We start from the raw sequence: 114768 nt of genomic DNA on the forward strand, positions 1-114768 counted from the left end.
GCTCGTCGGGCTCATAACCCGAAGGTCACAGGTTCAAATCCTGTCCCCGCAACCAATACCGGAAAGCCGCTGATTCTTGCAAAAGATCAGCGGCTTTTTCCATTGCTGGTCACGGACACGCTCCGGTGGACGGGGCAGGCATGACATTGTCAATTCACGCCTTTACGCCGCGCAACAATCTGGTATATAATTCGAGTGCGGGGTGGAGCAGTCTGGCAGCTCGTCGGGCTCATAACCCGAAGGTCACAGGTTCAAATCCTGTCCCCGCAACCAATTCGAAGCCGCTGGTTCCTCGCAAGAGGGCCAGCGGTTTTTTCGTTTACGGCGCGAGGTCTTCTGCCAGCTGGCGCGCATACACGATCAGCCGCAAGTGGCGGTCCGCATCGATGGTCAGCGAAGTGTGCTCGTAGGCGACCTGCTCGCCGCCGACGTCCAGCTGGCGCACGCCGGCGCACGGCGCATGCACGTCATGGCGGCGCCACCATAGCTTGAATTCCGGCGAAACTTTTTCCAATTCCTGCACCAGCGCGTGGATATCCGCTTCCTGCGTGGCGCGCGCATAGTCGCGGCGAAAGCTCGACAGCATCAGCGGCGCCTGCTCTTCCCAGCCGGCGAAGCGCGAGCGCAGCAGCGGGTCGGTAAACAACAGCCACAGCAGATTGCGGCGCGCCGGCACATGCGCGCCGAAGCCGAACAGGGCGTCCGCGTCCGCATTGAACGCCAGCACGTCCCAGCGCAGGTTGAGCACATAGGCCGGATGCGCCAGTTCGTGCATCAGGCGGCGCACGGGCGGCGGCACCACGCAAAACGTCTTGCCCTCTTCGGCGGGCGGACGCGCATGCGCCAGCAGGAACAGGTGGCGCCGTTCGCCGCCGTCCAGTTTCAGCACTTCGGCCAGCTTGTCGAGAAAGGCGCTCGAGACGCCGATGTCGCGCCCCTGTTCCAGCCAGGTGTACCAGGTCAGCCCCACGCCGGCCAGCGCCGCCACTTCTTCGCGGCGCAAGCCCGGCGTCCTGCGCCGCCCGCCGCCGGGCAAACCCACGTCCTCGGGCGACAGCCGCGCGCGGCGCGCCTGCAGGTAGGCGGCCAGTTCGTGGCGGGTGCGGGCCAAAGTGCGCATGGTGGGGCTTTTCCGGTGAGCCTGTTGCTGCCAGTAATAGCATAAACAGTTAAATTGTAATTGTTTATATTGTATTTCAAAATGCCTGCTTTCTTCCCGAAAGCGTGCCCATGTCTGACTATTCTTCCTCCCGTGCCGCAGCGCCTGCCGACTCCGCGCTGCCTGTCACCGTCTACCTGATCGCCGTGGGCGCGTTCGCGCTGGGCATGGCGTCGTATGTGACGGCAGGCCTGATGCCGATGATCGCCGGCGCCTTTTCCGTGTCCCTGGCGATGGCCGCGCAGCTGGTGACGGCGTTTACGCTGGCCTATGGCCTCGGTTCGCCCCTGGCCGTGGCCTTGCTGCCGGCGCGCGCGCAACGCTCCGGCCTGTTACTCGCCTTGGGCGTGTTCGTGCTGGCGAACGGGGCCAGCGCGCTGGCAGCAGGATTTTCCAGTCTGCTGGCCTGGCGGGCCATGGCCGGCATCGGCGCCGGCGTCTACCTGGCGCTGGGCATCGCGGCGGCGGCGGGCGTGTCGGCGCCGCGGCAGCGTGGCAAGGCCATCGGCGCGATCATGGGCGGCATGGCGGGCGGCACGGTGCTGGGCGTGCCATTGAGCTTGCTGTTGGCGCAGCAGCTGGGCTGGACGGCGGCCCTGTGGCTGGTTGCCATGCTCGGTGCGCTGGCGCTGGCGGGCTTGCTGTGGAAACTGCCCGCGCTGCCGGAAGTACCGGCGACCTCGCTGCGCCGCAAGCTGGCCTTGCTGGCCGATGGGCAGGTGCTGGCCATCCTGCTCGTGTCGCTGCTGGCGGCCATCGCCAGCCTGGGCATGTACACGTTTATCGCGCCGCTGCTGGCGTGGTCCGCGCACGGCGCGGAAATTTCCCCCACGCCCTTCCTGTGGGCGTGGGGTGCGGGGGGAATCGCGGGCAGCGTGCTGGTCGGGCGATGGGCGGACAAGGTGGCTGCACCGAGACTGACTAGGCTCATCTTGCTGCTGCTGGCGCTGGCCTTGTGCGCGCTGCCGCTGGCGGCCGGCTGGTCGGCCTGGCTGATGCTGGCGCCTATCGTGCTGTGGGGCGCGGCTGGCTGGGCTCTGCAAGTGCCGCAGAACCAGCAGTTGCTGGCCGTGCGCGCGCGGCAGGGCGACGGCAACCTGGCCATCGCCCTCAACGAATCGGCGCTGTACCTGGGCAGCGCCATCGGCGCCGCCGCAGGCGGGGTACTGCTCCTGCTGGACTGGCCCGTGTGGCTGCTGGCGGCCTGCGCCGCCCTGGTCGCCACCGCAGCGTTGCTGCTGCAATGGTGCGGCGTGAAATGGATTGCAGAATTCCGGAAAATGGAAGAGTCTGTTTAGTGACTTTCCAGCTGCGCGTACACGGCGTCGGCGATCTTGCCCAGCTCCTGTTTGGGCAGGCTCGCCGAGAGGGCATAGCCGAGCTGGCCGTCGATCCAGTAAAACACGCTCAAGTCCTTTTCCTGCGTGTAGCGGAAGGCCGTTTCCTGCTTGCCGGCCCGTTCTTTTGCCACGTACAGGGTCAGGCGCTGGCCTTTGCCATCTTCATACATGAATTGTGCCACGGGGCCGTCGCCATCGCCGGGCAGCAAACGCCCGCCGATCAGGTGGTAGCCGAGCGGCGACAGCGCAGGCGGCTGCAATTTGCTGCCCAGGCGTTTCGACAGCCATTGCACCAGGTGGGCCTCCTGTTCCGCCCCCACCTCGACGGGGTGGCGCACTTCCGGCGTGTAGACGGCATGGGCGATGGCGGCGCTGCGCGCCAGGGAGATGGGGCTGGCGCTGGCGCTGGCGCTCCGCATGTCACCGCCATCGCCGCGCAGCAGCCAGCCGCCCGCGCCGCCAGCGAGCACCAGCACGACGGCAGCTGCCGCCTGCATGGCGGGGCGGCGCCAGGCGCCGTTCGCCGCCGGCGGGGCCGCCGCCTGCAGCAGGGCAGGCGGCACAGCGTCGTCCAGCACGGGATCGAACAGGGCGCGCAATTGCCGGTTCTGCGCGCGCCACGCATCGACCCTGGCGGCGTCCCCGGGATGCGCGCGCAGGTGGGCGTCGACGGCCGCGCGCTGGTCTTCAGGCAGGACGCCGTCGGCCAGGGCGTGCAATTGCGCTTCGCTGATGGCTTGCGTTGTCATTTCACGACTTTCAGGGTGGGTGGGCCGCTGCCCTGGCTGCCGGCAGGGCGGCCGTCGAGCAGGGTGCGCAGCTTGTCGCGCCCGCGCGACAAACGCGACATCACGGTGCCGACAGGAATGTCGAGGGTGGCCGCCACCTGCTCGTACGGCATCTGTTCGAGCGCGACGAGCAGGATGACTTCGCGCTGCCCCAGCGGCAAACGGGCCAGCGCCGCATCCATCTCGCCGATGGCGATGGCTTGCCCGGGCGCGCGCTCCGGCGCGGGCAGCACGCTGTCGTCGTCGAGCTCCTGCAGCGCCAGGCCGGGGCGGCGCAGCTGGTCCACGTGCAGGTTATGCATGATGGAGAACAGCCAGGGCCGCATCTCGCCGACGCGCTGGTCCAGCTTGCGCCAGGCCCGCTCGACGGTGTCCTGCACCAGGTCGTCCGCGTGCAGGGCGCCCGCCAGCGCGCGCGCATAGCGGCGCAGGCCGGGCAGGCACGCTTGCAGCTGACGGCTATCCTCTTGCGTGGTCATCGTGGCGGCGGGCAGGGCTGCTTAGGGCTTGACGACGTGCCACACGTTCTTGAAATTGTCGCCGGCCACGTCGCCCGGCTTCTTGTCTTCCTTGTACAGGTACAGAGGCTTGCCCTTGTAGGTCAGCTGCATGGCGCCGTTGTCTTCGCGCTTGATGCTGCCATACGGGGCGGCGGGCGCCGCGTCGGTGGCGATGACGGCGGGCCAGGCCACCAGGCAGCCGCCGCTGCAGGCGCTCTTGCCGCTGTCGGCGACATCCTTGTCGAACACATACACGGTCATGCCGCTGGCATTGACCAGCATGCCGTTGGCGGGCATGACGTCGGCGGCAAAGGCCAGCGGGGCGGACAAGGCGGTGAAAAGGGCAGTGGCGGCGAAAGTGGTAAAGCGCATGATGATCTCCTTGATGTTTGGTGGGCTTGCAAGGGATAGACGCGCGGCGCGGCCCGTTTATTCCACCGCTGACGGATTATTTTTCGCGTGCAGGCTGGCCCACAGGTGGGCGGCCGCCATGGTGCGGTGCGGCGCGTACTGGCGCAGCCACTTTTCCGTGCGCGCCATGTCCGGTTTCGTTTCTTCGCCGAGCAGCTTTTGCAGGGCGGCGCGGATCGCCACGTCGCCATGCAGCGAACAGTCAGCATAGCCATAGCCGCGCAGCAGCGCGTAATTGACGGTCCACGGGCCGATGCCTTTCACGGCCAGCAGCGCCTGCGAAATGGCCGCCACGTCGCCGGAGGGCGGCAGCTCCAGCGACAGTTCCCCGTCATCGACGAGATGCGCCAGGCGCAGCACGGTTTCCGCCTTGGCGCGCGAGAATTTGCGGCTGGTCAAATCCTCGATGTCCAGCCGCGCCACGTCGCGCGCCTCCGGGTAGCACCACAAGCCGCTGCCATGCCGGCGCCCCGCCTGCAGAATAAACGTGCGGCGCAGGGAAATGGCGAACGGCAGATTGATCTGCTGGCCGATGATGGCCCAGGTCAGCGCCTCGAACGGGCTGGCCGATTGCACGATGCGCAAGCCCGGGTTAAGCCGGATCAAAGGCGCCAGCAGCGGATCGGCGGCGGCCAGCTGCGCGAACGGCTGCGGGTCGATGCGCAGGCCGAGGATGTTGAGCAGGGCGCCATGCAGCGCCGTGTGCAGAGCGTCACTGGCGCTGCCGTCGATCTCGGCGCGGCAGACGGCCGCGGCGTCCGCGAAGGCCACGTCCAGCACCACGGGCACGCCGGCAAGCAGGATGCCCTTGCGCAGGCCCGTCGCGGTGACCTGTTCGGCCACGCCTTCCGTATCGCGGCTGTGGAAGGCGATGACGTCGTCGCGGCGGTAGCCGGCGGGCAGGGGGAGGGTCCAGTGCAGCAGGGTCATGGTGGCCAAAATCAGTGAAGGTAGCAGGGGCGCGCCGCCGGCGCACCGCGTTTCTTGCTGCGGTCCTTAGCGGGCGCAGATGTCGGTGGTGGGCGGGCTCAGGGCCGCCGCGTGCTGGATCTGCAGCGCGTCGGGCACGCCATTTTTCACGGCCGTCAGTTCGGCCAGGATGGAAATGGCGATTTCGGCCGGCGTCTTGCTGCCGATGTACAGGCCGATGGGGCCATGCAGGCGCGCCAGCTGCTCGGCGCTGACGTCGAACTGCAGCAGCCGTTCGCGGCGCTTGGCATTGTTGGCGCGCGAGCCGATGGCGCCCACGTAAAACGCAGGAGATTTCAATGCTTCCATCAGGGCCAGGTCGTCGAGCTTGGGGTCGTGCGTGAGGGCGACGACGGCGCTGCGGCTGTCGAGTTTTAATTCCAGCACCAGGTCGTCCGGCATGGCGTGCAGCAGGGGCACGCCCGGTACGTTCCAGCCGCCCCGGTATTCCTCGCGCGGGTCGCAGACGATGACGTGGTAATCCATGGCCGTGGCGATCTGCGCCACGAAGCGCGACAGCTGGCTGGCGCCGATGATCAGCAATCGCCAGCGCGGGCCGTGCTGCGTGGTGAGCACCGCGCCTTCCAGGGCCAGCACGGCGCCCGGCGTGGCGCGCTGCAGGGTGACGGCGCCGCTGTGCAGGTCGAGGCGGCGCTCGACGAGTTCATGCGCTTCCAGGCGTGCCAGCAGTTCGGCCACCTTGCTGTCCGCGTGCAGCGGCTCGATGGCCAGTTCGATGGTGCCGCCGCAGGGCAGGCCGAAGCGGTGCGCCTCGTCGGCGCTGATGCCGTAGCTGACGATTTCCGGCAAGGTGCGCACGATGCCGTGCACGCGCACGGTGTCGATCAAGTCATCCTCGATGCAGCCGCCGGAGACGGAGCCGACCACCGTGCCGTCGTCGCAGATGGCCAGGGTGGCGCCCACGGGACGGGGGCTGGAGCCCCAGGTCTTGATGACGGTGACGAGTTCGCAGCGGTGCCCGGCGGCGAGCCAGGCGGCGCTGGTTTTCAGAACTTCAAGGTCGATGCTGTCCATGAGGCGCGGAAGGAAAGCCGCAGGCAGGCGGCAAAGTATGGAATATTCTTCAATATTGTGGCTATACTACGCTCTCCAACAGCCTGCGGAGAGTTTTCATGTCGAACGACCAAAAGACGCAAGATGACGGCATCCCCAAGTTTGGCAAACTGCTCATCGCCCTGTTCCTGGCGGTGGTATTTTGCGGCGCTCTGACCTGGGTCATGGGCACCTACTTCCCGAACTTCCCCGGCGCCTGACCAAACCTGCTGCATCAGGCGCCTTTGGCGTTTAAGGCTTGAGCGGTTTCTTCGCCGCCTGCTTGGCGCGCACGTCAGTGACGGCGCGGTTGATCGCCGCCATGCGCGAGTTGGTGCCCGGGTGCAGGGCCGTGTAGCCGTTGGCGACCGTGGCCGGCACTTGCGTGGCCAGGCGCTGCCAGAAGCGGGCCGCGTTGTCGACATTGTAGCCGGCGCGCGCCAGCAGATAGATGGCCAGGGTGTCGGCTTGCACGTCGAGTTCCTGCGGCATGGCCTTGATGCCGGCGGCGCCCGTCAGCATCGATACGTCGGGCTGCACGGCCCCCAGGCTGTCGATGATGCTGCCGGCCGTGCCTGCCGTGCGCTGGCTGCGCGCGTGGTCGAGGATGTTGTGCGCCATTTCGCGGGCGATGACGAAGGCGATGCCTTCATCGTTTTGCGCCGCATTGACCATGCCGCGCGTGAGCATGATGCGCGAACCGTCCGAATACGCGTTGATATTGTCCGCATTGCCCAGGGCGACGCGGAAGGCGCAGGCGCGCGTGACGGGAATTTTGAGGTCTTGCTGCTGGCCGTCGCGGGCGATGGTCATGTTCAGGCTCGCGCTTTTCGAGGCCAGCGGGCCGACGATGGCGCCGAACGGGCCTTCCGCTTTCGGGCCGGCCGGCAGCGGCTTGCCTTCGGCGGCCAGCAAGCCGTCGCCCTTGCGCAAGCCGGCGCGCGCGGCGCCACTGCCCGGCAAGACGCTGGACACCTGCATCTGCTCGCCGTAGCCGAGTGCCGCCTGCGCCGCGTCGGCATAGATGCCGGGGTAGGAATACTTGTTCTGCGCCGTGAAGCCCAGCAGGTTGCGCGCATACGTCTTGCACAGGTCCGCATTATTGATCAGCAGGGGCGCCGACACTTTCGACAGACGGTCCTGCAGCGCCACCATCTTCACCAGTTCTTCCTGCGCCGCCCGTTGCTGCGCCGTCGGCGCGGACGCATCGGGCGCCGGCACGACGTTGAACGGGCCGCTGACATTCGTCGCCGGCGTGGTGCAGCCGGCCAGAATGGCCGCGCCGGCCAACAGGAGGGGAGTGGCCAATCGGCGCAGCGAGGTTGGGGCTGGGGTCAGATGGCGGAAACCTGGCATAAGTGTCAATCCTTAATGTTTGCCGGTGCTGCCAAAGCCGCCAACACCGCGTTCGCTGTCGCCGAATTCCTCGACGACGTTAAAGCCCACTTGCAGCACCGGCACGATAATCAGTTGCGCCAGGCGTTCCATGGGATTGAGCGTGAAAGCGCTCTGGCCCCGGTTCCAGGTCGATACCATCAGCTGGCCCTGGTAATCGGAGTCGATCAAGCCTACCAGATTCCCCAATACGATGCCGTTTTTGTGGCCCATGCCGCTGCGTGGCAAAATCATGGCCGCATACGACGGGTCGCCGATGTGGATGGCCAGGCCGGTCGGAATGAGCACCGTCTGACCCGCTTCGATGGTGATGGATTCGGCTATGCAGGCGCGCAGGTCGAGTCCCGCGCTGCCCGGGGTGGCGTAGGCCGGCAGCAGTTCTTGCATGCGGGCGTCGAGGATCTTGATGTCGATATTTTTCATGAATCTAAATGAGCTAAAGCGTATAAAAAAGATTATTTGAGCAGCGAATTCCTGGCGATCCGCTTCGAGATTTCCGAAATCAGCTGGCGCGCCAGGTTCAGTTTCGGGGCGCGCGGCAGCACGGTATGGCCTTCCTCGTCGAACAGGATGATGGTGTTGTCGTCCTGGCCAAACGTGTTCTGGCCGATATTGCCGACCAGCAGGGGAATGCCTTTTTTCTCGCGCTTGACCGAGCCGAATTCCACGAGGTTTTCCGATTCGGCGGCAAAGCCCACGCAGTACGGATAGCCGGCCAGGTTGGTGCGCGCCGCCACGGTGGCGAGGATGTCGGGATTTTGCACGAACTGCAGTTCGGGCACGGAGCCGTCGGCCTGCTTTTTCATCTTCTGGTCGCTGGCGTTGGCCACGCGCCAGTCTGCCACGGCGGCCACGGCGACGAAGACATGCTGGCCGTCGACGTGGGCCAGTACCGCATCATGCATCTGCTGCGCGCTTTGCACGTCGATGCGGCGCACGCCGAACGGCGCGTCCAGGGCCGTCGGGCCGGAAATGAGCAGCACCTCGGCGCCCGCTTCGCGCGCCGCGCGCGCCACCGCATAGCCCATCTTGCCCGAGGACAGATTGGTGATGCCGCGCACGGGGTCGATGGCCTCGAAAGTGGGGCCGGCCGTGACCAGCACGCGTTTGCCCGCCAGGACTTTCGGCTGGAAGGCGGCGATCAGCTCCGTCAAGAGCTGTTCCGGCTCCAGCATGCGGCCCAGGCCAGTTTCGCCGCAGGCCTGTTCGCCGGCGGCCGGGCCGAACAGGGTGATGCCGTCGTCGCGCAGCTGCTGCACATTGCGCTGCGTGGCGGGGTTCTGCCACATTTCCACGTTCATGGCCGGCGCCACGAGCAAGGGCAGGTGGGAGGGACGGGCCAGGCACAGGGTCGACAGCAGGTCGTCGCACACGCCATGGGCGAGTTTACGCAGAAAATCGGCCGAGCACGGCGCGATCAGGATGGCGTCCGCGTGGCGCGTCAAATCGATATGCGCCATGTTGTTGTCTATGCGCGCATCCCACTGGCTCGTGTGCACGGGGTGGCCGGACAGCGCCTGCATGGTCACGGCCGTGATGAAGTGGCTGGCGGCATCCGTCATGACCACCTGCACCGAGGCGCCGGCCTTCGTCAGCGCGCGGCACAGTTCCGCCGCCTTGTAGCAGGCGACGCCGCCCGAAAGTCCCAGGACGATTTTTTTGCCGGACAATTCCATGCCGTTCTCCCGCGTGTTTATTTGTTTACCCGGCGCAGTTCATCGATGATGAACAGGGCCGCGCCGATGCAGATGGCGCTGTCGGCGATATTGAAAGCGGGGAAATGGCCCCAGCTTTTCCAGTGGAAGTCGAGGAAATCGACCACGTGACCGTACACCAGGCGGTCGATGGCGTTGCCCAGCGCGCCGCCGAGGATCAGCGCCAGGGCCCAGCAGAACATGCGCTGGCCGGCGTGCTTTTTCAGCAGATAGATGATGTAGATGGCGGCCGCCAGGGCGATGCCGGTGAAGAAATAGCGCTGCCAGCCGCCCTGGTCGGACAGGAAGCTGAACGCGGCGCCCTTGTTATACGCGAGCACCAGGTTGAAATACGAGGTGATGACCATCTCTTGCGCGTAGCGGAAGGTCTTCAGGATCGTGATCTTGGTGATCTGGTCGAACAGGATGACGATGGCGGCGATGCCCAGCCAGGGCACGAGCGACGCCGAGGAGGACGATTTCGATGAAAAACGGTTTTTAGTGGCCATATTTTTCCAGGGAAGATAAAGCCGCCGCCTGGCAGCAGGCGGCGGTTGGAAGTGGGACGCAGGCAGCGCCCCGGGATGACAGTCTATGCGAAACGGCGCGATTCGCCTTTTCCAAACAGGTTGCTGACGCAGCGGCCGCACAGGGTAGCATGCGCGGCGTCCGTGCCCACGTCCGCGCGGTAGTGCCAGCAGCGCTCGCACTTCGGCGCCGTCGACGCGGCCACGACCACTTCCTCGGCCGCTTCGTCTGCCACTTCGGCCACGGTTGCCTGCGAGGTGATGAAGACGAATTTCAAGTCGTCGCCCAGGGTGGTCAACAGCTTGTACTTCATCGGCGCGGCCTTGATCGTCAGTTCCGCCTGCAGCGAGGAACCGATGGCGCCCGAGGTGCGCAAGTCTTCCAGCTGTTTGGTGACGTCCGTGCGCACGGCGCGCAGGGCCGTGTATTTCTCCAGCAGGGCGGCCGCGTCCGACACTTCCGGCAGCTGCCACCAGGTTTGCGTGAAGATGGTTTCATCGCTGGCGGCATAAGCATCCGCGCCGGCGAAGACTGCCCATGCTTCTTCGGCCGTGAACGACAGGGCCGGGGCCATCAGGCGCAGCAGGCTTTGCGTGATGTGCCACAGGGCCGTCTGCGCCGAACGGCGCGCGTGCGACGTCAGGCCCGAGGTGTACAGACGGTCCTTCAGGATGTCCAGGTAGAAGCCGCCCAGGTCTTCCGAGCAGTACGTCTGCAGTTTCGACACGACGGGGTGGAACTCGTAGCGCGCGTAGTTGTTCTCGATCTGCTGCTGCAGCGATGCCATGTTGGCCAGCGCATAGCGGTCGATTTCGAACATCTCCGCCACCGGCACGGCGTCCGTGGCCGGATTGAAGTCCGAGGTGTTCGCCAGCAGGAAGCGCAGGGTGTTGCGGATGCGGCGGTACGATTCCGTCACGCGCTTGAGGATTTCATCGGAGATCGACAGCTCGCCCGTGTAGTCGGTCGAAGCGATCCACAGGCGCAGGATGTCCGCGCCCAGGGTGTCCGAAATCTTTTGCGGCGCCAGCGTGTTGCCCAGCGACTTGGACATCTTCTTGCCTTCGCCGTCGACCGTGAAGCCGTGCGTCAGCAGCGCCTTGTACGGCGGGCGGCCATTGAGCATCGACGACACGAGCAGCGACGAGTGGAACCAGCCGCGATGCTGGTCCGAGCCTTCCAGGTACAGGTCTGCCGGGAATTGCAGCTGCGTCGAGTGCGAACCGTGGCCTTGCGGGCCGCCCAGCACCGTCTGGTGCGTGGCGCCGGAATCGAACCATACGTCCAGGGTATCCTTGTTCTTGGCGTAGATGGCCGCTTCGTCGCCGATCAGGTCTTTCAGGTCCAGCGCCTGCCATGCCTCGATGCCGTCTTTTTCGATCAGCTTGGCCACTTGCTCCAGCAGTTCCGGCGTGCGCGGATGCAGGTCGCCCGTTTCCTTGTGCACGATGAAGGCCATCGGCACGCCCCACTGGCGCTGGCGCGACAGGGTCCAGTCGGGACGGTTGGCGATCATGCCGTGCAGGCGCGCCTGGCCCCAGTCCGGGAAGAACTCGGTGTCGGCGATGCCTTTCAAGGCCGTTTCGCGCAGGGTCGCGCCGCCGTCTTTCGGCGTCACGTCCATGCCGGCGAACCACTGCGAGGTGGCGCGGTAGATCACAGGCTTTTTGTGACGCCAGCAATGCATGTAGCTGTGGTCGAACATCTTGACTTCGAACAGGGCGCCCGCTTCTTTCAGGGCGGCGCAGATCGGCTTGGAAGCGTCCCAGATGCTCATGCCGCCGAACAGGGGCAGCGTCGAAACGTAATTGCCGTCGCCCATGACGGGCTTGATGATGTCGTCGTCCTTCATGCCGTGCGCCTTGCACGAGATAAAGTCGTCCACGCCATACGCGGGCGCCGAGTGCACCACGCCCGTGCCGCTTTCGGCGGTCACGTAATCGGCCAGGTACATCGGCGACAGGCGGTCGTAGAAAGCGTGCGACGCGTGCAGCGGATGGCGGAAGCTGATGCCTTCCAGCGCGGCGCCGTCGCAGGTGGCGATCGTCGTGCCTTCGAGCTTGAAGCGCGCCAGGCTCGATTCGACCAGGTCTTGCGCCAGGATCAGCAGCAAGGGCTTGCCGTCGCGCGAGGTTTCGACCAGTGCGTATGTCAATTCAGGATGGACGTTCAGTGCCTGGTTCGACGGGATGGTCCACGGGGTCGTCGTCCAGATGACGACGAAGCCGTTTTCGGTCGGCAGTGTCGGCAGATTGAAAGCCTTGGCCAGCTTGTCGAATTGGGCGAACTTGAAGCCGACATCGATGGCCGGGTCGCGTTTGTTTTCGTATTCGATTTCAGCTTCCGCCAGCGCCGACTGGCAGTCAAAACACCAGTTGACCGGTTTCAGGCCGCGGTAGACATAGCCTTTTTCCAGCAGCTTGCCCAGCGCGCGCAATTCGTCGGCTTCATTGCCGTGCGCCATGGTCAGGTAGGGGTTGTCCCACTCGCCCAGCACGCCCAGGCGAATAAAATCCTTCTTCTGGCGCTCGACCTGCACGTTGGCGTAGGCGCGTGCCTTTTCCAGCACTTCAGCCGTCGGCAGGTTCTTGCCGTGCAATTTTTCGATCTGGATCTCGATCGGCATGCCGTGGCAATCCCAGCCCGGTACGTATGGCGCGTCGAAGCCGGCCAGCGAGCGCGATTTGACGACCATGTCTTTCAGGATCTTGTTGACGGCGTGGCCCAGGTGGATGTCGCCATTCGCGTACGGCGGGCCGTCATGCAGGATGAATTTCGGACGGCCGGCGGCAGCCTTGCGCACGCGCTCATAAATTTTCTTGTCTTGCCATTGCTGCACCCATTGCGGCTCGCGCTTGGCCATGTCGCCGCGCATCGGGAATGGGGTTTCCGTCATGTTGACCGGGTATTTGCTTTCAGGCTTCTTGTTCTGCTTGGGCGTGGCTGGCTTGTTTTGATCGGACATAATCTTCTTTAATGATATTGAATGGTTTGCGGCGGCAGGTGCCGCCAGGCGGCGGAGTTGGCCGGCGTCAAATTCGGTCGGTGGCGGTAATGGCGCCGCTGCGCTGTTCAAAATAGGCGCGCGCCTGGTTCGAGTCGCGCTCAATGGCGGCCGTCAGGGTGGGCAAGTCGTCATACTTTTCTTCGTCGCGCAGCTTTTCCAGGAATTCCACGCGGACCAGCTTGCCGTAGCAGGACTGGGCGAAATCGAACAGATGCACTTCCAGCAAGACGCGGCCGCTGTCGTCGACGGTGGGACGCACGCCCAGGCTGGCCACGGCCGGCAGCGGTACTGGTCCCAGGCCGTGCACCTGCACGATGAAGATGCCGGACAGGGCGGGGCGGTGCGCCACGCGCAGGTTCAGGGTGGGGAAACCGAGTGTGCGGCCCAGCTTCTGGCCGTGGATCACGTGGCCGGATATGGCGTACGGATGGCCCAGCAGCTGCGTGGCCAGCGGGAAATCGCCGGCGGCCAGGGCCAGGCGCACGGCCGACGAGGAGATGCGCGTGCTGCCGTTCATCACCGTCGGCAAAGTTTCTACGTGGAAACCGTATTCGCGGCCCGCTTCCTGCAGCATGGCGACGTCGCCGGCGCGCCGGGCGCCATAGCAGAAGTCGTCGCCGACCATCAGCCATTTCACGTGCAAGCCGTCAACGAGGACTTTTTCCGTGAATTCCTGCGGCGTCAAGGCGGCGAACTGGGCGCTGAAGTGCTCGACGACCACGCGGTCGATGCCGGCGTCATCCAGCGACTGCAGCTTGTCGCGCAGGTTGGCGATGCGCTGCGGCGCCTTCGACAGGTCGCCCGCGCGCTGCGCGAAGAATTCGCGCGGGTGCGGTTCGAACGTCATCACGGCCGCTTCGATGCCGAGTTCAGTGGCAGCTTCGCGCACGCGCGCCAGCAAGGCCTGATGGCCGATGTGGACACCGTCAAAATTGCCGATGGTCAGAGCGCAAGGCGCTCGTGCCTGGGCATTGGGAAGTCCGCGGAATACCTTCATAGGAATCTGATGAAAAACTGTGCCAAAAGGGGGATTATACGGACTGTTTCAGGGATGCACACCCGGCAGGGCAGCCGCAGGGGTAATTTCCCTGCTGAAATGATAAAAAGCGTTGCCGGCAAGGGTGCCGGCAACGCTTTTGGTGGAGGGCACTCGACTAGCTGCCCGACAATATCCTGGGGATATTATCTTATTTATTCATCAATGCCCAGTAGCGGGCCAGGTCAGCCGCGCCATCCGTGCCCTTGACGGCTTTGAGTGCCGTCGATGCGTTGGCTTTCTTGCCGGCGTGGATGTAGGCGATGCCCAGGTGCAGCTTGGCTTCTTCCGGATACTTGGCGGTGCCCAGTTTCACGGCGTCATTCATCAAGCCCAGGCCTTTTTCTGCCTGGCCATCGTAGACCAGGGCGAAGCCCAGCTTGCTCAAGCTGTCGGCGTCCTTGTTCTTGACGTATTCCGCTTCCGACTTGGCTGCGTTGGCCTTCAGGTCAGCCTGGGTCTTCAGGGCCAGGTCTTTCAGGCGCTGGTGACGGGCGGCATCGGCGCCGGTGCCCAGCACGCCTTTTTTGTAGCCCTGTTCGATGATGCTCAGCGCTTCGCCAGGATTGCCTGCTTGCAAGGCCAACTGGCTGATTTCCATGTATTCGGACGGCTTGGTGAACAGGCCGTTGGCCAGGCGCAGACGCTGGACGTCCAGGCCCAGGCGTTGCGAGAAGCCAGGCTTGCCGGAAACGCGGTTCAGCAGGTCGGCCCAGTAGCTGGTCTTCGGATAGCTGCCGGCCAGTTTTTCCAGGGTGGCCACGTAGCCGGCCTTGTCGTTCTGCTTCAACTGGATGTTGGCCAGCATTTGCAGGCTCGATTCCGAGTTGCCGCCGCGCGCTTGCAGCTCTTTCGCCGCTTCGGCGTAGTTGCCGCTGACGTAGTAGGTCTGGATCAGCAGTTCGCGCATCTGTGGATCTTCGCGGTCTTTCAGCGAACGTTTGATCCAGGTGATGGTGTTCGGCCAGTCCTTGGCGCGGTAGTACATGCCTGCCAGCGCTTGCGTGAATTTGGGGGCTTCGGCGGCGCTCAGGCGGCCGGAATTGATGACGGCTTCGAAAGCCTTGATGGCGGTGCCGTTGTCGCCGGCGGCGGCAGCGGCCGAGGCGCGCACGCGCTCGATCTGGTAGCTTTCAAAGGCGGTCTTGCCGCCGACGCTGTCAGCTTCGCGCAGCTTGGCCAGCGCTTCCTTGTTTTTGCCGCTGCTAGCGAGTTTTTGCGCTTCTTGCAGTGGCTTGCCCACTTCGGCACGCACGGTGTCCGCGGCGTATGCCAGCGAGCCCAGGCCGATTACGGGAGTTGCTGCGGTAAAACCGATAGCGGCCATGACGAGGCCGAGATGAGCGAGACGAAACTTGGACATAAGAAAGTCTTTCAGTAAAAAGCGAATAGGCAGGAAGTCCTGCCTATTCGGATGTAAAGAGAACCTGATTGCTGCAGCTTACTGGAATTGCTCGTTGCCGACCAGACCGATTTTGGTCACGCCCAGACGCTGCGCCGACGCCATCACACCGGCGACGACTTTGTATTCCACCAGCTTGTTCGGACGCAGATGCACTTCCGGCTGGTCTGCTTGCGCAGCAACGTTGCTCAGCTTGGCTTCCAGCGAAGCGCGGTCAGGAACGACCTGATTGTCCCACAAGATCGTACCGTCAAAATCGACATCGATCGTGACGACCACTGGTTCGGTTGTCGGTGGCGGCGGGGTGCCGACCGGCATGTTCAAGTTCACCGAGTGGTTTTGCTTAGGAATCGTGATGATCAACATGATAATCAGCACCAGCATCACGTCGATGAGGGGCGTCATGTTCAGTTCCATCATTGGTTCCGGATCCGCGCCTGGAGCGCTTCCCGAACCGACATTCATACTCATAGTGTTTCCTTTAAGAAGTCCAACGAAGCACCGGGCGAAACTGCCGCCCGGTCAGCTTCCGGCAGTGGCGTCCCCGTGTTGCCGGGACGCCGCTGCCAGTCGCTATCAGCCCTTGTCAGGTGGTTCGGTGATGAAGCCGACCTTCTGGATCCCGGCACGTTGGGTCGTGTAAATAACCCGGCCGATCGATTCGTAGCGTGTTTCTTGGTCGCCACGAACGTGTACTTCCGGCTGCGGTACTTTCACTGCTTCAACTTTCAGATAATCGAACAGTTCGCTCGTATCTTTCAGTTTCTTCTGGCCCAGATAAATCTCGCCATCCTTGTTGACAACGATGTTGACGTTTTCTGGCTTGCTTTGAAGGGCTTGGTTGGCCTCGATCGGCAGATCGATTTTCTGCAATTTGAGGACAACCGGACTGGTGATCAAGAAAATGATCAGCAAAACCAACATGATGTCGACGAGCGGCGTCGTGTTGATTTCTGACATTACTTGATCTTCATCTCCGCTGTCGGAGCCGACGGACATCGACATGATTCTTATCCGATCTTTTTAGCGCCGGCAGCACGGCCAGCTTCGCTGGTCGACATTGCGCCGGAGATCAGTACCGAGTGAACGTCGGCGCTGAACGAGCGTACGTCTTCCATTGCGGTTTTGTTACGACGCACCAGCCAGTTGTAACCCAGAACGGCAGGAACGGCGACCAGCAGACCGAAAGCGGTCATGATCAGTGCTTCACCAACTGGACCTGCAACTTTATCGATCGACGCGTTACCGGTCATGCCGATGTTGGTCAGCGCGCCATAAATACCCCAAACGGTACCGAACAGACCGATAAACGGTGCGGTCGAACCAACGGTTGCCAGGAACGACAGGCCATCTTGCAGACGCGACTGGACTTTGTCCGAAGCGCGCTGGATCGACATCGTCACCCAGGTCGACAGGTCGATTTGTTCCAGCAGGGCGCCGTCATGGTGAGCCGTTGCCTTGGTGCCCGATTCAGCGATGAAGCGGAATGGCGAGCCTTCGGTCAGGGTTGCCGAACCAGCAGCGATCGAAGGGGCTTTCCAGAATTTGGCAGCGGTTTCTTTCGCTTGCTTGAAGATCTTCATTTGATCCATCAGCTTGGTGATGATGATGTACCAGCTGCCGATCGACATGATGGCCAGGATGATCAGGGTGGCGCGTGGCACGAAGCCGCCGTCCCACACTGCTTGCAGGCCGAACGGGTTGTGGACTTCTTCGGTTTTGGCTGGAGCTGCTGCGTCAGCGGCTGGAGCTGCTGCGTCTGCTGCTGGAGCGGCTGCGTCAGCAGCTGGTGCTGGTGCTGCTGCAGCGTCTGCCGCTGGAGCCGAAGCGGCAGCCGATGCTGGCGCGTCAGCGAATGCCGGAGCTGCTACCAGAGCGGTAGTAGCGGTAACGGACAACAGAACCGCGGCAAAAAATGCGGACAAACGGGTATTCTTAAACATGCTTCCTCCAAAATTAAAAATAACAGATCGCTGAACGTAATGACAACGAAATCATAGTGTGAGACAGGGGATAACTGCCTCGGGTTTTAATCCAGCGACCAAACGTATTGCATTTGCTGCCAGCCTTGTTCCGGCTTGCCGTCAACTGTTGCCGGCTTAAATGTACAGCGGCTAATACCTTGCACTGCGGCTTTGTCCAGGTCTCTGAAGCCGCTGGACTTCACGATCTTCGAATCAGCGACCTTGCCGTCTACACCGATCAGGAACGACAGTGTCACCACACCGGTTTCCTCATTGCGCTGCGACGACTTTGGATAAGCCGGCTTTTCGCAGACACTGAAGTCAACCACGGCCGGCGTACGCACCGATTTGGCTGGTCCAGGAGTTGGCGCAGGCTGTGCAGGCGGTGCTGGCGGTGCCAATACATTCGTGGCTGGCTTCACGGCAGTCGTATTTGCAATCACGTTCTGCTGTGGTGGCGGCTGCTGCACGTTCACCTCGACTGGCGGAATGAATGGCGGCGGTGGCGCTTTCATTTCTGGCGGCGGTGGTGGCGGTGGAAGATCCTTCGGTGGAGGCGGTTTGACTTCCTCGATAATCTTGGTTTCAACCGGTTCCATCATTTTGGTGACCAACCGCTTGCCCAAGCCCGTCACGATCCCGTAAGCCGCGAGAACGTGCAGCAGGACAACGATAGTGATGCCTGTGTAGTTCTTGGGACTTTTCTCGTTCGAAAAATTCATGCCTGCTTTCTCCAAATACCATCTCTTGTCTTGCAACTGAACCCCAAAATGACGACACAAAGCTCCAGCCGTATCCGGGACGTCGCCGAATTATACATACGAATTCTTTATTTTACACAGATTTTTAACGCCTAAAACCGGTTAAATTTTTGGCGCTTTTGCGCCCTGAAAACGTACTTGCTTATGTCATCTTTGCACGCTTTCGGACATAAAAAAAGGCGGTCTTATCGGTTTTTTACAGCCGTTTTGGGCTACCACTGCTAAGTTCTCCGATGTGCCCATCTGGCGGAATTATATTTCGTGATATTCAATATGGAAACCGCTAAATTTGGAGGAAAATCTTTCCTTTTGGAAATGTTTTAGCTCGGAACCAGACCACTTAGCGGCACGCGCGCACCAAACGGGTGCGGAAGGGACTTTATCCAGGTCAAAAAAGGCGGTCCCGGCAGCCCTTTTGACGCCGCCAGGCCATACGGAATTCCTATGTAGGCATAGGAAACGCTTATATTCTTGCCATTGATTATTATCAATAAATCATTTCATGGCCGGACGACAGGGTCGTCGCGCCGGTTGCGTTTTTCCCGCCGGCAATTCAAGGTGCCCAGGACGACGCCCTGCGGGTCGACCGTATCGAGGTGGACATCGAAGCCCCACAGCCGCGCCACGTGCTTGAGCACCTCGGCCGCCTGCTGGTTCAGCGGGCGGCGCTGGAACTGCGTGTGGCGCAAGGTCAATGCGCGGTCGTCGCGCGTATTGACGGACCAGACCTGGATGTTCGGCTCGCGGTTGCCCAGGTTGTACTGTTCGGCCAGCTGCTGGCGCACGTAGCGGTAGCCGGCATCGTCGTGGATGGCGGAAATGGCCAGCTTTTCATTCTTGTCGTCGTCGAGGACGGCAAAGAAATGGAATTCGCGGATCAGCCGCGGCGACAAATACTGGGCGATGAAGCTTTCATCCTTGAAATTGCGCATGGCAAAGTCCAGGCTCTTGCGCCAGTCGCTGCCGGCCATGTCGGGGAACCAGGCGCGGTCTTCGTCCGTCGGGTGCTCGCAGATGCGGCGGATGTCGCTCATCATGGCAAAACCCAGCGCATACGGGTTGATGCCGCTGTAGTACGGGCTGTCGATGGGCGGCTGGTAGACCACGTTGGTATGGCTTTTCAAAAATTCCATCATGAAGCCGTCGCCCACCACGCCTTCGTCGTAGAGCTGGTTCAATATCGTGTAATGCCAGAAGGTGGCCCAGCCTTCGTTCATGACCTGGGTTTGCCGCTGCGGATAGAAATACTGGGAAATCTTGCGCACGATGCGCACCATCTCGCGCTGCCACGGTTCCAGCAGCGGCGCGTACTTCTCGATAAAGTACAGCAGGTTTTCCTCGGGTTCGGGCGGAAAGCGGGGAGCGGCCTTGCGCTGGTCGTCCTCGTCGTCGTCCTCGTCGCGCCGGGGCAGGGTGCGCCACAGCTGGTTGATCTGCGACTGCACATAGGCTTCGCGCTCTTTCTGGCGCGCATATTCCTTCGCCATCGACAGTTTCGCCGGGCGCTTGTAGCGGTCCACGCCATAGTTCTGGATGGCGTGGCACGAGTCGAGCAGCAATTCCACGGCATCGACGCCATGGCGCTGCTCGCACTCGGCGATGTAATTCTTGGCAAACACCATATAGTCGATGATGGCATCCGCATCCGTCCATGCGCGGAACAGGTAATTGCCCTTGAAGAAGGAGTTATGGCCGTAGGCCGCATGCGCGATCACCAGCGACTGCATGGTCAGGCTGTTTTCCTCCATTAAATAGGCGATGCACGGGTTCGAGTTGATGACGATCTCGTAGGCCAGGCCCATCTGGCCCCGCTTGTAGCTTTTCTCGGTGGAAAGAAAATGCTTGCCGAACGACCAATGGTTGTAGGAGACGGGCATGCCGACCGAGGTGTAGGCATCCATCATCTGTTCGGCCGTAATGATTTCCAGCTGGTTCGGATAGGTGTCGAGGCCAAACTGTTTCGCCACGCGGCGGATTTCCTCGTGGATTTGCTCGATCAGCTCGAACGTCCATTCCGACTGCTCGGGCAGGGCGTTCGGGTGGCGCAGGCGCACGAACGGTTCGCCCGGAGTATTGCTGGCGCGGTCAAAGGCTGCACTCATCATTTCACCTGTTTCTTGAACAGTTCGCGGAAGACCGGGTAGATATCGGCCGGCGTGACGATCTTTTGCATGGCGAAATGGGCGTGATGGTCGAGCACGCCCGCATACTGCTCCCACAGGTTTTGCTGCGGGCCGTCGGTGATCTCGACATAGGTGTAGTACTGCACTTTGGGCATGATGGTATTGATCAGCAACTGGCGGCACAGCATGGAATCGTTGTCCCAATTGTCGCCATCGGACGCCTGCGCGACATAGCTGTTCCATTGCCCGGCGCCATAGCGTTCGTCGATGATGGTGTTGAGCAAGTGCAGCGCGGACGACACGACGGTGCCGCCGGACTCGCGCGAATTGAAGAATTCATGCTCGTCGACCTCCGCCGCCGCCGTATGGTGGCGGATGAAGACCACCTCGATCTTGTCGTAGACGCGCTTGAGGAACAGATATAACAGGATGAAGAAGCGCTTGGCCGTGTCCTTGCGCGATTCGTCCATGGAGCCGGAGACGTCCATGATGCAGAACATGACGGCTTGCGTCATCGGCTTGGGCACCTTGATGCGGTTGCTGTAGCGCAGGTCGAACGGGTCGATGAAGGGAATCGCCAGCAGGCGCGTGTGCAGGTGGTGGATCAGGCGGCGCAGTTCCGTGACGAGCGGGTCGCTGTCGGGCGCGCCTTCGTGCAGCAGGGCCGCCAGGTCTTCCTCGGCCTGCGCCAGCTGCTTGCGGGCGCCGCCGCCGACGGCGATGCGCCGGCCCAGCGCGCCGCGCAGCGAGCGCAGCACGTGGATGTTCGATGGCGTGCCCGACATATTGTAGCCGGCGCGCTGGTTCTTGAATTCCGTGGTGGCCGTCAGCTGGGTTTTCACCATGTGCGGCAATTCCAGGTCTTCGAAGAAATAATTCATGAATTCTTCGCGCGACAATTCGAAGATGAAATCGTCTTCCGTCGTCTCGTCGCTATTGCCCGCCTTGCCCCGCCCGCCGCCACCGCCGCCTTTCGGCCGGGCGATCTGGTCGCCTTTCAGGTATTCCTTGTTGCCGGGATTGACCACTTCCCATACGCCGCCATGCGCGTGGCCAAACGACGGTTCGCCCACGTCCTTGACGGGGATGCTGACCTTCTCGCCATTCTCGACGTCCGTGATCGAGCGCCCCTTGATGGCGCGCCCCACGGCATCCTTGATCTGGCCCTTGTAACGCCGCAGGAAACGCTCGCGGTTGACGGCGGATTTATTCTTGCTTTGCAAGCGCCTGTCGATAAGGTATGTCAAAGGGTGCCTCCTTGCCTCTCGTCTTGCGCGCCCCGCCGGTCGTCAGGCCGGAGCGCGCCTCCGCTGTCCGCGCTAGGATGACTTGCGTACTCGCAAGTACCATTCGCATAACAGGCGTACCTGCTTGGCCGTATAGCCTTTTTCCACCATGCGGGCCACGAAGTCGGCGTGCTTGTTGGCATCGTCGGCGCTGGCCTTGGCATTGAAGGAAATCACGGGCAGCAATTCCTCCGTATTCGAAAACATTTTCTTTTCGATCACCGTGCGGAACTTTTCATAACTGGTCCAGGCGGGATTCTTGCCGCCGTTCGAGGCCCGCGCACGCAGCCCGAAGTTGACGATTTCGTTGCGGAAATCCTTCGGATTGGAAATGCCCGCCGGCTTCTCGATCTTTTCCAGCTCATTGTTCAGCGATTCGCGATCAAAACTTTCGCCCGTGTCCGGATCGCGGTATTCCTGATCCTGTATCCAGAAATCGGCGAACGTCACGTAGCGGTCGAAAATATTCTGCCCGTATTCCGAATAGCTTTCCAGGTAAGCCGTCTGGATCTCCTTGCCGATGAATTCCACGTAGCGCTGCGCCAGGTGCTCTTTAATATAGGAGAAGTAGCGCTGCTCGAGTTCCGGCGCGAACTGCTCGCGCTCTACCTGCTGTTCCAGTACATATAATAAGTGCACGGGATTGGCGGCCACTTCGGAATTGTCAAAGTTGAACACTTTCGACAGGATCTTGAAGGCAAAGCGCGTCGACAGCCCGTTCATGCCCTCGTCCACGCCCGCGTAATCGACATATTCGTGCATGGACTTGGCTTTCGGGTCCGTATCCTTGAGGTTTTCGCCATCGTAGACGAGCATCTTCGAGAAAATGCTCGAGTTTTCCGGGTCTTTCAGGCGCGACAGGATGGCGAACTGCGCCATCATGCGCAGGGTGCCGGGCGCGCACGGGGCTTTCACCAGCGAGGAATTGGCCACCAGCTTGTCATAGATCTTGATTTCGTCGGACACGCGCAGGCAGTACGGCACCTTGACGATATAGATACGGTCAAGAAATGCCTCGTTGTTGCGGTTGTTCTTGAACGTCTTCCATTCCGACTCGTTCGAGTGCGCGAGGATGATGCCGTCGAACGGTATCGCGCCGAAGCCTTCCGTGCCCTTGTAGTTGCCTTCCTGCGTGGCCGTCAGCAGCGGATGCAGCACCTTGATCGGCGCCTTGAACATTTCCACGAATTCCATCAAGCCTTGGTTGGCCAGGCACAGGCCGCCCGAATAGCTGTAGGCGTCGGGGTCGTCCTGCGCATAGTCTTCCAGCTTGCGGATGTCGACCTTGCCCACCAGCGAGGAAATATCCTGGTTGTTTTCGTCGCCCGGCTCCGTTTTCGAGATGGCAATTTGCTTGAGCACGGACGGATAGCGCTTGACGACGCGGAACTGGTTGATATCGCCATTGTATTCATGCAGGCGTTTCACGGCCCACGGGCTGGGGATGTTGCGCAGGTAGCGGCGCGGGATGCCGTAATCCTCTTCGAGGATGGTGCCGTCCTCTTCCTCGTTGAACAGGCCCAGCGGCGATTCGTTGACGGGCGAGCCTTTCAGGCAATAGAAGGGCACGTGTTCCATCAGCGACTTGAGTTTTTCCGCGATCGACGACTTGCCGCCGCCGACGGGCCCCAGCAAGTACAGGATCTGCTTGCGTTCTTCCAGGCCTTGCGCCGCGTGGCGGAAATACGAGACGACTTGTTCGATGACTTCCTCGGTGCCGTAGAACTCGCGGAAGGCGGGGTAGATCTTGATCACCTTGTTGGCGAAGATGCGCGACAGGCGCGTGTCGTTGCGCGTGTCGACCAGCTGCGGCTCGCCGATGGCGGCCAGCATGCGTTCGGGCGCGCTGGCATACGTCAGCTTGTCCTTCTTGCACAGGGCCAGGTACTCGGTGAGCGACATTTCCTCTTCGCGGGTGCGCTCGTAGCGTGCTGCATAGTTATCAAAAATGGTCATGTCAATGTCCTTTAATGTAAACCTGAACTGCCAGTCACCATGGCCGCCCGCCTGGCACTCGCCTGGGCTTGCCGTCTGAACTTTTCCTGTACCTCGTACCGATTTTTATTGTTGTTTCAAGCCCGGCTGTCTTTGCGAGTCCGGATTGCCCGGACCAAAAAACTGGCGCTTGATGCCGTGCGCTGACGTGGCCAGCCGGCTTTTTTTCACTGTTGATAGCGCTTGTTGCACCTACCATTACCCCATGAAATTTATTATTGCTCTAAAGGATCAGGAAGTCAAAAGATATGTCAGCATATCCTTAATACTTGTTTGTAAATTGTTGATTTAATTGGATAAATCATCAAATTTTCCATCGATTTCAATGAACCTTTTTGTCCCTTTTAAATCATCATACGACAATTCGCCAGCGCGTGCCGGTGCATGCCGTGGCGCTGCCGTTGCCGGCGCCACGGCGGCCGGGCGCCGGTGAGGCCGGCCATCTTGCGCTAAGATGCCTGCATGTCTGATGGCCCTGCGCGCCGCGCGCGCGTGCCAGCATTTTTATCGTCACCCTATAAGGAACACCCATGATGAACCCCCAATTGCGCGCGATCATCCGCGGCATGCCGAAAGCCGAATTGCATATCCATATCGAAGGCTCGCTGGAGCCAGAACTGATTTTCGCACTGGCCGAGCGCAATGGCGTGCCGCTGGGCTATGAATCTGTGGAACACTTGCGCAGCGCCTATGCTTTTACGGATTTACAGTCTTTTCTCGACATTTATTACGCTGGCGCAAGCGTGCTCTTGAAAGAGCAGGATTTCTATGATATGACGCAAGCCTACCTGCGCCGCGCCGAAGCCGATAACGTCTTGCACACGGAAATCTTCTTCGACCCGCAGACGCACACGGCGCGCGGCGTGCCGATGGCCGACGTGATCAACGGCATCCACCGCGCCTGCCAGGATAGCCCCGTCAGCGCGGCCCTGATCCTGTGCTTCCTGCGCCACCTGAGCGAGGCAGAGGCGTTCGAGACCCTGGAAGACGCGCTGCCGCACCGCGACAAGTTCATCGGCATCGGCCTCGACTCGTCGGAAGTGGGCAATCCGCCCGAGAAATTCTCGCGCGTGTTTGCCCGTTGCCGCGAGCTGGGCCTGCACCTGGTGGCCCACGCGGGCGAAGAAGGCCCGCCGGCCTATATCCGCACCGCGCTTGACGACTTGAAAGTCGAACGCATCGACCATGGCGTGCGCTGCCTGGAAGACGCGGAACTGACGGCCCGCCTGGCGCGCGAACAGATCGCGCTCACCGTCTGCCCCCTGTCGAACACCAAGCTGCGCGTGTTCGACCAGATGCATGACCATAACCTGGTGCAACTGCTCGACGCCGGTCTGCTGGTGACGGTGAACTCGGACGATCCCGCGTATTTCGGCGGCTACATGAATGACAATTTCGACGCCATCTTCGATGCCTTGCCGCTGGGCCTGTCCCACGCGCAACGCTTGGCGCGCAACGGTTTCATCGCCGCCTTCCTGCCGCAGGCGCAAAAAGACGCGTTTCTTGCCACCGTCGATGCGTATTTCGCGCAGCACGCGGCCGCTCACGGCATCGCGCAATAACGCATCACAACCAACTCGCATAAAGACCCGCCGCCCATGTTCCGCCTCTCCCTGAAAATGACCGGCCGCGACTGGCGCGCCGGGCAACTGCGTTTCCTGCTCGTCGCGCTGATCGTCGCCGTGGCGGCCTTGTCGGCCGTCGGCTTCTTCGTCGACCGCCTGCGCGCGGGCCTGAACCGCGACGCGCACCAGCTGCTGGGGGCCGACCTCGTCATCAGCGCCGACCAGCCCGTCAATGCGGCCTGGCGCGCCGAAGCGCAGAAGCGCGGTTTTATCCTGGCCGACACGGTGACGTTTCCCAGCATGGCGCAGGCGGGCGAGGGCGAGCGATCGCTGTCGCAACTGGCGTCCATCAAGGCCGTCTCGCCCGGCTACCCGCAGCGGGGCAAGCTGAAAATCACGACCAAACCGAGCGAAGCACAGGATGCCGTCGGGCGGCCCACGGATCAGGTGCCTGCGCCCGGCACCGTGTGGGTCGATGCGGCTATCCTGTCCAGTCTGAACGCGAAGCTGGGCGACACCCTGACCCTGGGCGACAAGGCCTTTACCGTCACGCAATTGATCGCCAGCGAACCGGACCGCGGCGCATCGTTCCTCAACTTCGCTCCCCGCGTGATGCTGCCCTTGAGCGACCTGGCCGCCACGGCGCTGGTGCAGAACGGCTCGCGCGTGTCGTACAGGCTGCTGCTGTCGGCGCCGCCCGCCAAGGCGGCCGAGCTTGCGCAATATCAAACCTCGCTGGAAAGCCAGATCAAGGCGCAGTCCATCAAAGGCGTGCGCATCGAATCGCTGGAATCGGGCAGCCCGCAGATGCAATCGACCCTGGACCGCGCCGACCGTTTTCTGTCGCTCGTCGGCCTGCTGTCGGCCATGCTGGCGGCCGTCGCCGTGGCCATGGCGGCGCGCCGCTTCATGCTGCGGCACCTCGACGCCTGCGCCATGCTGCGCTGCCTGGGCTTGACGCAAAACCAGGTCACGGCCATGTACGTGATCGAATTTTTATTGGTGGGCCTGGTGGGCAGCGTGATCGGCGTGCTGGTGGGCTTCGGCGGCCACCTGGTGCTGCTGGAGTTGCTGGGCAAGCTCGTGCAGAGCGACTTGCCGCCCGTCTCCCTGCTGCCCGCGCTGCAGGGCGTGGCCACCGGCATGCTGCTGTTGCTGGGCTTTGCCCTGCCGCCGATTTTGCAGTTGCGCAATGTCCCGCACAACCGCGTGATCCGCCGCGAGCAGGAGCCGCCGCAGGCGCTGGCCCTGGCCACCTACGGCCTCGGCATCGCCGCCTTCGTCGTGCTGCTGTTGTGGCAGGCGGGCGACGTGAAACTGGCCTTGCTGACGGCGGCCGGCTTCCTCGGCGGCTTCGCGCTGTTCGGCCTGGCCGGCTGGCTGGGCATCAAGTCGCTGAAAAGCCTGCGCGGCGCCTTCAGGCATCAGGGCTGGCGCTTTGCCGTCACGTCATTGCAGCGCCGCCCGGGCGCCACCGTCATTCAGGTGGTGTCGCTGGCCCTGGGCCTGATGGCCTTGCTGCTGCTGACCGTGGTGCGCGGCGACTTGATGGTGGCCTGGCGCAACGCCACGCCGCCCGATGCGCCGAACCGCTTCATGATCAATATCCTGCCCGAGCAGAAAGACCCGATCGCCGCGCGCCTGGCGCAGGCGGGCGTGGCTAATGCGCCTTTGTATCCGATGATACGCGGGCGCCTGGTGGCCGTGAACGGCAACGCCATCACGGAAAGCACGTACGAGGATGACCGCGCCAAGGGCCTGGCCGACCGCGAATTCAATCTGTCGACGATGGCCACGATGCAGGAAGAAAACAAGCTCGTGGCCGGCAAGTGGTTCAGCGACAAGCCCGGCGCGCCGGCGGAGGCGTCGGTGGAAGAGGGCATCGCCAAGACATTGAAGCTGAAGCTGGGCGACAAGTTGCGCTTCGACATTGCCGGTCAGAGCGTCGAAGCGGCCATTACCAGCTTGCGCAAGCTGGAATGGGGCTCGATGCGCGTCAATTTCTTTGTCATCATCAATCCGGCCGCCATGGCGGACACGCCGCAGACGTGGATCACGGCCTTCCACCTGCCGCCGGCGCAGGCGGACCTGGGCAACGCCCTGCTGCGCGACTATCCGAATTTGACGGTGGTCGACGTGGGCGGCGTGCTGAAACAAATCCAGGGCGTGCTGGACCAGGTGGTGACGGCCGTCGAATTCCTGTTTGCCTTCACTTTGTCCTCGGGCTTGCTGGTGCTGTATGCGGCCCTGATGGGCTCGCAGGACGAGCGCACGCGCGAAGCGGGCCTGCTGCGCGCCCTGGGCGCCACGCGGCGCCAGCTGGCGCAGGCGCAGCTGATCGAGTTTTCCCTCGTCGGCGCGCTGGCCGGCCTGCTGGCCGCATCGGGCGCGGCGGCCATGGGCTGGGCGCTGGCGACGTACCAGTTCAAGTTCGCCTGGAGCTTCGCGCCGGGCGTGTGGGCCTTTGGCCTGCTGGCCGGCGCCCTGTGCGCGATCGCCGGCGGCTGGCTGGGTTTGCGCAATGTCTTGAAACATCCGCCGCTGCAGACCTTAAGGGAAGGCTAAACAATGACGCCGTCGCCCGCGCCTGCGCGCAGAAATTGCGCGTAGGACATCACCGGCTGCCCCAGCTGGTGCGCCGGCACGTCGAACAGGGCCCAGAAATACGTCACGCCGCCCAGGCAGATGGTGGGCGCGGCGCAGTAGCGAAACCAGTTCTCGCCTATCTGCGCCGCGTACATGCCGTCGCTGTTGGCGTCGGAAAAGTAGGGAATCACGCGCATTTCCAGCAGGGCCTGCAGCAATGAATCGGGCGCGTCGCTGTCGCGCGCCATTTCATACTGCGTGTGCAGGCTGCGTTCCGTCTCGATGATCATCAGCTTGGCGTGGCCGTCGCGCGTGAAGAACAGGATGCCGCTGGGATTGGGGAAAATATAAAACTCGACGAAGCCGTGGCGCTGGCACAGCTCGTGCACGACGGCGGCCAGCGCCTCATCTTGCAGGAAACTGTAGTCGTGCAGCATCAGCAGATCGCGCACGGTTTCCGATTGCTGCAGGAAGAATTCGCGCTGCAGGGCAACGATTTCCTGTTCCAGAATGTCGAGCGCATCGTCGTCGCTCTTCTTGATGTAGCGGTCGATCAAGCCCCGGTTGAAGGCCGTCACGGCCACCTTTTCATCGGCCGCGCCCGTAAATAGAATCTTCTTGCACGGCAAGTCGCGCACGGCCTGGCAGAATTCCAGGCCATTCATCTGCGGCATCGAATAATCGACCACCAGCACGGACGGCACGGCAAAGCGCTGCGCCTGGCCGCTGATGCGCCAGATGCGTTCGATGTCGAGCGCCACGTTGCACTGGTCGGGCGGCAGGTTTTGCGTGTCGAAATTGACGTGCAGCGGCGTCTCGCCCGGCTGCGTACTCTGGCGCAGCCAGTGCAGCGCGCTGCTCGTGTCGTGGAAAGTCTTGCGCGCCAGGCTGGGATCGAGCTGGAACGCCAGGCTTTTCAGGAAGGAATCGCTGTCGTCGATCAATACGGTCAGGGTTGGATGGGTGTAGACGGGCAGTTGCATGCGTCACCTCGCGCGGTGGATGGATGGAAAACGGTTGTGCGTGGGCACGGGCAGGGGCTGGGGAAATTCCAGCACGAAGATGGCGTAGGCACCTTCGCGCGCGACGCAGCGAATGCGCGCCTGCCAGGCTTGCATGATTTGCCGGCACAGGGCCAGGCCGATGCCGCTGCCGTTATGCGAGGGATAAGAATAGAAGCGGTCGAAGATCAGCGGCAAGCGGCTGGCCGCGATGCCGCAGCCCGTATCGATGAACAGCAGGCGCGGCACGGGATGGGCGCCATCGATGATGATGCGTACTCTTCCCTTGCCTGCGCGGTGGATGCTTTTCAAGGCATTGCGCAGCAGATTCAGCAGGATCACCACGCACAGCTCGGACTGGCCGGGAAACGTGAAATCGGCGCGCACGTCGACCTTGACGATGTCGCGCTGGGCCGTGCTGGTAAATGGGTAGCGGCGCAGCACGGCCGTCACGCTGTCCTGCATGGCCACCGCCTCGTTCGCTTCGAGCTTGCGGTTGACGGCGCTGGCGCTGAGCAGGAACAGATCGATCATGTGGTGCATATGGCGCACTTCGAACTGGATGCGCGCCAGCGCTTCCCGGCTGGCCTCGTCCGGCGGCTGCCCTTGCAGGTTTTGCCGCAGCCCGCGCTGCAGCCCGCGCACGTTTGCCTCGACGCTGACGAGAGGCGTGCGCAATTCGTGCGCCACGCTGCCCAGGCCGGCCGCCAGCCCGGCCAGTTTCTCCTGCGCGCCCACGTTGCGGCCCACCTTGACGACGGACAGCACGGCAATCGTGAACCAGTGCACGGGCAATTGCTGCAAGACGTCGCGGCTGAGCAGGAAGGCGGGATCGCCGGCCACGGCAAACGCCAGGCAAGCCAGCAGGGTGCCGCTCAGGTAGGCCAGCACGGCGATGCGCGTATCGAAGTGAAACAGCACGACCAGCGCCACCAGCAGCGAATGCGCCCACATGCTCGAGGCGTGGTTCATCAGGAACATATATGTAAAGAAAAACGGCAGTTCGAAGGTCAGCCCCAGGAACAGGTAGACGCTGAACCAGGTATTGCTGAAGCGGCCGGGCCACAGCGCGGGCAGGAACAGCAGGGCGGAGATGGTGCGCAGCAGCGGCGATTCGTATTCTTGCGGAAAGAAATAATGCCACAGCGCGTAGTACATGGGCATGCCCAGCGCACCGATGAGCGCCAGGGTGCGCACCTGAGCGCGCCGCACCGGCGTGTGTTCGATGGCGTCGTGGAAATGCAGGAAAGGCTGGAGCAGCTTGCCTTGCCACCGTTTTCCGGAAGGGGACTGCGCATGCATCATGATCAGAGGGGCGTGTTCGTTGAGGCGTGTCAATGCAACATGATCGGCGGGTTCCCTCTGTATCAGCACAATATCGGCACAACTGTTGAGCTGTATCAAACGCTTGCCGGATGACTCGCGCATGTTGGATGCGGTAGTTCCCACCGCAACCAATCAGGAGTTCCTATGATAAACGCTATTTCCCCTCTGCCGTCCCGCGCCATCCATGCCGAGCAAAGGATGCCCGCCTTCGTGCGCGCGCGCATGGATGAGCACTATGTCGAGCGCATCGAGAAGCTGCTCGGCGGCGAGCACTTGCATGAATGGCAAGCCGTGCCGGCCAGTGCAATCATGCTGGCAGGCAATGATTACCTGAACATCGCCGGCGAGGCGGCGCTGCTGGCGGCCCAGGCGCGCGTCTTGCAGGGCGGCGGCGCCATGCTGATGTCGTCCGTGTTCCTGCAGGAAGGCAGCCGCCAGCACCGGCTGGAACACAAGCTGGCGGATTTTCTCGGCAGCGAGGCGTGCGTGCTGGCGCAGTCGGGCTGGGCCGCCAACGTGGGCTTGCTGCAAAGCCTGGCCGGACCCGGCATCCCCGTGTACCTGGACATGCAGGCGCATGCGTCGTTGTGGGAAGGCGTGCAATCGGCGCAAGCCGTGCCCGTCGCCTTCCTGCACAACGATGGCGCCCACCTGCAGCGCCAGCTCGACAAGCATGGCCCCGGCATCATCATCGTCGATGCTCTGTACAGCACCAACGGCAGCGTGGCGCCGCTGCTGGACATGGTGGAAATTGCCGAACGCAGCGGCAGCATGCTGATCGTCGACGAGTCGCACTCGCTGGGCACGCACGGCCCGCAGGGCGCGGGGCTGGTGGCGGAGCTGGGCCTGGCCGAGCGCGTGCATTTCCGCACGGCGTCGCTGGCCAAGGCGTTCGCGGGCCGGGCGGGGCTGATTACCTGTTCGGCCCGTTTCAAGGGCTATTTTTTGTCCGCCTCGCGGCCCGCCATCTTCAGTTCCTGCCTGCTCGAACACGAGCTGGCGTGGTTCGATGCGGCGCTCGACTTCATCCGCGCCGCCGATGGCCGCCGCGCCGCGCTGCACCGCCACAGCGTGCAGCTGCGCCAGGGGTTGACGGATCTCGGCTACAACGTCAGCGACGGCACCGAGCAGATCATCGCGCTGGAAGCGGGCAGCGAACCCGATACCTTGATCCTGCGCAAGGCGCTGGAACGGCACGGCATCTACGGCGCCGTCTTTTGCGCGCCGGCCACGCCGAAGAACCGTTCGCTGGTGCGCCTGACCCTGAATGCGGGCTTGCGCGAGGACGAGTGCGCAAGAGTGCTGGCCGCCTGCGCCGCCATCCGCGACGAGACGGGCATGGCGCGCTGGCCCTCGACGCGGCGCCTGCGCAAGCTGGCGCTAGTGTAGCGCGCGTCAGCCGTTGGCGGGCTGGTTGCCGGCGATCGTGCCCAGCAGCATGGACAGGGGCGCCAGCTGGTCCGCGCTGGCATTGCCCAGCAATTCCTGTCCCAGCGCCTGCGCCGTCGTATTCGCGTGCGCCAGCAATGCCAGTCCCGCCTCGGTAATGGCGGCGTAGCCGACGCGCGCATCGCGTGCATCGGCCTGGCGCGCCACCAAGCCGATTTTTTCCAGCGGCATCAGCGAGCGCGTGATGCCGGATGCCGTCAGCGCCAGGCGCTCGGCCAGGTCGATGCGGCGCAGGCGTCCGCCGGGCGCCCGCTGCAAGTGGTACAGCAATTGGTAATCGCTGAAGCTCAGGCCGTGCAGATTGCCCAGGATGCTGTCGAAGCGGCGCACGATGAGCGCCTGGGCGCGCGCCAGGCGCAGGCAAAAGTCCAGCGCGCCGCCGCCGTCCGGCATCGGGAGAGTGTGTTCGGTCATGACATCCTTTTCATTTGCTGCGCAGTGCGTGAGTGCGCAAGTGTAAAGCATGGCCGCTCAATAGCGTGCCTGTCCCTGTTCCAGCAGCTGCGCCTGGTGCAGCGCCAGCAGGGCGTCCAGTTCGGCATCCGCATCGAAGGCGGGATCGGCGGATTGATCGACGGTGTCGATGATGTCGAAGCGGAAAGCCGCCGCACCGTCGCGCCGCCAGTCCGCCTGCAGGCGGGCGTTGCGGTGCTTGCCCAGGTTCAGTTCGAAGCGGTGGCGGTTCAGCGCGCCGGGCGCGTTGCGGCTGCGTTCGAGCAGGGTGCATCCGCTGGGCAGGTGGCGCAGCGCGATGATGCCCAGCGCGGGCGCTTGTTGCCGGTAAGCTGCTTTCAAGGCTGCTTGCTGTGTTTTATCCATGTTGTGATTTCCTTAAGCTTGGGTGACGTAATCGGTGCTTGCGATGTGGGCAATATCCGTGAACAGGGCGGCGGCGATGGCGGCGGCCAGCAGCAGAGCGCCGCCGGCGCAGAACAGCTCGCCCACGCTCACGTGGCGCAGCAGCGCACCCGTGGCCGCCGCCGACAGGGGCGCCAGTCCCAGGAAGATGCCCATGAACACAGCCATCGCCCGGCCCAGCATGGCGGGCGCCACGCGCCGCTGTATCCACGTAAAGATGGCCACCTGCACATAGCCGCCCAGCACTCCCGTGACGGCCAGCAGGGCCGCGCCGTGCCAGGCCGCGCCGATTTGTCCCAGCGCCATCAACAGGCAAGCCACGACGGCGTCGGCGGCCAGCAGGGTGGCGCCGAAATGGCGGCGCAGCCAGGCGCCGCCCAGGCTGGACGCCAGCATGCCGGCCAGGGTGCCGGCGCCGTGCGCGCCCATCAGCATGCCCAGCGCCGCGGCGCCGTGCAGGCGCTCGTTGGCCAGCACGGGCAAGGCGACTTGCAGCGGACCCATGACGAAGAATGCCACCACGGCCCAGTAGGCATAACAGCTGCGCAGGGGCAAGTCGCGCCACACCATGGCCAGGCCCGCCGCCATGTCGCGCCACATGCCTTGCGGCGCCGCAGCCGCAGCCAGGGGCCGCAGCTTGACTTGGCGCAAGGTCCACGCGGAAAACACAAACGTCAGCGCATCGATGGCAAAGGCGGCGGCCAGCGCCGCCATGGAGGTGTGCTGCCCGTTACCGTGGGCACCCAGCACGAGCGCCGCCAGTAACGGACCGGCCAGCAAGGACAACTGGCGCACACCCATCTGCAAGCCATTGGCTTTCTGCAACGTAGGTGCAGGCACGGCTTGCGGCAGGATGGCCGTGCCGGCCGGAATGCCGAAGGCGGACGCGACGCCGAGCGCCAGCGCGGCCGCATACGCGAGCGCCAGGCTGGCCAGGTCCAGCACCAGCAGTCCCGCCAGTGCCAGCAGGATGGCGGCGTTCGCATATTTGCTCAGCAGCAGCACGCGCCGGGGCGAATAACGGTCGGCGATGGTGCCGCCCAGCAAGATGAGCACGGCGCGCGGCGCGCCCATCAGGGCCACGGCGATGCCGAGGCTGAGGCTATCGCCCGTCAGGCTCAGCACCAGCCAGGGCAGGGCCAGCATGCTGAACTGGTCGCCCAGCATGGAGATGAGTCCGCCGCCCAGCAGCCAGCGGAAGTTGGTATTGCGCAGCAAATCAGTGTCGGTGGCGGTTGGCATATTCGTCTTGTCCCTGTTTTAAAATTGCATAGTAGTTGATAAAAGCTTGAGTAGTCAAGCATATTGCCATTTATTGTGGCAGGGAGCGCTGGCGCTGCATGGAGCGCCGATGCTTGCGCTATCATGGCGGCCATGACTGATACCACTGCCCCCACCCTGTACGAGACCATCGGCGGCGCCCCCGTGCTGCGTGAAATGGTCGACCGTTTTTATGACTTGATGGAACTCGAACCCGAGTTCGCCGGCATCCGCGTCATGCATCCGCCCTCGACGGACGGCTCGCGCGACAAGCTGTATTTCTTCCTCACGGGCTGGATGGGCGGACCGGATTTGTATATCGAGAAATTCGGCCACCCGCGCCTGCGCGCCCGTCACTTGCCGTATGCCATCGGCACCAGTGAGCGCGACCAGTGGCTGCGCGCCATGGCCTGGGCCATGGAAGACACGGGCATCGAAGAATCCTTGCGCGTGCGCCTGATGGAATCGTTCTATCAGACGGCCGACTGGATGCGCAACAAAGCTGACTGATCCCATGAGCCCAATCGAGTTCTACAGCCTGCTGGGCGCCGCCATCGCCGCCATCGTCCTGTTGCTCTTGTTGCTGCTGCGCCCCCGTGGCGCGGCCGGCGATGGCGCCACCACCCTGGCGCTGGTGCAGCAGCACCAGCAGCAAAGCCTGGAACGCATCGACCGGGTCGAGCGCGAAGTGCGGCTGCAGCTGCAGGCATCGGCGCAAGCCACGCGGCAAGACCTGGCCGCCGGCCTGGCGCAATTCCAGGCGGCGACCCTGCAGCAGCTCGACAGCTTGCGCACTCAGATGCAGGCGCAGGGGAAAGTCGGGCGCGAAGAGCAGGCGCAAAGCCTGGCGCGCTTCGCCGAGAGCACCAATCAGACCCTGGCCCAGCTGACGGAATCGAATGCGCAGCGCATGCTGGAAGTGCGCGCCACCCTGGAGAACAAGATCCGCGACTTGCAGGCCGACAATGGCGCGCGGCTGGAAGAGATGCGCAAGACGGTCGACGAGAAACTGCACGCCACGCTGGAAACGCGCCTTTCCGCCTCGTTCCAGCAAGTGTCGGAGCGGCTGGAAAAAGTCCACCAGGGGCTCGGCGAGATGCAGCAGCTGGCGCTGGGCGTGGGCGATTTGAAGCGGGTGCTCACCAACGTCAAGACGCGCGGCACCTGGGGCGAAGTGCAGCTGGAAATGCTGCTGGAGCAGGTACTCACTGTCGACCAGTACGCGAAGAACGTGGAAACGTTGCCGGGCAGCGGCGCGCGCGTGGAATTCGCCCTGAAGTTGCCGGGCATGGTCGACGGCGGGCCGCCCGTGTGGATGCCCATCGACGCGAAATTTCCCAAGGAACAGTATGAGCGCCTGGTCGAGGCGGCCGAGCGGGCCGATGCGGACGCCGTGGTCCTGGCCGGCCGCGAACTGGAGCGGGCCGTGCGGGGCGAAGCGAAAACCATCGCCGAGAAATACCTGGCGCCGCCGCTGACGACGGATTTCGCCATCCTCTTCCTGCCTACCGAGGGACTGTATGCGGAAGTGCTGCGCCGCCCGGGCCTGGCCGACGAATTGCAGCGCGTGCACCGGGTCAGCATTGCCGGGCCATCGACCCTGACGGCTTTGCTCAACAGTCTGCAGATGGGTTTCCGCACCCTGGCGCTGGAAAAGCGCTCGTCCGAAGTGTGGCAAGTGCTGGGCGCCGTGAAGACGGAATTCGGCAAGTTCGGCGACGTGCTGTCGCAAACCCGGCTGACCCTGGAAAAGGCGGCGAAGAATATCGAAAGCGCGGAAGTGCGCAGCCGCCAGATGGCGCGCAAATTGAAATCCGTGGAAGCCTTGCCGGGCGAGGCGGCTGCCTTGCTGCTGGGTAAGGCGGACGGCGAATAGCGCCGCCCTGTTCGCCGCGGCGGCCGGCTAGGCCTGTTGTTCCTCATCCATCTGGCGCTTGACGATGGCAGCGGTGATGCTGCCGGGCGCATCGAGCTCGCGCTGCGCCAGCGTGCGCATGGCGTCATTCGCCAGGCCGGCCAGCAAGGCGGCGCACAGCGCGTCGGCCTCGGCGGCCTGTCCCTGGCCGCGCAGTACGGCAGTGGCGATCCGCACGTCTTTCACCAGATTCATTAACTCCGCCGCCAGGCGCGGTGCCGTGCCCGGCGCAGGAAGCAGGGGCTGGCTGGCGGCCAGAGTATTGACAGTCTCGAGGTGTGCCAGCGGTGCGGGGCAGCGGTAGCGCTCCGCCAGCGCAAAATTGCCCACTTCGACGACGGCCGGCAGCGCTTGCCAGGCGTGCCGGCGCGCCAGTTCCGGGGCGCTGACGTCCAGCCGGGCGAACAGGTCGGCGGTGGAGCGGACATCGCCCAGCGTCTCGTTCATTTCGACGATAAGAGAAAAACGCGATGCGCGCCCGAACGCGTTGCTTGCCGGCGGCACGCTACTGTCGTGGCGTCCGAAAACGTGCTCGCCTGACAGCAGCAGCCGTATTTGCGCGTCACGCTCCACCTGCAGCGCGGTGTACGCCGGCGCGTAGGCCTCGGCCAAAAACTTCCACTCCCGCATGGGGATGAAATAGCTCGACCTTGCCGGATTCACGACTCGTCCGGCGTCGGCGAACAGCAGTTGCAGCAGCGGCAGCGCTTGCGCATGCCGGCCTTCCGCGCGCAGCGCAATGAGACGTGTTAAGCGGCTATCGATATCGGGCATGGCGGTCCTTGTCTGGAATGCATCATAGTAACAAGTCCGCACCCGGCTGGCTACGCATCAGGCGGCATGCTTGCCGGCCCGGCGTTTTCTGGCGGCGAAGGCCGTCAGCGCCAGTCCCGCCAGCAGCATGCCCCAGGTTTGCGGTTCCGGCACGGCCGGCAAGACGGTCGGCACCGTCGGTGGCAAGCTAGGGATGATCACGGTGGGCGGCACGATGATGCTGCTGCCCCGGTCCGGCGGTACGCTTCCGCCACCACCACCACCGCCGCCGCCCATGCCGGCAGGCGGCGTGATGCCGCCGGCGGTACGCACGTAATCGAAGGGCAGGAAAGGAATGCTGGCCACCTCGGGCGGCATGGCGCCGCCCGTGAACGAGCCGCCGCGCAAGGCGTCGGGATTGTCGATCAGGGGCACGCCTGCCGTTTCCGGGGCGGCGGGCGCGGCGGCAACGGGTGCTGCACCGCCGGGAGCGGCACCACCGGGAGCTGCGCCGGCGGCTGGCGGCGCCGACGCGGGCGCCTGCGTGATGCGGCTGACGTTGCGGCAAATCGTCGGCACCAGGATGCACTGGCCCTGCACGCAATACACGAGTCCCCGTTCCTGCATCTGCTCGTTCCAGCCCGCACGCGTGACGTTGCGGCAGACGCGGCCGGGGCCGAAATGCATGTCGCTGATGCGCGCGTTGTAATTGCCCTTGCCGCGGATGGCGTCGCGGCTGATCACCACGATCTCATCGTACTGGCGCGCGCGCATGCGCGCCTTCAATTGTTCGCGCACTGGCGGCGCGATATCCGTATAGCGGTCCACGGCCGCCACCACGTCACCCATGAACGGGTCGACGCCGGGACGGTTCCAGTTGCAGTTGTCCAGTACGTCGGCGCGGGCCACGCCTTTCGCATACGCGGGCAGGGGAGCCAGAGACAACATGCCGAATAGGACTGCCGCACCCAGCATGCAGGTACTCGCCAACCATGGGCCGTGTTTCATTGTTAGTTTCCTCGTGAAAACAATATCAAAATTGAACTTTTGCGTGAGTTCGAATGTTATCACCGAAGAAACTTAAATATCAACTAATAAATAAAATTATTACAATTAGTGTTGTGTTTATTGATTTATTTTAACGAGAAATGATTAATATTTTTATCTCGGCAGGCGCAGGTGTGCCGCGCAGGAGGAAATTGATTGCGAAGGGGAAATGCAAACGGCCCGCGCAGGGCGGGCCGTCAAGGAGAGGGGGAGGGGCAGTTGCTTACATCAGGCCATGGAACAGCACAATATCGACGAGGTCGCCGGCCGCCACGTGGCCTTGCGCCTCATGCAGCACGATCATGCAATTGGCTTGCGTCATCGAGCGCAGGATGCCCGAGCCTTGCGCGCCCGTCACGCGCACGTGCTGGCGCCCGTCCGCACCGCGCTCGACGATGCCGCGCTGGTATTCCGTGCGGCCCCGTTTCTTGCGGATCGGTGCCTGCGCCGCCACCTGCAGCAGGGGCAGGCTGGCCGTGTCCGCGTCGGCGCCCATCAGGCGCAGCAGGGTGGGGCGGGCGAGGAAATAAAACGCCGCCATCACGGCCACAGGGTTGCCGGGCAGGCCCAGCAGCAAGGCCGTGTCGCCCTCGCTGGCAATCCGGCCAAAGGCCATGGGGCGGCCCGGGCGCATGTTGATCTGCCAGAAGGCCACGTCGCCGAGGCGGGCCAGGATGTCGCGCGTAAAATCGGCCGCGCCGCTGGAGACGCCGCCCGAGGTGATGATGACGTCGGCCTTGGCGCAGGCGCCGCGCAGGGCCGCTTCCAGCGCCTGCGGATTGTCCTTGACGATGCCCATGTCGAGCACCTCGCAGCCGAGGCGGGTCAGCATGCCCAGCAGGGTGTAGCGGTTGCTGTCGTAGATGCAGCCCGCGGCCAGCGGCTCGCCGATCGAGCGCAATTCGTCGCCCGTGGAAAAGAAGGCCACGCGCAGGCGGCGGCGCACGGGGACGGTGGCGATGCCCAGCGAGGCCAGCAAGCCCAGTTCGGCCGGCCCGAGTATCTTGCCTTGCAGCAAGGCCGGCTGGCCCTGCATCAAGTCCTCGCCCTTGAAACGGCGGTTGTCGCCGGGGCGGATGCAGTCCGGCGCCAGCGTGATGCTGGTTTCATTGACTTGCAGCACCAGTTCCTGCGGCACCACGCTGTCGCAGCCGTCGGGCATGACGGCGCCCGTCATGATGCGCGCGCATTGGCCGCGCCCCACTTTGACCGTGCCGGGACGGCCCGCCAGGATGGTGTCGACCACGGCCAAAGTTACTGGCGTGTCGCCGCCCAGGTCGGCACCGTGCAGCGCATAGCCATCCATGGCGGAATTGTCGTGCGCGGGCACGCTGATGGGCGAGATGATGTCGGCCGCCAGCATGCGCTCGAACGCCTGCGGCAGCGGCAATTCCTCGATCCCGGCCACGGGCGCGACGGTGTCGGCCAGGATGGCTTGCGCCATCGGCACGCTCAAGCCCCGCGCCTGCAAGGCGGCCAGCTGGTCCGGCGTATTGATGTTGCCAAACGCGGCGCCATCCTCGAACAGCACTTCGGCCAGCTTCAAGGGGCCGTGCCAGGTGCGCATGCGGCGTTCGCCGCCGCGCAGGTAGGCATCGAGCTGGGGCAGGGCGGCAGTCTTGACGAGACAGAAGACGGGGTGCGGCCGGCGCACGGCCGATCCCGTCGCCGGATCGGTTTCCTCGGTGACGGCGATGGCCAGGTCGGCATCGTTCTCGACCAGGCCGGCGGCCAGGCGCGCGGCCAGGCCGGGCGGCAGCAGGGGCGAATCGCACGGCACGGTGAGCAGGTAGGGCGTGCCGGCGTGCCGCATGCCGCTGTGTAAACCTGCCAGCGGACCCAGCTGGCCCGGCAGCGCGTCCGGCCACACGGGCACGCCGAAGCGCGCGTAATCGCCGGCATCGGCGTGGACGCTGACGGCCAGCTGGCCCACTTGCGGCGCCAGGCGCTGCAGCACGTGGCGCGCCAGGGGCTGGCCATGCAGGTGCAGCATGCCCTTGTCGCGCTGGCCCATGCGCGTGCCCAGGCCGCCGGCCAGGATCAGGCCGGTAATGTCGTGTTTGTTGATCATGTCAGGTAGGAAAATGGGTGCATGTGCCATGGTAGCAGCGGCGGGCGTGCGCCGAGCCCGATTCAGCCGCCGATGTACGACATTTCCACTTTCTTTTTACCGTGCTCAAGCGCGCCGCCCGTCAAATCCGTCTGGCTGGTGCGCAATTGCGAATAGCGGTCGGCGCGGCCGCGCCACAGCTGCGCCACGGCCGAGGAAATTTCCGCGTCACTGTGGCCGCCGCGCAGCAGGCTGCGCAAGTCGTGGCCGCTGCTGGCGAACAGACACGTGTACAGCTTGCCTTCGGTCGAGAGGCGGGCGCGGCTGCAGTCGGCGCAGAACGCTTGCGTGACGCTGGAAATGAGGCCGATTTCGCCGCCGCCATCGGCGTAGCGCCAGCGCGCCGCCGTCTCGCCCGTGTAGTTCGGGTCGATGGGCAGCAAGGGCATGTGTTCGCCGATACGGCGCACCACCTCGGCCGACGGGATGACTTCCTGCAAGTTCCAGCCGTTCGAGGCGCCCACGTCCATGTATTCGATGAAGCGCAAGATGTAGGGCGTGCCCTTGAAGTGGCGCGCCATGGGCACGATTTCCTGCTCGTTCATGCCGGCCTTGACGACCATGTTGATCTTGATCGGTCCCAGGCCCGCCGCATGCGCGGCAGCTATGCCTTGCAGCACGTCGGCCACGGCGAAATCGACGTCGTTCATGCGCTTGAAGGTGGCGTCGTCGAGCGAATCGAGCGACACGGTGACGCGGTTCAGGCCCGCATCCTTCAAGGCTTGCGCCTTTCTGGCCAGCAAGGAACCGTTGGTCGTCAAGGTCAGGTCCAGCGGCTGGCCCGACGGCGTGCGCAGTGCGGCCAGCATGGCGATGAGCTTTTCGATATTCTTGCGCAGCAGCGGCTCGCCGCCCGTCAGGCGGATCTTTTCCACGCCGTGCGCGACGAACAGGCGCGCGATGCGCGTGATTTCCTCGAACGACAGCAAATCCGTGTGCGGCAGATACACGTGGTTCTTGTCGAACACGTCCTTGGGCATGCAGTACACGCAACGGAAATTGCAGCGGTCGGTGATCGAGATGCGCAAGTCGTGCAGGGGCCGGCCCAGTTGATCGTTCAGCAGGCCTGTTGGCGCTTCCAGGGCGGCCGGGATGGCCGGAGCGGCCCGTCGCCGCTCCGTCATCATGATGATTTTTTCTGACATGAGCCTAATAATCTTGCTGTTTTTCTAATTCCGGCGCCGCATAAGGGCCGCCGGATTCGCTAACCATACCACGATCGGGGCGCGGTCGTCGGCGGCCGGCTAGAAACCCGCTTCGCGGCGCGCCACGCCCGCGGCCGCGCGCAGGAAACGCCATGCCGGCGCTTCCCATTCCCCGGCGATGGCGACCCTGCCGCGCCACGCAGGGCTGCTGGCCGGCAGTTCGGCGTCCGCATCGAGCAGCACCCGGTATACGGCCTGTTCGGGATACAGCACGCCGTTCTTTTCGCGCACCAGCACGTCGCCGCCGAACAGCGCCGCCAGTTCCGGCTCGTTCAGGGTGCGGCTGGCATCGCGGTCGATGCTGGCCACGGTCAGGCGCAGGGCGGGGCCGGCCAGGCCGTCGGCGAGGAACAGGGCACGGTCGCCGCGCGCGATGCGCCGCACGGCATCCTGGTCGACGTAGGCCACCACCTGCCAGCGCCCGGCGCCCACCAGCGAACCCAGATATTCCTGCCCTTTGAGCCATTCGCCGGGCCGCAGGTCGGGATCGACGTCGACCAGCACGCCCGCGAACGGCGCCAGCGGCCGGTAGCGCTGCAAGTCCGCGCCCACCGTCGCATGCTCGGCGCTGGCGTAGGCCAGCTGGTCGTTCAGCACTTGCCAGTCCTTGCGGCTGGCGGCGTCCAGGCCCGCCGCCGCCGATTGCCATGCCAGCAAGTCCTGGCGCGCGCCCGTCTCGCCTTCGCGCAGCGCCAGCTCGGGCGATGACAGGCGCAGCAGGGGCTGGCCGGCGGCGACGCGCTGGCCATTGGCCACCGGCAGCGCTTCAAGCGCCGCGTGCGCGGGCGCATACAGCGCCAGGCGCGCCTGCGGCTGCAGCACGCCGGAGGTCAGCACCCGGTCCGGCCATGGCAGCATCAGCAGCAGCGCAAGCAGCGCGGCCAGGCCGGCGCTGCGCCAGGCGCGGCGGCTGTGCCGCAGGGCGTCGCGACGCGAGCGCCACACCTGCAGTTCGCGCCACAGCGGCAGCGCGACAAACCAGCAGATCTCGACGAGGAACAGCAGGATGCCGACGGCCTTGATGAAGAAGTGGTACACGAGTGCGGCGATGCCCAGAAACAGCACCAGCCGGTAGATCCATACGGTCCAGGCGAACAGGATCAGGCCGGCGCGCCGGCGCGGCGGAAACGATTCCGGCGCCGGCTCGTTCAGCGCGAACAGGCGTTCGCGCAAGTCCCAGCGGGCCAGCGCGAATGCGCGGCTGTGCAGGTTGGGCAGGCCCAGGTAATCGGACAGCAGGAAGTAGCCGTCAAAGCGCATGAAGGGACTGGCATTGATGGCCACGGTGGTGATCCAGGTGGTGGTCGAAAGCAGGAAGGCGACCTGCTTGGGGCCGCCATCGGGCAGCCAGGTCCAGGCCAGCGTGGCCCAGGCGGCGATCATCAGTTCCGTCATGATGCCGGCGCCCGCCACGGCCAGGCGCTGCTCGCGGCGCGCCAGCTTCCACACTTCGTTGGTGTCCGTGTACGCCACGGGCCACATCACCAGGAAGGCCAGGCCCATGGTCGGCACGCGGCAGCCGTAGCGCTTGGCCGTCAGCGCGTGGCCCATCTCATGGCAGACTTTGGCGAAGGTGATGGCGGCGCCGTACAGCAGGGCACCATGCCAGCTCAGCGTGTCGAGCAGGGTGGCGGAAAAGCGTTCCCAGTCGCGGTAGGCGCCGGCCACTCCCAGCAGGCCGGCGGCCAGCGTCAGCCAGCGGAAGGCGGGCGAAAACAGCCACCCGAGGCGCGGCGCGAGCCAGTCCAGCCAGCGGTCCGGACGCACCAGCGGGATGCGGAAAAACAGGTAGTTATGCAGCAGCCATTGCTGCCAGCTGCCGCGCTGGCGCTGGCGCGTGGCCGCCATCGCCGCCGCGGTGCCCTGGCGCGGCTGCAGCAGCTGCTGCTCGCGCAGGAAGTCGAGCAGGCGCTCGATGGCGCCGCCATCGAGTTGCAGGGTGGTGCTTTGGTTGATGTCGTCGATGAGGGCCTGGGCGTCGTTGTTCTCCCAGCGGCGCAGCATCTCGAAGCTGGGCCAGTCGAGCTGGAAGAACAGGTTGCGCACGGGGTCGTGCAAGGTCCAGCTGGGCTGGCCGTCGGGCAGGCGTGGGCCGGCATGGATGGACAGCTCCTGGCGCAGCAAGGGTAAGGCGTGCATGCGGTTCCGTTCTACAGGGCGATGAACTGGCGGATGCTGGCCAGCGGCCGTCGCAGTATCCAGTAGAGCAGCGGCACCCGTTCGCCGCCCAGCTTGGCCGTGCCCTTCAGGCCGATGCGCTGGCCGGTGGCGCCGTCCAGCCTGGCGCGCACGCGGTAGGCATAGCTGCCGTCGGGGCGCGCGGTGGCGCGGTGGCTCATGTAGCGCACATATGCTTCGAGCGGCGTCAGCGGCGCGGCGGCCAGGTACAGCTTGAGCGGGGCCCGCTCGGCCAGCGGAATGGCGTCGCCGATCGGCACCCACGCTTCGATCTCCACGTCGTCGGCGGCCGCCACCTGCATGATGCGTTCGCCCGTCTGCACGGGCCGGCCTATCCATTCCGACGGGTCGTCGAACAGGGCGATGCCGGCATGCGGCGCCAGCACGCGCGAGCGCTGCGCCTGGCCCTCCAGGAACGCTGCCTGCGCCTGCTTCTCGGCGATCTTGCCCAGCAGCGCGGCCAGCTGCGTCTTGGCGCGCGGGTCGTTGAGTATCATCTGCGCCGTCTGCCGGTACTCGGCCTGCGCCGTGGCCAGCCCTTCGCGCGCGACGTCGAGGCGGCTGCCGATGGGCGCCTGGTCGAACGAGAACAGGGGCTGGCCGGCGCGCACGACCTGATTCGGGCGCACGGAAAATTCGGCGATCACGCCATCGAGGGGCGCGCGGATGGTGGCCGGATTGGCCGCCACCAGCTCGCCCGGCGCCAGTACCGTCAGGCGCACGGGAAACAGCAGCACCGCCAGCACTGCCAGCGCGGCGCCCAGCCGGCGGCGCCAGCGCTGGCCTTGTCCATCGCCCTGCCACCACAGGCGCAGCCGCGCCGGCAGCGCCGCCGGCGACCAGCGCGCGGGACCTTGCCTGGCGCGCCACGCATGCTGCCAGATATCGGCCCATTCGGTGAGCAGGGCCAGCTGCCCGGGCTGCAGCGGCGCGTCGCCGGCCAGCAGCAGGCCCGCCTGCCCGCCGGCGCGGCCCGTGGCGCGCAGCGGCACCCAGGTGACGGCCACGGGCAGCCATTCGTCCCAGGCGGCGGCGATGGCGGGCGGCAGTTGCGCCGCCTCGACGGCCAGCGGCGCGGCGTCCGCATGGCGCTCTGCCAGCGCCCGGCACAGCTGCCCGAGCCACTGGGCATACGGGGCGTTGGCTTCCACTTCCACCACGCCGGACAGGGTGTGCACGCCGCCGGCGTCGAACCACAGCGCCGCCTGGCGGTACGGCGCCAGCGCGCGGCTGTCGTTCACCAGCAGGAAGGCCAGTTCATTGGCGCTGGCCGCGGCGCGTGCGCGCTGGGCCAGTTCGAGCAAGGTCAGCAGGGGATCAAATGCCACCGCGTCGTTCATGCATGCGCTTTCGCCGCCGCCGCGCTACGCGACAACGCCGCCAGGCGCTCGGCGCCCGCGCCGCGCACGGCGCCCAGTTGCGCACTCAGGCCGGGACGTCCCACGGGGTCGGCCGGGCCGGCGTCGCGCGCCGAGGTCTTGATGACCTGGCCATCCCTGGTGATGACGATCTTGAAGGTCTGCACGGCGACGCGTCCCTGGGCGTCGCGCGCCGTGACCGTGAAGTGCAGCGTGCCTTCGAAGCCCGGCGGCGCCGTTCCCTCGAAGCGCGCCGCGCGGCTGTCGAACCTGAGCCAGGCAGGCAGGGGCCTGCCGTCGGTCTGCTGCGCGCTGAGCTGGAACGGCGTGCCGCCGCCGGACTGCACGAAGGTGTCGGGCGCCAGTTGCACCGCGATGCGTTCGCCGCTGTTGAACGCCTTGTCACCGATCGGCACCTGCGAGAGCAGCGCATCGCTGCGCGACGGCAGTTCCGGCAAGCCGGTCGGCGTGAAGGCCGTCAGCAGCATGGCGGGGTTGGTCAGGGCGGCGATGCTGACGGGGGCCAGCGGGTTCCTGGCAACGTCGGCCGCTCGGCCGCCGTTGGCGCCGCTGCTCGGGCTGAACAGCGCCAGCGTGTCCGGCGCCAGCACGCCGGGAAGGGCTCCGGCGGCAGCGCTGGCGGGGGCCTTTTCGGCAACCTTGTCCGCCGGCGCGGGGGCTTCCGGCAGCACGCGCACGGGCGGCGCCACCACGGGAGGCACCACGGGCGGCACCACCACCACGGGCGGCTTCACAGGTATGCTCACTTGCGCCGCCAGGATGGCGCCGTTGTTGCCGGCCGTATCGCGCACCACCACTTGCACCTGGCCGGCGGCGACGCCGGCCAGCGACCAGCTGTTGCCGGCCACGCCAGCCACCTGCCAGCTGGCGCCGCCATCGCGCGAGACGAGTACCGATTCGCCCGCCGCCAGCGGCGCCGAGAGGTTGCCGCCAAGCACATTCTCGCCCGATAGCGTGGCCGAGGTGGCCGTGGCGACGGGGGCGACGGTGTCGAGCACATACGCTTGCGCGAAGGCGGGACCGTTGCCGGCGTCGTTGCTGACGCGCGCCATGAGGGTGCCGCTGCCGCCCAGCGTGACATTGATCGACCACGCCGTCGCGCCGCCGGTAGCCGCCGCGCTGCGCCAGCTGGCGCCGCCGTCGAGCGAGACTTCGACGCGCTGGCCGGCGGCCAGCGGCGCGGACAGCGTGCCGCTGATCGTTTGCGCGGCCACGTTGGTGATGAAGTCGCTGTCGCTGGCGCCCGTGTCGGCCGACAGCGTGGTGCCGGTGATGCCGGTCGTGGGCGGGGTCAGGAGCGTGCCGATGGTGAGTTCGCCATTGCTGCTGTCGCTGGCGACGTTGCCGGCCAGGTCGGTGACGCTCGCCACCACCTCGTAGCGCTGGTTCAGGGCCAGCGTCAGCGTGCCGCTGAGCGGTACGGCGGTGGCCAGGTCCAGGCTCCAGGCGCCCGCCGCGGGAACGACGGCATAGGTGGCGCCGCCGACGGAGACGGTCATGGTTTCGCCCGCCGACAGCGTCGCCGAGCCGCTCAGCACGGGCGTGGTGCTCATCGTCGCCAAGGTGGCCACGGTGGGCACGCCGGCTGCCGTGTCATAGATATACGCCTGGCTCGCCACGACGCCGTCGTTACCGGCCGTATCGGCCACCTTGACCAGCAGGGTGTTGCTGGAGGTCAGGGTCTGGCCGGCCAGCGACCAGGTGTTCTGGCCGACGGTGGCGGCGGCGGTGGCCCAGGTGGCGCCGTTGTCGAGCGAGACGAGCACGCGCTCGCCGCTGGCCAGGTTGGCCGACAGGGTGCCGCTGACGGTTTGCGCCGCCACGTTGGTGATGAAATCGGTGGGCGAGGCGCCGCTGTCGGCGGACAAGGCGATGCCAGCCACGCTGGTAGCGGGGGCGCTCGTGTCGAGCACGTAGGCCGTGCCGGTGGCGGCGCCATTGTTGCCGGCCGCGTCGGTGACGCGCAGCTTCAAGGTGTCGCTGGCGGCCAGGGTGACGCCGGTCCAGGTCAGCGTGGTGCCGGACACCTTGCTGGTGATGTCGGTCCAGGTGGCGCCGTTGTCGAGCGAGCCGTAGACGATGTCGCCGGCGGCCGGCGCGCCGCTGAGGGTGGCGCTGATGGTCTGCGCCGCGGTGTTGGTGATCAGGTCGGTGCTGCTGGCGCCGGTGTCGGCCGACAGCGCGATGCCGCTGAAGCTGGTGGTCGGCGCCGTGGTGTCGAGCACATAGGCTTGCGCGTAGGCGGTGCCGTTGTTGCCGGCGGCGTCGGTGACGCGCACCTTCAGGGTACCGCTGCCCGACAGCGTCTGGCCGGCCAGCGACCAGGTGTTGGCGCCGGTGCTGGCCGTGGCCAGGTTCCAGCTGCCGCCGTTGTCGAGCGAGACGTAGACGTACTCGCCGGCCGCCAGGTTGGCCGCCAGCGTGCCGCTGATGGTCTGGGCCGCGGTCCTGGTGATGAAGTCGGTGCCGGAAGTGCCGGTGTCGGCCGAGAAGGTGGCGTTGGCCACGGTGTTGGTCGGCGCGGCGGAGTCGATGACGAGGTCCTTGTTGGCGCCCAGCGAGCCGGCCGTGCCCGGCGTGGCCAGCGTGACGTCGGCCGGCTGGTTGGCGCCGCCGGCATCGACGATGGTGGCGCCGTTGAGCACCAGCGCGGCGCTCGAGCTGTAGTCGAGATCGGCGCTGTTCTGGCCGGCGCCGACCGTGTAGCTGAACGTCAGCGTGCTGGTGCCCGAGCCGCCGGCATAGGTGGCCTGGCCGCCGCCGTCGAGCGCCAGGGTCGGCGTGCCGCCCGTGGTATCGACGTTGACCGCGGTGGAGAAATCGACCGTGATGGTGATGGTCTGGCCGGCGCCGTAGGCGCCGTCGGCGGTGCTGGCGCCGACGCCGGTGACGCTGGGGTTGCTGCCGTCGACATTGACGCCGGCCGTGCTGCCGACGCTGTTGAGCGTGACCACGGCGTCGTTGCCGGCCGTATCGCGCAGCGTGCCGCCGTGGGTCGACAGTGCGCCGACCGTGATGCCGTTGGCGTCAATGTCGCCGCTGGGCACGGTGTAGCGGAACAGCAGCGCGCTGGTGCCGGAGCCGGACACGTAGTCGGCGTAGCGGGTAGTGGCGCCGACCACGAGGGCGATGCGCGGCGTGCCGCCGGTGGTGTCGACAAGGACGGCCTCGTCGAAGTTGACCGTGAAGTCCAGCGCGCCGCCGCTGTAGTAGGTGCCGTTGGCCGGCACCGCCACCGTGGCGACGGCCGGGGCGGTGGTGTCGACCTCGATCGTCAGCGCGGCCGAGGCGGCCGAGGCGTTGCCGGCGGTGTCGGTGGACACGACCGTGATGGTGTGGGAGCCTTCGGCCAGCGCGCCGGTGGTCAGCGTCCAGCCGCCGGCGCCGGCGGTGACGGTGCCCAGCAGCGTGGCGCCGTCGAACACGGTGACGGTGCTGCCGTTCTCGGCCGTGCCGCTCAGCGTCGGCGTGGTGTCGCTGGTGATGCTGTCGTTGTTCTGCACGCCGGTGTCGCTGGCCGTGGCCAGCACCGGTGTGCCGGGCGTGGCCGGCGTGCTGGTATCGAACATGTAGGCCTGGGTCTTGACGCTGCCGGTGTTGCCGGCGGCGTCGACGACCTTCAGCTGCAGCGTGTCGCTGCCGGCCAAGGTGACGCCGTTCCAGCTCAGGCTCGTGCCGCTGACCTTGCTGGTGATGTCGGTCCAGCTGCCGCCGTTGTCCAGCGAGCCGTAGACGATGTCGCCGGCGGCCAAGGTGGTGCTCAGGGTGGCGCCGATGGTCTGCGCCGCCGTCTTGGTGATGAAGTCGCTGGCGCTGGCGCCCGTGTCGGCCGACAGCCCCAGGCCGTTGAAGGTGATCGTCGGCGAACCGGTGTCGAAGGTATAGGCTTGCGACAGCACGGCGCCGTCGTTGCCGGCCGTGTCGCTGACCTTGACCTTCAGCGTGCTGCTGGCGCTGAGCGTGCGGGCCAGCGACCAGGTGTTCTGGCCCACGGTGGCGCTGGCGGCGGCCCAGGTGGTGCCGTTGTCGAGCGAGACGAGCACGCTCTCGCCGCTGGCCAGGTTGGCCGACAGGGTGCCGCTGATGGTCTGCGCCGCCGTTTTGGTGATGAAGTCGGTCGGCGACGTGCCGGTATCGGCCGAAAAGCTGACCGTGGCCACGCTGGTGGTGGGCGCGGTGGTATCGAGCGTGTAGTTCTGGAAGCTCAGCGAACTGTCGTTGCCCGCCGCGTCGGTCACCTTGAACATGATGGCGTTGCTGCCTGCGCCCAGGGTGGCGCCGTTCCAGGTCAGCGTGGTGCCGGACACCTTGCTCGTGATGTTGGTCCAGCTGCTGCCGCCGTCCAGCGACCCCCAGACCACGTCGGTGCCGGCCGGCGCGCCGCTGAGCGTGGCGGTGATGGTCTGGCCTGGCGTCTTGGTGATGAAGTCGGTACTGTTGATGCCGGTGTCGTCCGACAAGGAGATGCCGGTGAAGGACGTGGTCGGCGCCGTGGTGTCGAGCGTGTAGCTGTGCGTGTAGGCGGTGCTGGAGCCGTCGGCGTTGGTGACCCGGGCCTGGAAGGTGCTGCTGCCGGCCAGCGTGGTGACGGTGCTCCAGCTGCTGGAGCCGATCGTGTAGGTGGTCGCGTCGCTCCAGCTGCTGCCGTTGTCATATGACACCTGGACCTTTTCGCCCGTGCTCAGCGTGGTCGACAGCGTGCCGCTGATGATTTGCGCGGCGGTCTTGGTGATGAAGTCGCTGCCGCTGGTGCCGGTGTCGTCCGACAGGCTGGCGCTGCTGACCGTGACCGTGGGCGGGTGCGAAATAGCCTTGACGTCGGTGATGTCGAAATTCTGGAACAGACCGAAATCGCCGGAACTGAACACCACCTGCTTGACGTCGTTGATCGGTTTGCTCAGGCCGGAATTGAGCAGGGTCTGCCAGCCGTTGGCCAGCGAGTTCACGGTGAGCGTGTCTGTGGTGTTGTTGCCATACGTTAAGTTGATCGTCAGCGAGCCGGTCAGGACGCCGACATCGAACGAGCTGATGTCGAAGGTGTAGCCGGAAGCGATGGTGACCGTCAGCCTGACTTCATTGGTGGGCCCCTGGTAGGCATACAGCCCGTCGGTGCCATAGGTGCCGTCAATGCCCAGGCCGCCGGCGCTGGCGCCGCCGTAAAACGTGACGTTTTGGCCGTTAACCTGTTTGACCACGGTGGTCGAGCTGTAGTCGGCGTCGCTGCCGGAGAAGCTGACCTGTGTGAGCAGGCCCTGGTAGTCGGCGATGTCCAGCGCTTTGGTGTCGATCTTGCCGGCATGCGCTTCGAGCGTCCAGTTGCCGCCGATGGCTGCCGCGCCGGTGGCGTCGCGCGACGCCGCGACATCGGCGCCCGTGATGCGCGCCAGGTCGGCGATCAGCGCGTTATGGCCGCCGGCGGCGACATCGCAGCCATACAGCAGCAAGTCGCCGTCGGCGCTCAGGGCCTGGCCCAGCTGCGCCAGTTCCGATTGGACGGCAGCCGACGACAGGGAGGCATCGGTCAGGCGCGCGGTGCCGAGATTGATGGTGCCTTCGGATCCATGCGACAGGATGTGGATCGCGTCGATTCCGCTCTGGCTGGCCGCCCATTGCGCGATCTGCGCCAGGCCGTCACGGCTGCCGTCGAATTCGACGATGCCGACGCCGGCGCGCACGCCCGCCTCCAGGCTCTTGTAGTTGGCCACCGAGGTGTCGATCAGCACCACTTCCTTCTTGCCCTGGTCCTTGGCCGGCTCGGCCGCGCGCACCGTGACGGCTGGCGGCAGCGGCAGCGGTGCGCTTTCGTGCGCCTGCGCCGCGTGGGCGGCGTCGGCCACGGCGCCGTCGAACATGAAGCGCTGCTCCAGCGGCAGCAGTTGCGAGGCGCGGCGCAGCGGACGGCGCACGGAAGTCGTTGCCGCGGCAGGGAAGAGGGGATGGTTCATGTCAGGCTCCTGGTGATACGTGACTGGCGCGCTTGAACGGCGTGCCTGGGGCGGCGAATTGGGCGAGGTGGGCGTCGATCTTGCGGTCGAGCGCCGGCCGCCATTCGGGCGGCATGATGGCCAGCACCTGGTCTTGCAGCTGCCGCGCCTGGTCTTGCAGGGCGGGCTCGCTCAGGCGGCTGCGGGCGGCGCTGGCCCACAGATAGGTCTTGGCCAGGTTGGCGGCGCCGGGCGCGCCCGTATCGGCGTCGGGCGGCAGATGGGCGTACAGCGTCGCCGTGGGCAGGTAGGCGGGGACGTAGCCCTTGCTCGCCAGTTCTTCCAGGGCAAGCAGCGCCGCCTCGCCCTCGGCTTCGCCGCCTTCTCCCTGCGCTTGCATGATGGCCAGCTGGTAGCGCGCCTCGTCGACCTGGCGTTCCGCCGCCATGCGGTACCAGTGGCGCGCCATGGCCGCGTCGTGCGGCACGTCGCGGTCGTTGCGCAGGTAATTGGCCAGTTTCAGCATGGCCGGCGGCGAACCGGCCTGCGCCGCCTGGGCGCACAGCGCCAGGCCGTGCGGCACGTCCCGGGCGACGTAGCGGCCGCGGACATAAAATTCGCTGGCCGAGCACAGTGAAATGAGGTGGCCGTTCGCGGCGGCGGCCAGGTAGCTGGACAGCGCGGCGGCGGCATTGCCTGGCGCGTCCGGAGTGCGCATCAGGCAGTCGCCGGCGAAATGCAGGGCCGTCGGTATCTTGCCCTGGGCGGCCTTGCCGAACCACGCGCAGGCGGCGTCGGGGTCGGCTGGCCGGCCCCAGCCATTCTGGTGGAACTGGGCCAGGGTGAACTGGGCGAGGGGATTGTTCTCCGCGTGGCGCAGGAAGGCCGGGTAGGCGCTGGCATAGTCGCCCTTGGCCAGCAAGGCATATGCGGCTTGCAGCGGCAGGGCATGGTCGGCCGGCCGCCCGGCGCGCGCGCCCGGCGCCGCCAGCAGCGTCAGGGACAGCAAGACTTGAAAGAGGCGGTATGGCTGCATGATGATTTCGGCGGCCGCTCCGCTCGGAGGCGGCCGCGCAACACAAGGTTAGGTGGCGAGGTCCGTCAGTTCGACTGCGGGTAGATGCCGACGGAGGCGATGTAGTAATACATGGCCATGGACGGCTGCATGATGCTGAACGCGGCGCCCGTGCCTGCAGGGCCGCTGACGGCTGCCGGCAGGGAGCCGTTCAGCGTCACCGGGGCGGTACCGGCCAGCGTAATGGCAGGCGAGCCGGCGGAGGTGACGGTAATGCTGCCGCCCAGGGAGCCGCCGCCCATGACCACGTCGGGTGCGCTGGTGTTATACAGCTTCGCCACCGGGGTATTTACCGCTCCCGGCACGCCGCCGGCCAGCGGCGTGGCCGACGCACCCGCGGCGCTGCTGGCTTTCAGCGTCAGTGTCAGCGCACTGGTATTGGCGGTGTAGGTGACGGGCGCCATCGAAATGGTGGTGGGCGTGCCGGTCGTCTGAGCCAGGTTGACCGAGCCGCTGACCTTGCTCAAGTCGACCGCCGGCAAGGTGTGCGCATGGGCCGGCAGATTGGCCATGGTCAGGGTGGCGCTGACGGTGCCTACCTTCTGGCCCACCGTGTAGCTGGTGTTGGCGTCGACGGTGCCGGCACCGATCACGGTGCGGCCGCGCAGGTCCGGCAGGTTGAAGGTGGTGTTGCCGCTGCCGCCATAGGTCGTGCCCAGCAGCGAGTACAGCGCGGCATTCTGGTTGACGTTGAGGGACTGGCCGTTGGCCGGCAAGTAGCCGTACAGGTCATTGCGGGTCCAGGCCATCACGCAGATGCTGGAAACATAGGGTTCGGCGGGGCAGGCATAGCTGGCTGTGCTCCAGCTGGCTGCGGCTGCGGCGACGGCAGCGAGCGTCAGGCAGCGGGCGACGCGGTGCGGACGAGATTTCATGGGCTCTCCTTTTGGTCTAAGCAGGGTGAAAAAATCATTTTGCCGGCGGCTGCATCAGCACCTTGCCGCTCATGCCGGCCACCAGCTCGCCGAAGCGCCCGTCGATGACGGCGCTCAGCTTGACGGACTGGCTGACGGGGTCGACGCGGGCGCCGATGCGCTGCACCTTGGCCGGATAGCTCTTGCCCGTTTCGTCGATGCTGACCTGGAAGGGCGTGCCGTTGCGCACCCAGCTCATCCAGCGAGATGGAATGATGAATTCCAGCACCAGGGTGCTGTCGTCCAGAATTTCCAGCAGGGCCTGGCCCGGCTGCACGTACTGCTGTTCGCGCGCCTTCTGCTCGGCGATGCGGCCGGCGAACGGCGCGACGATCTGGCATTTGCCCAGCAATGCCCGGTTGGCGGCCACTTCGGCCTGCGCCTTGAGCGCTTCGGCCCTGGAAATGTCGAGTTCGACCTTGCCCACGGAATTGAGGTCGGCGAGTTTCTGGTTGCCCTGCCAGTTGGTCTCGGCCGCCATCCGCGCCGCTTCCGCCTTGGCCAGCTGCGCCTGCTGCAGCACGCAGTCGAACTGCACCAGCAACTGTCCCTGCTTGAAGGCCGCGCCTTCCGGCAGCGGCAGGCGGTTGATCTTGGCGCCGATCTCGGCGGCCAGGGTGGTGTAGCGGCGCGGCGCCAGCTGGGCGCGGATTTCCCGCGTTTCCAGCGTGGCGCCGGCGCTGGCCGGCTGCGGCGCGGCGGCCAGCGCGGCGTGCTGCAAGGTCAGGGCCAGCGCGCCGGCCAGGGTCATGCGTATTGCGGGTGCGACCAACTTCATGGACGGTCCTCAGGCGATGGCAGCTGGGCCTGGTTCCAGGTCTGCAGCGATTGCGCGACGGCCGCCGTCAGTTCGGCCAGCGGCATGTCGGACGAGCCGTTGACCACCGGTTCCATGCCCAGGGTCGCTTGCAGGCGCGATGCGGCGGCCTGCGCGTTCGACAGTGCCTGGTAGCGGCGCAGCTGCGACAGGACGGCCGTGCTTTGCTGCGAAATGCGGTCCAGCGCCGACTGTTTCTGCGCCTCGGCCTGATTGGCGATGTGCTGGGCGATACGTCCGTCCACTTCGGCGATGGCGTCGGCGCGCTCATACTGGCGGGCCGTGTTGGCGTATTGCTGACGAGCAATATGAAGCTGGCTCAGCACAGCCATCTGCATGGCCATGCGGCGCTGGTTGGCCAGGCTCACGCCCGCGTCGGCCAGGCGCATCTGCGCCGGCGCCGATAACAGGCCCAGCAGGTTGAACGAGATCTGCGCGCCGGCCTCGTTCCAGTTCTGGTGGATCAGGTAATCGTCGTTGCTGTGCTTGACGCCATAGTTGAAGGACAGGCCGGGGAACAGCTTGAGCATGGCGCGCCGGGTTTCCTGCTGGGCGATGCGGGCGTTGTAGATGCCTTCGCGCAGGTCGGGATTGCGCAGCAGCGCCACTTCTTCCATTTTTTCGATCGGCTGGTTCAGCCAGGCCGTGTTGACGTCGCCGCCCGCTTCGACCACGCTATAGCCGCTGCTCAGCGGCAGGGCGGTCAGGGCCGCCAGTTCCACGCGCGCCGTCGACAGTTCCTGCTCGATGGTTTCCAGCAGGCGCAGGTTTTCCAGCAGCTGGCGCTGGTAGCGCAACGGTTCCAGTGGCGAACGGATGCGGTCGCTCTCCGCCGTGCGCGCATCCTTCAGGGCCGCTTCCGATTCGGCGATGGTGCTGCGCAGCAGGGGCACCAGCTTCTGCGCCGCCACCACGCGCCAGTAGGCGGTGCGCACGTCGAGTATCAGGTTGTGCAGGGCTTTGCGGCGGCGCTCGCCGGCGATCATCACGCGGTCCGCATTCTGCCGCGCCGCGTAGTAGCTCTGGCCGAAATCGAGCAGGCTCCAGGAAATGCCCAGTTCCGTGCTCAGCACCTGGCGGCTGGACGAGATGTAGGGATTGGCCAGCGACGGCGCGCCCGTGACGGAATCGACGCTGCGCGTGATCAGGTCATTGTTGCGGTCGCGGTAGCCGGCCGAGGCGATCAGCTTGGGCAGCATGTCGAACTGCCCTGCCTCGAAGGTGCCCATGGCCACGGCTTCCTCCATGGCCTTGTAGCGGCGTTCGGCGTTGTATTTGATGGCGCGGGCGATGGCGCCATCGAGGGTCAGGGGGCCGTTCAGCGCCTCCACGTCGCGCGCCAGGGCCGCCTTGTCGTCCTGCAGCGTGGCGCGGACCTCTGCCGTGGAAAGCTTGGCCGTGCCGACGTCGAGTGTCGAGCAAGCGCTCAGCAGCCATAAGCTGGCGCAGCCGAGCATGAGTGTCCTGATCGCGGAAGTGGGCATGGGATGATGTAATTGTTGAGCGCGCATTAATGGATATTCTCGAGGAAACTGCCGGGTTAATGACGGTGAAACAGTAATTTGCTTTCGAGTAAGTATATGACGTCGCACTCATTCAAATAATCAATTTTTCATTTGTTGCATATATGCCACATTTATTTATTTGAGAATGATATGTCGGGGGGGGGGTGACAAATCGATCACGGTGTGGCTGTGCTCGCAGGTCGGGCGCAGCCGCGCAGAGCGTGGCGCCATGCCTGCCGGGTCCAGGTCTGGTTGCTGGCGTGAGAATGGGGAGATACTCAATTGCTGAAATAAATATTCTATTTATTAATGGTATATATATGCCGCCAATTAAATTAACCTGCATCAAATCCTGATTATTAATAATAAGGAAATAATATCCTCCGCGCTTGTTGGTGGAGATTCTGTTGATGCCGGCGGGATGCGATGATTGTCTGGCGCGACGCTTCCGTGTTCAAGCCAGCCAGGCACGCGCCAGGCCGATGGCGGCGCAGACCAGCAGCAATTTGATGGTTCCCGCTTGAAACCTGATCAGCGCCACGCCGGCTGCCAGCGCGATGATCATCGCCAGCCAGTCCCAGTGGGGCAGCGGATTTGTTTGCCAGAACACATGGCGGCCAAAGAACAGGGCCAGGCTGGCGATGACGCCCACCACGGCCGCCGAGATGGCCGTCAACGGCGCGCTCAGGCGCAAATTGCCGCGCGACGCTTCCACCAGGGGCGCACCGGCCAAAATGAAGATAAACGAGGGCAGGAAAGTAAACCAGCTGGCGACGAACGCGCCGCATATGCCCGCCAGCCACAGCTGTTCTCCCGTCACGGCATGGCTCCAGCCGCCGACAAAGCCGATGAAGGCGACGATCATGATCAGGGGGCCGGGCGTCGTCTCGCCCAGCGCCAGGCCATCCATCATCTGCGCGCTCGTGATCCAGTGGTAGTGGTCGGCGGCGCCCTGCACCAGATAGGGCAGCACGGCGTACGCGCCGCCGAACGTGAGCAGCGCGGCCTTGCTGAAAAACACGCCCATCTGCGCCAGCGGCTGGTCCGCCCCGCCCGCCAGCGCCAGGCCCAGCCAGGCGAAGAAGGCCAGCGCCAGGCCCACGGCGGCCGTGCCAAGCAGGCGCGGCCAGCGGAAGCGCGCGTGGTCCGGCGTGGGCGTGTCGTCATCGATCAGGGCGGCGCCGTAGCGAGCCGCACCGCCATGCGAGGTACCGCTGGCATGAAAATGGCCCGGCAGCCAGCGGCCGCCCGCCATGCCCAGCAGGGCGGCGGCGAGCACGATCAGCGGAAATGGCAGCCGTAGCGCGGCGATGGCGACAAATGCCGCCGCCGCGATGGCGATCAGGCTGGGACTGCGCAAGGTGCGCCGGCCCAGGCGCCAGGCGGCCGCCAGCACGATGGCGACGACGGCCGGCTTGATGCCGTACAGGATGCCGGCGATGGCGCCCACGTTGCCATACGCCATGTAGAGCCATGACAGGGCGATCAGCACCAGCAGCGAGGGCAGCAAAAACAGCAGGCCCGCCACCAGGGCGCCGCGCGTGCGGTGCATCAGCCAGCCGATGTAGATGGCCAGCTGGGTCGCTTCCGGCCCCGGCAGCAGCATGCAGTAATTGAGGGCGTGCAGGAAACGCTGCTCCGAAATCCAGCGCCGCTTTTCCACCAGTTCCGCATGCATCATGGCGATCTGGCCGGCCGGGCCGCCAAAGCTGACGCAGCCCAGCTTGAGCCAGTACCAGAAGGCGCTGCGCAGGCTGACGGGGGCGGGAGAGGGAAGGTTGGCGTTCTCGTGCATGGCGGCTGGCTGGCAAAGGTGGGGACGTAAAAAAGGGGAAGCCTGAGCTCCCCCTTTCATCATTGGCGGCTGGGCGAACCCGGCGCGCTTATGGACGTTGCGTGTTGACCTGGATCAACGGCTCATCCGATTGCGGCGGCAATGGCTTGCGTTCGCGCGGCTTGCGCACGGGAGCGACTGCCTTGGCGGCCGCTTCCTGCGCCAGGCGCAGTTTTTCCGGATCGGTGGCAGCCAGGGTCAGGCCGGCCGAACCGAGCACTGCGTCCAGGTCCAGCGGCGCAGGCACCGGCGATGGAGCCGGTGCGGAAGCTGGAGCAGCGACAGGCGTCGGTGCAGGAGCAACGACAGGTGCTGGTGCCGGAGCAGGAGCAGCTTCGGCAACTACCGGTGCGGCTTGCGCCACGGCCGGCGCCGCTTCGGCGACTGGCGCTGCTGCTGGAACTTCTTCAGCCACGGCGACGGTTTCCACGGCAGCTGCCGTTTCCACGACCGGTGCCGCTTCGACGATGACTTCCGCTGGCGCCGGTGCCGGGGCGGCTTCCGCTTTCTCGGCAAAGCTGTACTCGGCAGCTGGCGCTGGCTCGGCAGCGGCTGGTTCAGCTTGCGCTGCAGCCACTTCGACAGGGGCTTGCGCTACGACCGGTGCAGCAACTGGCGCGGCTTCAGCGGCAGGAGCGGCTTCTTCGACCTTGGCGATGTCCACCACCTTGGCCACTTCTACCACTTCCACCACTTCGGCCACTTCCACGACGGCAGCTTCCACCGGCGCAGCGACGGCGACGACCGCGGCGGCAGCCACGACGGCGACCGGCGCAGCATCCGTTGCGGCTTCCGGCGCAGGAGCGACCGTAAAGCTGATCACTGGCGTGTCCTGGCCTTCGTTTTCGCCGTTTGCCGATTCGATCAGCTCGCCCGTTTCGCGGTCGCGGCGGTTGCGGTTGCGGCCACCACGACGGCGGCGGCGGCGCGGTTCTTCGCCTTCCACGTCGGTTTCCGTCTCTTCGCCTTCAGGGCCGGCATTTGCCGGCGCTTTCAGCAAGCTCGTTGGTGCTGCATCAGCGTCCGGGCCGTTCGACGCCACGACGACATTCACCGCGCTGGCGCTGGCGCCAACCAGGGCCAGTTCTTCAGCTTTCACTTCAGCAACAACAGCCTTGTCGGCGCGTGGTTCGCGGCCTTCGCGTGGCTGGCGTGGCGGACGCTCGGCGCGTTCCGGGCGCTCTGCGCGTTCGGGACGTTCCGCGCGCTCAGGACGCTCGCCCCGTTCGCGTGGTGCCGCTGCCGTATCGCCGTTCTCGCGGGCTTCGCGCGGTTCGCGTGGCGGACGCGGCGGGCGTGGCGGACGGGCCGCCTTTTCCAGTGCTTCCGCTTCTTTCGCCGCGTCGTCCTGGGCTGGGCGGCCCTGGCCAGGTTCGCGCTCTTCGCGGCCAGGCTTGCCGTTACGACCAAGGCCACGCGGGCCACGGCTGTTGCGGTCGCCACGGTCCGTGCCGGCCGGCTTGGCCGGTGCGACAGGGGCGGGTGCTGGCGCCACCGGTGCCGGGGCGCCGGTGAAGAAGCTGATGATCTTGGCGATCAGGCCTTGCGGCGCGGCAGGCGCGGCCACCGGGGCCGGTTTTGCTTCGACGGGCTTGCGCTCGACCAGCGGTGCCGGCTGGTCAGGGGTGATCGTCTTGACGACGGCTTCCTGGCGCGGCTTGGCTTCTTCCTTCTGACGCTTGCTGTACGCCATATCGGTTTCAGCGCTTTCGGCCAGGTTGTAGCTGGCCTGGCTGTCTTCCAGACGCGGATCGTCGTGCTTGATGCGTTCGAGCTTGTAGTGCGGCGTTTCCAGATGCTTGTTCGGGATCAGGATCACGGCGATGCGGTGACGGTTCTCGATTTTCAGCACTTCGCCGCGCTTTTCGTTCAGCAGGAAGGCGCCCACGTCCACGGGCACCTGCACGTGGATGGTGGCCGAGTTTTCCTTCATCGCCTCTTCCTGGATGATGCGCAGCACCTGCAGGGCGGACGATTCCGTGTCGCGGATGTGGCCGGTGCCGGAGCAGCGCGGGCACGTCACGTGCGAGCCTTCGGACAGCGAAGGGCGCAGGCGCTGGCGCGACAGTTCCATCAGGCCGAAGCGGGAAATCTTGCCCATTTGTACACGGGCACGGTCATGGTGCAGCGCATCCTTGAGGCGCTGTTCCACTTCGCGTTGATTTTTCGCCACTTCCATGTCGATGAAGTCGATGACGATCAAGCCGCCCAAATCGCGCAAACGCAGCTGGCGGGCCACTTCTTCGGCCGCTTCGCAGTTGGTGTTGAAGGCGGTCGTCTCGATGTCCGAGCCGCGCGTGGCGCGGGCCGAGTTGACGTCGACGGAGACCAGTGCTTCCGTGTGGTCGATGACGATGGCGCCGCCCGATGGCAGCGGCACGGTGCGGCTGTAGGCCGTTTCGATCTGATGCTCGATCTGGAAGCGCGAGAACAGCGGCACGTCGTCGCTGTAGCGTTTTACGCGGTGCACCATGTCGGGCATCACGTGGCTCATGAACTGGTGCGCCTGGTCGTAGATCTCGTCGGTGTCGATCAGGATCTCGCCGATGTCGGGCTGGAAGTAGTCGCGGATGGCGCGGATGACGAGCGACGATTCCTGGTAGATCAGGAAGGCGCCGTTGGCCGACTTGCCGGCGCCTTCGATGGCGCGCCACAGTTGCATCAGGTAATTCAAGTCCCACTGCAGTTCATCGACGTTGCGGCCGATGCCGGCGGTGCGGGCGATCACGGACATGCCAGCAGGCAAGTCCAGTTTATCCATGGTTTCGCGCAATTCCTGGCGCTCTTCCCCTTCCACGCGGCGCGATACGCCACCGCCACGCGGGTTGTTCGGCATCAATACCAGGTAACGGCCGGCCAGCGAGACGAACGAGGTCAGGGCGGCGCCCTTGTTGCCGCGCTCTTCCTTTTCCACTTGCACCATGATTTCCTGGCCTTCGCGCAGCGCTTCCTTGACGGAGGCGTTACGGACGTCGACGCCTTCGCGGAAATACGTGCGGGCAACTTCCTTGAAAGGCAGGAAGCCGTGGCGGTCTTCGCCATAGCTGACGAAGCACGCTTCGAGCGATGGCTCGATGCGCGTGATCACGCCCTTGTAGATGTTGGATTTGCGCTGTTCGCGCCCGGCTGTCTCGATATCGATGTCGATCAGTTTTTGTCCGTCGACAATCGCTACGCGCAGTTCTTCTTGCTGCGTGGCATTAAACAACATGCGTTTCATTTTTATAACTCCGCGACCCGTAGGCCATCTCAAAGCCGCTTCCGGGGAAGCGGCGAAGTACAGGGATATATGCGAGAACGGGAGTGCTGGCGGGGGAAATGCCCAGGCGTGCGGAGCAACAACGCGTACGAGGTATACGTTACGGCCGCAACAGGCGCGGTGAGGTCAATCGTCATGCCGAGTGCACGGGACACTTGCAACTCATCTGTAACAGCCCGGATGAGAATGAACTGCATCGGGGGCAGAGAATGCAAGTGGTCAGCAAATTCAGAGCCAAATCGTAAGCCGGCTCATTACAGGGATCGCGATGGCGAGGCTTGGCCTCAGCCTATTCATCGACAACCTCAGGTGACCGCATACGGGTTTGGCGAAAACGGCAAGCGTTATCAACTTCATCAACCCGCGAGCCCGACTCGATAAGTCGCGCTAACGGGTACTTATCCTTATAATCCCACACTCACTTCAGCATCTCCACGCGTTATCCGATTACAACTACGGTGCAACCTTGATTCGCGCAGGGATGGTGCATATACATTTTTTTCCACCGAATTTGCAATTTGGCGAGGCCGGTGGAGACGCCCCTGTGTAAAATGTGCTTTTATTCTTACACTCGCAGCAGCCAGGGCCGCAGCAAAAACAATTATATATTCAAAATGAAGGACTTAGAGAGATTTCTGGGAAGACATAGTAAATGAAGAGTCAAAATGATGTTGTTCCCCCTTCAACACCCCCGGTTCAGCCGCAAGCCCAATTCGTAACGATCGCCGAGGAAGAAGCAGGCCAGCGCATCGACAACTACTTATTAAGAGTGTGCAAGGGAGTGCCTAAAAGCCACATCTACCGGATCTTGCGATCGGGAGAGGTGCGCGTGAATAAAGGCCGTATCGATCAGCTGTACCGCCTCGCCGCCGGCGACGTGGTGCGCATTCCACCCGTGCGCGTGGCCGAAAAGGCGCCCACGGGCGCGCCGGCCGCCGAATTCAAGATCATCTTCGAAGATGCGCAGCTGCTCGTCATCGACAAGCCGGCCGGCGTGGCCGTGCATGGCGGCTCGGGCGTATCGTTCGGCGTGATCGAGCAATTGCGCGCCTCGCGCCCCGACGCCAAGTTCCTGGAACTGGTGCACCGCCTGGACCGCGACACGTCCGGCTTGCTGTTGCTGGCAAAGAAACGCACGGCGCTGACCAACCTGCACGAGCAGATGCGCGACGGCCTTACCGACAAGCGCTACCTGGTGCTGGTGGCCGGCGACTGGAAGAATGCGCGCCAGCATATCAAGTTGCCGCTGCATAAATATACGACGGCCGAAGGCGAGCGCCGGGTGGCCGTGCAGGCCGATGGCCTGGCGTCGCACACGGTGTTTTCACTGTTGCATAAATATCACAACTTCGCCTTGCTGGAAGCGGAATTGAAGACGGGACGCACGCACCAGATCCGCGTGCACCTGTCGTCGTCCGGTTTCCCCATCGCCGGCGACGATAAATATGGCGACTTTGCCCTCAACCGTGCCCTGTTGAAAGCCGACAGCACGCGCGGCGCCCTGAAGCGCATGTTCCTGCACGCGCACCAGATCACGTTTACACACCCTGAAACGGGCAAGACGATGACCCTGAACGCGCCGCTGGCTGCCGAATGCGAGCGTTTCTTGGTAAGCTTGGGCAAACCATTGGCCGTTGCCGCACGATAATTGGGAGTTACTTAACGATCTACCGCGTGCGCGCGACACTACTCACAAGGTAGTCAGTCGCCATCATTCATTCTCAAGGAGCCGGCGGCTATGCCGTCGGGAAACATGGCAAGAAAGCAATTTGATCTGATCGTCTTCGATTGGGACGGTACCCTGATAGACAGTACCTCGACCATCGTCAAGTGCATCCAGGCATCGGCCAAAGACCTGGGCTTGCCCATTCCCACCGAGTTGCTGGCCTCGCATGTGATCGGCCTGGGTTTGCAGGAAGCGATGCAGCTGGTGATGCCCGACGTGGAGCCGAAATACCATGCGCGCATGGCCGAGCGCTACCGCTATCACTATCTGTCGCGCGACCATGAGCTGACCCTGTTTCCCGGCGTACACGAGATGCTGCTGGAACTCTCGCAGCAAGCGTACTTTCTCGCCGTCGCCACGGGCAAGAGCCGTGTCGGCCTGAACCGTTCGCTGAATGCCGTCAAGCTGCTGTCGCTGTTCGATGCGACGCGCTGCGCCGATGAAACGTTTTCCAAGCCCCATCCGGCCATGCTGCAGGAGCTGACGCGCGAACTGGGCCAGGACATGCGCCGCACCGTGATGATCGGCGACACCAGCCATGATTTGTTGATGGCAAGCAATGCAGGTGCGGCGGGTATTGCCGTAGAGTATGGAGCGCATCCGGTGGCGCAGTTGCAGGCTTGCCATCCGCTGTATTCGGCCGCCACGGTGGCCGATCTGCACCAATGGCTGAGCGAGCACGCATGATGAGCGACGTTGTCGATGTGTTCATTTGTGCGGCCGACGCCGTGGCCGATGGCGGCAAGGGCGTGCGCTTTCCCGTCTCGGCCGGCGGCGAAACGACCACGGGCTTTGTCGTGCGCCACGGCGGCAAGGCGTATGGCTACCTGAACCGCTGCGCCCATGTGCCCATCGAGCTGGACTGGGCCGAAGGCGAGTTTTTCGAGTCCAGCGGCTTGTACCTGATGTGTTCGACGCATGGCGCCATCTATGTGCCGGAGAGCGGCTACTGCGCGGGCGGCCCCTGCAAGGGCGGCCGCTTGCGTCCGATACCCGTGACCGAGCGCGACGGCCAGCTGTATTGGCAGCCCGACGAGTATGTCCAGCCGCTGCCGGCCTGAAGCCCGGTGCAGGCATTATTGCAATTTAAACAAAGTGAACCATGAGCGAAAACACGAATGACAAGCTGGACAGCAGCGCGCCAGCCGCCGGCCACGGCGCCCCTGCGGGCAACTGGGAGCGCGACGTGCTGGAAAAGCTGGTATTTGCCACTTTGCAAGAGCAGCGCGCGCACCGCCGCTGGAGCATCTTCTTCAAGGTCTTCGGCCTGCTGATCGTGCTCTTTGCGCTGTGGGTGTTTTATGACTACAACACGGCCGACGACAGCGAGACCCTGGGCCGCCATACGGCCCTGATCGACATCAGCGGCGCCATCGAGTCCGAAGGCAGCGGCTCGGCCGCCGTCGTCATCCCCGCGCTGGACAAGGCGTTTTCCGATAGCGGCTCCGTGGCCGTGGTGCTGCATATTAATAGTCCGGGCGGCAGTCCTGTGCAGGCCGGCATGATCGTCGACGAGATGCAGCGCTTGCGCAAGGGCTATCCGGACAAGCCCTTGTATGTGGTGGTCGATGAAATGTGTGCCTCGGGCGGCTATTACATCGCGGCCGCCGCCGACCGCATCTACGTCAACAAGGCCAGCGTGGTCGGCTCGATCGGCGTGCTGATGGATGGATTCGGCTTTACGGGCGTGATGGAAAAGGTCGGCGTCGAGCGCCGCCTGCTGACGGCGGGCGAGAACAAGGGCTTCATGGACCCGTTCAGCCCCCTGACGGAAAAGCACAAGGCGTATGCGCAAGGCATGCTCAATGAAATCCACCAGCAATTCATCGAGGTGGTGCGGGCGGGACGCGGCAAGCGCCTGAAGGAAACGGCCGATACCTTCTCGGGCCTGTACTGGACGGGGGCGAAAGCCGTGGAAATGGGCCTGGCCGACGATTTCGGCACGGTCGACAGCGTGGCGCGCGACGTCGTCAAGGCGGAAGACATCGTCGACTACACGCAACATGAAGGCTTGCCGGAGCGCGTGCTCAAAAAGTTTGGCGCCGCCATGGGCGCGGGCGCCATGAAGGCGGCCGTGCAGCAGTCACAACCGGCGTTGCGCTGAGGACATCACACTTGGCTGGCAGGCAAGCCAGTCGAGAATGATTTTCAATAAGGTGGTAAATTGGCTTGAAAATGGGGCTGCTTGGGCTATAGTGAAAGCGTAGTTCTTTTCAAGGAGGGGCGATATATCAACTATGTTGTCAGTACTAACTTGATTGGCAAGTCTTGGAACTACTCGCCGCATCGCAGATGTGGTTTTGAGTGAATTTACATTCCTCACTAAAGTCCCGATGGGGCTTGGGAACGGCGGCGCAATGCCGCCGTTTCCTTTTGTTCCTCTTTCGTGCCGGATGGACCGGTGTTGCCGGATGTGGTGTCTGGGCGTGCTGGCAAGGCAGGCATGCGAGGGCAGGGCATGGCTGGTTGAATGGGCCGGTTTCAGACGGCGCAGCCGTTGCAGTGCGCGGGCACGCTACTTGCCTGCCGGGCCGGCGTTGCGACGGTGCTGGCGTTGGCGCCGGAACTGATGTCAGGCGGCGTGTCCGCCATGGCGGGCGCCGGCACGTTCTCGGTTTCCGCATCCGTTTGTGCAAAACCGCCCAGCTCCAGCCAGCACATGAAATGGCATTGGGCCTCGGCATGCCAGTGCGTCTGGCTTGCTGGTGACGGCGTTGCGTTCCCGTCCTGCTGCGCAGGGGTGTTGCTCCAGCGCGCCACGCCGAGTCTGACCTTGTGCATGGCCGCCTGTTCCGTAGCGATGCGCTGGCGCATGTCGGCGATGCTGCCTTCTAAGGCGATGGTATCGGTATGCTTCATACAATGTCCTTGTGAGTCGTTGCCTGGTTATTATTCCTAAAGCTCGTTAGGCGGATTCCTAACGAAGTTTCAGTCTATCAATGCGATATTCCAAGCGCTTGATATTTCTCAAAGGAATTGACCATTTATATCGAAATCTCACCTTGCACTTCAGCTCATCTGTGCCTGCGCAAGGCTGGTGCGACCTCGGCGGCCTGGTACAGGGCCGCTTCACGCTGCCAGCCGCTTCTGGTAAAGTCACGCCCATGAGTAAATTATCCCTAGACCGCATCCTGCAATCGCAGGGTTTTGGCACCCGTAAATATTGCCGTTCCCTTATCGAAGATGGCGATGTCGTCATCGATGGCGTCACCCAGACCAATTACCGCACCACCGTCGAGACCGACGGCCTGGTGCTGCACGTGTTCGAAGAAGAGTGGGTGTACCGCGCCCACCTGTACCTGGCGCTGAATAAGCCCGCCAACTTCGAATGCTCGCGCAAACCCAGCCATCATCCCGGCGTGCTGACCCTGCTGCCGGAACAGTTTACCTGGCGCGAAGTCCAGCCCGTCGGCCGGCTCGACCACGATACGACGGGCATGCTGCTGATGTCCGACGATGGCCCCTTTATCCATGCGCAATCGTCGCCGAAGCGTCATGTTCCGAAAATTTACCAGGCCACGACGCAAGAGCCCGTGACCGATGAACTGGTGGCCCTGCTGCTGGCTGGCGTGCAATTGCACGACGAACCGGCCCCGCTGGCGGCCCTCGTCTGCGTCAAGCGCGGCGAGCACCAGCTGGAAATCGTGCTCGAACAAGGCAAATACCACCAGGTCAAGCGCATGCTGGCCGCCGCCGGCAACCATTGCAGCGCGCTGCACCGTTCCGCCATCGGCAGCCTGACCCTGGAATCGCTGGGCATTGCGGAAGGCGAGTGGTGCTACCTGACGCCCGAGCAGATCGCTCTCCTCGCGTAAAACTCTTCTGACCGTCAAAGCCGGGAATATCCCGGCTTTTTGGCGTCTTTAGCCTTCAATTGCCTGCATTTGACGAAGTTTTCCCTACATGAAATTAGCAACCCTGAACGATGGCACGCGCGATGGCCAGCTGGCTGTCGTCTCGCGCGACCTGAAAACGGCCCATCTGGCCGACGGCATCGCCTCGACCCTGCAAAAGGCGCTCGACGACTGGAGCTTCATCGCGCCCCAGCTGGACTTGTTGTACCAGACCATCAATAGCGGCCGCGGCCATCGCGCCTTCGAGTTCGATTCCGCCAACTGCATGGCGCCTTTGCCGCGCAGCAGTTTGCGCGTGGCCGGCGCTTCTTATCTGCAGCAGATCGAGCGGGCCTGCAAGGCGGCGGGAACTGAAGTGCCCGCGAATCTGCGCGAATCGCCGCGACTGTACCAGGGCGCCAGCGACGATTTTCTCGGCGCCCACGACGACATCTGCCTGGCGCACGAGCAGTGGGGCATCGATTACGAAGCGGGCATCGCCGCCATCACGGACGACGTGGCCATGGGCTCGACGCCGGACCAGGCGCACCTGAACATCAAGCTGTTGATGCTGGTCAACGACATCACCTTGCGCAACCTGGCGCCGGACGAACAGGCGAGCGGCTACGGCTTCCTGCAGGCGAAGCCGGCCATGGCGTGCTCGCCCGTCGCCGTCACGCCAGACGAACTGGGCGACGCCTGGCGCGGCGGCAAAGTGCACTACGCGCTGCGTTGCAGCCTGAACGGCAAGTTGACGGGCCAGCCCCACGCGGGCGCCGACATGGCATTCAATTACCCGCAATTGCTCGCCCATCTGTGCCAGACGCGCAACGTGCGCGCCGGCAGTGTGGTCAGCGCGGGCGGCGTCGCCAACAAGGAGATCAAGAAGGGATTTTCCAGCATCGTTGAGCGACGTAACCAGGAGATGATCGCCGATGGCGTCGCCAGCACGCCGTACTTGCTGTTTGGTGATGTTGTTCGTTTGGAAATGCTGGGTGATGACGGCAAGTCGCTGTTTGGCGCGATCGAGCAGACCGTGAAACAGGCCGAGGCGCGCAAGTCCCGCTAAGGTTACTGGAGAGTAAAGGAAATACAGGGGATTTGCCCCCCTGTTCCGCCGATGGCGCGCGCCCGCTTGAACCGATAATGCGTCATGCCCAGTCCGTATTGCGCCTAGCCAGGCTGCAGGACTTCACCGGAGTTGATTGATGTCGGAAGACAGCGACGCAGAAAAGACCGAAGCCGCGTCACCGAAGCGCCTCGAGCAGGCGCGTGAGGAAGGCGACGTTCCGCGATCGCGTGAAGTGGCCACGTTTACGGTGTTGATGGCGTCCGGCTGCTGTCTGTGGTTTGCCGGCGACGCCATCGTGCGGCGGCTGACGGCTGTCATGGTTTCCGGGCTGACCCTGGACCGGGAGCAAATCCTCAATCCCGACGCGATGATGTTGCGCATCGGCTACGACGTGGGTTCCGTTCTGCTGACCTGCCTGCCGTACGCCGCGGCCATCATGCTCGTCGCCCTCGCGTCGCCCGTGCTGGTGGGCGGCTGGCTGTTCAGTTCCAAGGCGTTCACCCCCAATTTTGGCAAGCTCAACCCGATTCGCGGCCTGGGCAATATGTTTTCGAAGAATGCGCTGGTGGAGCTGCTCAAGGCCATCGCCAAGACCCTCGTCGTCGGCGTCGTCGCCTGGATGGTGATGCAGCATCAAAAGGATGCCGTGCTGGGCCTGTCGGTGGAATCCCTGCGCGCCGGTTCGGCCCATCTGATCAGCCTGCTGATCACGGCCTTCCTGCTGATCGTCGGCGCGCTGGGCCTGATCGCCGCCATCGATGGTCCGTACCAGATGTGGCATTACGCCAACAAGATGAAAATGTCCTTGCAGGAAGTCAAGCAAGAGGCGAAGGAGTCGGACGGCAATCCGCAGATCAAGGCGAAGATACGCCAGATGCAGCATGAAATGTCGCGCCGCCGCATGATGGCCGACGTGCCGACGGCTGACGTGGTGGTGACCAATCCTACCCACTACGCGGTGGCCTTGAAGTATGGCGAGAATTCGCGCGGCGCGCCGCAGGTGGTGGCCAAGGGTATCGACGAAGTGGCGGCGAAGATCCGCGAACTGGCGGGCGAACACAAGGTCGCCATCCTGGAAGCGCCAGCCCTGGCGCGCGCGCTGTACAAGCACACGGACATCGGCGACGAGATTCCCGAGGCGCTGTATGGCGCCGTGGCCGAAGTACTGGCCTACGTGTTCCAGCTGCGCAGCTACGGCAACGGCCATGGCGAGCGCCCCGACAAGCCGAAAAAACTCGACGTGCCGCCCGAGCTCGATCCGCTCGACCCCGCATCGCAGACCAAACCCGCGGCAGACGCGGCAGACAAGAATAAAGGAAGTACACCATGAACGGCCTGAGATTGCCAGCCTGGCTCAGCGGAATGGGCAACAACGCCAGCAAGGGTGTCGCCGCGCCGATCATCATCATCATGCTGCTGGCGATGATGGTGTTGCCGCTGCCTGCCTTCATCCTCGACATTTTCTTCAGCTTTAATATCGCGCTGTCCATCATCGTGCTGCTGACGGCGCTGTACACGGTCAAGCCGCTCGACTTCATGGCCTTCCCGACCATCCTGCTCGTGTCGACCATGCTGCGCCTGTCGCTGAACGTGGCGTCCACGCGCGTCGTGCTGACGGAAGGCCACACGGGCGCCGACGCGGCCGGTAAGGTGATCGAAGCGTTCGGTCACTTCTTGATTGGCGGCAACTACACGGTCGGTATCGTGGTGTTTATCATTTTGACGATCATCAACTTTACCGTCGTGACCAAGGGTGCGGGCCGTATCGCCGAGGTGGGCGCCCGCTTCGCGCTGGACGCCATGCCTGGTAAGCAGATGGCCATCGATGCCGACCTGAACGCCGGCCTGATCGGCGAAGACGAAGCGCGCCGCCGCCGCACGGAAGTGGCGCAGGAAGCGGAATTCTACGGCGCCATGGACGGCGCCAGCAAATACGTGCGCGGCGACGCCATCGCCGGCATCATGGTGACCGTCATCAATATCGTCGGCGGCCTGCTGGTGGGCTTGCTGCAGCATGACATGGGCTTTGCCGATGCGCTGAAGAACTACACGCTGCTGGCCATCGGTGACGGTCTGGTGGCGCAGATTCCTTCGCTGATCATTTCCACGGCGGCCGGTATCGTCGTCTCGCGCGTGGCCAGCGAACAGGACATCGGCACCCAGTTGGTGGGGCAATTGTTTGCGAAACCGCAAGTGCTGTACATTACCGCCGGCATCATCGGCGGCATGGGCCTGATTCCCGGCATGCCGAACATGGTCTTCATCCTGCTGGCGTCATTGCTGGCCGGCTCCGCCTATTTGATCAGCAAGAAACGCACGCAGGAAAAAGCGGCGGCCGAAAAGCCGGCCGAAGCGCCGCCAGCCACGGTGGCGCCCGAGCAGGAAGAAGCCAGCTGGCAAGACATCATGCCCGTCGACACCCTGGGCCTGGAAGTGGGCTACCGTTTGATCCCCCTGGTCGACAAGACGCAGGGCGGCGAATTGCTCAAGCGCATCAAAGGCATCCGCAAGAAATTTGCCCAGGAAGTGGGCTTTCTGGCGCCGCCCGTGCATATCCGCGACAACTTGGAATTGAAGCCGTCCGCCTACCGCATCACCCTCAAGGGCGTGGAAGTGGGCGTGGGCGAAGCGTTCAACGGCCAGTTCCTGGCGATCAATCCCGGCATGGCCAGCGGCACCTTGCCGGGCCTGGCCACGAGCGACCCCGCGTTCGGCTTGCCTGCCACCTGGATCGACGCCAGCCTGCGCGACCAGGCCCAATCGATGGGCTACACGGTCGTCGATGCGGGCACCGTGGTGGCCACGCACTTGAATCACCTGATCACCTCGCATGCGTCCGAGCTGCTGGGCCGCGCGGAAGTGCAGTCGCTGCTCGACCACCTGGGCAAGGATGCGCCGCGCCTGGTGGAAGACCTGGTGCCGAAGATGCTGTCGCTGTCGACCCTGCAGAAAGTGCTGCAGAACCTGCTGGCCGAGGGCGTGCACATCCGCGACATGCGCACCATCATCGAAACCCTGGCCGAGCATACGGTCCATACGCAAGACCCGAACGACCTGACGGCGCTGGTGCGCGTCTCGCTGGGCCGCGCCATCGTGCAGCAGCTGTTCCCCGGTGCGGCCGAGTTGTCCGTGATGACCCTCGACAGCCGCCTGGAGCGCCTGCTGATGCAGGCGATGGGCAATGGCGGCGACGGCGCCGGCATCGAGCCGGGCCTGGCCGATACCATCGCCCACCAGGCGGGCCTGGCCGCGCAGCAGCAGGAAGCGCTGGGCCTGACGCCCGTGCTGCTGGTGCCGGCGCCGCTGCGCGCCCTGCTGTCGCGCTTCCTGCGCCGCGCCTTGCCGCAGCTCAAAGTGCTGTCGCATGCGGAAGTGCCGGAAACCAAGACGATCCGCGTCACGGCGCTGGTGGGGGCGCAATAGTCGACAGCATTAGTACCGGGGTCAGACCCCCTCCAGCGTTAGCGCGGAGCTTTGCGTTAGCGTTAGTGGGGGTCTGACCCCAGCTTCTCAGCCCTTGCTTTTGGTCAAATAAACATCAATTTCCTGCCGGCAAACTGAATAACGGGTACTTTCCCGTCCTGTTCCTTCGATCATTTCCTGCAAGCATCGCTAATAATAGAAACTGTCCGGGTGATCTGTGTCCATGTGGAAGACAGCACCCAAGCAACAGGAGTCGATGATGGTCACACAGTTCAGCCAATATTGCGCCCCCCCCGCCTTGGGAGGCCGGTCATGAATGTGAAGAAATTTACGGGCGCCTCGTCGCGCGATGCGCTGCGCAAGGTGCGCGAAGCATTGGGTCCCGACGCCGTGATCCTGTCGAACCGCCAGACCGATGGCGTGGTGGAAATCCTCGCGCTGGCCAATGACGATGCCGCTTCGCTGGCCTCGCCGCCGGCCGCGTCCGAAATGGCCCAGCCCCGTCCCCAGTTGCAGACCCAGTTCGCCACGCCGCAGCGTCCGGCCGCCCCGGCCCAGCGCCCGGCCGCACCGCGTCCTGCCGCGCCGCGCCAGGCAGCCGGCGAGCCAGTGGACATGGCCCGCATGCAGCAGATGATGGCCAGCGCGCTGGCGCACGTCAAGGAAAACGCCGCCGCCGAGATGAGCGGCATGATGAATGAAATCCGCGCCATGCGCGGCATGATGGAAACCCAGCTGGCGGAAATTTCGTGGGGTTCGACGCAGCAGCGCGAGCCGCAAAAAGCCGTCGTGCTGCGCGAAATGCTGGCGGCCGGCTTCTCGGCCAGCCTGGCGCGCTACCTGATCGACAAGCTGCCCGCCGGCCTCGACGGTGCGCAAAGCATGCGCTGGATCAAGACCGTCCTGAGCCGCAACCTGAACACGGTCACCAATGAAGACGCCATGCTGGAGCAGGGCGGCGTGTTCGCGCTGGTCGGCCCGACCGGTGTCGGCAAGACCACCAGCACGGCCAAGCTGGCGGCCCGCTGCGTGATGCGCCACGGCCCGGAAAAGCTGGCCCTGATCACCACGGACGCCTACCGTATCGGCGCGCACGAACAGCTGCGCATCTACGGCAAGATCCTCGGCGTGATGGTGCATTCGGTGAAGGACGAAGCGGACTTGCGCATCGCCCTGAAGGAACTCAAGAACAAGCACACGGTGCTGATCGATACCGTGGGCGTGAGCCAGCGCGACCAGATGGTGACGGAACAGGTGGCCATGCTGTCGGGCGCCGGCGCCGACGTGAAGCGTTTGCTGTGCCTGAACTCGACGGCGACGCAGGAAACGCTGAACGAAGTGGTGCGCGCGTATCAAGGCAGCGGCCTGGCCGGCTGCATCATGACCAAGCTCGATGAAGCGGCGTCGATCGGCAACGTGCTCGACGTGGTGATCCGCCAGAAGCTGAACCTGTTTTATGTGTCGAACGGCCAGCGCGTGCCGGAAGACCTGTACCTGGCCGACCGCGGCTACCTGATCGACCGCGCCTTCAAGCTCAAGCGCGACTCGGCGGCCACGCAGTTTTCCGACGCCGAACTGCCGCTCCTGATGGCGCAGGCGGCCGCCCGCAACAATGAAGCGCGCGGGGTGCACCTTGGCTAATTTCGATTTCGACCAGGCCGAAGGCTTGCGCCGCATGCTGGCCGGCCCGCAGCCGCGCGTCATGACGTTCCTCTCGGCCACGCCGCAGGACGACAAGGGCGCCATGCTGGTCAACCTGGGCGCTTCGCTCGCCTATGGCGGCAATGATGTGCTGCTGCTTGACGCCAGCGGCGGCAGCGATGGCGTGGCTGCACGCCTGGGACTGGCGCACGGCGCCAGCCTGCGCGACGTGGCGCGCCAGCAGTGCGGCCTGAACCAGGTCATCCATCAGGTGCCGCAAGGCTTCGGCGTGGCCAGCCTGGGCGCGCGCAACCACCTGATGGACAGCATGGACTATGCGGGCGAGGACGAATTGCGCCGCCTGGGCAAGACTTTCGAGGTGCTGGCGCGCCAGAGCGGCATCGTGCTGGTCGACGGCGTCGTGGCCGACGAGGGCGATTGCTTCCCCGTGCCCTTGATGGCCTCGTCGGATATCGTGGTGCAAGTGTCGACCAGCGCCACCTCGATCAAGGCGGCGTACTGCCTGATCAAGCGCCTGAGCCAGGAACTGGGACGCCGTCCGTTCGGCATTCTCGTCACGGGCGCTTCCGAATCCGAGGCAAAAGTGGTATACGATAATATGGCACAGGCGGCGAGCCGCTACCTGGCCGTGAAGCTGACCTCGATGGGTTCGGTGCCTGCCGATGAATATCTGCACCGCGCGGCGCGCCTGGGCCGCAGCGTGGTCGATGCGTTTCCGCTGGCGGGCGCCTCGGTGGCGTTTCGCGGACTGGCCGAGCGGCTGGCCCGTTCGGCGGCGCCGGTGCTTGGCGGCACCTTGTACCAGACGGGGAGCCCGCACCAGTTCAGCGCCTGAATCGAACCGCAGCACCAGATAAGATGAGAAAACAATAAGCAGCCTATGTACACGGTCAAAGGGAAATCGAACAAGGACTATTTGCTGACGGAGCACATTCCGCTGGTGAAGCGTCTGGCGCACCATATGAAGGCGAAATTGCCGCCTTCGGTCGAGGTCGATGACCTGATCCAGGCCGGCATGATCGGCCTGCTCGATGCCATTAGCCGCTATGAAGAGACGCATGGCGCGCAGTTCGAGACCTATGCCGTGCTGCGTATCCGCGGCGCCATGCTCGACGAATTGCGCACCAGCGACTGGCTGCCGCGCAGCATGCGCCAGAACATGCGCAAGATCGAGGAGGCGATGAGCACCTTGCAGCAGCGCCTCGGCCATCCGCCGACGGAATCGGAAGTGGCGAAGCTGCTCAAGATGTCGCTGGCCGACTACCAGGAAATGCTGGGCGACGGCGGCGGCCACCAGCTCGTGTATTACGAAGACTTTCATGACCCGGACGGCAATGACAGCTTCCTCGACCGCCACTGCGTGGACGAGGACAGCGACCCCTTGCGTTCCCTGCTCGATACCGATTTCCGGCAATCCGTGATCGATGCCATCGACGCGCTGCCACCACGCGAGAAAATACTCATGGGCCTGTATTACGAAGAAGAGCTGAACCTGAAGGAGATCGGCGCGGTGATGGGCGTATCCGAATCGCGCGTCTCGCAGCTGCATACCCAGGCCGTCGCGCGCCTGCGCGCAACCTTGAGGGAGCAGGCGTGGACTGGTCCAGCGTAATCGGGCTGGCGCTGGCGCTGGCCGGCCTGTTGGTCGGCCAGGCACTGGAAGGCGGCAAGATGGCCTCCCTGCTGCAGCCGGCCGCCTTTGCCATCGTCATCATCGGCACCTTTGGCGCCGTGCTGCTGCAGACGCGGCTGCGCACTTTCGTGCGCGGCCTGGAAATGCTGCGCTGGGTCTTCCTGCCGCCCGCCGATACGCGTGCCGCGCTGGCGCGCGATATCGGGCAATGGAGCCTGACGGCGCGCCGCGACGGCCCGCTGGCGCTCGAGCGCCTGATGGAAAACACGGCCGACCGCTTCAACGCCAAGGGCTTGCGCATGATCGTCGATGGCATCGCGCCCGACAAGCTGCGCCAGCTGCTCGACGTGGAAATTTCCGCCTATGAAATGGCCGAGCGCCAGGCCGTCAAGGTGTGGGAATCGGCGGCCGGCTATTCGCCCACCATCGGCATCCTGGGCGCCGTGCTGGGCCTGATCCACGTGATGGAAAACCTCACCGACCCGAGCAAACTGGGCAGTGGCATCGCCGTGGCCTTCGTCTCGACGATTTATGGCGTGGGCCTGGCCAATCTGCTGTTCCTGCCGGTGGCGAACAAGCTCAAGGCCATCGTCTCGCGCCGCGTGCTGCAGTATGAAATCACGGCCGCCGTGCTGTACGACATCGCCACGGGCGACCATACGCGCATCATCGAAGAGCGCGTGTCCAGCCTGCTGCACGAGCACTGATCATGATGCGGCGCGCGCGCAGGAAGTATGACGAGGAACCGGACAACCAGGACCGCTGGCTGATTTCGTACGCCGACTTCATCACCTTGCTGTTCGCGTTCTTCGTCGTGATGTACGCGATTTCGCAAGTCAACGAGGGCAAGTACCGCGTCTTCCAGAATGCCATCGGCCAGGCCTTCAGCCTGGAAAAGGGCGCGCCGCCCATCATCATGGAAGCGCCGCAGGCGATCCCGCTGCCGAACCCTGCCCTGAAACGCCGCACGGAAGCGATCCGCCGCGAGCGCGAGCACATGACGCGCCTGGCGCAGGACCTCACATCCACGCTGGCGCCGCTGGTCAAGGAAGGCAAGGTGCGGGTCACGCAGACGAGCCGCGGCGTGAGCGTGGAAATCAATGCCAGCGTGCTGTTCGACCCGGGCGCGGCGCGCCTGACGGCGGAATCGGACCAGGCCCTGCGCGCCGTCGCCGTGCTGCTCAAGGATGACACGCACGACGTGCAGGTGGAAGGGCATACGGACGTGCAGCCGATCAGCAATTCCAATTTTGCCTCGAACTGGGAATTGTCGGCCGCGCGCGCCAGCGCCGTGGTGCGCCTGTTCATCGCCAGCGGCGTGCAGGCGTCGCGCCTGACGGCGGTGGGCCACGCCGACAATATCCCCGTGGCGCCCAACGAAACCCCGGAAGGGCGCGCGCGCAACCGCCGGGTCGCCGTGACGATCCTCTCGGGCATCCCGGAAACGGTGACGGAAGTGCCGACGGCGCCTGTGGCGCCGGCACCGGTTCCCGCCAACTGAACGCCGCCGCTTGCTACAAGCGCGGCCATCTTTCCTTTATTTCTACCTATTATCTCTCCATCATGAAAAGCAGCTCCCTGGGCGGTCTCGTCTATTCCACTGAAACGGGCCGCATGTGTCCCGCCTGCCGCCAGCCGCTGGCGCAATGCGCGTGCAAGGCGCAAGCCAGGACGGCGCCGGCGGGCGATGGCGTGGTGCGCGTGTCGCGCCAGACCAAGGGCCGGGGCGGCAAGAGCGTGACCGTGGTCAAGGGCTTGGCGCTGGACGCCATCGCGCTGGCCCTGCTGGGCAAGCAGCTGCGCACGCAATGCGGCTCGGGCGGCACGGTCAAGGATGGCGTGATCGAAGTGCAGGGCGACCATGTCGAAACGGTGATGGCGGCGCTGGCCAAGCTGGGCCACCAGCCGAAAAAGGCCGGCGGCTGAGCGTGCGGAGGCGTGCGGCCTGCTGCCGTGCGCCTGTGGTAACGTGCATTTCCTTTTATGCGCCACCTCATATGAACAGCAAACTGAGCGGTATCGCCATCGTCGCTGCCATCGCGGCAGTGCTGGCGCTCGTGTACTGGCCCGCACCCGATGGCGGCGCGCCGGACACTGGCGCCACCGCTGCCGCCAGCGCGCCGGCGGGACGCAGCCTGGCGTCGTATTTGAATATCGACGCCACCCCGGTCGCCGATGCCGCGCCCGTTGTCGTGTCCCTGGCACAGCGGCTCGAACGCCTGGGCGCCAGCGGCAAGCCGGAGGACGCGTATGCGGCCTACAACCTGATCGACGACTGCATCGTCTTCCAGCGCGAAAACCGCTTGCCGGGGATGGAATTCGAGTTGGGGCGCGAGATGACGGTGGAAGAAAAAACCGCCCAGCAGCAGCTGTGCGCGGGTCTGACGCAGCGCCAGCGCGAGGACCGCCTCGGCTACCTGGCCACTGCCGCGCAAGGCGGCGTACCGGGCGCGGCTACCCTGTTCCTGTCGGAAGGTCCGTTCGGCGACCGCAGCGCGCTGCGCAACCGTCCCGATGATCCGCTGGTGCAGGCATGGAAGCGGCAAGCCATCGCCCAGCTGACGGCGCAGGCGGATGAGGCGGAACTGACCAGCGTGTCGACCCTGATGATGGCCTACCTGCGCGATGGCGACGTGGTGCAGAAAGACGCGCCGCAAGCGTATGGCTACCTGCTGGCCCTGCGCATGGTCTACGACGACATCCTCACGCCCGGCACCACGAATCCCTACCAGGACAGCTACTGGCACTGGCTGCAAAACGAGTTGACACCCGAGCAGCAGGCCGCCGCCCTGATCAAGGCGAATGGCATCGCCGCGAAATTCCGTCAGCATACGGGCCGGCCCACGCACGGTTGAGTGCGTAGACCAGCCCCTGCACAGGCTGGCCCGTGCATAAGCCAGTCCGTGCATAGGCCAGTCCGTGCATGGCGTCGCCGCACCGGCGCCAGGTCTGCCAGCTACGGCAGTGCTTGCAGGCGCCGGGTGCGGGTCAGGCAGCCGTCTTGCGGCGCCGTACGCTATACCCGATCAGACCCAGTCCCACCAGCAGCATGCCGTAGGTTTCCGGTTCGGGCACGGCCGTAGTGATGGAAATGTCCAGCACGGAATCACGCACGCCGAGGCCGCTTGCTACGAGGGTATAGGTGCCAGGTCCCAGCAGGCCGTTGAAGGTGGAATGGGCGAAGCTGCCCAGTACGCCCGTGAACGTATCCGATTGCACCAGGTTGTTGCTGGCGTCGAACAAGTCGATGTTGACGCCAGTCAGGCGGGGACCGAATTCACTGGCGCCCGTGACCAGCCAGGCGGCGTTGCCCGTGAACGATTGCACGCCGCTGCCGACCGTAAACGTGGTCGTTTGCAGCAGCGAGCCGCGCTCTGTCGTGAAGGTGTCGACGAACAAGGTGTCTTGCGCCAGCAGCGGCGTGGCCACCACGGCCGTCGATACGAGATGGTTGTAGAACACGGCTTGCGTCTCGGCCTGCGCGGCTGGCGCCAGCAGGGTGCAGCCGAGCAGCAGCGCCGCGCCAGCCTTGGTTACTGAGAGAGAGTTCATATCATGCTCCTGTGTACTTGCAGTTGAAGTGGTGTGCGTCATGGCGCAGCGCAAAAGCGCAAGCCGGACGCGTGCAATGGATTAGCTATGCCTGCGGGAATGATGTTCGTGTCGGCGAGGAAAGTCCCACCATGTATTGGTGCGGCGTATGCTAGGGATTAGCATATAGTCATCATTCCCCTCAAGTTTGAGCATGCTCAAATGTGTGGGCGTGAAGGGGGGGGGGCGCTGTTGTTTCTGCGTGCGGCGTTGTGGCGGGAGTGCGGGCATGCCGGCTCCGCCGCAGCCTCCCTGGAGGGGCGGCGCGGCGGTGATGTGCAGGATGGTCGTGATATGGGGCCGCTGTTCGGGACGGCGTCAGGCGTGCAGCAATGGCTTATTGCTGTGCCTGTCGCTGCTGTTACCTGCGCTGGGGGAAGACGGGAGGCGCTTAGCCGATGACGACGCGCCGGCTGGCCGTGTTTGCCATCGGTTGGCCGCTGGGGCCGTAGAAATTGCCGCTTTGGGCAGTGGGGCGCATGGCGTTCAGGGCGCCTTGCGTGTGCAGCATGTGTTTGTTGACCAGCAGGCTGTTCAGCCGGTTCTGTTCCTTCGCTTCGCGCGTCGTCTCGAGCAGGGCTTTCCACAGGGGCGCCGCCTCGGCATCGCTGGTGCTGACCAGCCAGTCTTCCATGCCCGCTTCGGCGGCCGTGAAGCCCGCCGCCGCCAGCGCCTGGTGGCGTTGCGCCGCCAGCTGGCTCAATTGTCCGACGAGCGCCGTCTTGCGGGCCGTGAGCTCCGTGATTGCATCGATGTCAGCCGCAACCAGATGCCGCTGTTCTTCTTTCATCAATGCCAGCAATGTGGTCATGAGCTGTTGCTCGTCGCGCAGGCTGGAAAACGGAGTCACTGATTGCATGAGGTAACCTATCTATTTCGTGAGTGCAGCAAGTCCTTGACCGTGTCGAGGAGACCGTCCGCCACTTTTTCAGAGTTGACCTGGAACTGGCCGTCGGCGATCGCCAGCTTGATGCGTTCGACTTTCTTCGTGTCGAACACGGCGCCGCTGCCGGCAGTTGCACTGGCCGCTAATGCCTGTCCTTGCGGCGACAGGCGTACATTGTCCGACGTTGTCGGTGTTGCCTGGGCTTTCTCGGCATTCCGGGCGCCCGAGGTATTCGCGGGCGCCACCGGCAGGCCGGGATTGCTTTTAATGGTGTTATCGGTAATTTTCACAGCGTGATCCTCGTCTGGTCGAAGTCAAAAAACTCCGGGATATGTGTCTTTATCGGCACCTTCTTCCGAAACTTTAGTGCACCAGACCACAATATCGCTGTCCATCCGAGTTTAAAAGGCGACCTCCACCATGCCGCCAGCCCGCGCCACGCCGCTGATCTGCTGGCCGCTCTGCGTGCGTACCTGTACCGTCTGACCGTCGCCGGCGCTGCCGATGGCGCGTCCTTCTGATGCCACTTGGAAACCGTTGCCGCTGGAAACGACGCGCACCAGCTGGCCCTGCATCACCACCGGCTTGCGGCGCAGGGTGTCGAGGCGCATCGGCGTGCCTGGCGGCAAGGAAATATTCGTGCTGGCGCCCACGACCTGGGCCATGTCTGTGGCGATGCCTGCCGGCAATGCTGCCAGGTCGCCCTGCATCGTCACCAGCTGGCTGGCATCGATGGCTTGCCCTTGCGCCAGCGGCACGGCGCTGGCCACATAGTCGCCCACGACGGCCACGTTCGCCTGCAGATAGATGGTCCAGTTGGAGGGGGCCGTGCAGCGCACGCCCACGGTCGTCTTGCCCCAGGCGCGCGCGCCTGGCGCCATGAAGGCTTGCGGCGCGGGGCAGGCGGCCAGGTTCAGGCGCGGATCGACGGCGCCGACGGTGACCGTCACCTTGCCCGGCAAGCCGTTGCTTTGCACTTGCAGGAATTGTTCCACGCTGTTGCGCAGCGCTTCCGGCGTCTGCCGGCCGGCGTTTTGCGCCTGCGCCAGCAGTGGCAGGGCGGCAAGAGCGAAGAAGAAAGCAAGCGGTGTTTTCATGGTATAGGCCTCTGGAATAGTGCCATGATAGTGCGCGCCGCCCCGTTTGAAGCGACGATTAAGGGGTAAAAGTACGGTCTGATCCGGCGATGGTCTTGCCGGCGGGCGCCGTACTATGTTTCCTGTCATCACTATACCGCCATCCTTCCGCCATCTCGGGCGCCAGTGGCAGATCTTTCCGGAGCCTGACATGATAGGGAAACTCGACGATTACATGCGCTTCAACGAGACGGCGCTGAGCCTGCGCTCGACGCGCCAGGAATTGCTCGCCTCGAATATCGCCAATGCCGACACGCCCAACTACAAGGCACGCGACGTCGATTTCGCCAGCGCGCTGAAGGGAGCGATGGCACGCAAGGATGGCGTGCAGCCGGCCCTGAAGGGCACGGCGCCGCAGCATATGCCGGGCAAGGGCGTCGCCGCCGCCGTGGGTGGCAGCACGGGCGGCAAGGTCGAGACCCTGGCCGACGGCACGCCGCTGCTGTACCGCGCGCCGGCCCAGGGCGCCGTCGATGGCAACACGGTCGACATGGACCTCGAGCGCAATGCCTTTGCCGATAACGCCATCCGCTACGAGGCGGCCGTAACGTTCCTCAACTCGCAGATCAAGGGCATGCTGACGGCCATCCAGGGAGGACAATAATCATGTCGCTATTTAATATTTTCAATGTTTCCGGTTCGGCCATGAGCGCCCAGGCGCAGCGCCTGAACACGGTGGCCAGCAACCTGGCCAATGCCGACAGCGCCACCAGCGCCACGGGCGAAGCCTACCGCGCCAAGCAGGTGGTGTTCGAAGCCGTGCCCATGGCCAATGGCGCCACGGCCGTCAAGGTGCAGAAGGTGATCGAAGATCCGTCGCCGATGAAGCTGGTCTACGACCCGAAGAATCCGCTGGCCGACGAGAAGGGCTACGTCACCATGCCCAACGTGAATACGGTCGACGAGATGGTCAACATGCTGTCGGCCTCGCGCTCGTACCAGACCAACGTGGAAACCATGAACGCGGCCAAGTCGCTGCTCCTGAAAACCCTCACCATCGGCCAATAAGGCTGACTGACCATTATGGCAACCATCGATACGAGCAAAACCGTCACCACCGACCTGATGGCGACGATGAATCCGAAGAAGACCACGGCCGCGAAGGGCAGCGTCGAGGAAGAAACGAACAAATTCCTGACCCTGCTGGTGACCCAGCTGCAAAACCAGGATCCGATGAACCCGCTGGACAATGCGCAGCTGACCAGCCAGTTGGCCCAGCTGTCCACGGTGACGGGCGTCAACAAGCTCAATACCACGCTGGAAACGCTCAAGACCAGCTACCAGCAAGCCGAATCCATGCAGGCGGCCAATATCATCGGCCACGGCGTCTTGACTGCAGGCAAGAGCATTAACCTGAGCAAGAGCGCGGCCCTGCTGGGCGTGGACCTGGCGACGCCGGCCGACAGCGTCAAGGTCACCATCTACAACAGTACGGGCAAGGAAGTCCATTCCATCGACCTGGGCCCGCAGGACGCGGGTACCTTGCCGCTGGGCTGGAACGGCTCCACGGCAGAGCTCGACAAGGACGGCAAGAACATCGTGCTGCCTGACGGCGCCTATACGTTCTCGGTGGAAGCCAAGCGGGGCGGCGCCAAGCTGACCGATGCGGCGGCGCTGATGTTCGGTTCGGTCGCCAGCGTGTCGACGGGCGCCGGCGGCGTGAAGTTGAATGTGCCGGGCGTGGGCAGTATCACCATGGCCGATGTGAAACAGATTTTGTAAGCCGCTCATTTGTAGCGTAGACCCTCTACCCCTATTTTCTACCAGGAGAACACAATGTCTTTCCAACAAGGCCTGAGCGGCTTGAACGGCGCCGCCAAATCGCTGGACGTCATCGGTAACAACATCGCCAACTCGGCCACCGTGGGTTTCAAGCAATCGCAGGCGCAGTTCGCCGACATCTATGCCAACTCGCTGTATGGCGTGGGCGGCAACCAGCCCGGTATCGGCGTGTCCGTGTCGCAGGTGGCGCAGTTGTTCAACCAGGGTAACCTGGAAAGTTCGTCCAATCCGCTCGACATCGCCATCAACGGCGGCGGTTTCTTCCGCACCAGCGTGAACGGCGCCATCCAGTACTCGCGCAACGGCCAGTTCCAGGTCGACAAGAACGGTTTCATCGTCAATGCCCAGAAAGCCCAGCTGACGGGTTATCCGGCCGATGTGAACGGCAAGATCCTGGCCGGCGCCACCGTGCCGCTGCAGATCGACCCGTCCGACATGGCGCCGCAGGCGACCACCAAGGTCGATACCCAGGTCAACCTCGATTCCAATTCGGCCATGCCGACCGTGGTGCCGTTCACCGTGGGCGAGCAAAAGTCGTGGACCAAGCAATTCCCCGTGCCCGTCTACGATTCGCTGGGCAACTCCCACACCATGTCCAATTTCTACGTCAAGACGGGTACCAATACCTGGGATGTCTACACGGCCACTGACGGCAAGGAAATCACCAGCGCGAAAGTGGTCGCCGCTGCGCAAACCGATGCCGCCTCGCTGGCCGCGCGCGCCGCCTATCAGGCCGCCGTCACGGCCGTGCCGCTGGTGCCCGCCAATATCACGGCCGCCGCCGTTGCCTATGGCAATGCGGCCGGTGTCGCCATACGCACCGCCGCCGCCGCGGCCGGCGCCAGCCCGGCCCAGCTTGCCGCCATCAGCGCCACCTATGGCAGCGCCGTGCCCAACGGCGTCAATTCCAGCCTCACGCCGGACCAGATCGACAGCAGGATCTCCGCGGTGACGGAAGTGCCCGCCGTGAAGTCGGCGTCGCTGGTGTTCAACAGCGTCGGGAGCCTGGACAAGGCCGCCATGCTGGCCCTGACGCCGCCGCAAACCCTGCCGGTGACGGTCAACCTGCCCGTCTTCCCCGCCACGGGCGCGAACGCGAATCTGGCGATCAAGGTCGACTTCACCAATTCGACCCAGCTCAGTTCGTCCACCAGCGAAAAGCGCACCGTGGCCGATGGCTATGCGGCTGGCCAGCTGGACCGTTTCGTCGTGGGTTCCGATGGCGTGATCCAGGGCCAGTACAACAACGGCAAGACGCGCGACCTGGGCCAGGTGGTACTGACCAAGTTTTCCAATCCGAATGGCCTTGAGCCGCTGGGCAACAATGCCTGGGCGGAAAGCTCGACCTCGGGCAGCCCGATGACGGGCGAGCCGAGCTCGGGCGGCCTGGGCGACTTGCGCGCCTCGGCCGTGGAAGTGTCGAACGTGGACCTGACGGCGGAACTGGTCAACATGATCACGGCCCAGCGCGCCTACCAGGCGAATGCGCAGACCATCAAGACGCAGGATTCCGTCATGCAAACACTCGTCAACCTGCGTTAATAGTACCGGGGTCAGACCCGCCGGGTCTGACCCCAGCTTTCTGCCTTGGGTTGAAGGCAACAGGAGAAATAAAAAATGGACCGTCTCATCTACACCGCCGGCTCCGGCGCCAAGCACATCCTGGACAAGCAGGCGACCACGGCGAACAACCTGGCGAACGCCACCAGCACGGGTTTCCGCGCTCAGCTCGACTCGTTCCGCGCCGTGCCCGTGGTGGCCGACGGCATGATGCCGACGCGTGCCTTCGTCGTCGATTCGACGGTCGGTTCCGACTTCACGCAAGGCCCGATGCAGCACACGGGCCGCGCGCTCGACGTGGCCGTGGAAAACGGCGGCTGGATCGCGGTGCAGTCGGCCGACGGTTCCGAAGCCTATACGCGCAACGGCGCCCTGAAGCTCAATGAAAACGGCATGCTGCAGACGCAGTCGGGCCTGATGGTGCAGGGCGATACGGGCCCCATGGCCATTCCGCCCGGCGTGACGGTGGCCATCGCCAGCGACGGTACGGTGGGCACGATATCCACGGACGTGCCGCCAGGCCCGTCGACGGTGCTGGGACGCATCAAGCTGGTCAACCCGCCCGAGCAGCAACTGGTGCGCGGCGACGACGGCCTGTTCCGTCTGAAGGATGGCACGGTGGCGCAGGCCGACCAGGCCGTCAAGCTGACCACCGGTGCCCTGGAAGGCAGCAATGTCAGCCCCGTCGACTCCATGGTCAGCATGATCGCTCTGGCGCGCCAGTTCGAAACGCAAATGAGCTTGTTGAAGAATGCCGAGAATAACGCGGCGAAAGCCACCCAGATCCTCGCTTTGAATTGATGGGGACCACGGCATAATGGTCACATAGAAATAGTCTACAGGGCTGATTAAGTAACCCCCAATAAATTATTGTGATTTCTGACTTCCATAACCGACGCTCTGCGGCGTTGCTCGCTGCTAGCAGTGCTCGCACTGCGTCGCAGCGATCGCCTTGCATAGCATCCGGTTCTGTTTGTCATAAATTCACACTAATTTCCCGAGAATTACTTAGCGCCGTTATTGGAGAAAAATCATGATTCGTTCCCTTTGGATAGCCAAGACCGGCCTGGAAGCGCAGCAGACGCAGATGGACGTGATCGCCAATAACCTGGCCAACGTCAGCACCACGGGCTTCAAGAAGTCGCGCGCCGTGTTTGAAGACTTGCTGTATCAAAATGTGCGCCAGCCGGGCGCGCAATCGTCGCAGCAGACCCAACTGCCATCGGGCCTGCAGATCGGCACGGGCGTACGCACCGTGGCTACCGAACGCATCCATACGCAGGGCAATCCCCAGGCGTCGGGCAATTCACGCGATGTGATGGTCAACGGCACGGGCTTTTTCCAGGTGCTGCTGCCGGACGGCGCCACCGCCTACACGCGTGACGGCTCCTTCCAGACCGATGCCAACGGCCAGCTCGTCACTTCCGAAGGTTTCGTCATCCAGCCCGCCATCACCGTGCCGACCAATGCGCTGAGCCTGACCGTGGCGCGCGACGGCACCGTCTCCGTCACCTTGCCCGACACTGTTGCGCCATCGCAAATCGGCTCGCTGCAGCTGACCACCTTCGTCAATCCGGCCGGCCTGGAATCGAAGGGCGAAAACCTGTACATGGAAACGGGCGCCTCCGGCGTGGCGCAGACCAACACCCCGGGCACCAACGGCGCCGGCGTGCTGATGCAGGGCTATATCGAAACGTCGAACGTCAACGTGGCCGAGGAAATGGTCAACATGATCCAGACGCAGCGCGCTTACGAGATCAACAGCAAGGCCATCACCACGTCCGATCAAATGCTGCAGAAATTGTCGCAACTTTAATTTTCATAGTCGTCATGCCATCCGCCGCCGGATGGCAGCGGAGGTTCGTCATGCAATACCCCATCATCGCCCTGTTGTCCGCAGTCCTGCTGTCCGGCTGCGCCATCACGCCCACCTCGATCGTGCAGTACCCGACCACCACGCGCGCGCCGATGCCCGAACCCGTGGTCGTCAGCAATGGTTCCATCTACCAGCCGTCGACTTATCGTCCCGCCTTCGAAGACCGCCGCGCGCGCCACGTGGGCGACACCATGACGATCGCCATCACCGAGCGCACGAATGCCGTCAAGGCGGGCGCCAGTTCCGGCAACAAGTCGGGCAGCGTGGGCTTTTCCACGCCAGGCATGCTGCAGGGCCGTCTGGGCGGCACCGTCTCGGCGAATGGCGCCACCAAGTTTGCGGACGGCGACAACCAGTCCGCCAGCAATACCTTTTCCGGCACGATCGGCGTGACGGTGATTGAAGTGCTGCCGAACGGTAATCTGATCGTGGCCGGCGAGAAACAGATCGCCATGAACAAGGGCACGGAATTCATCCGCTTCTCGGGCATGGTCAATCCCGATACCATCGGCACGGGCAACGTCGTGCCATCGACCCAGGTGGCCGACGCGCGCGTCGAATACCGTACCAACAGTCAGATCGACCGCGCCGAAATGGCCTCGATGGCGTCGCGCTTCTTCCTCAGCCTGCTGCCGTTCTGATCATGGCCACTTTTACTTTCCCCCGCTTTGCCGCTGTTTTCGGCCTGGCCATCTCCCTGCTGGCGCCCGTGGCGCAGGCCGAGCGCATCAAGGACCTGGCCAGCATCGCCGGCGTGCGCCAGAATCAGCTGATGGGCTATGGCCTCGTCGTCGGCCTCGACGGCAGCGGCGACCAGACCACGCAAACGCCATTCACCATCCAGAGCGTGGCGGCGATGCTGCAGCAGCAGGGCATTAACTTGCCGCAAGGCACCAGTTTGCAGCTGAAAAACGTGGCCGCCGTGATGGTGACGACGGCCTTGCCCGCGTTTGCCCAACCGGGCCAGCTGCTCGACGTGACGGTCTCGTCGATGGGCAATGCGAAAAGTTTGCGCGGCGGCACTTTATTGATGACGCCATTGAAGGGCGCCGACGGCCAGGTGTACGGCATGGCGCAGGGCAACGTGCTGGTGGGCGGCGTGGGCGCGCAGGCGGCCGGCAGCTCCGTCGTCATCAATCACCTGAGCGTGGGCCGCATTTCGGGCGGCGCCACGGTCGAGCGTACCGTGCCTTCGGTGCTGGGCGCCAACAACACGATACGCCTGGAATTGAACGCCACCGATTTCGCCACGGCCAGCCGCGTGGTCGACGCCATCAACAGCCGCTACGGCGCCGGCACGGCCGCCGCGCTGGACGGGCGCGTGATCCAGGTGCAGTCGCCGGGCGGCAGCGACCAGCGCGTGTCCTTCCTGGGCCAGCTGGAAAGCATCGAAGTCAATCCGGCCCGCCTGGCGGCCAAGGTCATCATGAATGCGCGCACCGGTTCCGTCGTGATGAACCAGTCCGTGACGCTGGAAACGTGCGCCATTTCGCATGGCAACCTGTCCGTCACCATCAATGTCGAGCCGCAGGTGAGCCAGCCGGCGCCGCTGTCGGGCGGACGCACGGTGGTCACGCAGACGGCGCAGATCGATATCAAGAAGGAACCGGGCAAGGTGATGCTGGTCAAGGGCGGCGCTTCGCTGTCCGACGTGGTCAAGGCCTTGAATGCCATTGGCGCCTCGCCGCAAGACTTGCTGGCCATCCTGCAGGCGATGAAGGCGGCAGGTTCGCTGCGCGCCGAACTCGAAATCATTTGATGGACACGCCATGATCAGCCAAACCGACCTCAGCAATACCGCCGCCTATGACGTCAAGGGCATGGATGGCTTGCGCCAGTCCGCCAAGGCGAAGGACCCCGCCGCCCTGAAAGAGGCGGCCACGCAATTCGAAGCCATGTTCATCAACATGATGATGAAAAGCATGCGCGAGGCCACGCCGCAGGACGGCATCATGGATAGCCAGCAGAGCAAGATGTACACCTCGATGCTGGACCAGCAGACGAGCCAGAACCTGGCCAAGCGGGGCACGGGCCTGGCGGACGTGCTGATCCGTCAATTGTCGTCGTCGAACCAGGCGCTGGCCGCCGACGGCGCCGAAGCGCCGTCGCCCCGTTCGTCGAGCATGGCGCAGGCCCTGGCCGCGTTCCGCCAGCAGCAGGGCGCGCTGACCGAGGGTGCAGGCAGCGCCGCCGGCACCGGCAAGACCCTGAGCGACAAGGCCAACGCCACGCAGGCGCCGCACGTGCGCGCCTTCCAGGAAAAGCTGGGCGTGCATGCGGAAGAGGCGAGCCGCGCCACCGGCATCCCGGCCAAGTTCATGCTGGGCCAGGCGGCGCTGGAAACGGGCTGGGGCAAGCGCGAAATCATCAGCCGCGACGGCAGCAGCAGCCACAACCTGTTCGGCATCAAGGCGTCGAGCGACTGGAAGGGCAAGGTCACGGAAGCCGTCACCACGGAATATGTAAATGGCAAGGCGCAGCGCAAGGTGGAAAAATTCCGCGCCTACGACAGCTACGCGGACAGCTTCAAGGATTATGCGCAGTTGATTACCAACAACAAGCGCTACGAAAAAGTGCTGGCCAGCGCGGGCGACGCCAGCACGTTTGCCCAGGGCTTGCAAAAGGCCGGCTACGCGACGGACCCGAATTACGCTGCCAAATTGACAAAAATTATTAAAAATTCGCTGGTCGGCTAATTCCCCGCCTGTCCCCTGCGCAAGCCGCCCGCTTCAAGTTTTCGCCGCGGCTGCCGTAAATACATTTGACGGTAACCAATAAGACACCATGACTTCGAATCTACTCAGCATCGGTAAGAGCGGTTTGCTTGCAGCGCAGGTGGGCCTGTCGACGACCGGGCATAACATCACCAACGCCAACGTGGCCGGCTACAGCCGCCAGGTGGTGCTGCAGCAGACGTCGCAGTCCAACTATGCCGGCTATGGCTTTGTCGGCACGGGCACGGAAGTGTCGCAGATCAAGCGCCAGTACGACAGCTTCATGGCCACTCAGGTCAATTCCGCGCAAAGCGCGACCAGTGCGCTCGACACGTATTACACGCAGATCAGCCAGATCGACAATCTGCTGGCCGATCCCACGGCCGGTCTGTCGCCCGCCATGCAGGATTTTTTCAAGGGCGTGCAGGATTTCAGCTCGAATCCCTCGTCGGTCGCGTCGCGCCAGGCGCTGCTGTCGAGCGCCGGCTCGCTCGCTTCGCGCTTTCAGGGTCTGAGCGCGCGCCTGACGGAGATCGGTGACGGCGTCAATTCGCAGATCACGTCGAATGTGACGGTGATCAATACCTATGCCAAGCAGCTCGCCGAGCTGAACAAGTCGATTTCCCAGTTGTCGGTCGATGCCAGCAACCAGCCCAACGATCTGCTGGACCAGCGCGACCAGCTGATCACGGAATTGAACAAATATGTGAAGGCGACGGTGCAGCCCGCCGCCAACAATACCGTCACCATTTCCATCGGCGCCGGCCAGCCCCTGGTGGTGGCGGACCGCAGCTTCGAACTGGCGGCCACGCCTTCGCGGACGGACCCGAACCGCATTGAGGTGGGCTATGTCACGGGCAGCACCGTCACCGTGCTGCCGGACAGTTCCCTGACCGGCGGTTCGCTGGGCGGCTTGCTGGAATTTCGCAGCGGTACGCTGGACAATGTCCAGAACTCGCTGGGCAAGGTCGCCATCGCGCTGGCCAGCACCTTCAACGACCAGCACAAGCTGGGCCAGGACTTGAATGGCGCCATGGGCGGCGATTTTTTCAAGATACCCGACCCCGTGATCGGTGCCGACCGCGGCAACAACGCCAGCAGCACCACGGTGCTGTCGGCCAAGGTCAGCGACCCGACCAAGCTGACGGCCAGCGATTACAGCCTGAAATACGACGGCAGCAACTATGTGGTAACGCGCGAATCCGACGGCACGCACACCATCATCAATCCGTATCCGCAAACGGGGCCGCAAACCATCGACGGCGTCGATTTCTCGATCTCGGGCACGGCCGCCCAAGGCGACAACTACGTCATCAAGCCGACGGCGAATGGCGCGGCCGGCTTGAACGTGCTGATCACCGACCGCAACAAGATCGCGGCCGCCGCGCCGATCGCCACCTCGGCGCCGGTGGCCAATACGGGTTCCGGCAAGCTCAGCGCCGGCTCCGTCGACAAGGCCTACCTGACGCCGGGCAATGCCCTGACCGGTCCCCTGACCTTGACGTATGACAAGGCGACCACCTCGCTGACGGGTTTCCCGGCAGGCCAGGCGGTGACGGTCAAGGGCTTGAATGGCGCGACCACGACCTATCCGGCCGGCACGGCGAACATCCCCTACACGGAAGGCGACAACTTCAGCTTTGGCGGCATCAATGTCAGCATGACGGGCACGCCGGCGCAGGGCGATACCTTCGTCATCAAGCCCAATACGGGCGGCGTGGGCGACAACCGCAATGCCGCGCTGCTGGCGGGCTTGCAGACGAAGAATATCCTCGATGGCGGCAATGCCACGTTCCAGGGTTCGTATGCGCAAACCGTCAGCTTCGTGGGCAACAAGACGCGCGAAGTGCAGGTGAGCGGCCTGGCCAGCCTGGCCTTGCTGCAGCAGGTCAGCACCCAGCAGCAGGCCGTTTCCGGCGTCAACCTCGATGAAGAGGCGGCCAACCTGCTGCGTTACCAGCAGTCCTACCAGGCGTGCGGCAAGGTCATGCAGATCGCCAGCACCCTGTTCGACGTGGTCATCGGCCTGGGACGTTAATCAATTTTTGCCGCGACGTAGCGCGCGGCGGCTTTCTGGAAGGGCAGCATCATGCGCATCAGCACACGAATGATTTATGACCAGGGCAGCTCGCAGCTGAACAATCTGCAGGGCGCCTTGAACCGTACGCAGATGCAGCTGTCGTCGAACCGCCGCAACCTGACGCCGGCCGACGATCCGATCGCCTCGGCGCGCGCGCTGGAAGTGACGCAGTCGCAATCGATCAACACCCAGTTCGTGACGAACCGTTCGAATGCGAAGAACTTCCTGTCGCAGGAAGAGCTGGCGCTGGCCAGCACCACCTCGCTGATCGCCGACGTGAAGGACCTGGTGCTCAAGGCCGGTAACCCTTCCCTGAAGGATGTCGACCGCGATACCCTGGCGAGGGAGCTGGAAGGCCGGCTGACCGACTTGCTGGGCATCGCGAATACGGCCGACGGCGCGGGCGGCTACCTGTTTTCCGGCTACAAATCCACGACCCAGCCATTCAGCCAGACGCCGACGGGCGCCAGCTATGTGGGCGACCAGGGACAGCGCGAACTGCAGGTGGGTTCGGCGCGCTACCTGGCCACCAGCGATTCCGGCGCCACCGTGTTTGAAAACAACCTGACGGGCAACGGCAAGTTCACGACGGCCGCCGCTACCGCCAACTTCACGCGCGGCGGCTCGGGCGTGATTTCGGGCGGCACGGTGACGGACCCGTCGGCATTGACGGGGCACAAGTATTCGATCGACTTCAAGGTCACTGGCACGGGAACGGACGCCGTCACCACCTATACCGTCACCGACGCCACCCTGGGCCAGACGGTGCCCAATCCTGCCGTGCCCATCCCCTACAAGGCAGGCGACGCCATCACCTTCGACGGCCAGCAAGTGAACATCACGGGCAAGCCGGCCGACCTGGACAGCTTTACCCTGGAGCCGAGCGCCAAGGAATCGTTGTTTACCACCGTGAAAAACCTGATCGGCGTGCTGCGCCAGCCTGGCAGCGGCGATGCGGGCCAGGCGCGCCTGACGAACGGCTTGAACGCCGCGCACAACATCCTCGACACGGCCTATGACAATGTGCTGTCCGTGCGCGCCGATGTCGGTTCCCGCATGAAGGAACTCGATTACCTCGACAGCGCCGGCGACGATCTCGACATCCAGTACGCCACCACCTTGTCGGACCTGCAAGACCTGGACATGGTGAAAGCCATTTCCACCTTCAGCCAGCAGCAAGTGACCCTGCAGGCGGCGCAAAAATCGTTCACTTCGATCTCGGGCTTGTCGCTGTTCAATTACATCAGCTGACGCACCGGCATCGCGGGATGGGCCGGCAAGCCGGGGCAGGGAGTGCATCTCCCGCCCCGGCTTTTTTGCGCGCGGAATCTGGCTGTTCTGATAATATGTGCAGGAAAACTGTGCAGTCTAACTGCATATCTGTTATAGTGGAGTCTGTTGATACACCACACGGCCACCATGACCACCGCGCAAGAAGACCACGAACAAGTTCTGCAACTGGCCGGCGAATTGCGCATCCTGGTCGGCAAATTGCGCCGCCGCCTGCGCGAAGAGGCGCACCTGGGGGACGTCAGCATGTCGCAGGCATCCGTGCTCAGCCGTCTCGAGCGCGACGGCCCCGCCACCGTCAGCAGCCTGGCGCGCGCCGAAGGCATGCGGCCCCAGTCCATGGCCGCCACCGTGCAAGCCTTGACGCAAGCGCGGATGGTGACGGGGTCGCCCGACCCGCTCGATGGCCGGCAGACGCTATTGACCCTGACGGACAGCTGCCGCGCCTGGATCGCGGCGAGCCGCGCCGCACGCGAAGACTGGCTGGCGCGCACTATCGAAACCCGGCTCACGCCGGCCGAAGTCACTGAGCTCGACAAGGCGGTGGCCTTACTCAAACGCTTGGCGGAGTGATCCGCTGAATTTTTCACCACGACCCCGGCAAGGAGCCCGCACGCCCAGATGAACAACACATTCCGTTCGCTACGCATTCCCAATTACCGTATCTGGGCCGGCGGCGCCCTCGTGTCGAATATCGGCACGTGGATGCAGCGCACGGCGCAGGATTGGCTGGTGCTGAGCGAATTGACGCAGCACAATGCCAGCGCCGTCGGCATCGTCATGGCCTTGCAATTCGGCCCGCAACTGCTGTTGCTGCCCCTGACGGGCATGGCGGCCGACCTGCTCGACCGCAGGAAACTGCTGCTGTGCACGCAGGCGGCCATGGGCTTGCTGGCGCTGGGACTCGGGATGTTGTGCATCAGCGGCCTGGTACAACTGTCGCACGTGTATGTGTTTGCTTTCCTGCTGGGCTGCGTGACGGCCTTCGATTCGCCCGTGCGCCAGACTTTCGTGGCTGAAATCGTCGGCGAGGAAGATCTGACGAACGCCGTGGCGCTTAACTCCACCTCGTTCAATGCGGCGCGCATGCTGGGCCCGGCCGTCGCCGGCTTGTTGATCAGCAGCGTCGGCAGCGGCTGGGTCTTCATCATCAACGCCGTCAGTTTTGCCGCCGTGATCGGTTCGCTGTTGCTGCTGCGCGTGGAACTGCTGCGCCGTGCGCCGCGCGTCAAGGCCACGCGCGCCAGCCTGGGCGAGGGTTTCCGCTACGTGCGCCAGCGGCCCGACCTGATGGCCATCCTGCTGATGCTGTTCCTGATCGGCACCTTTGGCCTGAACTTCCCGATTTTCCTCTCGACCATGTCCGTGACGGCTTTCCATGCGGGCGCCGGCCAGTATGGCGTGCTCAGCTCCGTGATGGCATGCGGCTCCGTGGCCGGCGCCCTGCTGGCGGCGGGGCGCGGCCAGCCGACGCTGGCGCTGCTGCTGGGGGCGGCCGCGCTGTTCGGGCTGGCCTGCGCGCTGGCCGCCGTGATGCCCAATTACTGGCTGTTCGGCATGATGCTGGTGGTCATCGGCATCGCCGCGCAAACGTTTACCACCAGCGTCAACAGCAGCGTGCAACTGTCGACGGCGCCCGCCATGCGGGGCCGCGTGATGGCCATCCTTTTGGCGATCTCGGCAGGCGGCACGCCGCTGGGCGCGCCCATCGTGGGCTGGGTGGCCGACACCTTCGGCCCGCGCTGGGCGTTGGGCATCGGTGCCCTGTCGGGCCTGGCGGCAGCCTTCGTCGGCGTGCGCTACCTGGTCAAACATCACCAGTTGCGCCTGAACGTCGACCTGCGGCGCCGGCGCTTCGCATTCAGCAGCGACCAGCATTGAGGCGGTCCGTCAGGGCGGCAGCAGGCCCGTGCGGGCGGCGGCCACGATGGCTGCGCTCAAGCCGTCGAGCAGGCCGGAGGCGGCGCGCGCCGTATGCCAGTACAGGGCGATATCGAGCGGGGTATCCGGCAGCAGTTCGACCAGGCTGCCATTGTCAAGATGCGGCTGGATCAGCGCCTGCGGGTGCAAGCCCCAGCCCATGCCGGCCAGGGCGGCCGTGACGAAGGCATGCGACGAAGGCAGGGCATGGCGCGGCAGCTCCACGTGCCGGTGGCACAGGCGCCGTACCCAGTGCGCCTGCAGTTCGTCCTTGGCATTGAAGACGAGGCTGGGTGCCAGCGCCAGGCTGGCGGCACCGACGCCGTGGGCAAAATAGCGCTGCAGGAAGGCGGGACTGGCGGCGGCCAGGTAGCGCATGGCGCCCAGCGGGCGGCTGTTGCAGCCCGATGCGGGCCGGGCCGTGGCGCTGACGGCGGCCAGCACGGCGCCGCTGCGCAGCCATTCGGCCGTATGATCCTGGTCGTCGACGGCCACTTGCAGCAGCACCGGGTGCCCGGCCGCAAAGGCGGCGATGGCGGGCGTCAGCCAGGTGGCCAGGCTGTCGGCATTCACGGCGACGGGCACGCTGGCGCGCGACACGCCCAGTGCTGTCTGCGCCAGCGCCGGCAAGGTGCCCTGCAAATCCTGTTCGAGCAGCTGCACCTGGTCCACGTGCTGGCACAGGCGCCGTCCCGTTTCCGTGGCGCGGCAGGGCTGGTCGCGTATCACCAGCGCGCAGCCGACGCGCTCTTCCAGCAGGCGGATGCGCTGCGAAATGGCCGATGGCGTTACGTGCAAGGCGCGCGCGGCGCGCTCGAAACTGCCTTCGCGGAGGACGGCGGCCAGGGCGGCAAGGGCGGCATAATCGAGCATGAATGAAGTTTTCCTTAACTTGCTGCAGTAAAGGTAGTTTGCCTTCATTGTGTGCGGCTGGCAAGATCGCCGCATGACACTTTCGACCGCCACCACCCCACTCGTTTTTTCCGTCTTTCTCCAGGGCTTGACCCTGGGCCTGGGACTCATCGTTGCCATCGGCTCGCAAAATGCCTTTGTCTTGCGGCAAGGCTTGCGCCGCGAACATGTGGGCGCCATCGTGCTGTTTTGCGCGCTGGCAGACGCGGCCCTGATTGCCGCCGGCGTCCTGGGCATGGCCCATGCGCTGGGACAGCGCCCCTTGCTGGCCAGCGCGCTGGCATTGGGCGGCGCCGTTTTCCTGGCCGTCTACGGTTGGCAAGCGCTGCGGCGCGCGCGCCGGCCGCAGCAGCTGCGCGCGGCCGAAGGCGGTGCCGGGCTGGCGCTGGGCGCCATCCTGGCCCAGGCGGCCGCATTTACCTTGCTCAATCCCCATGTCTATCTGGATACGGTATTGTTGGTGGGAAGCATCGGCGCCCAGCAGCCGGGCGCGCTGCGTGGCTGCTTCATCGCCGGCGCCAGCGCGGCCAGCCTGCTGTGGTTTGCATCGTTGGGCTATGGCGCGCGCTGGCTGGCGCCGTGGTTTGCGCGGCCCCGGGCCTGGCAAGTGCTCGATGGCTTGATCGGCGTGACGATGTTCGTGCTGTCCGCCTTGCTGCTGCGCCACGCGCTGGGCTGGCAGCCCTGATCAGCGCGCGGGCGGCAGCGGCGTCGGCGCTGCCGGGCGCAGGGGATGCGGCGGCGCGGGCGGCGGTGGCCGGTCGCGCGTGGCAAAGCCGCGCGGCAGCAGCCGTGCCGTTTCTATGCCGCGCAGGAACATGTTCTGGAACGGCGTGGCCAGGTAGGGCAGGACCATGCCGATCACCAGCAAGCCCACGCCCAGGGTGACGGGGAAACCGATACCGAAAATGTTCAGCTGCGGCGCGGCCCGCGTCAAGATGCCCAGCGCCACGTTGGTCAGCAGCAGGGCGGCGATGATGGGTAGCGAAATTTGCAGGCCGGAACGGAAGATTTCCCCGCCCCAGGCCGCCAATTGCTGGAAACCGCCGCCGCTGATGGGACTCGACGAAATCGGCAGGCTGACGAAGCTTTCCGCCAGCGCCGCCAGCAAGACCAGATGGCCGTTGACGGTCAAAAACATCAAGGTGGCCAGCATGACGAGGAACTGGCTGATGGCGGACGACCTGCCCTTGGTTTGCGGATCGAAGAATGAGGCGAAGCCCAGGCCCATGGTGAGGCTGCTGAGTTCACCGGCCATTTCGATGGCGGAAAACACGATGCGGATGGAAAAGCCCATGGCCAGCCCCACCAGCATCTCTTGCGTGAGGATCAGCAGGCCGGGCAGGGACATCGGGTTGATGGCAGGCAAGGCCGGCACGGTGGGGGCGATGATCATGGCCAGCAGCGCGCCCAGGGTCACCTTGACGGTGGCCGGCACGGCCGCGTTGCCGAACAGGGGGGCGGCCGCGATCAGGCCGAGGATGCGGCTAAGTGGCCACAGCAGTGCTGCGATCCACGTGTTCAGTTCGATGCTCGACAGGGTCAGCATGGCAACAATCGCTGCACTAGCCGACCAGGTTCGGGATGCCCGTGAACACCTGGCGCATGTAGTCGAGCATGACGGACAGCATCCACGGGCCGGCCACGACGATGGCGACGAAGATGCCGACCAGCTTGGGAATGAAGGACAGGGTCGCCTCGTTGATCTGCGTGGCCGCCTGGAAAATACTGACGATCAAGCCGATGATGAGGGCGACGAGCAGCATGGGCGCGGCCACCATCAGGGTGATTTCCATCGCATGGCGGCCCAGGGTCATGACGCTTTCGGGTGTCATCGTACTTCCCCTAGTAAAAACTCTGGGACAGCGAGCCCAGCAGCAACTGCCAGCCGTCGACGAGCACGAACAGCATCAGCTTGAACGGCAGCGAGATCGTCGCCGGCGACATCATCATCATCCCCATCGACATCAGCACGCTGGCGACCACCATGTCGATGATCAGAAACGGGATGAAGATGGCAAAGCCGATCTGGAACGCCGTCTTCAGTTCGCTGGTGACGAAGGCGGGCACGAGGATGCGCAGCGGCACGTCTTCCGGGCCTTGCAGGGCCGCCGAGCGCGACATCTTGGCGAACAGGGCCAGGTCGGCCTGGCGCGTCTGCTTGAGCATGAAGGTTTTCAGGGGATCGACGCCTTTGTCCATCGCCTGCTGCATGCTGATCTTGTTTTCCTGATACGGTTGATACGCATCCGTGTAGATCTTGTCGAACACGGGGCCCATGACGAACAGGGTCAAAAACAGGGCCAGCCCCACCAGCACCTGGTTCGGTGGCGCCGATTGCGTGCCGATGGCCTGGCGCAGCAGGGACAGCACGATGATGATGCGCGTAAAGCAGGTCATCATCAAGAGGGCCGCCGGCAGGAAGGTGAGCGACGTCATCAGGATGAGCGTCTGCACCGGCAGCGAGTAATTCTGGCCGCCGCCCGGCGCCGGCGTGCTGTTGAAGGCCGGGATGCCCGGTTCGGCCAGCGCCCACAGCGGCAGGGCCAGGGCGGCGGCCGCCAGCAGCCAGGTCAGGGGAGTCTTCAAGGTGGACCACGCCATCTGCTGCTTATTTCCCATTGCGTTTTTCGATGGTCTGTTTCAGCCACTCGGAAAAATTGGCGGCCGCGGGGCCGTTTTGCGCCGTTGCCAGTTGCGGCAACTCGCCTTCCTGGCGCGGCATGGTGGCCAGCGCGTTGATCCTGCCGGGCGAGGCGCCGACGACGATCCACTGGTCGGCCACTTCGACGAGGACGATGCGTTCGCGTCCGCCCAGGTTGAGCGAGCTGACGACGCGCATCTTGTTGTTGCCGCCCATGACCTTGGGGCCATAGCGTTTCATGAACCAGGCCAGGCCGATCAGCAGGGCCAGCACGAATACGAGCGCGAAGATGGTTTGCAGCAGGCTGCCGGCCGAGCTTGTCGGCGCCATCGTCATGGGCGCGCCCGCCGGCATGGCGGGCAGGGCGGCGGCAGGCGAGGTGGCCGGCACCGTTGCTGCGGCAACGGGCGGTGTCTCGCTTGCTGCCGCGACGGAAGCGCTGGCGGCGCTGGCCGCCGGCGCCGACGCGGCTGCCGGTTCCGCGTGGACAATGCTGCATGCCGCCAGGAGCGGCAGCACGGTGGAAATCAACAGGCCAGGCTTCATTTATTCAATTTTCGGATGCGTTCGGAAGGCGTGATGATGTCGGTCAGGCGGATGCCGAACTTGTCATTGACCACCACCACTTCGCCCTGGGCGATCAGGCAGCCGTTGACCAGCACGTCCATCGGTTCGCCGGCCAGGCCGTCGAGCTCGACCACGGAACCCTGCGCCAGTTGCAGCAGGTTCTTGATGGCGATCTTGGTGCGGCCCAGTTCGACCGTCAGCTGCACGGGAATATCGAGGATGAAATCGATATCGTTGTGTGTTTCCGACTTCGATGCCTGCTTGGAAAAGTCCTTGAACACGGCGGCGCTCGCCGCGCTGGCCGTAGTGGCGGCCTGGTTCTGCAGCGCTTCGGCTTCCGCCTTGGCCTGCTCGGCAATGGCCGCGCCCCAATCGTCTTCCGCGCTTTGGTCGTCTTGGTTGTCAGACATGTGTTTCTCCTGTTGTACAGATACGGACCGCAGCGCGATCCGGGTATTTCTTAATGGTTATTCATATTGTCGGCATTCGCCAGCAACTTTTCGACTTTCAGCGCATATTGTCCGTTCAACACGCCATACGTGCAATCCATCACGGGCACGCCATCGACGGTGGCGGCGATCAGTTCGGGAATATTCAGGGGGATGATGTCTCCCACCTTCATGTTCAAAATCTCGTCGAACGACACGCGCGCCGTGCCCAGCGAGGCCACCAGCTCGACTTCGGCGATCTGGATCTGCTGCGTCATCAGGCGGATCCAGCGCTTGTCCACTTCCAGCGCCTCGCCCTGCAGGCTCGAGGTCAGCGAATCGCGGATCGGCTCGATCATCGAATACGGCATGCAGAAGTGGATTTGTCCGGAAACGGAGCCCAGTTCCACCGTAAACGTAGACGCCACCACCACCTCGTTCGGCGTGGCGATGTTGGCGAACTGCGTGTTCATTTCTGAACGTATATATTCGAATTCGACGGGGAAGACCGGCTCCCACGACTTGGTATAGGCCTCGAAGACGATATCGAGGATGCGCAGGATGATGCGCTGCTCCGTCTGCGTAAAGTCGCGCCCTTCGACGCGGGTATGGAAGCGTCCGTCGCCGCCGAACAGGTTGTCGACCAGCAGGAAGACGAGGCCCGGATCGAAGACCATCAGGGCCGTGCCGCGCAGCGGCTTCATGTGCACCAGGTTCAGATTGGTCGGCACCACCAGATTACGGATGAATTCGCTGTACTTCGAGACGCGCACGGAGCCGACCGACACTTCGGCGCTGCGGCGCAGGAAGTTGAACAGGCCCACGCGCAGCAGCCGGGCGAAACGCTCGTTGATAATTTCCAACGTCGGCATCCGGCCGCGCACGATGCGCTCCTGGGTTGCCAGGTTGTAGGTACGAACTCCCGTGACATCTTCCGGCGTCTGCGCGTCGTCCTGGTCTCCGTTGACGCCCTTCAGAAGGGCATCGACTTCTTCCTGGGAGAGGAAATTATCGGCCATGGCTGCTTATTGAATGATGAATGCGGTAAATAATACGTCCGTCACGTCCTGTTCCGGCCCTTTGTCCTCGAACGGCTGGTTCACCTGATTGATGATTTCGGCCGCCAGCTGCTGCTTGCCTTCCACGGTATTGAGTTCGGACGCCTTCTTGCCGGACAGCAGCAGCAACAAGCGGCTGCGCACTTTCGGCATGTTCAGCTTGATGCTATCCATTTCTTCCGGACTGCCCACCTGCAGGGTAAACGCGATCTGCAGATATTGCTCGCCATTTTCCGGCTGCAAGTTGACGGTGAAGGCATCGACGGGGACGAAAACGGGCGGACCTGCCTTGGAAGCGGCGTGTTTTTTCTTGCTCGGCGCCGCTTCTTCTTTATCGGCCTTGCCATGCAAGAAGTACCAGGCGGCACCGCCGCCGATGCCGCCGGCCACCAGCACCGAGGCCAGCACGATGATCAGAAGCTTCTTTTTCGAGGCGCCGGCGGGGGCCAGGCCTGCATCTGCTTTCGGATCTGCTTTCATTTTTGGATTTGCTTTCAATGGTACTCGGGTGCATGGAAGTGGATCACGACGCCATTATGTCATTATCGGCAAATTCTGCGCAGAAGGATGCAGTGAAAAGAGGGCGGAAGCGCCCTCAACTCGCTGTTTTTATACGAAAAGTTATGCCGAGGCGCGCGCCTGTGGCCTGCGGACGACGAATTGTCGTCAGGCAAAGGTATCCACGGCACTCAGGCTGGGTCGGCTGCGGCCGCCAGCTGCCGGCGCGATGGCGATCTCGCCGCCGGAGGTGCCGCCACCCTGACCATTGCCACGGCGTTCGCCCGAGGCGGCGCGCTCGCCATGGTTTTGCTGTTCCGGCGTGCCGGCCGAGACGGTGGCGCTGCCGAAGGCGATGCCCGCTTCGCTCATCATTTCGCGCAGGCGCGGCATGGCCGCTTCCAGCGCCTGGCGTACTTCCGGCTGGGCCGACATGAAGGCGGCATCGGCCTGGTCATTGGTGACCGTCAGGACCACCTGCACGGGCCCCAGATCGGGCGGATTCAGGGTCAGGGTGGCGCTCTGGTCGCCGCCGGCCGCCATCCACACGACTTTCTGCCCCAGTTGCTGGTCCCAGGCCGGCGAGCCGACCCGGCCCGTCAGCTTGTCGGCCGGCACGGCCACGGCGGCCGCGGCCTGCTGCAGCGCGCCCGGCTGCAACTGGGCCGCAAGGCGGCTCAGGTCGGCAGGCGTTTCCTTGAGGATGGGTTCGGCTACGGCGGCGCCCGCCCTGGCGGTGGCCGCCAACTGGGCGTCGACGGCCAGCTTGCCTGGTTCGGCCTTGCCTGCCGGCACGCCGGCGCCTGGTGTGCCGGCTGCCTTGCCCTGGGCCTGGCCCAGGCTGTCGGCAAAGTCGCCGCTGTCCGCTTGCGCGATGACGGTGGCGGCGGCCTTGCCGCTGCCCTGGCCGGCTGCCAGTAACGGCCCGGTTGCCAGGCCCTTGCCGTCGGCCTTGACGCTGGCGCGCGCCGGCAGTTCCGGCACGGCCTTGGCGGCTGCCGCCGGCGGTTGGATGGCCAGCTGGATGCTGCCCACGAGGGCCAGCATCTCGGCGGCCGGATCGGCTGGCGGCGTGACTGTTGTCGCGGGAACGGCGGGCACGCTGGCCTCTGCCGTGGCGCTGTCACTGTCGCCGTTGGCGGGGGGCGCCGCCTCGATAGCTGGTGCGGGCGGCTGCTCGCTGCTGGCCGCCTGTTCGGTGCCCGCTTGCGCCGGCTTCGCTTCATTGGCGGGCGCCGGCGTCGCGGGTGCTGGCGCGGCCGCAGGGCTGGCGGGACGTGCCGGCGCCGGCGCTGGCGCTTGCGCCATATTACGGCTGGCCTGGCGTTGCTCGATCTGGCGGTTCAGGGTGCGCTGGAAGTCGCCCGCCGCGCCGCTGGTGGACGGCTGGCTGCGGTTGGCGGCACCGGGCGTGGCGTTTGGCGAGATGATCTGGGAAATCGGTGTTGGCTGGGTTTGCATGATGCTGCCTCAGTGTTGCTTAGCGTTTGTAATAGGCTTGTCTCGCCGCGTGCTCATCCATTGCTTTCTGGTCGCGCTTGTTTTCCAGCTTCAGCGCCTGTTCCTGCGCCCGGTTGTTCAGAGTGGTGTACGACATGCGCTTGCGTTCGGCCAGCTGCCAGCGCATCTTTTCATTCTCGCTGCGCGCCTGCGCATGCTCGACCACTTGCTGCTGGCCCAGGATGGCGCTGTCGAGCTTGACCATGAAGGCCTGGAAGTTGCGGTAAGCCATGGGCGTGATGCCGTTGCTCATGCTCGCCTCGAAGCGCTTGGCATAGTCGTCGCGGTAGCCGGACAGCATGTCGAGCTTCTGGCGGCAATCGTCGAGCGCTTTCAGGGCCGCGCCCAGGCGCTTGGCGCAATCGTCCGTTTCGCGCTGGGCAAGGTCGATCAGGGTAGCAAGTTGGGAAGGAGAAGCCATGGCTGATTATATTCCCGCTATGCAAGTCCTAATCAGTCGAATAGAGCGGTAAGTTGCCCCAAGCTCTCATCCATGCTGACCCGCTCCGTGATTTGCTGTTGCAAAAACGCCTCGATCTTTTCATGCAGGGCGATGGCCTGGTCCAGCACGGGGTCGGTGCCGGCGCTGTAGGCGCCCACGCTGATCAGGTCGCGGCTGCGCTCGTAGCGCGAATACAGCTGTTTCAGCTTGCGCGCCTGCTGCTGGTGCTCGTGCGTGGTGATCGAGTGGGCGGCACGCGAAATCGATTGCTCGATGTCGATGGCCGGATAATGGCCCGCTTCGGCCAGGCGGCGGTTGAGCACGATATGCCCGTCCAGGATGGCGCGCGCCGAGTCGGCGATCGGGTCCTGCTGGTCGTCGCCCTCGGTCAGCACGGTGTAGAAGGCCGTGATCGAGCCGCCGCCTTCCTCGCCATTGCCGGCCCGTTCCACCAGCACGGGCAGCTTGGCGAAGACGGATGGCGGATAGCCCTTGGTGGCGGGCGGCTCGCCGATGGCCAGGGCGATTTCGCGCTGCGCCATGGCGTAGCGGGTCAGCGAATCCATGATCAACAGCACATTTTGCCCCTGATCGCGGAAATGTTCGGCAATCGCCGTCGCATATGCGGCCCCTTGCAGGCGCATCAGCGGCGGCGTGTCGGCCGGCGCGGCCACGACGACGGAACGGGCCAGGCCTTCGGGGCCGAGGATTTGCTCGATGAATTCCTTTACTTCGCGGCCCCGTTCGCCGATCAGGCCGACGACGATCACGTCCGCTTCCGTGTAGCGGGCCATCATGCCCAGCAGCACGCTCTTGCCGACGCCGGAACCGGCGAACAGGCCCATGCGCTGGCCGCGGCCCACGGTCAGCATCGCGTTGATCGAGCGCACGCCCACGTCGAGCGTATCGACGATGGGCGCGCGGCCCAGGGGATTGGCGGGGCGTACGTTGATGGGGGCGCTGTCGGTCGTGTGCAGCGGGCCCAGCTGGTCGAGCGGACGGCCCGCGCCGTCGAGCACGCGGCCCAGCAGTTGCGGCCCCACGGGCAGATGGCGCGCGCGGTCGCTGGGGCGGCGGCGCGGGTGCGCCACGCTGCCGGGGCGGGGGATGGCCGGCTCGACGGAAAACACGCGCGTGCCGGGCACGATGCCCTCGACGTCGCTTTGCGGCATCAAAAACAGGCGGTCGCCTTCAAAACCCACCACTTCCGCCTCGACCCGGCCGCCATTGGGCAGCGGCACGGTACAGGCGGCGCCGACGGCCAGGCGCAAGCCCACGGCTTCCATCACCAGGCCGGCCACGCGCGTGACGCGGCCTGAAATTTGCATCGGTTCGACAAAGCCGACCACGGCCGAACAATCGCTCAGGTAGGCGCGCCAGCGCGCCGCATGGGCCGTGGGGCCTTTGACGGGCTCGCTCACGGCGCCAGCCAGTCCAGGTCTTTGCCCAGCGCATGCGTCAGGCGCTGCCAGCGGGTGGATGCCTGCGCGTCGATCTGGTTGCTGGCCGTGTCGATCTTGCAACCGCCGCGTTCCACGGACGGGTCTTCGATGACGCGCCAGCCACCTTTGTCGAGTTCATCGCCGATACCGTCGCGTACTACTTGCGCGTCTTCGGGATTGAGCATCAGCAAGGCCGGTTGTTGCAGCACAGGCAAGTATTCGATGGCTTCGCGCACCATCGGCAGCATCAGTTCGGGGCGCACGGGCAAGGCGGTCTTGAGCATGCCCTTGGCCAGCTGCAGGGCCAGTTCCATCACGTCGTTGGCGATCAGTTCGTCGGCCTGGTGCACGGCCGTGCCGAAATCGACGGCGATGGTTTGCAAGTGCGCCAGTTCCACGGCCGAGGCAGCCTTGCCTTGTGCATACGATTCGGCATGGCCGTCGGCATGCCCGGCCGCGTGGCCTTCCGCATAGCCGGCAGCGCGGCCTTCCTCGAAGGCCGTGGCGCGCGCTTCCTCGCGGATGGCGTCGAGTTCTTCCTGCGTCGGGTATTCGAGCGGCGGGGCCGGCTCTTCCTCGTGCAGCTCGGCAAATGGATCGAATTCCGGTTCGGGATCGGGTTCGAGCAGCTTGCGCGCCGCCACCACGCTGGGGCGCTCGTCGCCAAACGAGGTCATTTCCCAGCGCTGGTACGCGGTTTGCTGCTCTTTGGGAATCAAATTAGACAAACGAATCCTCGCCTTTTCCGCCTAAGACAATCTGCCCCTCGTCCGCCAGGCGGCGCACGATCTGCAGGATCTGTTTCTGCTGCGATTCCACTTCCGACAGGCGCACGGGGCCTTTCGACTCGAGGTCTTCGCGCATCATCTCGCCGGCGCGCTGCGACATGTTCTTGAAGATCTTGTCGCGCAGTTCCTGCGAGGCGCCCTTCAGGGCGATGATCAGCATTTCCGACTGCACTTCGCGCAGCAGCAGCTGGATGCCGCGGTCGTCGATATCGATCACGTTGTCGAACACGAACATTTCGTCCATGATCTTTTGCGCCATGTCGTTGTCGTAGTTCTTGATATTGTCCATGACGGAGCCTTCCTGCTCGCCGCTCATGAAGTTCAGGATTTCGGCTGCCGCGCGCACGCCGCCCAGCGACGATTTCTTGATGTTTTCGTTACCCGACAGCAGTTTCGTCAGCACGTCGTTGAGTTCGCGCAAGGCGGCCGGCTGCACGCCGTCCAGGGTGGCGATGCGCAAGACCACGTCGTTGCGCAGGCGGTCCGTGAAGTGGCCGAGGATTTCGCAGGCCTGGTCGCGTTCCAGGTGGACGAGGATGGTGGCGATGATCTGCGGGTGTTCGTTGCGGATCAGCTCGGACACGGATTGCGAATCCATCCATTTCAGCGATTCGATGCCGGAGGCATCCTTGCCGCCCAGGATGCGCGACAGCAGCACGGACGCCTTGTCGTCGCCCAGCGCCTTGGTCAGCACTTGCCGGATATATTCGTCCGAATCGAGGCCGACGGTGGAATTGAGTTCCGTCTGCGCGCGGAAGTCGCCGAGCACCTCGACCACCTGCTCGTGCGCGATGCCCTTCATGGTGGCCATGGCGGCGCCCAGTTTCAGCACTTCGCGCGGGCCGAGGAATTTCATGACCTCGGCCGCTTCGCTCTCGCCCAGTGCCAGCATCAGGATCGATGCTTTTTGCAGTCCCGTTGTCTCAGTCATTATTGCCTATCCATGCTTTGATTACGTTGGCCACCACGCGCGGGTCTTCCTGCGCCAGTTTTCTGGCCATCGCCAGGTTTTCGCGATAACCGCGCGCAGTATCTTCTTCCAGTTCTTCCAGCTCCGCTTCGCTGAGCAGGACTTCGTTTTCTTCGCCCTCCTTGGCCAGTTCCGGCTCGATGACGGGCGGCGGAGCGCCGAAATCGTCGATCTTGCGCATCACGGGGCGCAGCATCGGGCGCACGATCTTGATGAAGATGTACAGCAGGATCAGGGCCGTGATGAGGAATTTCGCCAGTTCCTTGGCCAGCGGCAAGTTGGCCGGGTCGCGCCACCACTCGAGCTTGCCTTCCGGCGCGCGGTCGATGCCGTCGAACGGCGAGTTGGCCACGCTGAAGCTGTCGCCGCGCTCCTTGTTGTAGCCCATCGCTTCCTTGACCAGATTGTTGATCTGGACCATTTCGGCAGGGGAAATCGGCTTGACCGTGACCTTGCCATCCTTGTCGAAGCTGCGGCGGTAGTTGACGACGACGGCCACCGACAGGCGGCGCAGGCCGCCCATGGATTTCTGCTCGTAGCGCACAGTCTTGTCCACTTCATAATTGGTCGTCGATTCCTTCTGTGTCGGCGCCGTCGGCGCGCCAGCCGGGGCGCCCGGCGCCTCGGCCGTCAATGGCGCCGTCGCCACGCCTGGCGGCTGGTTCGACAGCGCGCCCGGCACGCCGGACGGGTTGGCATTGCCGGCGCCCGTCGATTCGCTCGTTTGCTGGCTGCGGATGGTGGACGCTTCCGGCGGCGAGTTCGGCTTGTAAGTTTCGGCCGCCTGTTCGCTTTGCGAGAAATCGACATCGGCCGTCGCTTCGGCGCGCACATTGCCTTCGCCGACGATGGGCAGCAAGATCGATTCGACCTGCTTGATCACGCTTTGCTGCAATTGCTGCACGTATTTCAGCTGGTTCGGGTCCAGGCTCTTGATGCCGTTGGCGCGGTCCTTGTCCTTTTCCTGGTTCGACAGCAGGGTGCCGGCCTGGTCGACCACGGTGACATTGATTGGCAGCAATTCCGGCACGCTCGACGCCACCAGGTGCACGATGGCGCTCACCTGCAGCTGGTCCAGGCCGCGGCCCGGGTGCAGGTTCAGCAGCACGGAAGCCGTCGGTTTTTGCTGTTCGCGCACGAAAACGGACGGTTTGGGCAGCGCCAGGTGGACACGCGCCGTATCGACGGCGGACACGGATTCGATCGATTTCGCCAGTTCGCCCTCGAGCGCGCGCTGGAAATTGACCTGTTCGAGGAATTGCGAGACACCGAGCTTCTGGTTTTCCATCAGCTCGAAGCCCACGTTGCCGCCCTTCGGCAAGCCTTGCGCGGCCAGTTTCAGGCGCGCGTCATGGACTTGCTCGGACGGCACGAGAATGGCGCCGCCGCCTTCGGAAAACTTGTGCTTGATGCCCAGCTGGTCCAGCGATGCGGTGATGGCGCCGCCGTCGCGGTCCGTGTAGTTGGAAAACAGGACCTTGTACTCGGGCGGCTGGTTCCACATGTACAGGGCCACGCCGATGGCAACCAGTGCCGCCACGCCCAGACCGCGCAGGAAATTCTTGCCCATCGGCGTCTTGGCGAAAGCTTGCACGGACTCCACGGGCGAGCGGCCAGGCGCCGGTTCCGGTGGTATGCGGTTCACATCGATTTCTTCGGCTACAGCCATGATTGCCTTCCGGGGCGCGTATGTTGGGTAGTGAGTGGGGGCCGCTTCCACTGGAGGAGGGGGCGATATGCAGAATTATCCGCCACTGTCACGCGCTTCAATCGTCCAAATAGAAGGCGCTTTTGCCGCCTGCTCGGCCGAGCGGCTGGCGTTGGCGCTGGTATTGTGGAACCCTGGCAACATGTGACGGAAGTTATTGTACCCGTCGTTGCCTTGCAAGCCAGGGTTTTGTTCTCTGGGTGCAACAGGCATGGAACAGTTATGAAGCACACCAGAATCGGGAGGCGAAGTGAAAACAGGCGGTATCGATAGCAGCAGGATCGAGGCGATGATCGCGCAACTGAAGTCGGCGGCCACGCGGCCGGAGGCGAAAATACCGGCGATCCAGACCGAGATGCCGGCGGCGAAGGTGAATTTTGCCGATGCCTTCAAGAGCGCACTGGATTCCGTGAGCGGCGCGCAACAGGCTTCGTCGGCGCTGGGCCAGCGCTTTACCATGGGTGACGAAAAGGTCAGCCTGTCGGACGTGATGGTATCGATGCAAAAGTCGAGCATCGAATTCCAGGCGACGGTGCAGGTAAGGAATAAATTAGTTGCTGCATATCATGAGATCATGAATATGCAAGTTTAACGTATCGCCAAAGCCAAAGCTACTGCGCGGCGCGCTTTGCGGCCTGCGATGCTCGCTGTGCTACAGCACAGCTGCGCGTCTCGGCCGCAAATCATCGCCGCTCGCTACGCTTTTGCGAAACGTTAAGCTTTGACTCTGGATTGAATTAACCCAGCCCCGCCATGCGCGCATTGCGTTCTCGTTCAAGGCGCGTGATATAGCGCTGCACGTGCGCCAGCATGCTGCGCGGCAGGTCGACGAACTGGCAGCCGAGGCGGCGGTTCAGCTTGTTGTTCAGCAGGGTCATGTCCAGCGAATTGCGAATTTGCAAAGTCGCGGTGACGATGCCGACATCGGGCAGGTCGATGCGGCAACCGGGATAGTCCCTGCCGATGGTTTCGCCCAGCATCAGTTTATTGTCGAGGATGGCGATGCCGCCGCAGCTGATGTCGGCCAGCGGAAACAGGGTGTCGGCGCCGCCCAGCGAGGGCGGCAGGGGAATTGAGACGCGCACGGGATTGCTCACGGGCGTCGTCATGCGGTAATACTCGCGCCGCTGCAGGCGGATCAATGTTTCTGGAATGGCAATTTTCAGGGCGGGCGTGCCGCCATGGTTGCACTCTTCCACGAGGGCGCTGGCAAACAGGATGCGTATCTTGTCGAGCGAGGTTTCAAACGAAATACCGGTGGCGGCCACCATGCGCCGGTTCTGGTCGGCGTTCACGGAACGGTCGAGGATGACGGTGTTGTGGTCGGCATCGACTTCCAGGATGGACGTGACGCACACATCGGACTCACCGTGGATCAGCATGCGGATCAGCTGGTTCTTTTCGCTGATGCCGCGCAGCAAGGCAATGATTTCCCGCCGCGATTCCACTTCAAAATCGTGCCAGTTTTCGAGGCCGGAATCCATAATATGTGCTTGCATTGATGCCTGTCTATGTATCGGTGAGGTTGACGCTGGTGTCGGGCGGCGGCGGAATCGGCCCGCCATTCGCAGATTCAATATGATATAACCAGGCCAGCAGTTCCGCAATCGCCCGATACAGGCCGGGCGGAATCTGGCGGTCCAGGTCGACATCCATCAGCAGCGCCACCAATTCCTTCGACTCATGCACGAACACGCCGTGTTCGCGCGCCGTGCTGATGATCTGGTCCGCGATCAGGCCGCTGCCCTTGGCCACCACCTTGGGCGCCGGCGTGCCGCTCTGGTAAGCGAGGGCGACGGCTGTCTGCGGCACCTTGCGCTTGGTGTCGTCAAGCATCGTCTTCTCCAGCCGCCGCCTGCGGCTTGCCGGCGATCGTCAACGATGACAATGGCCATCCGGCCGCGGCCAGCGACGCTTCCAGCCGCGCCGCATGCTGGCGCAAGGTGTCGGCGCTGCCTTCGCTGCCCGCTTGCAGCTGGATGGCCACGCTGCCGCCCTGCAACACCACGTGCGCGGCCAGGTCGCCCAGCAGGGGGAACTGGAAGCGCACATTGCTGCGCCAGGCCGTCGCTTCCTCGTCGGCGTCACGGCTCTCGTGCTGCTGTCCTTCCGGCGCATCGCGGCTGATATCCCACTGCATCTTTTGGCCGGGCCAGGCTTCGCCCTGCCATTGCACGCGCGCCTGTTCGTGCGTATGCAGCTGCAAATTGATCAGTTGCGCCGATGCCAGGTCGGTGCCCGTCCTGGCCGTCTCGCCCTGAGCCGCCTTCTGCATTTGCGGTTCCAGCAACAGCGAGGCCAGCGGCCGCTTGCCCTCGGCCCATTCGGCCACATGCGATTCATAGAACAGGCCGCTGCTGCCGACGGCATCCTGCAGTTTCTGGGCCACCTGGGCCGGGGCGGCGTTTGGCGAGGCCATCAGCGGCGTCTTGCCGACCAGGGACAGGGGCGCGCCGGGCACGCTTTCCGCCTGGCTGAGCACTGTGCTGATGGCGCGCGCGGTGGTGCTCAGCTCCGGCGCAGGCGTGTCGCCGGCCAGGGCGGGCAGCAGATTGGCTGGCGTCAGCGGTGCGCGGCTGAGCAGGGTGGCCGCCGTGCTGCTGGCGCGCGTGCCGGCCTGGGCGGCGCCGGCCTGGGGGCCGCGCAGGTCGGCAGCCTCGGGCTCGGCTTCCGCGTCCGCATATGTCAGCAGGGCGCTGGCGGGCTGGTCGCGGTTATTGCCGATTTGAAAAGAAGGGCGGGGATTGATGCCAATCAAGGTCAGCGGGATTTCCGTGCCCGCCTGGGCGCCCGCGGGCAGCTGCATGCGGGCCGGCGTGCCGGCCACGCGCACGAGAAAGCTGCCGTCGCCCATGCGGGCCAGCACTTGTCCCTGCATGGATTTGCCGATCAGTCCCTGCAGCGAGCGCTGGAACTCGGCCTGGCGCGGGTCGGCGACGGCATCGGCAGCCCGCGTGGGCTTGACCGGGGTCAGGGGCGTCATGCCGATCGCATCCATCTTCGGCAACATGATAGCTCGCCTTGCCCCGTGGGCGTTTAGACGCCGTAGGCGTTGGCCAGGCGCCGCTCGGTGCCCGTGCTGTTGATCAGCTTGGACAATTGCGCCATCCACGGCATGGTCAGGTCGCGGATCTTGCGGTCGTCTTCCAGGATCTGCTTGATCAGGGCGACCTTGCGCTGGCGGCCGGCGGTCTCCAGCACGACTTTTTCTTCGTTCGCCTTCAGCGTGGCCACATGCGCGCTGATGCGCTGTTCCAGCGCTTCGAGCTCGTCCCAGTCGGCGTTGGTGGCGGCGGTCACCATCCGGCCCGTCAGGGTCTGCATGGCTTCGTAGGTGGTCAGGACTTCTTGGTGGGTCATCATGGATCAGGCGCTCGCAAGGCTGGGCATACGTTTTAAATCGGCGCCGGGAATGGCGGCCGGCGTGGCGCCGATGGCGTTCCAGGTTTCGCGCAGGTCGGTCAGCAGGCGCTGTACTTCCTCCAGCATGCCAAGATCGTTGCGGATGTTGGCCGCCAGCAGACGCGCGCTCATGTATTCATACAGGGCGTCGAGGCCTTCGGCGATCTGGCCGCCCACTTCCTTGTCCAGGCTGGCGCGCAAGCCATTGTCGATGATCTGGATGGCTTTCGAGATGGATTTGCCCTTTTCCGGGATGTTGCCTGAATTCATGTGCATCTGCGCGCTGAGCACGGCCACCAGGGCGCCGTCGTACAGCATGACGATCAGCTTGTGCGGCGAGGCCGAGCCGATGCCCGTTTCCAGGCCGACCTTGGCATAGGCGTTGACGCCGCGTTGTTGGGTTCCAAACATATATTTCTCCTGATGATAGCGCTTAACGGTTGGCGGCGATGGAAGCCAACTGCTGGGTCAAATAAGTTTGCGTGGACTGCAATTTGCTTAGCGTAACGTCGAGGCGCGTGTATTGGGCGCGGTAGCGTGCTTCGATTTCGGTCAATTTTGCGCTGAATTTGTCGCGCTGCGCCGCCACTGACTTCAGGGTTTCATTGATGCCGTTCGTACGTCCGGTGATCATGCCATCCGTGCCCAGGAAGGAAGTCGCCAGGTTGTTCAATTGGTAGGCATACCCTTGCGAAAAGCTGACCGTGCCGCGCGAGCCGATGACGCCTCCGGTGACTTCAATTTTCAAGCCTTCGGCTGGCGAGCCCGGGGCGCCCGTCAGAGTCTGGCCCGAGCCGACGACCGGTTGCCCGCCCAGCGTACCGGCCACGTCGCTGCCTTTGACGGGTTTGGCTGTGCCAAACAGGGTTCCAATGCCAGTCCCGGTGTCGCTGCTCACGGCGAGGTTGGAGACGGAACCATAGCGACTTGAGGAAAGGACCAGTTTGCCGGTGCCATCGATCGCGGCGGAAACCGTGGTGCCATTGTCCGAGAAAGCTTTGATGCCGTTGATTGACGATTGCACCAGTGATGCCAGCTGCGTCGGGGTGTAGGTGCCGGCCGGGATCGTCACCTTGGCCGTGTTCTTCGCGGCCGAGGGTTCCGTATCGTTCACGGTGACATTCCAGGTGGTATCGCTGGCAATCGTGGTGCTGGCCGGTATCGCAGCATCCGATGTGAGCGAACCCTGGCTGGCCATGGTGGTGATGGTCAGGTCATAGGTCCCGGGCTTGGTGGCCGCGGTCGAGCTGGTAAACGCGACGTTGCTGTCGCTGGCCTTGCCGATGGCCGAGAACAGGCCGGCGATGTCGCTGAAGTTCGCGCTGATCGCCTTGTCGAGTTTGCTTGTATCCAGAGTCAGGTTGCCATCCTTCTGAAAGGAGATACCCACCTGGCTCAAGGTGTTCATGCTGCTGCCCAGGCCTGTAATCGGCACGCCCAGCTGCCGACGCAACTGGGTCTGGATCGATTGCACGGTGGAGTCGCCGAGCAGAACCCCGCCAGTCTTGGTATCGGGGTTATACGCCGTCATTTTGCCGATCGCGGTGTTCAGATCGTTGTAGGCCTTGACGAAGGCGGTGATGCTGGTTTTGACCGTTGTTGTATCTTTGGCCACCGACAGGCTGGACGTGCCTATTTTGGTAATGCCCAAGGTGACGCCTTCGATCGCCGTATCGACGCTGTTCGAACTGCTGGTGATGGCGATGCCGTTGACGCTGAACATGGTGTTCTGGGCCGCGCTGTTCTGTTTCAAGTTTTGTGCGCCAGCCACATCGTAGGCCAGCAAACCGCTCAAGGCGCTGTCGGCGGGCTGGCCATCACTGCCGCTGAGTGTGATCTTCATGGCTGAATTGGCGCCCGTCTTTGTCGAGCTGAGCACCAAGTGATACGGCTTGTCGCTGCCATCGGAAACGATGCTGGCGGTCACGCCGAGACTGGCGTTGTTGATGGCGTCGCGTATGCCCTGCAAGGTGTTGTTGGTGGAGTCGATCACCACCGAACCAGTGGCTTGCGTGCCATCCTGCGTGAAGCCCGTATTCATATAGGCGCCGCCCGAACCTGCCGTCAGTCCGGCTGCCGCTGGATTGCTGCCGGCGATGGTGATGGGGCTGGCATTGCCCGAAGCCAGGGTGATCGAACTGGCAATCGTCACGTTCGAACCGCTGTTGGCGGCATTGGAGGCATGGCCGATGCCGCCCATGGTGCTGCCCGTGACCACTTCCTCGATATTGATATTGGAACCATCGGCGCGCGTAAATTGCAGATTGCCGCCAGCTGCCGTGCCTGTGACGGTGATATTCGCGGCGGCCAGCGCGTTCGAGACGGCATTCGGGCCCGCCAGTGTCGTATCGAGCGAAGCGGCCGTGATGCCGCTGCCTGCGGCAACGCCGTTGCCTTGCGTAACGATCTCGATGCCGCCAACCGACAGTGAATACGTGCCGTCCGCGCCGGTGGCAATGTTGCCGAAACCGGTGAACATGCTGGCGCTGCTGGCCGTCGGCTGGGCAGTGGCCGTCACGCCCGTGGTGCTGCTCTTGGCGTTGATGGCGTCGGCCAGCGCACGCGCGCTCTTGGTGCTGGCATCGGTCGGGATGGCCGTGCCATTGATAATCAGCGAGCCGTTGCTGACGCCCGTGAGCAGGGTGCTGCCGCCCAGTGCCGTGCCTGTTACACCAAATGTGCCGCCGGCGAGTGCGCCAAGCTGGAAGGACACCGTGGTCTTGGCGCCGCTGCCGATGGTCGACAGTTTGCTGGCCATGCCGCCGGACGTGAGTGTCTGGGCCTGGGCCAGCTGGGAAACATTAATGTTGTAGCTGCCGGCCACTGCCTTGGCGCCAGCGCTGGCCGACAACACCAGCGGGTCCGATGGCGTGGCACTGACGGCGCGGAAGTTATTCGAGTTGGTCAGTGCCGACAGCGAACTCTGAAAACTGCTGACGGAACCGCTGAGCGTTCCCAGCGCGCTGAGCTTGGCCTGGTAGGACGCTGTTTTCTTGTCAAAGGTATTCAGTGGCACGGCTTCGGCCGCCATCAGCTTGTCGATGATGGCGTTCACGTCCAGGCCGCTGGCGCCGGCGGCGATGCCAACGGATGAAATTGTAGGGGTGATGGCCACGGAATGCTCCTAGGAAAACGCTAATATAAGCTGTTATCGGCAGAATCAATCAGGACTTGAGAGGGGGAATTACCGCGCTGTTTTCAGGCGAAACGAAAAGGCGGGAGGAAAAAAGGGAATATTGCTGTATTTGTAATAAAATACGAGGCCCGGTAGTCAGGCTACCTGGCCCCGGTAAACTGCTGATGCGTGCTGCCACGATGCTGCGCTTCCGTGGACAATGCCATCATCTTATGCGCTTTGGCTAATCAGGGAACCCTTGGCCGAATCGAACGTCTTGGCCAGCTCCAGCGCTTCCCGGGTGGGAATCTGGCGCAGCACTTCTTTGGTTTCCTGGTCGATGACCTTGACCACCGTGCGTTGGCTGTCCTCGTCGATGGAAAATTCAATGCCTTGCGTTTTTATTTGCGATGACTGGTTCAGCTCCGATACCGCCTTGTTCAACTGCTCGCGGCTGGGTTCTTTGCTGGCTTGTTGTGGTGCAACTGCGTCGTTTTCCGTCGTCGTGCGTGGCGTTGCCGGGCGCGCCGCCGACGTATCCGTCGCGGTGTAACTCTTGTCTATCCTGGCCGCGGAGGCGGCCGCTATCGTATCGATAGTCATGGTGCTCTCCTAGTGAAAATTCCCCTGCCGAAAAAATCCGGCAGGGGAATCAGAGTTCTACGCTGTTGCCTGGCTAATCGGAGATTAGCCGCGCAGCAGACTCAGGACGCCGTTTGGCAGCGAGTTCGCTTGCGCCAGCATGGCCGTACCAGCTTGTTGCAGGATCTGGCCGCGGGTCATGTTGGCCGTTTCCGACGCAAAGTCCGTATCGACGATGCGGCTGCGCGATGCCGACAGGTTTTCCGTGGTCGATTGCAGGTTCGAGATCGCCGAAGCGAAGCGCGATTGCAATGCACCGTACTGAGCACGTTGGCCATTGACCGTCGACAAGGCTGCATCGGCGATTTTCAAGGCCAGCTGAGCGCCATCGAACGTCGTGATGTCGATCGACGCGACGGACTTCAGTGACGAACCTTGGTTGGCGGCGCCTGCACCAGTCGCACCCAGACCCAGACCGGAACCGGCATCGGTGACGGAGAAGCTGCTGTCCGAGTCGAACGTCACGGTGCCGTTTGCAACAGCGACAGCTACAGCGCCTTTGTTATCGACCGCTGTGGTCTTGGTGCCGTCGAGCTTGTAGCTTGCGACATCGAACTTGGTGTTCGCAGTAGCGCCGTTGGTGAGCTTGATGTCAGCGCCATTGGCATTGCTCAGCTTAATACCGCCGTTTTTCGTGTCGTACTGAGCCGTCACGCCGGTCTTTGCCGATTGGGCATTGATGGCGTTGATGCCTGCTGCGAAGTCGGTGGCGCTGCTTGCGCTGCCGCCAACTGCGAAGGACACGGTGACAGGAGTCTGGGCTGGATCGTTGTCCGATGCGATCTGGAACGAGTACGATTCGGCGGCCAGGGCCAGGTTGGTTTCCGTTTTTGCCGTAGCGGTGACACCGGTAGCGCTGGTTTTCTGGTTGATGCCAGCAGCGATCGATTTAGCCGTGTCCGACAGGACGGCTGGAGGACCTACGGCAGCGGTAGCCGTAGTGTAGGTGGCGGAACCGAGCTTGCCGTTGATGGTGATGGCTTTTGCATCGGCAACGTTGGTTGACGTTGCTTTGACTGCAACAGCATCATTCTCAATACGGTTGTTGCCGTAGGTATTGGTCAGGAAGTTTGCGCCGCTGGCCGAAATCAGCTGATTCGCGTCCGCGCCGACCTGGAAGTTGGCCGTGCCCATGGTGCCGTCCAGCAGCGCCTGGCCGTTGAACGAAGTGGTTTGAGCGATGCGGTTCAATTCCGAACCCAGTTGACCAACCTCGGTTTGCAGAGCCTGACGGTCGCTCGACGAGTTGGTGGCGTTCGACGATTGAACTGCCAGTTCGCGGATACGTTGCAGGATGTCGCCCGAGCTCGACAGTGCACCCTCGGCCGTTTGAGCCAGCGAGACGCCGTCGTTTGCATTGCGGGTTGCCTGCGTCATGCCGCGGATTTGCGACGTCATGCGGTCGGAAATCGCCAGACCAGCAGCGTCATCCTTAGCGCTGTTGATGCGCATACCGGAAGACAGACGTTGCAGCGAGGTGGTCAAGGCCGATTGCGACGTCGACAGGTTGCGCTGTGAGTTCAGGGAGGCAATGTTGGTATTAATTACTGCAGCCATGTTAATTCTCCAAACAGATACTACATTGTGCTAAGTGCCGTTCACTTTGGCCTGCCCCGCTGTTCCGGGACAATCAAGCCGCTGTTGTTTAGGGTAACGGTTGCTCTGCGGGAAAATTTATAGCGGAAAGTGCTTTAAATTTTAATTTTTAGCCCTTCAGTTTGCTGCTGGCCGCGCGCTAAACGACGGCGTTTGAGAAAACTTGAGGGTAAAAATAGTTTTATTTTCATATCGCGCGGACGCTGGCGGCATGCTGCAGGGGGTGAGGGGTGTTGTTGTTTGTGCCATGAAAAATGCCGTCCGGCCGAGTGGCGGGACGGCATGTGGCGAAGCGGGCGGGCGTCAATCCGCCACCACCACCCGATTCTTGCCCGTCTGCTTGGCCTGGTACATGGCGCGGTCGGCGCGTTTGACGAGTTCGGCCTGGTCTTCGTTGGGCAGGCGCAGGGCCACGCCGGCGGAAAAGGTGATCAAGACTTTTTCGTTGTCGTGCAGGAAGAAATGCCGGGTCAGTTCGCGTTGCAGCCGCGTCATCGTCGATGAGGCCGCTTCGACCGTGGTTTCCGGCAGCAGGATGAGGAATTCCTCGCCGCCGAAGCGGGCGATGACGTCCATCGAGCGCAGGGTTTCCTTGACGATTTTCACCAGGTGCTTCAGCGCGGCATCGCCGGCCAGGTGGCCATAGGTGTCGTTCAGGCGCTTGAAGTCGTCCAGGTCCAGCATGGCGATGCACAGCGGCGTGCCGCGGCGGTCCGAGCGGGCCGTCTCGCGCTCGAACACGTCGTCCAGGCCGCGGCGGTTCAGGCTGCCCGTCAGCTGGTCTTCGCGCACCAGCTCGCTCATATGCTGGAGCTTCGCTTCCAGCGTGTGGATGCGCTGTTCCGCGTCCTGCACTTCCTGGCGCGCCAGCACCATCTTGTCGCGCGCGCGCAAGGCCTCGTTCTGCACCATGCGCGTTTCGCGCAAGACTTCGTCGAGAACGCTGTTCAACTCGCTGATATTTTCCGCCTGGCTGATCTTTTCCGAATAGCCGCCGATCTTTTCGTGGAAGTCGCCCGTGCTGGCCGCCACTTGCCCCAGGCGGTCGATGAAGGTCATCATCATGTTTTTGACCGTCAGCTTGACGTCGGACAGGCTGTGCTTGAGCTGGCTTTGCTTGTAGATGACTTCCTTCAGGCTGCGCGTGGCGTCTTCCAGCGCGCGCTGGTCGAGCGGACCGGCGATCAGGTTTTGCACGGCGTCGACCTGGCCGCGCAGCCAGCTGTCGTCGTCGAGCAACTGGCTGACGTTGTCCAGCAGCAGCTTGAACAGGCGCAGCAGCAATTCCTGCTGCTCGGCCGTGTCGCCGCTCTTCAGTTCGATCTGATAGCACAGCTGTTTCAGGCGCAGGGCCGCTTCGTTCAGCGCTTCTTCCGTGTGGGCCAGCTTGATGGCCGCGCCCAGGGACTCTGCCTCTTCCACCAGCGCGGGCGTGCCCGTCAGCAAGGTGGCGACGGCAAAGCCCAGGGTGCGGCTGAGCAATTCGCGCAGGGTGCGCGTC

103 protein-coding genes and 1 tRNA gene (1 of these 104 only partly in view) are annotated in these 114768 nt (G+C 64.1%); 38 read left to right on the forward strand and 66 right to left on the reverse strand.

Annotation, left to right across the window (positions count from 1 at the left end; all coding sequences use genetic code 11):
- Positions 1 to 196: 196 nt before the first annotated feature.
- Positions 197 to 273, forward strand: a tRNA-Met gene (locus JAB8_RS07605).
- A gap of 46 nt (positions 274 to 319) precedes the next feature.
- Here the strand turns inward: JAB8_RS07605 and JAB8_RS07610 are convergent.
- Positions 320 to 1120 (reverse strand): helix-turn-helix transcriptional regulator, encoded by an 801-nt coding sequence (locus JAB8_RS07610; protein WP_070289091.1) that lies wholly within the window; start codon positions 1118 to 1120, stop codon positions 320 to 322.
- Between the two features lie 110 nt (positions 1121 to 1230).
- On the opposite strand from JAB8_RS07610, the gene JAB8_RS07615 reads away from it, so the two are divergent.
- Complete coding sequence (locus JAB8_RS07615) at positions 1231 to 2457, forward strand: MFS transporter (RefSeq protein ID WP_070289092.1); 1227 nt, start codon at positions 1231 to 1233, stop codon at positions 2455 to 2457.
- On the opposite strand, the gene JAB8_RS07620 is transcribed toward JAB8_RS07615, so the two are convergent.
- The 5 genes from JAB8_RS07620 to JAB8_RS07640 form a co-directional block, all read right to left on the reverse strand.
- Positions 2454 to 3248 (reverse strand): anti-sigma factor, encoded by a 795-nt coding sequence (locus tag JAB8_RS07620; RefSeq protein ID WP_070289093.1) that lies wholly within the window; start codon positions 3246 to 3248, stop codon positions 2454 to 2456. The genes JAB8_RS07615 and JAB8_RS07620 overlap by 4 nt on opposite strands.
- Entirely contained in the window at positions 3245 to 3766 is a 522-nt protein-coding gene (locus JAB8_RS07625; RefSeq protein WP_070289094.1) for an RNA polymerase sigma factor, read from the reverse strand. The genes JAB8_RS07620 and JAB8_RS07625 overlap by 4 nt, the downstream gene beginning before the upstream one ends.
- Positions 3767 to 3787: 21 nt before the next feature.
- Complete coding sequence (locus tag JAB8_RS07630) at positions 3788 to 4159, reverse strand: hypothetical protein (protein WP_070289095.1); 372 nt, start codon at positions 4157 to 4159, stop codon at positions 3788 to 3790.
- A gap of 57 nt (positions 4160 to 4216) precedes the next feature.
- Entirely contained in the window at positions 4217 to 5128 is a 912-nt protein-coding gene (locus tag JAB8_RS07635; RefSeq protein ID WP_070289096.1) for a DNA-3-methyladenine glycosylase 2, read from the reverse strand.
- 66 nt (positions 5129 to 5194) lie between these two features.
- On the reverse strand, positions 5195 to 6202 hold the full coding sequence (locus tag JAB8_RS07640) for an XdhC family protein (protein ID WP_070224534.1): 1008 nt from the start codon (positions 6200 to 6202) through the stop codon (positions 5195 to 5197).
- 98 nt (positions 6203 to 6300) lie between these two features.
- Here JAB8_RS07640 and JAB8_RS29450 point away from each other — a divergent pair, with 98 nt between their 5' ends.
- Positions 6301 to 6441, forward strand: a complete 141-nt coding sequence (locus JAB8_RS29450; protein ID WP_162995759.1) for a hypothetical protein — start codon at positions 6301 to 6303, stop codon at positions 6439 to 6441.
- A gap of 31 nt (positions 6442 to 6472) precedes the next feature.
- Here the strand turns inward: JAB8_RS29450 and JAB8_RS07645 are convergent, their stop codons facing one another.
- The 14 genes from JAB8_RS07645 to JAB8_RS07710 all read right to left on the reverse strand — a co-directional run bounded on the left by JAB8_RS07645 (position 6473) and on the right by JAB8_RS07710 (position 23372).
- Positions 6473 to 7528: a M48 family metalloprotease gene (locus JAB8_RS07645; RefSeq protein ID WP_343216100.1), complete on the reverse strand. Its 1056-nt coding sequence runs from the start codon at positions 7526 to 7528 to the stop codon at positions 6473 to 6475.
- Between the two features lie 60 nt (positions 7529 to 7588).
- Complete coding sequence (gene dut, locus JAB8_RS07650; RefSeq protein WP_070289098.1) at positions 7589 to 8038, reverse strand: dUTP diphosphatase; 450 nt, start codon at positions 8036 to 8038, stop codon at positions 7589 to 7591.
- A gap of 32 nt (positions 8039 to 8070) precedes the next feature.
- Entirely contained in the window at positions 8071 to 9291 is a 1221-nt protein-coding gene (gene coaBC / locus JAB8_RS07655; RefSeq protein WP_070224537.1) for a bifunctional phosphopantothenoylcysteine decarboxylase/phosphopantothenate--cysteine ligase CoaBC, read from the reverse strand.
- Positions 9292 to 9308: 17 nt separating this feature from the next.
- Entirely contained in the window at positions 9309 to 9818 is a 510-nt protein-coding gene (gene lspA / locus JAB8_RS07660; RefSeq protein WP_070224538.1) for a signal peptidase II, read from the reverse strand.
- Positions 9819 to 9901: 83 nt separating this feature from the next.
- Complete coding sequence (gene ileS, locus JAB8_RS07665) at positions 9902 to 12802, reverse strand: isoleucine--tRNA ligase (RefSeq protein WP_070289099.1); 2901 nt, start codon at positions 12800 to 12802, stop codon at positions 9902 to 9904.
- Positions 12803 to 12869: 67 nt separating this feature from the next.
- Positions 12870 to 13841, reverse strand: a complete 972-nt coding sequence (locus JAB8_RS07670; protein WP_070289100.1) for a bifunctional riboflavin kinase/FAD synthetase — start codon at positions 13839 to 13841, stop codon at positions 12870 to 12872.
- A 190-nt stretch (positions 13842 to 14031) separates the two neighbouring features.
- Positions 14032 to 15243: a hypothetical protein gene (locus JAB8_RS07675; protein WP_070289101.1), complete on the reverse strand. Its 1212-nt coding sequence runs from the start codon at positions 15241 to 15243 to the stop codon at positions 14032 to 14034.
- Between the two features lie 78 nt (positions 15244 to 15321).
- Positions 15322 to 15753 (reverse strand): biopolymer transporter ExbD, encoded by a 432-nt coding sequence (locus JAB8_RS07680; RefSeq protein WP_176741207.1) that lies wholly within the window; start codon positions 15751 to 15753, stop codon positions 15322 to 15324.
- Between the two features lie 105 nt (positions 15754 to 15858).
- Positions 15859 to 16287, reverse strand: a complete 429-nt coding sequence (locus JAB8_RS07685; protein WP_034754165.1) for a biopolymer transporter ExbD — start codon at positions 16285 to 16287, stop codon at positions 15859 to 15861.
- 5 nt (positions 16288 to 16292) lie between these two features.
- A complete protein-coding gene (locus JAB8_RS07690; protein ID WP_166448878.1) occupies positions 16293 to 17225 on the reverse strand; it encodes a MotA/TolQ/ExbB proton channel family protein in 933 nt (310 codons plus the stop codon).
- An 86-nt stretch (positions 17226 to 17311) separates the two neighbouring features.
- Positions 17312 to 17968 (reverse strand): energy transducer TonB, encoded by a 657-nt coding sequence (locus JAB8_RS07695; protein WP_034754161.1) that lies wholly within the window; start codon positions 17966 to 17968, stop codon positions 17312 to 17314.
- Positions 17969 to 18507: 539 nt separating this feature from the next.
- Positions 18508 to 20109 (reverse strand): SpoVR family protein, encoded by a 1602-nt coding sequence (locus JAB8_RS07700; RefSeq protein ID WP_070289102.1) that lies wholly within the window; start codon positions 20107 to 20109, stop codon positions 18508 to 18510.
- Positions 20109 to 21377, reverse strand: coding sequence for a YeaH/YhbH family protein (locus tag JAB8_RS07705; RefSeq protein WP_070289103.1), 1269 nt, complete (start codon positions 21375 to 21377; stop codon positions 20109 to 20111). The genes JAB8_RS07700 and JAB8_RS07705 overlap by 1 nt, the downstream gene beginning before the upstream one ends.
- Before the next feature lie 72 nt (positions 21378 to 21449).
- Positions 21450 to 23372: a PrkA family serine protein kinase gene (locus JAB8_RS07710; protein WP_034754154.1), complete on the reverse strand. Its 1923-nt coding sequence runs from the start codon at positions 23370 to 23372 to the stop codon at positions 21450 to 21452.
- A 569-nt stretch (positions 23373 to 23941) separates the two neighbouring features.
- On the opposite strand from JAB8_RS07710, the gene JAB8_RS07715 reads away from it, so the two are divergent.
- Both JAB8_RS07715 and JAB8_RS07720 read left to right on the forward strand, forming a co-directional pair.
- Entirely contained in the window at positions 23942 to 24973 is a 1032-nt protein-coding gene (locus JAB8_RS07715) for an adenosine deaminase (RefSeq protein ID WP_070289104.1), read from the forward strand.
- Positions 24974 to 25009: 36 nt separating this feature from the next.
- On the forward strand, positions 25010 to 27541 hold the full coding sequence (locus JAB8_RS07720) for an FtsX-like permease family protein (RefSeq protein WP_070289105.1): 2532 nt from the start codon (positions 25010 to 25012) through the stop codon (positions 27539 to 27541).
- Here JAB8_RS07720 and JAB8_RS07725 read toward each other — a convergent pair.
- Complete coding sequence (locus tag JAB8_RS07725) at positions 27538 to 28545, reverse strand: response regulator (protein ID WP_070289106.1); 1008 nt, start codon at positions 28543 to 28545, stop codon at positions 27538 to 27540. The two genes, JAB8_RS07720 and JAB8_RS07725, sit on opposite strands and share 4 nt — an antisense overlap.
- Before the next feature lie 3 nt (positions 28546 to 28548).
- Positions 28549 to 29901 (reverse strand): HAMP domain-containing sensor histidine kinase, encoded by a 1353-nt coding sequence (locus JAB8_RS07730; RefSeq protein WP_254679471.1) that lies wholly within the window; start codon positions 29899 to 29901, stop codon positions 28549 to 28551.
- Between the two features lie 132 nt (positions 29902 to 30033).
- Here JAB8_RS07730 and cqsA point away from each other — a divergent pair, with 132 nt between their 5' ends.
- On the forward strand, positions 30034 to 31278 hold the full coding sequence (gene cqsA / locus JAB8_RS07735) for an alpha-hydroxyketone-type quorum-sensing autoinducer synthase (RefSeq protein WP_070289108.1): 1245 nt from the start codon (positions 30034 to 30036) through the stop codon (positions 31276 to 31278).
- 6 nt (positions 31279 to 31284) lie between these two features.
- On the opposite strand, the gene JAB8_RS07740 is transcribed toward cqsA, so the two are convergent.
- Genes JAB8_RS07740 through JAB8_RS07750 form a run of 3 tightly spaced genes read right to left on the reverse strand, consistent with a single transcriptional unit; the run spans position 31285 to position 33438 of the window.
- Complete coding sequence (locus JAB8_RS07740) at positions 31285 to 31752, reverse strand: MarR family winged helix-turn-helix transcriptional regulator (protein ID WP_205602278.1); 468 nt, start codon at positions 31750 to 31752, stop codon at positions 31285 to 31287.
- Between the two features lie 57 nt (positions 31753 to 31809).
- The gene (locus JAB8_RS07745) at positions 31810 to 32157 is read right to left on the reverse strand and encodes a GIY-YIG nuclease family protein (RefSeq protein ID WP_070224550.1); all 348 of its coding nucleotides are present in this window, start codon (positions 32155 to 32157) and stop codon (positions 31810 to 31812) included.
- A 12-nt stretch (positions 32158 to 32169) separates the two neighbouring features.
- Positions 32170 to 33438: an MFS transporter gene (locus JAB8_RS07750; RefSeq protein WP_070289109.1), complete on the reverse strand. Its 1269-nt coding sequence runs from the start codon at positions 33436 to 33438 to the stop codon at positions 32170 to 32172.
- 132 nt (positions 33439 to 33570) lie between these two features.
- Here JAB8_RS07750 and JAB8_RS07755 point away from each other — a divergent pair, with 132 nt between their 5' ends.
- A complete protein-coding gene (locus JAB8_RS07755; RefSeq protein ID WP_070289162.1) occupies positions 33571 to 33966 on the forward strand; it encodes a group II truncated hemoglobin in 396 nt (131 codons plus the stop codon).
- Positions 33967 to 33970: 4 nt separating this feature from the next.
- The gene (rmuC, locus tag JAB8_RS07760; protein ID WP_070289110.1) at positions 33971 to 35332 is read left to right on the forward strand and encodes a DNA recombination protein RmuC; all 1362 of its coding nucleotides are present in this window, start codon (positions 33971 to 33973) and stop codon (positions 35330 to 35332) included.
- A gap of 27 nt (positions 35333 to 35359) precedes the next feature.
- Here rmuC and JAB8_RS07765 read toward each other — a convergent pair whose 3' ends face one another.
- The 13 genes from JAB8_RS07765 to JAB8_RS07825 form a co-directional block, all read right to left on the reverse strand.
- Entirely contained in the window at positions 35360 to 36145 is a 786-nt protein-coding gene (locus tag JAB8_RS07765) for a hypothetical protein (protein ID WP_070289111.1), read from the reverse strand.
- Between the two features lie 57 nt (positions 36146 to 36202).
- Positions 36203 to 37072, reverse strand: a complete 870-nt coding sequence (locus JAB8_RS29455; RefSeq protein ID WP_175445166.1) for an MHFG family PEP-CTERM protein — start codon at positions 37070 to 37072, stop codon at positions 36203 to 36205.
- Positions 37073 to 37394: 322 nt separating this feature from the next.
- Positions 37395 to 39242 (reverse strand): gephyrin-like molybdotransferase Glp, encoded by a 1848-nt coding sequence (glp, locus tag JAB8_RS07775; protein ID WP_070289113.1) that lies wholly within the window; start codon positions 39240 to 39242, stop codon positions 37395 to 37397.
- 62 nt (positions 39243 to 39304) lie between these two features.
- The gene (gene moaA, locus JAB8_RS07780; RefSeq protein ID WP_070289114.1) at positions 39305 to 40426 is read right to left on the reverse strand and encodes a GTP 3',8-cyclase MoaA; all 1122 of its coding nucleotides are present in this window, start codon (positions 40424 to 40426) and stop codon (positions 39305 to 39307) included.
- A gap of 99 nt (positions 40427 to 40525) precedes the next feature.
- Entirely contained in the window at positions 40526 to 42625 is a 2100-nt protein-coding gene (locus tag JAB8_RS07785) for an HlyD family efflux transporter periplasmic adaptor subunit (protein WP_070289115.1), read from the reverse strand.
- Between the two features lie 11 nt (positions 42626 to 42636).
- Positions 42637 to 44004 carry an HlyD family efflux transporter periplasmic adaptor subunit gene (locus tag JAB8_RS07790; protein WP_070289116.1) on the reverse strand — a complete coding sequence of 456 codons (1368 nt, stop codon included), beginning with the start codon at positions 44002 to 44004 and terminating at the stop codon, positions 42637 to 42639.
- Positions 44001 to 49988: an Ig-like domain-containing protein gene (locus JAB8_RS30120; protein WP_070289117.1), complete on the reverse strand. Its 5988-nt coding sequence runs from the start codon at positions 49986 to 49988 to the stop codon at positions 44001 to 44003. Before JAB8_RS30120 ends, JAB8_RS07790 begins: the two co-directional genes overlap by 4 nt.
- A gap of 1 nt (position 49989) precedes the next feature.
- Positions 49990 to 51003 (reverse strand): tetratricopeptide repeat protein, encoded by a 1014-nt coding sequence (locus JAB8_RS07800; RefSeq protein WP_070289118.1) that lies wholly within the window; start codon positions 51001 to 51003, stop codon positions 49990 to 49992.
- 65 nt (positions 51004 to 51068) lie between these two features.
- Positions 51069 to 51917: a tail fiber protein gene (locus JAB8_RS07805; RefSeq protein WP_070220194.1), complete on the reverse strand. Its 849-nt coding sequence runs from the start codon at positions 51915 to 51917 to the stop codon at positions 51069 to 51071.
- A 34-nt stretch (positions 51918 to 51951) separates the two neighbouring features.
- Entirely contained in the window at positions 51952 to 52728 is a 777-nt protein-coding gene (locus JAB8_RS07810) for an efflux RND transporter periplasmic adaptor subunit (RefSeq protein WP_254679475.1), read from the reverse strand.
- Between the two features lie 2 nt (positions 52729 to 52730).
- Entirely contained in the window at positions 52731 to 54230 is a 1500-nt protein-coding gene (locus JAB8_RS07815) for a TolC family protein (RefSeq protein ID WP_070289119.1), read from the reverse strand.
- A 502-nt stretch (positions 54231 to 54732) separates the two neighbouring features.
- Positions 54733 to 56073, reverse strand: a complete 1341-nt coding sequence (gene chrA, locus JAB8_RS07820) for a chromate efflux transporter (RefSeq protein ID WP_070289120.1) — start codon at positions 56071 to 56073, stop codon at positions 54733 to 54735.
- An 88-nt stretch (positions 56074 to 56161) separates the two neighbouring features.
- Positions 56162 to 59332 (reverse strand): Rne/Rng family ribonuclease, encoded by a 3171-nt coding sequence (locus JAB8_RS07825; protein ID WP_070289121.1) that lies wholly within the window; start codon positions 59330 to 59332, stop codon positions 56162 to 56164.
- A gap of 691 nt (positions 59333 to 60023) precedes the next feature.
- Between JAB8_RS07825 and JAB8_RS07830 the strand changes: the two genes are divergently transcribed.
- From JAB8_RS07830 to JAB8_RS07845, 4 genes are all read left to right on the forward strand, one after another.
- Positions 60024 to 61019: an RluA family pseudouridine synthase gene (locus JAB8_RS07830; protein ID WP_070220186.1), complete on the forward strand. Its 996-nt coding sequence runs from the start codon at positions 60024 to 60026 to the stop codon at positions 61017 to 61019.
- A 105-nt stretch (positions 61020 to 61124) separates the two neighbouring features.
- On the forward strand, positions 61125 to 61784 hold the full coding sequence (locus JAB8_RS07835) for an HAD-IA family hydrolase (protein WP_070289164.1): 660 nt from the start codon (positions 61125 to 61127) through the stop codon (positions 61782 to 61784).
- Positions 61781 to 62158, forward strand: a complete 378-nt coding sequence (locus JAB8_RS07840) for a Rieske 2Fe-2S domain-containing protein (protein ID WP_070289122.1) — start codon at positions 61781 to 61783, stop codon at positions 62156 to 62158. The genes JAB8_RS07835 and JAB8_RS07840 overlap by 4 nt, the downstream gene beginning before the upstream one ends.
- Positions 62159 to 62199: 41 nt before the next feature.
- On the forward strand, positions 62200 to 63201 hold the full coding sequence (locus tag JAB8_RS07845; protein WP_070220183.1) for a S49 family peptidase: 1002 nt from the start codon (positions 62200 to 62202) through the stop codon (positions 63199 to 63201).
- Between the two features lie 377 nt (positions 63202 to 63578).
- Here the strand turns inward: JAB8_RS07845 and JAB8_RS07850 are convergent, their stop codons facing one another.
- A complete protein-coding gene (locus JAB8_RS07850; protein ID WP_070289123.1) occupies positions 63579 to 63956 on the reverse strand; it encodes a hypothetical protein in 378 nt (125 codons plus the stop codon).
- Between the two features lie 245 nt (positions 63957 to 64201).
- Here JAB8_RS07850 and JAB8_RS07855 point away from each other — a divergent pair, with 245 nt between their 5' ends.
- From JAB8_RS07855 to JAB8_RS07905, 11 genes are all read left to right on the forward strand, one after another.
- Complete coding sequence (locus JAB8_RS07855) at positions 64202 to 64912, forward strand: 16S rRNA pseudouridine(516) synthase (RefSeq protein WP_070289165.1); 711 nt, start codon at positions 64202 to 64204, stop codon at positions 64910 to 64912.
- A gap of 88 nt (positions 64913 to 65000) precedes the next feature.
- Positions 65001 to 65999 carry a fumarylacetoacetate hydrolase family protein gene (locus tag JAB8_RS07860; RefSeq protein WP_070289124.1) on the forward strand — a complete coding sequence of 333 codons (999 nt, stop codon included), beginning with the start codon at positions 65001 to 65003 and terminating at the stop codon, positions 65997 to 65999.
- Positions 66000 to 66138: 139 nt separating this feature from the next.
- Positions 66139 to 67332 (forward strand): flagellar biosynthesis protein FlhB, encoded by a 1194-nt coding sequence (gene flhB / locus JAB8_RS07865; RefSeq protein WP_070220176.1) that lies wholly within the window; start codon positions 66139 to 66141, stop codon positions 67330 to 67332.
- On the forward strand, positions 67329 to 69425 hold the full coding sequence (gene flhA, locus JAB8_RS07870; RefSeq protein ID WP_070289125.1) for a flagellar biosynthesis protein FlhA: 2097 nt from the start codon (positions 67329 to 67331) through the stop codon (positions 69423 to 69425). The genes flhB and flhA overlap by 4 nt, the downstream gene beginning before the upstream one ends.
- A 312-nt stretch (positions 69426 to 69737) precedes the next feature.
- On the forward strand, positions 69738 to 71066 hold the full coding sequence (flhF, locus tag JAB8_RS07875) for a flagellar biosynthesis protein FlhF (protein WP_070289126.1): 1329 nt from the start codon (positions 69738 to 69740) through the stop codon (positions 71064 to 71066).
- Positions 71059 to 71922 carry an antiactivator of flagellar biosynthesis FleN protein gene (locus JAB8_RS07880; RefSeq protein WP_070220170.1) on the forward strand — a complete coding sequence of 288 codons (864 nt, stop codon included), beginning with the start codon at positions 71059 to 71061 and terminating at the stop codon, positions 71920 to 71922. Before flhF ends, JAB8_RS07880 begins: the two co-directional genes overlap by 8 nt.
- Before the next feature lie 45 nt (positions 71923 to 71967).
- Positions 71968 to 72699, forward strand: a complete 732-nt coding sequence (locus JAB8_RS07885) for an RNA polymerase sigma factor FliA (protein ID WP_010400804.1) — start codon at positions 71968 to 71970, stop codon at positions 72697 to 72699.
- Positions 72681 to 73427: a flagellar motor protein gene (locus JAB8_RS07890; protein WP_046685945.1), complete on the forward strand. Its 747-nt coding sequence runs from the start codon at positions 72681 to 72683 to the stop codon at positions 73425 to 73427. Before JAB8_RS07885 ends, JAB8_RS07890 begins: the two co-directional genes overlap by 19 nt.
- Positions 73428 to 73432: 5 nt before the next feature.
- Positions 73433 to 74221: a flagellar motor protein MotD gene (gene motD / locus JAB8_RS07895; protein ID WP_070220198.1), complete on the forward strand. Its 789-nt coding sequence runs from the start codon at positions 73433 to 73435 to the stop codon at positions 74219 to 74221.
- A 62-nt stretch (positions 74222 to 74283) separates the two neighbouring features.
- Positions 74284 to 74646, forward strand: a complete 363-nt coding sequence (locus JAB8_RS07900) for a translation initiation factor Sui1 (protein ID WP_070220168.1) — start codon at positions 74284 to 74286, stop codon at positions 74644 to 74646.
- Positions 74647 to 74717: 71 nt separating this feature from the next.
- The gene (locus JAB8_RS07905) at positions 74718 to 75575 is read left to right on the forward strand and encodes a hypothetical protein (protein WP_070289127.1); all 858 of its coding nucleotides are present in this window, start codon (positions 74718 to 74720) and stop codon (positions 75573 to 75575) included.
- A gap of 133 nt (positions 75576 to 75708) precedes the next feature.
- Here JAB8_RS07905 and JAB8_RS28515 read toward each other — a convergent pair whose 3' ends face one another.
- From JAB8_RS28515 to flgA, 4 genes are all read right to left on the reverse strand, one after another.
- The gene (locus JAB8_RS28515) at positions 75709 to 76272 is read right to left on the reverse strand and encodes an FxDxF family PEP-CTERM protein (RefSeq protein ID WP_070289128.1); all 564 of its coding nucleotides are present in this window, start codon (positions 76270 to 76272) and stop codon (positions 75709 to 75711) included.
- Positions 76273 to 76702: 430 nt separating this feature from the next.
- Positions 76703 to 77170 carry a flagellar protein FlgN gene (locus JAB8_RS07915; RefSeq protein WP_070220165.1) on the reverse strand — a complete coding sequence of 156 codons (468 nt, stop codon included), beginning with the start codon at positions 77168 to 77170 and terminating at the stop codon, positions 76703 to 76705.
- An 8-nt stretch (positions 77171 to 77178) separates the two neighbouring features.
- Positions 77179 to 77487 (reverse strand): flagellar biosynthesis anti-sigma factor FlgM, encoded by a 309-nt coding sequence (flgM, locus tag JAB8_RS07920; RefSeq protein WP_034754089.1) that lies wholly within the window; start codon positions 77485 to 77487, stop codon positions 77179 to 77181.
- 111 nt (positions 77488 to 77598) lie between these two features.
- Positions 77599 to 78294: a flagellar basal body P-ring formation chaperone FlgA gene (flgA, locus tag JAB8_RS07925; protein ID WP_070220163.1), complete on the reverse strand. Its 696-nt coding sequence runs from the start codon at positions 78292 to 78294 to the stop codon at positions 77599 to 77601.
- Between the two features lie 190 nt (positions 78295 to 78484).
- On the opposite strand from flgA, the gene flgB reads away from it, so the two are divergent.
- From flgB to JAB8_RS07990, 13 genes are all read left to right on the forward strand, one after another.
- Entirely contained in the window at positions 78485 to 78937 is a 453-nt protein-coding gene (flgB, locus tag JAB8_RS07930) for a flagellar basal body rod protein FlgB (protein ID WP_070220161.1), read from the forward strand.
- Between the two features lie 2 nt (positions 78938 to 78939).
- Positions 78940 to 79341 (forward strand): flagellar basal body rod protein FlgC, encoded by a 402-nt coding sequence (gene flgC / locus JAB8_RS07935; RefSeq protein ID WP_034754081.1) that lies wholly within the window; start codon positions 78940 to 78942, stop codon positions 79339 to 79341.
- A 15-nt stretch (positions 79342 to 79356) separates the two neighbouring features.
- A complete protein-coding gene (locus tag JAB8_RS07940) occupies positions 79357 to 80055 on the forward strand; it encodes a flagellar hook assembly protein FlgD (protein ID WP_070220159.1) in 699 nt (232 codons plus the stop codon).
- A gap of 54 nt (positions 80056 to 80109) precedes the next feature.
- Positions 80110 to 81657: a flagellar hook protein FlgE gene (locus tag JAB8_RS07945; protein WP_070220157.1), complete on the forward strand. Its 1548-nt coding sequence runs from the start codon at positions 80110 to 80112 to the stop codon at positions 81655 to 81657.
- A 75-nt stretch (positions 81658 to 81732) separates the two neighbouring features.
- Positions 81733 to 82476 (forward strand): flagellar basal body rod protein FlgF, encoded by a 744-nt coding sequence (locus tag JAB8_RS07950; RefSeq protein WP_034787153.1) that lies wholly within the window; start codon positions 81733 to 81735, stop codon positions 82474 to 82476.
- Between the two features lie 232 nt (positions 82477 to 82708).
- Positions 82709 to 83491: a flagellar basal-body rod protein FlgG gene (flgG, locus tag JAB8_RS07955; protein ID WP_070220155.1), complete on the forward strand. Its 783-nt coding sequence runs from the start codon at positions 82709 to 82711 to the stop codon at positions 83489 to 83491.
- Between the two features lie 50 nt (positions 83492 to 83541).
- On the forward strand, positions 83542 to 84192 hold the full coding sequence (locus JAB8_RS07960) for a flagellar basal body L-ring protein FlgH (RefSeq protein ID WP_070220153.1): 651 nt from the start codon (positions 83542 to 83544) through the stop codon (positions 84190 to 84192).
- 2 nt (positions 84193 to 84194) lie between these two features.
- On the forward strand, positions 84195 to 85310 hold the full coding sequence (locus tag JAB8_RS07965; protein ID WP_070220151.1) for a flagellar basal body P-ring protein FlgI: 1116 nt from the start codon (positions 84195 to 84197) through the stop codon (positions 85308 to 85310).
- A gap of 10 nt (positions 85311 to 85320) precedes the next feature.
- The gene (gene flgJ, locus JAB8_RS07970; protein WP_070220149.1) at positions 85321 to 86247 is read left to right on the forward strand and encodes a flagellar assembly peptidoglycan hydrolase FlgJ; all 927 of its coding nucleotides are present in this window, start codon (positions 85321 to 85323) and stop codon (positions 86245 to 86247) included.
- Positions 86248 to 86335: 88 nt separating this feature from the next.
- Positions 86336 to 88303: a flagellar hook-associated protein FlgK gene (gene flgK, locus JAB8_RS07975; RefSeq protein WP_070220147.1), complete on the forward strand. Its 1968-nt coding sequence runs from the start codon at positions 86336 to 86338 to the stop codon at positions 88301 to 88303.
- A gap of 51 nt (positions 88304 to 88354) precedes the next feature.
- Positions 88355 to 89596, forward strand: a complete 1242-nt coding sequence (gene flgL / locus JAB8_RS07980) for a flagellar hook-associated protein FlgL (RefSeq protein WP_070220145.1) — start codon at positions 88355 to 88357, stop codon at positions 89594 to 89596.
- A 168-nt stretch (positions 89597 to 89764) separates the two neighbouring features.
- Positions 89765 to 90208 (forward strand): MarR family transcriptional regulator, encoded by a 444-nt coding sequence (locus tag JAB8_RS07985; protein WP_070220143.1) that lies wholly within the window; start codon positions 89765 to 89767, stop codon positions 90206 to 90208.
- A 48-nt stretch (positions 90209 to 90256) separates the two neighbouring features.
- The gene (locus JAB8_RS07990; protein WP_070289129.1) at positions 90257 to 91516 is read left to right on the forward strand and encodes an MFS transporter; all 1260 of its coding nucleotides are present in this window, start codon (positions 90257 to 90259) and stop codon (positions 91514 to 91516) included.
- Positions 91517 to 91525: 9 nt separating this feature from the next.
- Here the strand turns inward: JAB8_RS07990 and JAB8_RS07995 are convergent, their stop codons facing one another.
- On the reverse strand, positions 91526 to 92428 hold the full coding sequence (locus tag JAB8_RS07995; protein WP_070289130.1) for a LysR family transcriptional regulator ArgP: 903 nt from the start codon (positions 92426 to 92428) through the stop codon (positions 91526 to 91528).
- Between the two features lie 73 nt (positions 92429 to 92501).
- Here JAB8_RS07995 and JAB8_RS08000 point away from each other — a divergent pair, with 73 nt between their 5' ends.
- Positions 92502 to 93155 (forward strand): LysE family transporter, encoded by a 654-nt coding sequence (locus tag JAB8_RS08000; RefSeq protein ID WP_070289131.1) that lies wholly within the window; start codon positions 92502 to 92504, stop codon positions 93153 to 93155.
- On the opposite strand, the gene fliR is transcribed toward JAB8_RS08000, so the two are convergent.
- The 13 genes from fliR to fliF all read right to left on the reverse strand — a co-directional run bounded on the left by fliR (position 93156) and on the right by fliF (position 104473).
- On the reverse strand, positions 93156 to 94016 hold the full coding sequence (gene fliR / locus JAB8_RS08005) for a flagellar biosynthetic protein FliR (protein WP_070289132.1): 861 nt from the start codon (positions 94014 to 94016) through the stop codon (positions 93156 to 93158).
- Positions 94017 to 94032: 16 nt separating this feature from the next.
- Complete coding sequence (gene fliQ, locus JAB8_RS08010) at positions 94033 to 94302, reverse strand: flagellar biosynthesis protein FliQ (protein ID WP_034754044.1); 270 nt, start codon at positions 94300 to 94302, stop codon at positions 94033 to 94035.
- A gap of 10 nt (positions 94303 to 94312) precedes the next feature.
- On the reverse strand, positions 94313 to 95089 hold the full coding sequence (fliP, locus tag JAB8_RS08015) for a flagellar type III secretion system pore protein FliP (protein WP_070220134.1): 777 nt from the start codon (positions 95087 to 95089) through the stop codon (positions 94313 to 94315).
- Positions 95079 to 95657: a flagellar biosynthetic protein FliO gene (gene fliO, locus JAB8_RS08020; protein WP_070289133.1), complete on the reverse strand. Its 579-nt coding sequence runs from the start codon at positions 95655 to 95657 to the stop codon at positions 95079 to 95081. The genes fliP and fliO overlap by 11 nt, the downstream gene beginning before the upstream one ends.
- On the reverse strand, positions 95654 to 96088 hold the full coding sequence (gene fliN, locus JAB8_RS08025; RefSeq protein ID WP_070220130.1) for a flagellar motor switch protein FliN: 435 nt from the start codon (positions 96086 to 96088) through the stop codon (positions 95654 to 95656). The genes fliO and fliN overlap by 4 nt, the downstream gene beginning before the upstream one ends.
- Positions 96089 to 96138: 50 nt before the next feature.
- Complete coding sequence (gene fliM, locus JAB8_RS08030; protein WP_070220128.1) at positions 96139 to 97125, reverse strand: flagellar motor switch protein FliM; 987 nt, start codon at positions 97123 to 97125, stop codon at positions 96139 to 96141.
- A 6-nt stretch (positions 97126 to 97131) separates the two neighbouring features.
- Complete coding sequence (gene fliL / locus JAB8_RS08035; RefSeq protein ID WP_070220126.1) at positions 97132 to 97644, reverse strand: flagellar basal body-associated protein FliL; 513 nt, start codon at positions 97642 to 97644, stop codon at positions 97132 to 97134.
- A gap of 186 nt (positions 97645 to 97830) precedes the next feature.
- A complete protein-coding gene (locus JAB8_RS08040; RefSeq protein WP_070289134.1) occupies positions 97831 to 99123 on the reverse strand; it encodes a flagellar hook-length control protein FliK in 1293 nt (430 codons plus the stop codon).
- A 19-nt stretch (positions 99124 to 99142) separates the two neighbouring features.
- On the reverse strand, positions 99143 to 99583 hold the full coding sequence (gene fliJ / locus JAB8_RS08045; protein ID WP_070289135.1) for a flagellar export protein FliJ: 441 nt from the start codon (positions 99581 to 99583) through the stop codon (positions 99143 to 99145).
- A gap of 32 nt (positions 99584 to 99615) precedes the next feature.
- Positions 99616 to 100932 carry a flagellar protein export ATPase FliI gene (fliI, locus tag JAB8_RS08050; RefSeq protein ID WP_227742184.1) on the reverse strand — a complete coding sequence of 439 codons (1317 nt, stop codon included), beginning with the start codon at positions 100930 to 100932 and terminating at the stop codon, positions 99616 to 99618.
- 89 nt (positions 100933 to 101021) lie between these two features.
- Entirely contained in the window at positions 101022 to 101723 is a 702-nt protein-coding gene (locus JAB8_RS08055; RefSeq protein ID WP_070222451.1) for a flagellar assembly protein FliH, read from the reverse strand.
- A gap of 43 nt (positions 101724 to 101766) precedes the next feature.
- Positions 101767 to 102765 (reverse strand): flagellar motor switch protein FliG, encoded by a 999-nt coding sequence (gene fliG / locus JAB8_RS08060; RefSeq protein WP_034754023.1) that lies wholly within the window; start codon positions 102763 to 102765, stop codon positions 101767 to 101769.
- The gene (gene fliF, locus JAB8_RS08065) at positions 102758 to 104473 is read right to left on the reverse strand and encodes a flagellar basal-body MS-ring/collar protein FliF (RefSeq protein ID WP_070289137.1); all 1716 of its coding nucleotides are present in this window, start codon (positions 104471 to 104473) and stop codon (positions 102758 to 102760) included. Before fliF ends, fliG begins: the two co-directional genes overlap by 8 nt.
- A 328-nt stretch (positions 104474 to 104801) precedes the next feature.
- On the opposite strand from fliF, the gene fliE reads away from it, so the two are divergent.
- The gene (fliE, locus tag JAB8_RS08070; protein ID WP_230502628.1) at positions 104802 to 105104 is read left to right on the forward strand and encodes a flagellar hook-basal body complex protein FliE; all 303 of its coding nucleotides are present in this window, start codon (positions 104802 to 104804) and stop codon (positions 105102 to 105104) included.
- Positions 105105 to 105249: 145 nt separating this feature from the next.
- Here the strand turns inward: fliE and JAB8_RS08075 are convergent, their stop codons facing one another.
- The 9 genes from JAB8_RS08075 to JAB8_RS08115 all read right to left on the reverse strand — a co-directional run.
- Positions 105250 to 105996, reverse strand: a complete 747-nt coding sequence (locus JAB8_RS08075) for a flagellar brake protein (RefSeq protein ID WP_083287058.1) — start codon at positions 105994 to 105996, stop codon at positions 105250 to 105252.
- Positions 105997 to 106021: 25 nt separating this feature from the next.
- On the reverse strand, positions 106022 to 106348 hold the full coding sequence (locus tag JAB8_RS08080) for an EscU/YscU/HrcU family type III secretion system export apparatus switch protein (RefSeq protein WP_035821344.1): 327 nt from the start codon (positions 106346 to 106348) through the stop codon (positions 106022 to 106024).
- Entirely contained in the window at positions 106341 to 107522 is a 1182-nt protein-coding gene (locus JAB8_RS08085; protein ID WP_070289138.1) for a flagellar hook-length control protein FliK, read from the reverse strand. The genes JAB8_RS08080 and JAB8_RS08085 overlap by 8 nt, the downstream gene beginning before the upstream one ends.
- A gap of 26 nt (positions 107523 to 107548) precedes the next feature.
- Positions 107549 to 107875, reverse strand: a complete 327-nt coding sequence (locus JAB8_RS08090; RefSeq protein WP_070289139.1) for a flagellar protein FliT — start codon at positions 107873 to 107875, stop codon at positions 107549 to 107551.
- Between the two features lie 3 nt (positions 107876 to 107878).
- Positions 107879 to 108325 carry a flagellar export chaperone FliS gene (fliS, locus tag JAB8_RS08095; protein ID WP_070222372.1) on the reverse strand — a complete coding sequence of 149 codons (447 nt, stop codon included), beginning with the start codon at positions 108323 to 108325 and terminating at the stop codon, positions 107879 to 107881.
- Positions 108326 to 108347: 22 nt separating this feature from the next.
- Positions 108348 to 111029: a flagellar filament capping protein FliD gene (gene fliD / locus JAB8_RS08100; RefSeq protein WP_254679472.1), complete on the reverse strand. Its 2682-nt coding sequence runs from the start codon at positions 111027 to 111029 to the stop codon at positions 108348 to 108350.
- A 231-nt stretch (positions 111030 to 111260) separates the two neighbouring features.
- A complete protein-coding gene (locus JAB8_RS08105) occupies positions 111261 to 111632 on the reverse strand; it encodes a flagellar protein FlaG (protein ID WP_070289140.1) in 372 nt (123 codons plus the stop codon).
- 84 nt (positions 111633 to 111716) lie between these two features.
- Positions 111717 to 113228: a flagellin gene (locus JAB8_RS08110; protein ID WP_070222376.1), complete on the reverse strand. Its 1512-nt coding sequence runs from the start codon at positions 113226 to 113228 to the stop codon at positions 111717 to 111719.
- 342 nt (positions 113229 to 113570) lie between these two features.
- Positions 113571 to 114768, reverse strand: the 3' portion of a protein-coding gene (locus JAB8_RS08115; RefSeq protein ID WP_070222378.1) for a diguanylate cyclase. Its footprint extends 374 nt past the window's final position; 1198 of the gene's 1572 nt are visible here — the last part of the coding sequence; its start codon lies beyond the right edge, outside the window — the gene reads right to left on this strand; the stop codon is at positions 113571 to 113573.

The sequence above is a fragment of the Janthinobacterium sp. HH106 genome (assembly GCF_001758725.1).
Taxonomy (GTDB): Bacteria; Pseudomonadota; Gammaproteobacteria; order Burkholderiales; family Burkholderiaceae_D; genus Janthinobacterium.

Coding starts and splice junctions, on each gene's coding strand:
- JAB8_RS07610 (WP_070289091.1), bottom strand. CDS start 1,120: ATGCGCACTTTGGCCCGCACCCGCCACGAACTGGCCGCCTACCTGCAG.
- JAB8_RS07615 (WP_070289092.1), top strand. CDS start 1,231: ATGTCTGACTATTCTTCCTCCCGTGCCGCAGCGCCTGCCGACTCCGCG.
- JAB8_RS07620 (WP_070289093.1), bottom strand. CDS start 3,248: ATGACAACGCAAGCCATCAGCGAAGCGCAATTGCACGCCCTGGCCGAC.
- JAB8_RS07625 (WP_070289094.1), bottom strand. CDS start 3,766: ATGACCACGCAAGAGGATAGCCGTCAGCTGCAAGCGTGCCTGCCCGGC.
- JAB8_RS07630 (WP_070289095.1), bottom strand. CDS start 4,159: ATGCGCTTTACCACTTTCGCCGCCACTGCCCTTTTCACCGCCTTGTCC.
- JAB8_RS07635 (WP_070289096.1), bottom strand. CDS start 5,128: ATGACCCTGCTGCACTGGACCCTCCCCCTGCCCGCCGGCTACCGCCGC.
- JAB8_RS07640 (WP_070224534.1), bottom strand. CDS start 6,202: ATGGACAGCATCGACCTTGAAGTTCTGAAAACCAGCGCCGCCTGGCTC.
- JAB8_RS29450 (WP_162995759.1), top strand. CDS start 6,301: ATGTCGAACGACCAAAAGACGCAAGATGACGGCATCCCCAAGTTTGGC.
- dut (WP_070289098.1), bottom strand. CDS start 8,038: ATGAAAAATATCGACATCAAGATCCTCGACGCCCGCATGCAAGAACTG.
- coaBC (WP_070224537.1), bottom strand. CDS start 9,291: ATGGAATTGTCCGGCAAAAAAATCGTCCTGGGACTTTCGGGCGGCGTC.
- lspA (WP_070224538.1), bottom strand. CDS start 9,818: ATGGCCACTAAAAACCGTTTTTCATCGAAATCGTCCTCCTCGGCGTCG.
- ileS (WP_070289099.1), bottom strand. CDS start 12,802: ATGTCCGATCAAAACAAGCCAGCCACGCCCAAGCAGAACAAGAAGCCT.
- JAB8_RS07670 (WP_070289100.1), bottom strand. CDS start 13,841: ATGAAGGTATTCCGCGGACTTCCCAATGCCCAGGCACGAGCGCCTTGC.
- JAB8_RS07675 (WP_070289101.1), bottom strand. CDS start 15,243: ATGTCCAAGTTTCGTCTCGCTCATCTCGGCCTCGTCATGGCCGCTATC.
- JAB8_RS07680 (WP_176741207.1), bottom strand. CDS start 15,753: ATGAGTATGAATGTCGGTTCGGGAAGCGCTCCAGGCGCGGATCCGGAA.
- JAB8_RS07685 (WP_034754165.1), bottom strand. CDS start 16,287: ATGTCGATGTCCGTCGGCTCCGACAGCGGAGATGAAGATCAAGTAATG.
- JAB8_RS07690 (WP_166448878.1), bottom strand. CDS start 17,225: ATGTTTAAGAATACCCGTTTGTCCGCATTTTTTGCCGCGGTTCTGTTG.
- JAB8_RS07695 (WP_034754161.1), bottom strand. CDS start 17,968: ATGAATTTTTCGAACGAGAAAAGTCCCAAGAACTACACAGGCATCACT.
- JAB8_RS07700 (WP_070289102.1), bottom strand. CDS start 20,109: ATGAGTGCAGCCTTTGACCGCGCCAGCAATACTCCGGGCGAACCGTTC.
- JAB8_RS07710 (WP_034754154.1), bottom strand. CDS start 23,372: ATGACCATTTTTGATAACTATGCAGCACGCTACGAGCGCACCCGCGAA.
- JAB8_RS07715 (WP_070289104.1), top strand. CDS start 23,942: ATGATGAACCCCCAATTGCGCGCGATCATCCGCGGCATGCCGAAAGCC.
- JAB8_RS07720 (WP_070289105.1), top strand. CDS start 25,010: ATGTTCCGCCTCTCCCTGAAAATGACCGGCCGCGACTGGCGCGCCGGG.
- JAB8_RS07725 (WP_070289106.1), bottom strand. CDS start 28,545: ATGCAACTGCCCGTCTACACCCATCCAACCCTGACCGTATTGATCGAC.
- cqsA (WP_070289108.1), top strand. CDS start 30,034: ATGATAAACGCTATTTCCCCTCTGCCGTCCCGCGCCATCCATGCCGAG.
- JAB8_RS07740 (WP_205602278.1), bottom strand. CDS start 31,752: ATGACCGAACACACTCTCCCGATGCCGGACGGCGGCGGCGCGCTGGAC.
- JAB8_RS07745 (WP_070224550.1), bottom strand. CDS start 32,157: ATGGATAAAACACAGCAAGCAGCCTTGAAAGCAGCTTACCGGCAACAA.
- JAB8_RS07750 (WP_070289109.1), bottom strand. CDS start 33,438: ATGCCAACCGCCACCGACACTGATTTGCTGCGCAATACCAACTTCCGC.
- JAB8_RS07755 (WP_070289162.1), top strand. CDS start 33,571: ATGACTGATACCACTGCCCCCACCCTGTACGAGACCATCGGCGGCGCC.
- rmuC (WP_070289110.1), top strand. CDS start 33,971: ATGAGCCCAATCGAGTTCTACAGCCTGCTGGGCGCCGCCATCGCCGCC.
- JAB8_RS07765 (WP_070289111.1), bottom strand. CDS start 36,145: ATGCCCGATATCGATAGCCGCTTAACACGTCTCATTGCGCTGCGCGCG.
- JAB8_RS29455 (WP_175445166.1), bottom strand. CDS start 37,072: ATGTTGTCTCTGGCTCCCCTGCCCGCGTATGCGAAAGGCGTGGCCCGC.
- glp (WP_070289113.1), bottom strand. CDS start 39,242: ATGATCAACAAACACGACATTACCGGCCTGATCCTGGCCGGCGGCCTG.
- moaA (WP_070289114.1), bottom strand. CDS start 40,426: ATGTCAGAAAAAATCATCATGATGACGGAGCGGCGACGGGCCGCTCCG.
- JAB8_RS07785 (WP_070289115.1), bottom strand. CDS start 42,625: ATGCACGCCTTACCCTTGCTGCGCCAGGAGCTGTCCATCCATGCCGGC.
- JAB8_RS07790 (WP_070289116.1), bottom strand. CDS start 44,004: ATGAACGACGCGGTGGCATTTGATCCCCTGCTGACCTTGCTCGAACTG.
- JAB8_RS30120 (WP_070289117.1), bottom strand. CDS start 49,988: ATGAACCATCCCCTCTTCCCTGCCGCGGCAACGACTTCCGTGCGCCGT.
- JAB8_RS07800 (WP_070289118.1), bottom strand. CDS start 51,003: ATGCAGCCATACCGCCTCTTTCAAGTCTTGCTGTCCCTGACGCTGCTG.
- JAB8_RS07805 (WP_070220194.1), bottom strand. CDS start 51,917: ATGAAATCTCGTCCGCACCGCGTCGCCCGCTGCCTGACGCTCGCTGCC.
- JAB8_RS07815 (WP_070289119.1), bottom strand. CDS start 54,230: ATGCTCGGCTGCGCCAGCTTATGGCTGCTGAGCGCTTGCTCGACACTC.
- chrA (WP_070289120.1), bottom strand. CDS start 56,073: ATGCACGAGAACGCCAACCTTCCCTCTCCCGCCCCCGTCAGCCTGCGC.
- JAB8_RS07825 (WP_070289121.1), bottom strand. CDS start 59,332: ATGAAACGCATGTTGTTTAATGCCACGCAGCAAGAAGAACTGCGCGTA.
- JAB8_RS07830 (WP_070220186.1), top strand. CDS start 60,024: ATGAAGAGTCAAAATGATGTTGTTCCCCCTTCAACACCCCCGGTTCAG.
- JAB8_RS07835 (WP_070289164.1), top strand. CDS start 61,125: ATGGCAAGAAAGCAATTTGATCTGATCGTCTTCGATTGGGACGGTACC.
- JAB8_RS07840 (WP_070289122.1), top strand. CDS start 61,781: ATGATGAGCGACGTTGTCGATGTGTTCATTTGTGCGGCCGACGCCGTG.
- JAB8_RS07845 (WP_070220183.1), top strand. CDS start 62,200: ATGAGCGAAAACACGAATGACAAGCTGGACAGCAGCGCGCCAGCCGCC.
- JAB8_RS07850 (WP_070289123.1), bottom strand. CDS start 63,956: ATGAAGCATACCGATACCATCGCCTTAGAAGGCAGCATCGCCGACATG.
- JAB8_RS07855 (WP_070289165.1), top strand. CDS start 64,202: ATGAGTAAATTATCCCTAGACCGCATCCTGCAATCGCAGGGTTTTGGC.
- JAB8_RS07860 (WP_070289124.1), top strand. CDS start 65,001: ATGAAATTAGCAACCCTGAACGATGGCACGCGCGATGGCCAGCTGGCT.
- flhB (WP_070220176.1), top strand. CDS start 66,139: ATGTCGGAAGACAGCGACGCAGAAAAGACCGAAGCCGCGTCACCGAAG.
- flhA (WP_070289125.1), top strand. CDS start 67,329: ATGAACGGCCTGAGATTGCCAGCCTGGCTCAGCGGAATGGGCAACAAC.
- flhF (WP_070289126.1), top strand. CDS start 69,738: ATGAATGTGAAGAAATTTACGGGCGCCTCGTCGCGCGATGCGCTGCGC.
- JAB8_RS07885 (WP_010400804.1), top strand. CDS start 71,968: ATGTACACGGTCAAAGGGAAATCGAACAAGGACTATTTGCTGACGGAG.
- motD (WP_070220198.1), top strand. CDS start 73,433: ATGCGGCGCGCGCGCAGGAAGTATGACGAGGAACCGGACAACCAGGAC.
- JAB8_RS07900 (WP_070220168.1), top strand. CDS start 74,284: ATGAAAAGCAGCTCCCTGGGCGGTCTCGTCTATTCCACTGAAACGGGC.
- JAB8_RS07905 (WP_070289127.1), top strand. CDS start 74,718: ATGAACAGCAAACTGAGCGGTATCGCCATCGTCGCTGCCATCGCGGCA.
- JAB8_RS28515 (WP_070289128.1), bottom strand. CDS start 76,272: ATGAACTCTCTCTCAGTAACCAAGGCTGGCGCGGCGCTGCTGCTCGGC.
- JAB8_RS07915 (WP_070220165.1), bottom strand. CDS start 77,170: ATGCAATCAGTGACTCCGTTTTCCAGCCTGCGCGACGAGCAACAGCTC.
- flgA (WP_070220163.1), bottom strand. CDS start 78,294: ATGAAAACACCGCTTGCTTTCTTCTTCGCTCTTGCCGCCCTGCCACTG.
- flgB (WP_070220161.1), top strand. CDS start 78,485: ATGATAGGGAAACTCGACGATTACATGCGCTTCAACGAGACGGCGCTG.
- flgC (WP_034754081.1), top strand. CDS start 78,940: ATGTCGCTATTTAATATTTTCAATGTTTCCGGTTCGGCCATGAGCGCC.
- JAB8_RS07940 (WP_070220159.1), top strand. CDS start 79,357: ATGGCAACCATCGATACGAGCAAAACCGTCACCACCGACCTGATGGCG.
- JAB8_RS07945 (WP_070220157.1), top strand. CDS start 80,110: ATGTCTTTCCAACAAGGCCTGAGCGGCTTGAACGGCGCCGCCAAATCG.
- JAB8_RS07950 (WP_034787153.1), top strand. CDS start 81,733: ATGGACCGTCTCATCTACACCGCCGGCTCCGGCGCCAAGCACATCCTG.
- flgG (WP_070220155.1), top strand. CDS start 82,709: ATGATTCGTTCCCTTTGGATAGCCAAGACCGGCCTGGAAGCGCAGCAG.
- JAB8_RS07960 (WP_070220153.1), top strand. CDS start 83,542: ATGCAATACCCCATCATCGCCCTGTTGTCCGCAGTCCTGCTGTCCGGC.
- JAB8_RS07965 (WP_070220151.1), top strand. CDS start 84,195: ATGGCCACTTTTACTTTCCCCCGCTTTGCCGCTGTTTTCGGCCTGGCC.
- flgJ (WP_070220149.1), top strand. CDS start 85,321: ATGATCAGCCAAACCGACCTCAGCAATACCGCCGCCTATGACGTCAAG.
- flgK (WP_070220147.1), top strand. CDS start 86,336: ATGACTTCGAATCTACTCAGCATCGGTAAGAGCGGTTTGCTTGCAGCG.
- flgL (WP_070220145.1), top strand. CDS start 88,355: ATGCGCATCAGCACACGAATGATTTATGACCAGGGCAGCTCGCAGCTG.
- JAB8_RS07985 (WP_070220143.1), top strand. CDS start 89,765: ATGACCACCGCGCAAGAAGACCACGAACAAGTTCTGCAACTGGCCGGC.
- JAB8_RS07990 (WP_070289129.1), top strand. CDS start 90,257: ATGAACAACACATTCCGTTCGCTACGCATTCCCAATTACCGTATCTGG.
- JAB8_RS07995 (WP_070289130.1), bottom strand. CDS start 92,428: ATGCTCGATTATGCCGCCCTTGCCGCCCTGGCCGCCGTCCTCCGCGAA.
- JAB8_RS08000 (WP_070289131.1), top strand. CDS start 92,502: ATGACACTTTCGACCGCCACCACCCCACTCGTTTTTTCCGTCTTTCTC.
- fliR (WP_070289132.1), bottom strand. CDS start 94,016: ATGCTGACCCTGTCGAGCATCGAACTGAACACGTGGATCGCAGCACTG.
- fliQ (WP_034754044.1), bottom strand. CDS start 94,302: ATGACACCCGAAAGCGTCATGACCCTGGGCCGCCATGCGATGGAAATC.
- fliP (WP_070220134.1), bottom strand. CDS start 95,089: ATGGGAAATAAGCAGCAGATGGCGTGGTCCACCTTGAAGACTCCCCTG.
- fliO (WP_070289133.1), bottom strand. CDS start 95,657: ATGAAGCCTGGCCTGTTGATTTCCACCGTGCTGCCGCTCCTGGCGGCA.
- fliN (WP_070220130.1), bottom strand. CDS start 96,088: ATGTCTGACAACCAAGACGACCAAAGCGCGGAAGACGATTGGGGCGCG.
- fliM (WP_070220128.1), bottom strand. CDS start 97,125: ATGGCCGATAATTTCCTCTCCCAGGAAGAAGTCGATGCCCTTCTGAAG.
- fliL (WP_070220126.1), bottom strand. CDS start 97,644: ATGAAAGCAGATCCGAAAGCAGATGCAGGCCTGGCCCCCGCCGGCGCC.
- JAB8_RS08040 (WP_070289134.1), bottom strand. CDS start 99,123: ATGCAAACCCAGCCAACACCGATTTCCCAGATCATCTCGCCAAACGCC.
- fliJ (WP_070289135.1), bottom strand. CDS start 99,583: ATGGCTTCTCCTTCCCAACTTGCTACCCTGATCGACCTTGCCCAGCGC.
- fliI (WP_227742184.1), bottom strand. CDS start 100,932: ATGCAAATTTCAGGCCGCGTCACGCGCGTGGCCGGCCTGGTGATGGAA.
- JAB8_RS08055 (WP_070222451.1), bottom strand. CDS start 101,723: ATGACCTCGTTTGGCGACGAGCGCCCCAGCGTGGTGGCGGCGCGCAAG.
- fliG (WP_034754023.1), bottom strand. CDS start 102,765: ATGACTGAGACAACGGGACTGCAAAAAGCATCGATCCTGATGCTGGCA.
- fliF (WP_070289137.1), bottom strand. CDS start 104,473: ATGGCTGTAGCCGAAGAAATCGATGTGAACCGCATACCACCGGAACCG.
- fliE (WP_230502628.1), top strand. CDS start 104,802: ATGATCGCGCAACTGAAGTCGGCGGCCACGCGGCCGGAGGCGAAAATA.
- JAB8_RS08075 (WP_083287058.1), bottom strand. CDS start 105,996: ATGGATTCCGGCCTCGAAAACTGGCACGATTTTGAAGTGGAATCGCGG.
- JAB8_RS08080 (WP_035821344.1), bottom strand. CDS start 106,348: ATGCTTGACGACACCAAGCGCAAGGTGCCGCAGACAGCCGTCGCCCTC.
- JAB8_RS08085 (WP_070289138.1), bottom strand. CDS start 107,522: ATGTTGCCGAAGATGGATGCGATCGGCATGACGCCCCTGACCCCGGTC.
- JAB8_RS08090 (WP_070289139.1), bottom strand. CDS start 107,875: ATGATGACCCACCAAGAAGTCCTGACCACCTACGAAGCCATGCAGACC.
- fliS (WP_070222372.1), bottom strand. CDS start 108,325: ATGTTTGGAACCCAACAACGCGGCGTCAACGCCTATGCCAAGGTCGGC.
- JAB8_RS08105 (WP_070289140.1), bottom strand. CDS start 111,632: ATGACTATCGATACGATAGCGGCCGCCTCCGCGGCCAGGATAGACAAG.
- JAB8_RS08110 (WP_070222376.1), bottom strand. CDS start 113,228: ATGGCTGCAGTAATTAATACCAACATTGCCTCCCTGAACTCACAGCGC.